Consider the following 115,343-nt stretch of genomic DNA (forward strand, 5'->3'; position numbering starts at 1 on the left):
ATGGCCTATCTTTTGATAAAGGTACACCGGCAGAAGGAACAAAAATTGAAGTGACACCAAGTGAACATTCATCAATCACTCGATTTACATTTACGGATGAAGCGGCTTATCACAATGTTGTATTTGACAGTGTACGTGCAGACGGTTCGCTGACTTTTGAAGGAAACAATGCATTTTCTGCATATACGGATCATACTGGAAATGGCATGAAACGGATGTATGTTTATGGTGAATTTAGTGAGTCATTTAAAAAATCCAATATTCAAAATAAAAAACAGGGAATAGTATCTTTTAGTAATGAGATTCCTGTCGTAGAGATGAAAGTAGCAACCTCATTCATCAGTGTAGAACAAGCAAAGAAGAACCTTCAGCTAGAAGTTGCAGATCATGATTTTGATTCATTGTTTAAAGAAACAAAAAAACAATGGAATAAAGAGTTGGATAGACTTGATATTGAGGGGGCTTCGAAAGATCAGCTTGTGACAGTTTATTCAAACATGTATCGCTTGATGGCCTATCCAAATAATTACTCAGAAAATACAGGTTCCAAAGATAAGCCTAATTGGAAGTATAGCAGTCCGTATTCCGGTACAAATGAAAGTCCAGATGTTAAGGATGGGAAGCTTTATGTGAATAATGGTTTTTGGGATACTTATAGGACAGCATGGTCCGCGTACTCTCTCTTTACACCATCAAAATACGAAGAAATGTTGAATGGGTTAGTGCAACATTACAATGATAATACATGGGTACCGAGATGGATTGCTCCTGGAGGTACAAATAGTATGGTTGGCACGAGTTCTGATATAATTTTTGGCGATGCGATTATGAAAGGAGCAAAATTTGATCAAGAAGGTGCATATAAATCTGCAATAAAGAATGCCTCAGTCGTATCTACTAATTTAACGGGTGGGGGAAGAAAACAACTCGACATCTCTAACTTTATCGGTTATGTACCAATGGAAAAAGACTCTCATGGCTTTTCATGGTCTATTGAAGGATATATTAATGATTTCGGTTTAGCTCAAATGGCTGAAAAATTGGGACATGAAGATGAAGCTGTATATTATCGTAACCGCGCATTAAATTATGCATTATTGTTTGATAAACAAGACACAGCTACAAATAGTTGGTTTAAAGGTAAATACATTGATGGTGCGTGGAGCACATCACCAGAGAATTTCAACCCTATAAGTTGGGAAAGAGACTACACTGAAACTAATGCCTATAACATGGCAGTCTCTGTTCCTCAAGATGGTCAAGGATTGGCTAACTTATATGGCGGCAGAGAAGGACTTGCAGAAAAAATCGACTCGATTTTAAATACACCAGGTGATTTTTATAATGGCAGCAAATTGATTCACGAAATGCTTGAGGCAAGAGAAGTTAAGCTTGGACAATACGGACATAGTAATCAGCCTTCTCACCATATTTTATATATGTATGATTATGCCGGGCAACCATGGAAAACTCAAAAGTATGTCAGAGATATTATGGCACGTGCCTATGTCGGTAGTGATTTTGGTCAAGGTTATATTGGTGATGAGGATAATGGCGAGATGTCCGCTTGGTATTTATTCTCGGCATTAGGTTTTTACCCGTTGAATCTTGCAAGTAATGAATATGTGATTGGTTCGCCTTTATTTGAGAAAGCCACATTGCATTTGGAAAATGGAAAAGATTTGGTAGTAAATGCACCAAACAATAGCAAGGAAAATGTCTATGTAAATAGTGTCAAATTAAATGGAAAAGATCATAGTAAAGTTTACTTTACACATGATGATTTAAGCGAAGGAGCAGTTATCGATTTCGATATGTCTAGTACTCCTAATAAAGAATGGGGAAGCACTGAAGAAGCCTTGCCAAAATCACTTACGAAAAGTGATGAAATTCCTAATCCAATTCAGGATATGACAGATACTTCGGTACGAATCTCTGAAAATGATACAACGGAATTTGAGGATGTTTTAATTTCATCTAATAAAAATATTAAAGCGCTAATTGATAACACCTCGAGTTCATCTACTGATGTAAAGGATGAGTCGCTAATTTATCATTTTAGAAAACCGCAAAAAGTGGAGATGTTTACTTTAACATCTGGGGAAAAAGATATGCTTTTCGAGGAAATAAAACTTGAAGCATCAAATGATGGCAAAATTTGGACTGAATTAGATAGTCGCAAACAGACAGAATTTGAATGGAAACAATATACACGACCATTTGCAATAAGTGAAGACAAACAAGAGGAGTATAGCTACTACAGATTAACATTTAAGGGTCAAGGAAAATTGGCGGAAGTAGAACTGTTAGGAAACCTAAATAGTAAAATTGAACGTGCCGATTTAGAATTAGCTCTTAGAAGGGCAAAAGAAATAGACCAAGCGGGTCTACAAAAGCCAATGCTTCAATTATTAACTACAGCAATAGCTAATGGTGACGCTGTCTACAATAATGAAGAAAGTAGTGATCAAGAGATAGAAAAAGCCTATAAAGATTTGCTATATGCAATTGGTTCAGTTGATAGCATTCAATCTGGGTATCAGAGAATAGAAGCTGAAAATTATTCTGAAAAACACTCTGGAGTTGTAGATGATGGTGAAAATATCGGTGGCGTAAAGATAGATTATTGGACCCGTTACAATTATGTGGATTTTAGTGACTATTCACCAAATTTCTTTGAGATCAGTTATTCTGGACAGCCTAAAGATACTTGTAAAGATGCTCATATCGAAGTATACCTAGACAAGATGGAAGGCGAACCTGTCTTTACGATCGATACTGCTCCAACGACTGGATGGACAGATTATCAGACTGCTTCAACTGTGTTGACAGAAGAACAAAGTCAAAAGCTGACTGGTGTTCATGATGTAATCTTAAAATTCAAAGGAACTGGTTTAACTTATGTTGCCAATGTAGACTGGTTTAAATTTACTAAGAAAATCGTTGTAGAAACATCAACTGACAGTAATGGGAATGTCAGCCCGATAGGAAAACTTGAAAAGGAAGCTTTAGATAAAATTGAATACACTTTAATGCCAAATGAAGGATTTGTAGTTGATGGCGTTGAAATCAATGGTGAGAAGACTGTATTGCCTGAAAATGAAAAAACTTTCATTTTAGATGGATTGAAGCATGATGCAGTTGTTGTCTTCTTGTTCAAGGAAAAAACTGAGGAAGAAATCCCAGTTGAAAGTTTGACGATTACTACTTCATTGAGTACTTTGAAGGTGGGTAAAACATTGACATTGGAAACAGCTGTAAAACCGGAAAATGCAACTAATAAAGAAATTCAGTGGAGTGTTGAAAAAGAAGATATTGCTAGTGTGGACGAAAATGGAACTATTACAGCTCTTAAGGCTGGAATGACAAGAGTAACAGCTGTTTCAACTAATGGTAAGAAAGCTGTATTCATGCTAAGAGTAACAAAGTAAAGGGAGGCAAGTGTGATGATTCCTAAAAAAAAATTCAAATGGATAGTAGCAGCGCTAATATTGACTTGTCTGCCGCTTAATGCTTTAGCTGGAGGTTTTAGCTATTGTCTTGAGATAGATTTTGGAAACATTACTCTTAATGAAACCTTGGTTTCTGATGAACAAACTTTACATCAAGAAGACCCATCATTGAAAAATGAGTCACAAGAAATTATCTTGCCTGAAGTTGAAGCAGAAGAGGGACTAAATACACAGGTTGGGAGAGACGAAATAGTTTCTCCCGAACCTGAGACTACGTCCACCCTGGAGGAATACTTAAATACTGATTCAGACCAACAAACAAACAATGAAGATTTTGAGAAAAACCAAGAAATTGTTGATACTTCTCAAAAAAACGTAGTATCTGAAGAAGAAAAGGATTTTGAATAACATGCAGAGAAAAACTTTAAATCAGAAAAAAATAAATTTTAATAGTTTTTTTTCAATAGTATTCTGCTTACTTCTGCTTTTTTCAATGACTTTGTCGTATAAGTTTTCTGCAAATCAAGGGATAAAACTTGGACCAATTAGGGTGATGAGTGTTTTGACTGGAAGTATGGAACCAAAGATTCCAAGAGGAAGCATGATATTTTTAAAAGACCAATCATTTGAGGAATTGACTGAGGGAGATATCATAACTTTTTTTGTTGGTCAGGAAATTGTTACACATCGTATTATTTCTATAGATCAACAACAGGAGAATTTATTAACCAAAGGAGATGCTAATCAGACAAATGATCAAGGTAGGATTTCTAAAGAGGCCATTATTGGGAAATTTATATTTGGAATACCATTTATAGGAGGTCTCTTGTTGAACTTAAAAACTCCCTTGGGGTTGTTATCTTTGGGACTGACGATTTGTTTAATAATGTTAATTAAATACTTTATAAGATTATTAGGAGGATATCAATATGTTAAATAAAAAAAGAGGAACCTGTAAACAAAAAGTATCAGTTAAAATTAAGTTGGTTATGACAGCAATGGCAATTTTGGTAGTAGCTCTAGGAAGTACATATGCTTGGTGGACGGTTCAAAAAGAAGTATCTTCAAGTGTCAGCATGGGAGTTTTAGATGTTGAAGCGACTTTTGGAAAATTCGATCCTGAGCTTAACTTGGAGCCTGGTTTAACATCGGAAGCAGAAGGAACAATTAAAAATACTGGCTCAATACCTGTCATTGTTAGATTGGAAAATTCTTCTTCCATTAAGATGGATGGGACAAATAGCTTCGTCGCGGATAAAGATGACGTGGTCAAAATTAATTTTAGACCGACTTCAGGATTGTGGGACGATCAGATGGATGTCTACTGGATGCAGAACAATGAGAATGAAGAAGATTTATTGTTAGTGATGGAAGAAAATGCTGAAGTTAAAGTGACAAATGAAGCTGAATTTGATGGAGATAAAATTGGGAATGAGTATATGAATGCTCAAGTCAAAGTTAGTGGTAAGTTAAATGGTACCCAAGTTATTGAAGGGGCAATAGAAAAAGAGTTAGGAATCAATATTGATGATTATCATTTAATGTACAGTGCTAGAGCACGTTCGGCACGTTCTGTCGGAGGAGATGCTCGTCAAGAAAGATTAAATCAATTACTTAATCGTAAATAATATGGGAGGACAGTTATATGAGTCGATTCAGCTTTATAAAGATGATGAGTTCTCTAATTGTCCTCCTTTCCCTTTTTATGTGGGGCAGGCAAGCTAATGCATCAGTAGTCTCTTTAGTTGAAGACCCGTCAAAGAAGGAGCTGGTTATAAGTTATGATATTCAACCAATAATGAATGCTGAGCCGGGATTAACTATTATCAGTGATTCTTTTGTTTTACGTAACACACTTAATCAGTCTGTAAAATTTTATTTAACTCCGTCACTGGTTTTAGAAAAAGAATTAGATAATAAAGTCTTTTTTTCTATTAAAAGATTAGCATCTTCAGAGGAAATGATAGTGGAAAAATCAAATAGTTCACAAGAGTTAGTTATAGGAGAGAATGCTCAGGAAAAATTTCAATTATCTGTTTTTTTTGATGGTAATCTATTGGAAAATGACTCCCAAAACAAAACAGGCCAATTGTTGCTGAAAATTATTGCTGAAGAAATGACCACGAAGGAAGCAATTTCTGTAGAGAAATCTGGAGATACAATTACTGGTTATACAAAAAAATTACCCAAGACAAATGAAAAAAATAGAAACCTCTCATTCTTTGTTGGAATGATTTTGGGTTGTCTGTCGATTGGAATGATAATCAAACGAAAGCTTTGGTTGAGTTTTAATGAAAGGAGATATGATGAAACTACATAGTAAGCTAGGGCTGTCATTAATTTGTTTGTTGGCAACGAGTACTTTGATGGGAAAACAGGGGCTAGCGTCTGAGCAAGAGATTAGAAAAATTTTAGAAGAGCAAGCAGTTTCAAAAACAATGTTATTTTCTAATTCTTTTGAAAAAAATGAGTTGGGAAAATTTACTCCATCAATGTTAGATAAAGGAAAAGGACAGGAAAATATTGACGGAATTTTGAAAGAAGGAACAATGAAGGGAGATGTGACATACTTAGTTGATATAGAAAGTATTAAAGGAAGCAAAAATCACAACGAATATGAAGGCAAAGATAAGTTGTTTGATAAAAACGATGCAACTAAATTTTTATCTTCCGAAAATAATGGGGAAAATATATGGTTCTCCTTTTCATTGAAAGAAGCTAAAAAAATTACCACTTATGCAATGGTCTCTGCTAATGATGAAAAGGGACGGGATCCAAAAAAATGGTCTTTCTTTGGAAGTTCAGATGGGGAAAATTGGATTGATCTTGATCATCGTGCCGATGAAAGTTTTGAGAAAAGATATCAAGAAAAACAGTATACGTTTCAGAATGACATGGCTTATAAATATTATAAAGTCGAAATTCAGGAAAATAATGGCGCGAATATGACTCAATTGGCAGAGTTTAATCTGGCAACCGGCATTGGTGAAGATGATCAAGTCTTAGAACAGAAAACCATGAAAACAGTCATCGCTGGTGGACCAAGCTCTGCTTATGTAAATAAAATAAATGTAGGATGGAGCGGAGAAAATTCTCTAGAGGTATCAGGACGACAATTATCAGGCGGGAATGCATATGCCTATAATGAAATTTTTGAGGTAGATATTCCTGTTACAGATAAAACACAACTAAGCTATGTGATTTTCCCATCTTTAATAAATGATGATGATTACGATTATGATTATACTTCCATGCATTTAGCTGTGGATTTGAAATTTGATGACGGGAAATATTTAAGTGAATTGTCTGCAACTGACCAAAATCAAAATGGTTTAGATCCAAATTCACAAGGGGAATCTCGGACACTTTTATTTAATCAATGGAATAAGTTAACAAGTTCAATTGGTGAGGTGGCAAAAGGCAGAACAATTAAGAAAATTTTGGTGGGTTACGAAAATCAAGATAGTAAAAAAGGAAAGCCATTTAGGGCATTCTTTGATGATATAGAAATTTTCGACTATTCTCCTAAAGAAGTTGACCATAAATCTGACTATGTCAATATTCTTCGCGGAAGTAATGATGGGCATAATTTTTCTCGAGGATTAACCATACCTGCAGTTGCAGTTCCCCATGGTTTTAATTTTTGGGCGCCGGTTACTAATGCTAATAGCGAGAAGTTGTACGAGTATCAAGTAAATCAAGAAAATAAAAAATTTCAGCATATGACTATCAGCCATCAGCCTTCTATGTGGACGCATGATAGAGGGACATGGCAGTTTATGGTCAATTCTAATATAAATATCAATCAAGTTTCTTCGGGAAATGACATCAGCAGTAGCAAGGTAGCTTCACGTTTTTCACATGAAAACGAAATAGCCAAGGGCCATTATTATGGTGTGAGTTTCGATGAAAAAAATTCACCGGCTAAAGGGACGACCTTAGAATTGACACCCAGTGATCATGGTGCAATTGCCCGATTTACTTTTGATAAAAATACAGAATTTCATAACGTGATATTGGATAGCGTGAGAGCAAACGGCAGTCTGCGTTTTCTGGAAGATGGAAAATCTTTTGTAGCATACACTGACCATACCAGTAACGGAATGAAAAGAATGCATATTTTTGGACAATTTAATGAGAAGATTGAAAAAAGTAATGTTCAAAATAATAAACAAGGAATTGTTTCTTTTGAAAAAAGTATATCAGTCGTTGAAATGAAGGTCGCAACATCTTTTATTAGTGAGAAACAGGCACAGATAAATTTTGGGTTGGAACTTGAAAAAGAAAATTTTGATTCATTGTTCAAGTCTAGTCAAAAACAGTGGGATGAACAGTTGAACAAAATAGATGTTGAAGGTGCTACTCAAGATCAGATGACTACACTTTATTCCAATATGTACCGATTGATGCTTTATCCAAATAATTATTCTGAAAATATGGGTACCTCAGAAAAACCAGTATGGAAATACAGTAGTCCCTATGGCGGCTCCAATGAAAGTCCCAAAATAGTTGACGGAAAGTTATTTGTAAACAATGGTTTTTGGGATACTTATCGGACTGCCTGGTCGGCATATTCTCTATTAACGCCGACATCATATAAAGAAATGTTAAATGGTCTAGTACAGCACTATACTGATAATGAATGGGTTCCAAGATGGATTGCTCCTGGAGGTACTAATAGCATGGTGGGGACTAGTTCTGATATTATTTTTGCTGATGCTATTATGAAAAATATAGACTTTGAAACTGAGTCGGCTTTCTGGTCGTCGGTAAAAAATGCCTCTGTGGTCTCTAAAAATTTAACTGGTGGCGGTCGAAATAAACTTGAGCTGTCTAATTTCATTGGTTACGTTCCTTATGAACCGGGTGTGGGTTTATCCTGGAATGGTGTTGGCTTTTCTTGGTCTATCGAAGGTTATATCAATGATTTTGGCATTGCACAAATGGCTGAAAAATTAGGTTATCCAGATGAAGCAAAATATTTCAAAAATCGAGCATTGAACTACTCTCTTTTGTTTGATAAAGGTGATACACCAGAGAACAGCTGGCTCAAAGGAAGATATTTGAATGGAAAATGGAGCAGTACTCCAGAAGAGTTTGATCCTTTGCTTTGGGACGAAGACTATACAGAAACTGATGCATACAATATGACTGTTTCAGTTCCTCAAGATGGTCGTGGACTGGCAAATCTTTACGGTGGAAAGCAAGGACTAGCTCAAAAACTTGATCAAATCATCAATACGCCTGGTGACTTTCATCCTGGGCCAAGAGTGCGTCCTGAAATGTATGAAGCACGTGAAATAAAATTGGGCCAATACGGTCATAATAATCAACCTGCTCACCATATTCTCTATATGTATAATTTTGCCGGGCAGCCTTGGAAAACGCAAAAATATGTTCGGGATATATTAGATAGAACCTATGTGGGAAGTGATTTAGGGCAAGGGTATATAGGCGATGAAGATAATGGTGAAATGTCTGCTTGGTATATATTGTCAGCTTTAGGTTTTTATCCTTTAAATTTAAGTTCTAACGAATATGTTATTGGTTCTCCATTATTTGAAAAAGCAACAGTTCATCTTGAAAATGGCAAAGATTTAATAATTAACGCTAAGAATAATAGTAAAGAAAATGTTTATGTTCAGAGCCTTTCTTATAATGGTAAAAAACACGAGAATTCCTATTTCACTCACGAACAATTGTCAGCGGGAGGAACTATTGATTTTGTGATGGGAAGTGAACCCAATAAAAAATGGGGAAGTTCTGATGAAACAATTTCTAGTTCAATTACTGAAGATGATGAAAATCCGGTACCTCTTAAAGATATGACGACTAAAAATGTTACTATTGGAGAGGGCGAAGGCATACAATATCAAGAGTCTATTTTATCAACTATTGAAAATGTGGAGAATTTAGTAGATGATACTTCTGAAACGATGACTAAAATTGATAATCAAAAGTTAATTTATAATTTTAATAAACCACAAAAAGTTGAAATGATGACATTGACTTCTGGAACGACCAAGAATAAATTTGAGAAGATTGTGTTAAAGGCCTCCAACGATGGTGAAAAATGGAAAACATTACGTGAAATTGATGATGCTTCATTTAAATGGAATCAATATACGAGACCTTTTATAATAAAAGAGGAGCTTCAAGAAAGCTTTACTCAATACTCGATAGAATTTAAGGGGACAGGAGAGATAGCAGAAATTGAGTTGTTAGGTAAAATAGATGACAGTATTACAAAATATGACTTAGCACAGTTATTAGCTTATGCTAAAACAATTGATCTTGAGTCTCTAAGCAAAGGATTAAAAGATCGTTTAAATCAATCTATTGTCGATGCAGAAAATATTTTATCTAAGGAAAATTCTATTTCAGATGAATTGAGAAAAGGTTACGAAAATCTTGCTGCAGCGCTCCAATCACTTAAAATGCACGTGAGCGGGTATTCTAAAATTGAAGCTGAATCGTATTTTGAAAGCTCTAGTAGTGTGAAAAATGAAGGGGAAAACATCGGCGGATTAAAAGTAGATTCATGGACTGGATATAAAGATATTGATTTTGGAGAATGGACTCCAAATTACTTTGAAATTTGTTATTCTGGAAAACCTGCTGATGTAGGTAATAATCCGTATGTTGAAGTTTATGCAGACAATTTAAATACAAAACCATTATTTGAAATAAAAGTTCCTAAAACAGAAAGTTGGGAAGATTACAGAGTGGTCTCAATAGATTTAACAACTGATCAAAGTAACCAACTTTCAGGCTTGAAAAATATCTATTTGAAGTTTAAAGGTGAAAATGCGGCACATGTGGCTAATGTAGATTGGTTCCGTTTTGCTAGAAAAGTTAAGTTATCCGTGGGAACAAATGATTTTGGAACTGTGGTACCAGTTGGTGAACAAGTCAGAGAAGCTGGCGAGAAAGTAACCTTCGAGTTAAATCCTAATGAAGGGTATGAAGCAAGCCAAATAATCATTAATGGTACTGCAGTACCTATTAAGGAAGCAGTAATCAGTTATCCTCTATTGGTAACGGAGGAAGATATGGTGATCAAATTTATTTTTACAGAAAAAAATATTGATGACATTCCAGTCACAGAGATTGAGTTGGAAAGCAGTGATTTGATTTCACTGAAAAAAGGTGAGACTAAAAAGATAATAGCCACAGTTAAACCAGAAAATGCTACTAACCAGAATGTGAATTGGATAGTTGAAAAAGAAGATATTCTTTCTGTTAATGATGGTGAAATAACTGGGCTAAAAAGAGGTATGAGCCGTGTTATTGTATCATCAGATAATGGAATAAAAAAAGTTCTGATTGTAAGAGTAAACTAGGAAATTTTGGCTCTTCGTCAAATGATGTGGATGGCTAGAATTTAGTTGACTTTAAATAACAAACTAGACAACTTCGCTCAGACAAGCGGGGTTGTCTTTTGGTTTGTCAGTTTAAAACTGACAAAAATAGTTTGATGATGTCGTCCTAACCGTCTACCAATTTCTCTATTAGAGACACTTTTATTGTGCCAACATTCAATTAGTTGTCTTTCCTCAAAGGAAAGATGTTTATAGCTGGATGTTTGTATGTTATTCTTAGTTTGCACCATGATAAAAATTCCTTTCATTGTTGGGTGGATACTTCAATGATATATGAAATTTTTACTATTGTTTTTTTATTTATTTTAGGATGGCTAACTTGATTCTACAACTAGCCGTGTGAATGAATTTCTTCATGCACACCAAAAATTATACAACTGGAACAATTGCGTCAAGATTTAATTTATAAAGAGTGAACATCCTTACTGATGCGGTGAACTATTTTTTGTTGGAAAAAAATATAAAGTGTATTTAACTTATTGGCATAGTCAGTATAACCCAAGACATCATGGAAAATTGACAGGATTTCTTCCACTTGCTTGCTCCCATGTTTGTCCTCCGTTTTCATAGTGAAAATTCCTTGAACAAATTTTGCAAATAAATCATTATGGATATAATTTGTATCATGTTGGGAGGCAATTCGGGAAAAATAAAAGGATAAGATTTTTTCAGCATGGCCTAAATTATTATTTTGTATCAGCTTTAAGGCAAAGTGAAGGGCCAAGTCATTCCGCCACTGATTTATTTCAAAGGAGGGATGTCTTTTTTTCAGCAATTGGTTGCCGTAGATGAAAGCTTCCTCATCTTCGAAAAAAAGATACATGTAGGTTCCCAAGAACAATTCAAATTTTCCCCACTGTTCGATTTTTCTTAAGTGTTCTAAAATCGGTGCAGCATCCATCTCATAAACTGCATGAAAAGAATGGTTATAGTAAAATTTCCCCACTAAGCTGACTAAGAAAAAACGTTTTTCTCTGGTTTCAGCAAAGTTCTTTTCGTTTTCTTCAATAAATTTTTTCAAAAGAAAAGAATTGCCGGAATTGAAGGCGACATCCAAATCATATTCCACAGACTTTAACCAGACATCAATGGTGTTATCAGTTTCTGAAACAAATTCAATCATTGTGGTATCCATCCGGGCGAGCAATTCTAGAAAATTATTCAAACTGATGTCGCTCATGTTATTTTCAAATTTACGCAAAAATTGGGGTGAAATGATCCCATGTGCCACTTCTTTAGCTGTCAACCCCTTATTTTTCCTGATATTCAGAAAAATTTCTCCTGTACTAGTCATGACTATCCCTCCAAGTAACTATAGTGTTATTCTCTATTGAAATCTGCGAAAATTCAAGTGTTTATACCTTATTTTGAAAAGATAGTATCTTTTTCCCCATTTTCTTCGATTTTTTGTCTATCCTTAAGTTCAGATTGGAAGGAGTGGAATGATTATGAAAGCTGAAACATTAAGCGAACAACTATTTTTATTAGCAATGAATAAAAGGGGCGGTATCAATGGCAGTCAGTTTCATGCACAACTTGCTCTGGTGATGGCTGGACTGCTGGATCTGCAAGAAGCCGGTATGATTGTTTTGGATGAAAGAAGTGTGAGATTAAAAAAAGGGGAGTTATCAGGGAGATTTATATTCTTACAGCCCTTGCTGGATGTGTTGAAAGGAATAAGTAAACCTACTCTAAAAAAAGTTGCTGACATCTATTGCGGCACATTCACTGACAAAGAATTGAAAAAATATTTAAAAGGAATCAGAAAAGAGATGCAGCAAAAAGGGTTACTTAATGTGACTAAGGAAAACAGCTATCTTGGAGAAAAATCAGTCTATGCCGCAAATGATACTGAGGTACAGTTAATTTTAAAAAATCTTGAGTTAAACTTGGAGAAAGCTATCTTCGATGAAAAGGGGATACACCTGTGGATTTTGCTGGAGCAAGGGAAATTGTTGAACAAATATTATCCCAAAGATAAAATAAAAAGCTTCCATAAAAGGTGGGACCAGTGTCAAAATCAGTCATTGTTGAAAGGTTTCGGGGTCATGAAAAAAGAAATTGAAGGAATGTTTTGGACCTTGATGATTGCTGCCAGTATCTAAAAAGAGAAATTTAATGAGAGTATAGTATCATGTTAAAAATTCAGGAGGAGTTGTTGTTATGGAAAAAATGGTTAAAGAAGTCACTTATAATAGTATCATGGTCAATATTTTAGGATTTTTGTGTGTTCTGCCTTTATTGGCAAGTTATATGGTCGTTTATAGAAAATGTTTTTACGGAAAGTTAACAGATACGGACATCAGTATTACCCTACTTATTATCATCTTGCTGCTTATTTCAATGTTAATTCATGAAGCATTGCACGGGATCGGCTGGGTGTTGACTAAAGGAGCCAGATTTAAAAATATTCATATAAAATTTAATTTTATGATGGCATCATGTCACTGTGATAAACCTTTAAGAGGAAGTAAGTATATGTTTGGACTGGCACTCCCATTTTTTGTTTTAGCTGTTGGTACGACCTTATTATCCTTTGTTTATCCGAGTACTATCACATTATTTGCAGCACTTTTGAACATCGTTTTATGCGGCGGAGATATTTTGCTGTTCTTTAGAATATTTCCTTACTGCCACCAAAAGATTATCGACCATCCCACTAAAGCCGGTTTCGCAGTAGTAAAATAAAAGGAAAAAAGCTAGACAGCCATCAGCTTCAAGATGGCTGTCTAGGTTTCAATTGATTTAAGAAAAAATACTCTTTTTATAGATTTTCTGCCATTCTTTTCTTAAAATCCCGAATTTTACTGAATCATAATATTTCCCCTGCCAGAATCTTACTTGACGGATGACGGCTTCTTTTTTCATTCCCAATTTTTCGCCTATTCTGAGAATCCTGTGATTACCTGACCAAGTGGTAAAGCCGACTCTTTGAATGTATGGGAATGTTTCAAACAAATAATCCATCCAAATTTTGCACGCTTCGGTCCCGATACCTTTCCCCCAATGCTGAGGCTGATAAATGACTAAACCATATTCAAGCCATTGCCTCAGTTCGCCATCTTCCCAGTAATAAGAAATCATTCCGATTGGCTGCCCATCAACAACGATTACTCCAGTGGTGTTCAAAGGCATTATTTTTGTCGTATAGTAGAGGATAAACTCTTCTAAAGTATAAACGGGATCGTTGAAATAAGGCCCATTCCAATTCATCCACTCCAAAGATTGATTGTACGCAATCTGCCAAAGGAGTTCCAAATCCTCATTTTTTATTCCGCGTATAATAAGTCCATTTCCTTTTAAGTTTGAAATCATGTTGAAAATTTTCTCCTGTCCATTTATTTAATGATTACTTTGATGATTTGATAGATATACCCATTCCATTTTTCCACTCATGATAAATTGCAGCTAGTATAACATTTTAAAAGATAGATTAGAAGATGGAGCGGGAAAAATGAAATATTTTCTTAATTTAATTGACAATTAGCAGTCAAGAGCTTTAGAATTGTAAATATGAAAATATTATTACATTATTTTCATTTTTTCTAATGTTTTTCTCATAACTTACAAAAAATTGTTTAAAAAGTTTCAAAATCAACGTTAATTGGAACACTGCTATCAAAAAAAGAAAATGAAGGGACAAATTTCTAGTGGTGGAAAAATTCTTAAAAACAAAGAATTATTTTTTTTTTTCAAACTAAATATTTTTTTAAAAATGTTGTAAAAAAAAGATATTCAGTATAAAATTGACATTGGAAGCGTTATCTTTTTTCTGATGTATAACTTTTCTTCGTTTTGTTTCAATATCTTTGTGAAATGCTAAGTACAATGTTGCTGGCAGTTGTTCAAGTTGAGTAAGTTTTTCATCATAAGAACTTTATCATATTGTTGGAGAGATATTTGGTGTGATTGAGGGGAAACAAAGGGGGGAATGAAGTCACTCCATAGTCATCGATTTTTGCAATTTAGGAAGGAGAAGATAGGATGGATAAAAAAACAGCTCTATATGACACACACATAAAATTAGGGGCAAAAATGGTTCCTTTCGGCGGTTTTTCCATGCCGATTGATTATCAGGATAGCGGGTTGCTTAAAGAACATCTAGCAGTAAGAAATGAGGCCGGCATTTTTGATGTATCCCACATGGGAGAATTTTTCATTGAGGGTGAAGGTGCCCTTGCCACTTTACAAAAAATTTTTACCAATGATTTTTCAAAAATGAAGGACGGCGGGATACGCTATACACTAATGTGTAATGAAAATGGCGGAATTGTAGAAGATTTATTGGTTTACAAATATTCAGATCAGAAGTTTATGCTGGTAGTCAATGCTGCCAATCATGACAAAGATTTTTCATGGGTGCAGGAGCATCTCCTGCCCGACACCACGTTGACCGACCGTTCTGAAGCTATCGGGTTGCTGGCAGTACAAGGTCCCCGCACAAAAGAAATTTTTGAAAAAATATGCCGGCCTGAAGAACTGCCTGAAAAATATTATACTTTTAAAGAAAATGTTGAAATTGCCGGTGTCAAAGCGGATATTTCCAGAACGGGCTACACTGGAGAGTTCGGATACGAGGTTTATTGCCGGACAGAGGATCTTATAAATATTTTCGAAAAAATAATGGCAGCAGGAAAACCTTTAGGATTAATCCCTAGCGGACTTGGTGCACGGGACACGTTGCGCTTGGAAGCCGGGATGCCTCTTTACGGTCATGAAATGACTGAAGAAATTAATCCTATCGAGGCAGATTTAAGTTTTGCAGTAAAACTTGCCAAAGAAGATTTTATCGGCAAAGATGCCATCGCAGCGGCTCAAAACAGTGAAAAAGTCAGAGTAGGCTTAGAAGTTGTCGGACGTGGTATCATTAGAGAAGAAGCTGATTTATTTTTGGCTGATGAAAAAGTCGGTTTTACCACATCAGGCACTTTTTCACCAAGTATGAAAAAGGGAATCGCCATGGCATTTGTGGACCGGGATAAGAGCGACATCGGAACGACCTTCGATGTGAAAATCAGAAATCGGGTACTACAGGCAAAAATTGTTCCAATGCCTTTTAATTTTAAAAATCAATAAACTATTATCAGGAGGAAGATTAGAATGAAAAATCCAGAAAATTTGAAGTACAGTAAATCTCATGAATGGTTCAAGGAATTGACAGAAACATCCGGACAAGTGGGTTTGACTTTTTTTGCGCAGGATGAGTTGGGAGATATTGTTTATTTGACTTTACCGGAAGAGGGAGACGAAGTAGCTCAGGGAGATGTAGTCTGCGATATTGAGTCAGTCAAAGCAGTTTCTGACATTCATTCTCCTGTCAGCGGAACAATTACTAAAGTCAACGAAGCTCTTTTGGATTCACCGGAATTAGTCAACGAAGCACCTTTTGATACCTGGTTGTTCGAAATTGAAGAAATCACAGCCAAAGATGATTTATTGAATGCAGAAGAATATACGAAATTTGTCGAAGAGGAGGCATAAACTCATGGGAAGATACAGTCCGATAACGACTTCTGACCAAGAATTAATGCTGGAAAAATTAGGATTGTCATCAATCGACGATCTGTACAAGCAAGTGTCAAAAGATTTATTGATTGATGAGCTGGCAATTCCATCGGGCAAGTCAGAGATGGAAGTGCGTCAAATAATGACCAATCTGGCTGCCAAAAATAAAGTGTACCAAAGTATTTTTAGAGGGGCCGGAGCCTATCATCATTATATTCCTGCGCTGGTAAAACAAATTGTGGGCAAGGAAGAATTTTTGACCACTTATACCCCCTATCAAGCAGAAATCAGCCAAGGGGTGCTTCAGTCAATTTTTGAATATCAAACGATGATTTCCCAGCTGACGGGGATGGAAATCGCGAATGCTTCGATTTATGACGGAGCAACAGCGGCGGCAGAAGCAGTAAACATGACGATTACACGCAAGCAAAATAAAATTTTAGTGAGTGAAACTGTCCATCCTATGACGATTCAAGTGATTCAAACTTATGCGGAAAGTGCTGATAATGAAGTCGTTATTGTTCCACAAAAAGAAGGTGTCACTGATACCGCACAGCTAGCAGAGATGCTGGCAGATGACGTGGCTTGTTTCGTCCTGCAGCAGCCGAATTATTTTGGACAAATCGAAGAGGCAGAAAAAATCGGCGAATTGCTTGCGGAAAGCAAACAGAAGTTTATCATGGCAATGAATCCAGTGGCGGGTGTGGTATTGAAAACACCGTATGAGTGTCAAGCAGACATTGCAACGGGAGAAGGGCAGCCATTGGGATTGGATTTGGCGTTTGGCGGACCATACCTAGGGTTCTTGGCAGCAAGCAAAGAGTTTTTACACAAGATTCCGGGAAGAATCGTTGGAGAAACAGTGGATGCTGACGGAAAACGGGGTTATGTCTTGACACTTCAAGCACGGGAACAGCATATCCGCCGGGAGAGAGCATCTTCAAATATTTGTTCTAATCAGGCCCATTGTGCATTGACTGCTTCAGTTTATATGACAGTGATGGGACCGGAAGGATTAAGAGATGTGGCGCGTCAGTGTTACTCAAAAACACACTATTTAGCTGATGCTTTGACTCAGCTTCCATCAATTGAATTGAAATATCCTGGAGAGTTTTTCCATGAATTTGTGACTACCTCCACGAAGCCAGCCATAGAGTTATTGAAAAAGCTGGATGAGGAAAATATTTTAGGCGGCTATCCATTGAACGAGACAGATATTTTATGGTGTGCAACTGAGATGAATTCAAAAGAGGATATCGACCGACTAGTCTCAATCGTCAAGGAGGTAATATAAAATGAAATTGATTTTTGAGAAAAGTAAATCTGGGATTAAAAATGCGATGTTGCCTCCTTTAGATGTACCGGAAGCGGAACTGCCGGAAATGTTTCAAAGAGAGCAGGCATTAAACTTACCAGAAGTTGCACAGCCCGATATCACGCGCCACTATTCAGCTTTGGCTAAACGGACTCATGGTGCAAATGACGGATTTTATCCATTAGGGTCATGTACGATGAAATACAATCCTAAACTGAATGACGAGATGGCCTCACTGCCTAATTTTACAAAAATCCATCCGCTTCAACCGGTGGAAACTGTTCAAGGGGCGTTGGAAGTATTCACCTTGGCAGAAAAATATTTATGTGAAATCACCGGGATGGACAAGATGACTTTCCAGCCTGCTGCAGGTGCTCACGGTGAATTGACCGGACTAATGATTATTAGAGCTTACCACACAGCAAAAAAAGATTTTAAGCGTAATAAAATCATCGTGCCGGATTCAGCTCACGGAACGAATCCAGCGAGTGCATCAATGGTGGGGTATAAAACTATCAATGTCCCTTCTGATGAAAACGGCTGTGTGGACCCGGAAGAGCTGAGGAAAGTAGTTGGAGACGATACAGCAGGAATCATGCTGACCAACCCTAATACATTAGGAAAGTATGAAGAAAATATTTCAGAAGTGACGAAAATCGTCCATGATGCCGGCGGTCTGAATTACTACGACGGAGCGAATTTAAATGCGATTATGGGAGTAGTACGTCCCGGAGATATGGGATTTGATGTGATTCATTTAAACTTGCATAAGACGTTTTCTACTCCTCATGGCGGCGGCGGTCCGGGATCTGGTCCGATTGGTGTGAAGAATTTTCTGGAACAATTCTTGCCTAATGATCATCCGATACAAGAAGAGTCAGGGACATTCAACTTTGTCACACCGGAACATTCAATTGGACGTGTCAAGGCGTTTTATGGACATTTTCTCGTAGACGTTCGTGCATTGACTTACATTTTGTATTTAGGTGCAGAAGGGATTCCTCACGCTGCAAAAACTTCGGTCTTGAATGCTAATTATTTGATGGAAGGCTTGAAAGATTATTATCAAGTAGGTTATCCGGGAGTCTGTATGCATGAGTTTGTTTTAAGCCTGAAAGACATCAAAAAAGAAACAGGTGTCACAGCCTTGGATGTTGCAAAATTGATTTTGGATTACGATATGTATCCGCCGACGATGTATTTCCCTACGATCGTACCAGAAGCTTTGATGATTGAGCCGACCGAAACAGAATCAAAAGAAACACTGGATGAAGTCATCAAAATCTACCGGGAAATTCATGAGACGATCTATAATAATCCTGAAAAAGTCAAAGGAGCTCCTCATCGAATGGTAGTGAAACGCCTAGACGAGGTCAAAGCTGCCCGGCAGCCAAAACTGGCGTATGATTTTGATTAAGAAGGCGGAGGATATCAGATGAAGACGTATGATGTGGCAATTATCGGTGCAGGTCCTGGCGGGTATGTGGCGGCGATTAGAGCCGCCCAATTGGGACTGTCTGTGCTGCTGGTAGAAAAAGATAAAGTGGGGGGGACTTGTTTAAATCGCGGATGCATTCCTACAAAAACTTTATTGGAAAGCAGCGGAGCGTATCGCAAGCAGGCGCAATTGCCTGAACTTGGGATTCAAGCGGGGGATGCCGCTTATGATATGACGGCGATTTATTCTAGAAAAGACCGTTTGGTGAATCAAATCCGGGCTGGTGTTGAAACATTATTGAAGAAAAATAAAATCCAGCTGGCAGTTGGTGAGGGAATTGTTACTGGTCCCACACAAATCGAAGTGTCTGGCGAACCTTATGAAGCTGAACATATCATTATCGCTGCGGGGTTGATTCCGGCACTCCCTCCGATTAAGGGGATAGAGCTGACAGAAATAGTCACCAGCGATGATATTTTGAGCAATCCTGAGAAGCTGGACAACATAGTGATTGTCGGCGGCGGTGTGATCGGTGTCGAAATAGCTTCGTTCTATAACGATTTAGGCTGTAATGTGACGATTTTAGAAGCCATGCCAAGAATACTGGCAACTTTTGATCGGGAAGTCTCTCAAAATTTATCGATGATTTTGAAACGCCGCGGTGTAGAAATAAAAACAAATGTTAAAGTGACGGAATTTTTTAAAGAGGACTCGCAAATCGCATGCAGCTATGAAGAAAAAGGTGAGCTGAAAAAAGTATCTTCCGACAAAGTATTGATGGCTACGGGACGGCGTGTCCGCAAATCAAAACTATTTTCAGAAGAACTTGGAATAGAAACGGACCGGGGTTTTATTGTTGTGGATGAAAACTTCCAAACATCTGTACCGTCCATTTTTGCTATTGGAGATATTGTAGCTGGAAATGCCCAGCTTGCCCACGTGGCTTCTGCTCAAGGTGTTAATGTCGTATCTCAGATTGCCAAGTGTCCGCCGCCTTATGACCTGGCTGTTATTCCCGGCTGTGTATACACCACACCGGAAATTGCCAGTGTAGGATTGTCCGAAGAAGAAGCTAAGAAAAAAGGTCATGATGTGACCATCGGGAAATACATTTTAAGCGGAAATGCCCGCCACATGATTAAAGGGGGCGACCGGGGATTCATTAAAATAGTCACTGAAAAGGAATCTGGCAGACTGCTTGGAGCGGTCATAATGGCAGAGACTGCCACTGAAATGATTAGTGAATACAGTGCAGCAATTGTTAATAATCTAAAGGTAGAGGATATGTTGTCAGTCATCCATCCTCATCCGACCGTGCACGAAGGTATAATCGAAGCGTTGGATAACATTTCCAAAAAAGGAATCCATTCGCTGCCGCGATAATTTAGAATGTGTGCCAAAATCAGCCTAGATTTCTGTAAAATTGCATAATTTTGACACATCACTAGCTTTTCATTTAGTTTGTTTACTTTTTGCTTCCATGCCGATAAAAAAATAGTTATACCACTCTCATTGTATATTTTCAGAAATCTAGGTTAGTGCTGAAAAGTTTTAAATTGAAATACATTATGAAAAATGGGGTGGAATTTATTGGATCAGTTTATAGAGTTTATTAATACGATTAGGGATTTTTTATGGGATATCATTTTGATATTTTTGCTTATCGGCACGGGTATTTTTTATACTATCAGAACAAACTTTGTTCAATTTAGGTATTTTAGAAAAAGTTTTAAATTAACCTTCGGGAATATTGCATTTTTTGGAGAAAAAGCGGACGACGAAGGGATGACTTCTTTTCAGTCCCTAATGACATCGATTGCTGCCCAAATCGGTACGGGGAATCTTGCCGGGGTTGCCACAGCGATGGTTCTTGGAGGACCGGGATCAATTCTATGGATGTGGATCAGCGCCATACTCGGGATGGCAATTATTTACTCAGAAGCCACGCTGTCGCAAATTTACCGAGGCAGACGGGGCGGCCAAGTCGTCGGCGGTCCGGTATTTTATATTAAAAAAGCTTTTAAAGGCAGAGCAGGGCAACTAATTGCCGTGATGTTTGCGGTTTTTATTATTTTAGCTCTAGGCTTTATGGGGAATATGGTACAATCAAATTCTGTGGGGAATGCATTCGAAGCAGCTTTTAATATTCCTGCATGGCTTTCAGGTTTGGTTTTTGGAGTTGCGGGCTTGTACGTGTTTCTTGGCGGAAGACAGCGTGTGGCTGCTGTGACAGAAAAAGTAGTGCCTACGATGGCAGTGTTTTTTTCAATTATTTCGATCGTGGTGGTCATGATCAATTTTCGTGCTATCCCGGGAGCTTTCAAAGAAGTTTTCTTAGGGGCGTTTAATCCTGAAGCTGTGGCAGGCGGAGTTTTAGGAGTCACAGTAAGAGAGGCGATGCGTTATGGTGTCGCACGAGGTTTGTTTACTCATGAAGCCGGTATGGGGTCGACTCCCCATGCACACGCTCTGGCTAAAGTAAAGCACCCTTCTGACCAGGGGCTAGTTGCCATGATGGGAGTTTTTATCGACACTATCATCTTGTTGCCGATGACTGTCTTGGTAATCCTGACTACAAATTCTTTGGGAGTAATGGAAAATGGCGTGTTTTTGGATGGGATAGAATTAACACAACATGCCTATTCTCAAACAATGGGTGTGTTCGGCTATCCATTTATCGCGATTTGTGTCGCCTTGTTTGCTTATGCAACGTGCATCGGCTGGTACTTTTTCGGAGAGTCGAATGTGGAATATTTATTCGGCAAAAAAGCAGTTCCGATTTATGCTGTATTAGTGGCCATTTTCATGTTTGTCGGCTGTATTTTGAAAGTTGAGTTGGTTTGGTCCTTGGCAGACTTATTCAATGGCTTTATGGTCATTCCAAACGTATTAGCACTATTGGTGCTTCATAAAGTCATCGCAAAACATACGAAAGAATATGATCAAGGTCTGCCCTATCAGCCGGAAGAAGATGAATTTTAAAAAAGTGGTCTTTTGCACGGAGAGTGAATGTGTTTACCCGTTTCAGTTTTAATCAACGAATTAGCTACCTGCGGGGTTGTCAGGTAGCTAATTTTTAAAATCTGAAGAGTCTAAAAAATTATTGAAAGATCAATGGAGAATATCAAATGACATAAATGGTCATCTCTGTTGAAAAGAGTTGATAGTGTTAGTGGGAGGAGACTGGTCATGTCAGAAAAAATACTGGATCAATCAGCAATAAAATTTTTACAAGATTTAAGTTCGTCATTGCCGGCACCTGGCGGAGGCGGAGCAGCTGCGTATGCCAGCGGAATGGGAACTGCACTGGGAATGATGGTGGTAAACTTAACAAAAGGAAAGAAAAAATATGCCCAATACGAAGAAGATCTTGGGCAATTATTGGAAAAGCTGGGAGCTGCACTGGAACAATTTATGGCACTGGTTCAAGCGGATGCGGATAACTTTCTTCCGCTGTCCCGAGCTTACGGATTAGCACAGGGAACTGAAGAAGAGAAAAAACATAAAGATAAAGTGATGGAGGAGGCGTTGAGGCTGGCCTGCAGTGCGCCATTAGAAATGATGGAATTGTCTGTCACAGTGATGACTTTACTGGAAGAATTGCTGGAAAAGGGAAGTAAATTAGTTATCAGTGATGTGGGCGTTGGAGTTGCGATGCTGCAGGCTGGGTTACAAAGTGCCTCCTTGAATATCTATATCAATGCTAAATCTATGACAGATAAGAATTATGCAGAAGACATCGTTAACAGGACGGAAAAATATTTGTCAGAAGGCGGCAGGCTTTCAGAGAGTATATTTAATCAGGTCAAGCACCAAATCTACTGATAAAAATAGCAGGTGATTTTAATCAATAAACAAGATTTGCGTAAAGAAATGATTCAGCGGCGCACCAAATTATCTTTGGAATACCGCAGACAGGCAGAGAAAAATATTTTACAGGCACTCCTTAGTTTGGAAGCTTATCAGCAAGCCGGGATGATATTTTGTTATGTGGGGATGGCTGATGAAATCAACACTCAGCCATTTATCCAAAAATTTTTATCTCAGGGAAAAAGAGTGTGTGTCCCAAAAGTACTGACATTTGGAGAGATGGGGGCTTTTGAGATTAATGATTTGACAGACTTGAGACTTTCTGGCGGGAAATATAAAATTTTAGAGCCGGTCGACAGCTGCCCTTTAATCGAAAAAGATGAGATTGATGTGGGGATTATCCCTTGTATCACAGCAGATGAACAGGGGTTTCGCTTAGGCTATGGCGGAGGTTTCTACGACCGTTATTTGTCAGACAGCCGAATGAATAAAATTTTGTGCCTCTGGTCCCGGATGACGGTTTCTTCTGTACCCCGTGAGCTACATGATATACCTGTGGATTGGCTCATTACTGAAAATGAAATAAAGAATATCCCGCGACTTGACGGCTTGGTATAATGTCCATGACAAATTAAAAATGACAGGCAAACCGGGAAGAAAAATGATACGATAAAGCAATGGATGAAGAGAAAGTGAGTGACATTATTGACAACCAAAATATTAAGAGGAAAAGAGATTGCTGCACCTAAAAAAGAAAAAATTAAAGAGAGACTGGCACAGCTTTCCGTGCAGCCGAATTTGACAATCGTTAGGGTCGGAAACGATGCAGATCAGATTTATTATGAAAATTCTTGCAAAAAAATCTTGGGTAATCTAGGGTTTGATGTGAAGACAGTAACTTTACCAGAAGATGTAGCACAAGAAGTTTTTGACAGTAGCTTTACCAAGGTAAACGATGACCCTGATGTTCATGGGATTTTACTGTTAAAACCTTTACCGGCACATTTGTCTGACCACTATGCCAGTCAAATCGTCAAAGCAGAAAAGGATGTTGACTGCTTTGGAGAGAAAAATATGCTGAGCATTTACAAAGGGGATTTTTCATCGTTCATCCCTTGTACGGCACAAGCCTGTTTGGATATTTTAGATTTTACAGGCGTCGAGTTGTCGGGCAGCCGCATCGTGATGGTGGGTTATAGTATGGTGGTCGGTAAGCCGCTTGCTCTAGCCTTAATGGACCGGGGAGCAGTAGTGAAGATTTGCCGAAGTACGACAAGAGACTTGAAGCGTGAGACTAAAGACGCTGAAATAGTCATCAGCGCGATTGGGATCCCTCATCATATCGATGCTGATCAGCTTGATGAAAATGCCATCGTCATTGATGTGGGAATCAACGTGACCCCGGAAGGAAAAGTTGTTGGAGATGTGGAGTATGAGGAGGCAGCAGAAAAAGTTGCTGCTATCACACCAGTACCGGGAGGCGTTGGAACTGTAACGAATGCAGTGCTGGCAGAGAATGTATTGAAAGCTTTTGAACTTTTGAAGAATAAAAAAGAGAATCGGAACAGTTAGTTCCAGATTCTCTTTTTTTAGTGTTTATATTAATTTTAATAAGTGCTAGTTGCTTGGTTGTACTGCCATTGATTTTTTTATGTCTACGCGGATTAGGAATGATAATGCCAAAGCAATCATTGACATAGTGATAAAAATAATAATAGCAGATGAATAGGACCCGGTTTTGTCGGCAGTAAAGGATAAAATCAGAGGACCTGCCATACCTGCCATTGCCCAGGCAGTTAAGATATATCCATGGATAGATGCGACAGCTTTCGTCCCGAAAATATCGCTGATATAAGCTGGGACTGCTGAAAAGCCTCCACCGTAACAAGTCATCACAACGCAGATAAGAATACTGAAGACCATCGGCGACTTAGTGAAATTTAAAAGGGTCAGTGCGATGATGTCAATAATAAAATACGCAGTGAAAACATTGGAGCGTCCAATGTAATCTGAAACGGTTGCCCAGACAAATCGTCCGCCGCCATTAAAAATACCCATGATTGCTACCATTGTTGCGGCTAGTCCTGTGTTCATGCCTGTGACTTTTTGAGCCATTGGCGAAGCAGAAGAGACTAGTGCGATACCGCAAGTAATATTGATAAACAACATCAGCCACAACATCCAAAAACGTTTTGTTTTAAGTGCTTCAGCTGCTGTCAGCTCAACGATGGCTGCTGTGTCGCCAGTCGTTTGAATTTCTCCATCTGCTGCTTCTTCTTGATAACCTTTAGGCTTCCAGCCTACTGGCGGTTTTTCGATATATTGTGATGAAAGAAACATGATAACAAAATACGCAGCTCCTAAGATGTAAAAAGTTTTAGATAATCCAATGTTGCTGGCGTTCATGAGTGATTCTGCAATCGGTGTTGTGACCAATGTAGCAAAACCGAATCCCATGATTGCCATCCCTGTGGCTAATCCGCGTCTGTCGGGAAACCATGCCATCATTGTAGAGACGGGTGTGACATAGCCAGTTCCTAAGCCGATTCCAGCAATCAGCCCATAACTTAAATACAGCATAGGTAAAGATTCAATAGATATTGCAACCCCTGTCAATGCAATTCCAGAGCCAAAAAAAATAGAAGAAATGGTTCCAGTGACCCGCGGGCCATACTTATCCGTATACCTCCCCATGAAAGCGGCTGAAAACCCTAGACAGAAAATCGCAATACTGAAAGCAAATGAAATTTGGCTTGCTTTCCAGCTGGTGACCTCCTGTATTGGTTTGGTAAAAATGCTCCACGCATAAGCCGAACCAATCGACAGATGGAGCGCCACACCAGATATTGCGACTAGCCATCTGTTCTTTAATTTTTTTGTCTGTGTCATTAAAATTACACTCTCCTTTATCTGTGATTAATATATTATACCCTAAAAGCGATTAAAATATAACATCTCCCACAAAAAAATACATTTTCTTTGATAATGGCTTATTGGAAGCGGTAATTGCCTGATATAATAACATTAAAATAACCCTTAGTTAGTTGCGTTCAGTAGAAAATGAACAAAAAGTATATTTCTATTTTTTTAAAGTAGCAAAGGTTAAAGGATGAGGCTATAATAGTAACATACAAATCATGTGAAGCAGGAGGAAAAAATGGTAACTTTAGCTGACGTGGCAAAAAAAGCGAATGTCTCTAAGATGACAGTTTCCCGAGTAATCAATAATCCTGAGAAAGTGACAGATGAACTAAAGCAGCTGGTGTTTCAAGCTATGAAAGAGTTGAATTATAAACCTAACGTAGCTGCCAAAGCTTTAGCTAACAATCGCACTCATATTATCAAGCTTTTCATTTTAGAGGAAATGGATACGACTGAACCTTATTATATGAATTTGCTGATGGGGATTTCTAAAGAGTTGGACAAGCACCAATATTCTCTTCAGCTGGTCACGGAAAATGGTTTTGATATCGGTCTATGCGATGGATATATCATTACCGGCATGAGAGACAAAGACTACGAATGGATTCATAGAATCGAAAACCCGATTATTTTGTTCGGTGAAAATAAATATGGTTATGATTTCGTTGATACTGACAATCAACGGGGCACATATTTGAGTACCAAGCACGTGTTGGAAAGAGGCTATGAGCAAATCATCTATGTAGGTATTGATGTGGATGAGCCTTTTGAAATTTCCAGAGAAGCCGGCTACTTACAGGCTATGAGAGAAAAAAATAAAAAGACAGACATCGTCCGCTTTCAAAATCGCTCACGTTACTCTGCGGGCTATATTGAAGAAAATTTCGATTCTTTTGAGAAGAATACTGCTTTCGTTTGCAGTTCAGACCGTTTGGCTTTTGGAGTTATCCGAGGCTTGCTAGAAAAAGAAGGAAAAGTTCCTGAGGAGTTCGGCGTTGTTGGTTTTGATGGAGTTTTTCTTGACCAAATTGCCTATCCGAGACTGACCACAGTCAAACAATCAGTTATTGATATGGGACGTACCTGTGCAAAAATGCTGCTGAAAAAAATTGACGAAGAGGGCGTTTCGCAAGGAAATAACTGGTTCCAGCCGGAATTAGTCGTTAGAGGAAGTACGCGATAAAATATAAATTTAACACTAACAATGAAAACAAACACCTTTACTATATAGCTAAGGTGTTTGTTTTTTGAAAGCTTGTTCAGAAAGCCCTAAAACTTCCTGGTCTCCGCTCAACAATCCGATAATAAACTTTGGAGGTCAATAGGTAAACTGCCAAATAAATCAAGAAGAAAAAGATGACAGTCAGTGTGGATATAATCAAAATCAGACGAAAATCGCTTAACCCAAACATCAGCAGTAATTTTCGGATGGCTGGAACTGCAAAAAACAGATGTAAGGCTGCTAAGCCGATCGGGAAAAAGAAAACCATGAGAATCTGGCTATTTATAGTACTTTTTACTTCCGAATGACTCATACCAACTTGTTGCATAATATCGTAACGGTATTGATCTTGGTTGCCTTCCGAAAGCTGCTTATAATAAATGATGGTTGCTGTTGCCAAAGTGAATGTCAAACCAAAGATGACGCCTAAAAATAAGAACCCGCCCATAAAACTGCGAGAATCTTCTCTGTCTATTTCCTTGGACGAAAAAGTATTTCTGAGACCTAGACTATCCACGTAAGCAAAAGATTGATTGGCGAAAGCCATTTTTTGTTCTTGGCTTCCTTTTACATTAAGAAAGATTGTTGCTTCAGGCTGAGACATCTCGGAAAAGTCTTCTTGAGAAAACATCGATCGGATTAAAGTGCTAATTTCATCTTGAGAATTCATGATAAATAGAAAACTATCAATTCCTTGTGATTTTGGAAAAAGTGGAGTTTCATCCAATTTTTTTGTGATACGTAGATGAGTGTTCCCAAGTACAAGAGAGTCAGGTGAATATTTTCCACCCATTTCGAATAAATAAACTTCATTCGCATTGAGTTTTATTTTTTCCCCTGTGAGTCGTTCATATTCTAATCGATCCATCAGTGCAATCATTGACAGGCTTTGCATAGCCTTCATGTTATCTTTTCCTTTCACAAAGGGGAAAAAATGCTGATCTTTCCGCAACATTACCAAACCCTTGGAAGTATGCATAATATCCGCTTTCGTAACGCTTAGCTGATTACTTTGAGCTAATGAATGAAGTCCATTAAAAATTTCTGTTTCATTTTGGGAAACTGTGACACTGATATCATAAGGATTGCGATTTTTTACCAATCCTTCTATACCAAAATATAAACTGGCTGTTGTGGAGATGGTAACCAAGACCATTGTACATAAGATGGAAATACTGGCCAATCCCATGGCATTTTGCTTCAAGCGATACATCATGCTTGAAATTGAAAAGAAATGCTTAGGATGATAGTAATATTTTTCGTTGCGCTTTAATAGTTTTAGAATCATGAGACTGCTGGCAGAGAACAAGCAATAGGTACCAAAGATAACTAGCAGGATTGCCAACAAGAATTGATTCAAAGCAGCCAAGGGAGACTGAATTGTGACAGAGAAATAGTAGCCTAGTCCGATACAGAGAACGCCTGATAATCCTGTCAGCCAGTTCATTTTAGGTTCTTTTTCTCCGTGTTGAGCTCCTCGAAAAAGATCAATGGGATTAACAGTCCTTAAGTGAAATACATTCAGCAAAAAGAAGCAGCCAAAAATAAATAAGAAGAAAAGAAATAAAAAAGCTACTGTCGTTAAATGAATTTCAAAATGAAAAGCTTCTCCGATTCCTAGTATCCTCCTCATGACTAGAAAACAGAAACGAGCGAAGATACTGCCAAAAATAATTCCCAACGTAGTCACAATGAGAAAAGAAAAAAGACTTTCCCAAAACATGATATGGGTCAGCTCCCGTTTGCCCATCCCTAGAATATTATACAAACCCAGTTCTTTTTTACGCTGTTTGAGTAAAAAATTGTTGGTGTATAAAGAAAAAATAACTGAAAAAAAGACAATGACATATGAGCCAAAACGAAATAACTCTATAGCTGCTTGCGCCCTGGGAAGTTGGTCCATCCCTGGATTTGTGACGAGTACTTGCATTACAACATTGACAATCATAAGAAAGACCATTGAAAAAATAAAAGGAATGTAGACGCGACGATTTTTCCGCAGGTTAGAAAAAGCAAGTTTAGCATAAAACATAACTTAGTCCTCCTTTGTCAGTAAAACGGTCATGGTTTCAGAAATTGTGGTTAAAAAACTTTCATTCGTCATGTTCCCTCGATAAATCTGATGAAACACTCGCCCATCTTTGATAAAAAGTATACGATTGGCATGACTGGCAGCCACTGCACTGTGAGTGACCATTAACAGTGTTTGCCCGTCATTATTTAGCTGTTGAAATAGTTGTAGTAGTTGGTTGGATGTTTTTGAATCTAAAGCTCCTGTAGGTTCATCTGCTAAAACAATTTCCGGCTGGGTGATTAAAGCACGGGCTATGGCTACCCGCTGTTGCTGTCCAACGGAAATTTCATAGGGAAATTTTTCCAGCAGCGACATCAATCCTAATTTAGGAGCTAACTGGTTTAGACGCTGACGCATTTTTCCAAGTTCAGTTTTAGCTAAAACCAAAGGCAATAAAATATTATCTTGAACTGAAAAATTGTCCAGTAAGTTAAAATCTTGAAACACGAAACCTAAATGATTTCTGCGGAAAGCAGCGGCCTCTTTTTCTTTGATAGTGTTCAAGACAACTTGATTCAAATGGATTGAGCCAGATGAAGGTTTGTCTAGTGTTGCTAACAGATTCAGGAGTGTACTTTTTCCCGAACCTGATTCTCCCATGATGGCAACATATTCCCCCTGATTGATTGAAAATGAGATATTCTTTAAAGCTTCAACTTTAGTACCTCCGATTCGTGTGTGATAAGTTTTATTTAAATTTGTTACTTTTAGTAAGGTCATAATGATCCTCCCGTCTTCAGTGGTTAATTTTATCTTACGAAAGAATGCTCTCCATGCCTACTTACAGATAAAAAAGCAAACTTACATTTAGGTAAGTTTGGGCTCATTCATTCCATTTCATAGGTTTCTTGATTAAAAAACAAGTGTGCTTTAGTGCCTTCTTTAACTTCAGATTTCAATGTTAACTGGATGCCGAGTTTTTCGGCAATTAACCCGCTCATATGCAGGCCTAAGCCTGTTGCCTTTTTATCCTCTCTGCCATTAAAGCCTGTGTAACCTCTGTCAAAAATACGCGGCAAATCTTGGGATAAAATACCAATTCCTGAATCTTCGATTATAAGCTGCTCATCTTTCCAATAGATTTTAATGCCACCAGAATGGGTGTATTTAATGCTGTTGAATATAAGCTGCTCTAAAATAAAATTCAGCCATTTTTCATCTGTGACAATTTCTTTCTCAAAATCAGCAATCTCTACAGATAAATCTTTATCGATGAAAAATGTGGCAAATTTGCGTACGACTGCCTTAATTAATTTGGATAACTCAACTGATTCAAAAACAAGATCATTTTCTAATTCTTGCATTTTTAAATAATGCAGCATCATATCTAAATAACTTTCAATCTTAAATATTTCATTTTTTAGTTTGTTTTGATTGATTTGCTCGGTCTGGCTTAACAAACTCACCGCTGCCAAAGGTGTTTTAATCTGATGGCTCCACATGGCATAATAATCCATCAGTTCTTGCATATCTTGCTGTTTTCTTGCCGCTATTTTTTCTTTTTCAGCAACGGCTTGCAAAAATAATTGTTGATAATCATTGGTTAGCGGCTCAATCACCCGTGGAAGATGATTTAATTGATCAAAATAGTATTCTGACTGGTGCTGTATTTTTTCTAACAGTAAATGCTGACGCAAGAAAAACAAAAAATCCAGAGCGCTTAGACAAAGCAGTATTGTTAAGGAAAATAAGACACCATCTATAAATGCCGATAAATTCAAGCTATAGAGATGAAAAGTTACTATGAATATAAAGCACAAGCATAGATAAGCGATATAAAATGATTTTCGGCTCCATAAGAATTTTCCAAACAGCTGTATATTTTTTTTCATTTCATTTTGTCACTTCTTTCAACATGTAGCCCGTATTTTTTATAGTTTGAATTTGATGGTCCAACCCGATAACAGATAGTTTTTTTCTAAGTCTAGTCATATTGACAGCTAAAGTATTACTGTCAACAAATTCGTCGCCTTCCCACAATAACTCCATTATTGTTTCACGGGGGACAACGTTACCGGCATTTTTAAACAATAGCAACATAATTTTGCTTTCATTGGGAGATAAATCTACTTGAGTATTTTGATATGCCACACGATTCTCTTGAGGTGAAAAAGTGTAAGAATGGTATGTTAACTCAGTTACTGATGGTTGGGTAAAGTCATAACTTCGTCGAAGTAAAGCTTGTACTTTTGCCACGAGCACATGCAGGTCAAAGGGTTTGGCAATAAAATCATCTGCTCCCATGTTCATAGCCATGACCATATTCATTTGGTCATCGGCGGAGGACAGGAAAATAATCGGGACCTGAGATGTTTCACGGATTTTTTGGCACCAGTAAAAACCGTTGTAATAGGGCAATGAAATATCAAGGATGACAAGTTCTGCTTCAAAATTCCCAATTTCAGCTAACACTTTTTGAAAATTCTGTACACTGCGGCACTCAAATCCCCATTGGGTCAGATGTTGTTCTAAAAGTTGGCAAATCACTGGATCGTCTTCAACAATAAATATACTATGAGCCATTTTACTCTCCTTTTTTGTTATTCACGGAAATCTCTCTTAATAAGTGTCCTTTTTATAATCTGTTTACATGATACCATAACGATACTGACGGAATTCTTTTTCCAGAAAATATACTTAAATATTTATACATTCGTATTTTTTTCACGTTCAAGTGATAAAAATATATGTGATTAACAAGACGGGATGCTTCCAGAAAGACACTGAAGTTTTAAAATATTTTCTTGCTTTTTTTTATTTTTAGTCTATTCTTAAAAAGTAGCGAAAGTATGTTCCCTATGTTAAAATAGTGAAGTGACCATTGATAAAGAATAAAGGAGTGGTTGGATGATTGAAAAACAAACAGATTTGGCGTTTGATTTGGTTTCAAATTATCAACCAAATGGCGATCAGCCCCAAGCAATCGAGCAGCTGATCAATAATATAAAAAATAATCAAAAAGAACAAATTCTTTTAGGAGCCACCGGAACAGGAAAGACGTTCACTATTTCCAATGTCATTAAGGAAATAAAAAAACCAACGCTGGTGATTGCCCATAACAAAACCTTGGCGGGACAATTGTACAGTGAGCTGAAAGAGTTTTTCCCCAATAATGCAGTAGAGTATTTCGTCAGTTACTATGATTATTATCAACCTGAAGCATATGTTCCTTCGAGTGATACTTATATAGAAAAAGATTCCAGCGTCAATGATGAAATTGACAAACTGCGGCATTCAGCTACAAGCTCTCTTTTGGAACGGAATGATGTGATTGTGGTCGCCTCCGTTTCCTGTATTTATGGGTTGGGAGACCCGGAGGAATATCGCAAACAAGTGTTGTCAATCCGTGAAGGCATGGAGCTTGAAAGAGGCGAACTGCTGGAAAAATTGGTAGGTATCCAGTTTGAGCGTAATGACATTGATTTTCAGCGGGGACGTTTTCGTGTCAGGGGGGACGTAGTGGAAATTTTTCCGGCTTCCCGTGCCGATTATGCTTTACGTGTCGAATTTTTTGGCGATGAGGTGGAACGGATTCGGGAAGTGGATGCTCTGACAGGGGAAATCATTTCTGATCAGGAACACGTGGCCATTTTCCCGGCGACTCACTTTGTGACTGATGAAGACCACATGGAATCGTCGATTAAAAAAATTCAAGATGAATTGGTGCTGAGATTAAAAGAACTGCGTGACAACGACCAGCTGCTGGAAGCTCAACGTTTGGAACAGCGGACGAACTATGATATCGAAATGATGCGGGAGATGGGCTATTGTTCGGGCATTGAAAACTATTCCAGACACATGGATGGCCGTAAAGCGGGCGAACCGCCGTATACACTGCTGGATTTTTTCCCTGATGACTTCCTTATCGTGGCGGATGAATCCCATGTGACTTTGCCTCAAATCAGAGGGATGTATAATGGGGACCGTTCTCGTAAGCAAATGCTTGTGGACTATGGTTTTCGTTTGCCAAGTGCTTTGGATAACCGTCCGTTGAGAATCGAAGAATTTGAAGAACATGTGCATCAAATCATATATGTCTCGGCAACACCCGGCCCTTATGAAATGGAACGGACCGATCATGTGATTCAACAAATCATCCGTCCAACGGGCTTGCTCGATCCGAAAATAGAAGTGAGACCGATCATGGGACAAATCGACGATCTGGTTGGAGAAATCCATCAAAGAATCGATCAGCATGAACGTGTTTTTGTCACGACTTTGACCAAAAAAATGTCGGAGGACTTGACTGATTATCTGAAAGAGCTGGGTATCAAGGTGAAATATTTGCACAGTGATATCAAAACCTTGGAGCGGACAGAAATCATCCGTGATTTGCGTCTGGGGGAATTTGATGTTTTGGTGGGAATCAACTTGCTTCGTGAAGGATTGGATGTTCCTGAAGTTTCGTTGATTGCAATTCTGGATGCAGACAAAGAAGGCTTCTTGCGCAGCGAGCGGTCGTTGATACAAACAATCGGCCGTGCCGCCCGTAATGCGAATGGAAAAGTCATCATGTATGCAGACAAAGTGACGGATTCCATGGAAAAAGCAATCAATGAAACAGCACGACGCCGCAGTATTCAAGAAAAATACAATGAGGAACACGGCATCACGCCTAAGACGATCATCAAAGAAATCCGAGACTTAATTAGCATTTCCAAGGTGGCAGAAGATGCAGAATCGTATGATTTGGTTGATAATTACGGTAAAATGAGCAAGAAAGAAAAGCAAGATGTGATCGCTGACCTTGAAAAAGAAATGAAAGATGCCGCTAAAGCACTTGATTTCGAACGAGCAGCAACATTGCGCGACACAGTGTTAGAATTAAAAGCGGAATTGTAAGGAAGGTGAAAGCGTGGCAAATGATAAAATTGTTATCCACGGCGCAAGAGAACATAATTTAAAAGATATTGATGTGACAATCCCACGGGACAAGCTGGTGGTCGTTACTGGGCTGTCAGGCTCAGGGAAGAGCTCTTTGGCTTTTGATACTTTGTACGCTGAAGGTCAGAGAAGATATGTAGAAAGCTTGTCTTCTTATGCCCGCCAGTTTTTAGGTCAGATGGACAAACCGGATGTTGACAGTATCGACGGGTTGAGTCCGGCGATTTCCATCGATCAGAAAACTACCAGCAAAAATCCCCGGTCCACGGTGGGGACGGTAACGGAAATAAATGACTATTTGCGTTTGCTTTTTGCCCGTGTGGGTGTACCGATTTGTCCCAACGACGGCACAGAAATCAAAAGCCAGTCTGTTGAGCAGATGGTGGAGCGTGTGTTGGAGATGGAAGATCGCACAAAAATACAGATTCTAGCACCTATTATCGTGGGGAAAAAGGGACAGCATAAAAAAGTCTTTGAGATGATAAAAAAAGAAGGCTATGTCCGTGTCAGGGTTGATGGTGAGATTTACGATGTCATGGAAGTTCCTGAGTTAGAAAAAAATAAAAAACATTCGATTGAAATTGTTATCGACCGGATAGTGATCAAAGAAGGTATCCGCTCCCGTCTGTTTGATTCTTTTGAATCTGCCCTGCGTTTAGCTGAAGGCTATGCTTTGGTGGATGTAATCGGTGGAGAAGAAATTTTATTCAGCGAGCATTATTCCTGTCCATATTGTGGTTTCACCCTTGGCGAAGTGGAACCGCGCTTGTTTTCATTTAATGCGCCGTTTGGTGCCTGTCCCGATTGTGACGGACTAAGCGTCAAGTTGGAAGTGGATCAGGATTTAGTAGTTCCCGATCCTTCCAAGACTTTAAGAGAAGGCGCCATCGTTCCATGGAACCCCATCAGTTCTAATTATTATCCTGCAATGCTGGAGCAGGCGTGTGCTCATTTCAAGATTGATTTTGATACACCCTTTGAGAAACTGACGAAGGCTCAGCAAGAGCTGATACTATTTGGTTCCAAAGGAGAGCCGTTTCATTTTCATTACGAGAATGATTTTGGCGGTGTCCGTGACGTGGATGTTCCTTTTGAAGGGGTGCTTATCAATATCGACCGGCGTTATCACGAATCAAGCAGCGATTACACCCGTGAACAAATGCGTTTGTATATGACTGAATTGGAATGTCAATCTTGTCATGGTTATCGTTTGAATCCTCAAGCTTTGTCCGTAAAAGTCGGCGGCAAACACATCGGTGAAGTGAGCGAGCTGTCCATCACTCAATCGTTGGATTTTTTCAAACATTTAAACCTTTCGGAACAAGACAGTATGATTGCAAAACCGATTTTTAAAGAATTGAGAGACCGTTTGTCTTTTCTTGAAGATGTGGGTTTGGATTATTTAAGTTTGAGCCGCTCATCAGGCACTCTTTCAGGCGGGGAAGCTCAGCGGATACGTCTGGCGACTCAAATCGGTTCCAACTTGTCCGGTGTTTTGTATATTCTCGATGAGCCGTCGATTGGCTTGCATCAACGGGACAATGACCGTCTGATTACTTCCCTAAAGAAGATGAGAGACTTGGGCAACACTTTGATTGTAGTAGAACATGACGAAGACACCATGCGCTCAGCTGACTATCTGATTGATATGGGCCCGGGTGCCGGTGAACACGGCGGAGAGATTATTGCTGCGGGAACTCCGGAAGAAGTGATTCAAAATACAGCATCGTTGACAGGACAATATTTGGCGGGAAAACGAGAAATAAAAGTACCGACTGAAAGACGAAGAGGCAATGGGAAATTCGTCACCGTTCAAGGAGCCAGAGAAAATAACCTGAAAGATTTGACTGTGAAGTTTCCCATGGGAGAGTTTGTGGTGGTCACAGGCGTTTCCGGTTCTGGAAAAAGTACACTCGTCAATGCAGTTTTGAAAAGGGCGTTGGCACAAAAAATTAACCGCAATTCAGAACGGCCCGGTGCTCATAAAAAAATCACCGGATACGAGTCGATCGAACGATTGGTCAATATTGACCAAAGTCCAATCGGGCGGACTCCTCGAAGCAACCCGGCGACTTACACAAGCGTTTTTGATGATATTCGGGGTCTGTTCGCAATGACCAATGAGGCAAAGGTGCGGGGATACAAGAAGGGCAGATTTAGTTTCAACGTGAAGGGCGGACGTTGTGAAGCCTGCCGGGGAGACGGAATCATCAAAATAGAAATGCATTTCTTACCAGATGTTTATGTTCCTTGCGAAGTTTGCCACGGCAAACGATATAATTCTGAAACTTTAGAAGTTCACTATAAGGGTAAGAATATTTCCGAAGTTCTGGACATGCGGATCGAAGAAGCCGCGGAGTTTTTCAAAGCGATTCCGAAAATTCAGCGCAAACTTCAAACCATTGTAGATGTTGGTCTGGGCTATGTTACCATGGGACAGCCGGCAACCACATTGTCAGGGGGCGAAGCCCAGCGGATGAAGCTGGCCAGCGAATTGCACAAGAGACAATCAGGCAACAGTTTCTATATTCTGGATGAGCCGACGACTGGTCTTCATTCCGAAGACATCAAGCGGCTTCTGAAAGTTTTGAACCGTCTGGTGGATGCGGGAAACACAGTTCTCGTTATCGAACATAATTTAGATGTGATCAAAACCGCAGATTACATTATCGACTTAGGACCGGAAGGCGGAGATCAAGGCGGAACCATCGTCGCAACAGGAACGCCTGAAGAAGTAGTAAAAGTCAAAGAAAGTTATACCGGACAATATTTAAAAAAAATATTAAACTAAACTCAGACTCTTTTCTTCAAAATACCATTGAGGAGAAGAGTTTTTGATATGCTGCTGTGTTTGCTGTACTGGGACATTAAAGAAATAATGGCAAGAAGATAGAAATGATAAAAATTTTTTTATTGACGGGAAATTGTGAAGCAAAAGAATGTTTTTGCTGTAGAGAAAATATAAAACCTGTCCTCTACCATGATACGCCCGGCTATGCTATAATATCTAAGAAGTAAAGAAGGAGGCTGCAATATGGTTGAAAGTTTAAGATTAGTCGTCATCACAGGGATGAGTGGTGCTGGAAAAACCGTTGCTATGCAAAGCTTTGAAGATATGGGATATTTCTGTATCGACAATATGCCCCCAGGATTGTTACCTAAATTTTGGGAATTGATCAAAGAATCTGGAAAAGTCACTAAGCTGGCTTTGGTGATTGATTTACGTTCGCGTTCATTTTTTGAAGAATTGCAACAAACACTTGTTGAAGTTGAAAATACAAAGATGATTGACACAAGCATCGTCTTTTTAGATGCATCCGATGAAGAGCTGGTGTCTCGCTATAAAGAAACCCGCAGAACCCATCCCCTTGCGATGGACGGGCTGGTGACGGATGGTATCCGCAAAGAGCGTGCATTGCTTGAAGAAATTAAAGCAGACGCCATGGTTATCGATACAACTACCTTGACACCGCGTCAGCTGCGTCAAAGAATTTTAAATGATTTTAAAAGTGAAGATACTAACATGTTTCGTGTGGAAGTGGTTTCCTTTGGCTTTAAATATGGATTGCCGATTGATGCGGATATAGTCATGGATGTCCGTTTTTTACCAAACCCCCACTATGTGGAAAATTTGCGACCGCTGACCGGAATGGATCAGCCGGTGTATGATTATGTGATGGGGTTTGAAGACACCGAGAATTTTTATCGGCAGTTCAAAGACCTGATCGTATCTATTTTACCGGGATATGAAAAAGAGGGTAAAACCAGCCTAACGGTTGCTATCGGCTGTACTGGGGGTCAGCATCGCTCAGTAGCGTTATCTAAACGTTTGGCTGAGGATATAAAAGCTCTTGATTTGTATCCGGTCAATATTACCCATCGTGACTGTGGCAAACGAAAAGAGACGGTGAATCGTTCATGAAAACATACCGCATAAGAAAGCCGAATATTGTAGTCATTGGTGGTGGAACTGGATTACCGGTCATCTTAAACGGTTTGCGCAATCAAGGAGCCTCTATCACCGCTATCGTTACGGTGGCGGATGATGGGGGCAGCAGCGGTTCATTGAGAAAAAGTGTCAATATTTCTCCGCCGGGGGACTTGAGGAATGTCCTTGTCTCATTGTCTGAGATGCCAAAATTATTTGAAGATTTGTTCCAATATCGCTTCAATAAAGATGATGAATTTTTAGCTAATCATTCGCTAGGGAATCTGATCATTGCCGCTTTGTCGGAAATGAGAGGCAGTACCTATGAAGCTATTCAAATTTTAGGGCAGATTATGCAAGTAGATGGACATGTTTATCCTGCATCGGAAAAATCACTGACACTGCATGCAGAGTATGAGGATGGCTCAGTGGTTTCGGGTGAATCAAAAATCGCTGAAAAACGTCAGAAGATTAATCGGGTTTTTGTGACGAACACTTGCGACGATGAAAAACCAAAGCCGGCCAGAAAAGTCATTCAGGCAATAAAAGATGCAGATATGATTGTTTTGGGGCCGGGAAGCTTGTTTACAAGTATCTTGCCTAATCTGATGATCGAAGAAATCGGTCAAGCAGTGCTGGATGCTGAGGCAGAAGTAGTTTATATTTGCAATATCATGACCCAAAAAGGGGAAACCGAACACTTTACTGATGCCAACCATGTTGAGGTACTCAACAGACATCTTGGGCAAAAATTCATCGACACAGTTTTGGTGAACACTGAAAGTGTGCCGGAAGGGTATATGGATACCGAAAAGTACGATGAATATTTAGTTCAAGTGACCCACGATTTCAAACGGTTGCGGGAAGAAGGCTGCCGAGTGATCTCCGCTAATTTTTTAAAGTTAAGAAGAGGCGGGGTTTTTCACGATGGAGAAAAAGTCGTCGACGAGTTGTTCAGAATTGTATTGGGTCCCAAGTATTAAGAGAAAGAGGTGTAGCAAGTGTCATTTGCCTCAGATGTGAAGAAGGAGCTCACTACCTTAGAAGTCCAGCGTGATTTAGCTAAAGCGGAACTGGCAGCTCTGATCCGGATGAATGGTGCACTGTCTTTAGCGAACCGTCATTTTGTCCTGAATGTTCAAACTGAAAATGCAGCGATTGCCAGAAGAATCTATACGTTGCTGCGGGACCATTATGAAGTTCAGGCAGAATTTCTAGTCCGTCGTAAAATGAAGTTAAAGAAAAACAATATCTATATTGTCCGTTTGAAACAAGAAACACAGAAAATTTTAATGGACTTGGATATTTTTGATAACGGCATGCTGATGGACCATGTGTCGGACATGATTATCGGCAACAGTGAGAGGATGAAAGCATATCTCAGGGGAGCTTTTTTAGCTGGAGGTTCTGTGAATAATCCGGAGACTAGTCGTTATCACTTGGAAATCTATTCTTTATATGAAAATCACAGCAAAGAATTAAAAGAAATGATTGAGTATTACCATTTGAAAGCGAAAACTCTCAATCGGCGCAACGGTTACATCACCTACCTAAAAGGAGCGGAAGATATCTCTGACTTTTTGACGCTGATTGGAGCAACGACCAGCATGCTGAAATTTGAAGATGTCAGAGTCATCCGTGATATGAGAAATTCGGTGAACCGGCTGGTGAACTGTGAAACAGCTAATTTATCAAAAACAATCGAAGCCGCGTCAAAGCAAATCGAAAATATTGAATACATCGAAGCCACAGTGGGTTTGGGAAATTTGGATGAGAGACTTCAAGAAATCGCAGAATTAAGACTGCAACATCCTGAAGTAAGCTTGAAGGAGTTAGGGGAGCTGGTTCCTTCAGGTCCTATTTCAAAATCAGGTATCAATCACCGAATCCGGAAAATCAATGAATTTGCGGATAAACTAAGAGAAGGAAAATAAAACATCAGGCAGCTGGAAAAGCTGCCTGATGTTTTAAAGCACGCCCTGATAAAACTTTGGGACGATGTTATTTTCGATATTTGTTTGTAAGTTGTTTCAACTCGATTTTCCGGTCTTCTGCGGTTCGGATCAACTGTTCCGAAAATTCTTCTAAAACTACACGCCCACCCTGATAACTATAGGCTCCTTCCGTACGGATAATCTGGGGATCAAGCACTATTTTCCGGTGGGAAATCTTTTTGAAAAATTCTTCTACCATATAATTTGGCAGATAGTAGTGGTTTTGAGCACAAAAAGACTGCAAATAAATAAAATCATCAATTGTGATTTTTACATCGTCGAAATTAGCAACTTTTTCATAGTTGGTAATGTCCACGTCATCTCTGATTTCGATGTCTCTTTTTTGTAAAATCTCGTTGATTTTTTTGTTTAACAGCATCAGCATATCGATTTCTTTCATCTTTTCTTTGATTTGCTCACGCCGGTCGAATTCTTTGAAAATCATTTTATTATTGATGTTTACACCGATGATGGCGATTAAAGCTCCCAGTAAAACACCTAACAATGTACCGATTAGTTCCGTCATAGAAAGCTCCCTCCAAAAATTATCTAGCAAGTTAACTATATCAAAGAAAAACAAATTGTAAAAGACAAACATAACAATTGACCATTACTGACCTTTAGTATAAACTTACTCTATGAACAAGTTTGCCCTTTATGCTAAAATAAGGGAGAAGTTTTAAAAATAGGAGGAAACAAAATGAATTTAATTCCAACAGTTATCGAGCAGTCAGCTCGTGGAGAAAGAGCTTACGATATTTATTCTCGTCTGTTAAAAGACAGAATCATTATGTTGAGCGGGCCTATTGACGACAATGTAGCCAATTCAGTGATTGCCCAACTATTATTTTTAGATGCCCAAGATTCAGAAAAAGATATTTTCTTGTATATCAATTCGCCGGGGGGAAGTGTCTCTTCTGGTTTAGCAATTTATGACACAATGAACTTTGTAAAAGCTGACGTGCAGACAATCGTTTTAGGCATGGCGGCTTCCATGGGGAGCTTTTTACTTGCTGCCGGCACTAAAGGTAAAAGATTTGCGTTGCCTAACGCAGAAATCATGATCCATCAGCCATTGGGCGGTGCGCAAGGTCAAGCGACAGAAATTGAAATTGCTGCTAAACATATCTTGGACACACGGGATCGTTTGAACAGGATTTTAGCTGATATCACAGGACAACCCATCGAAGTGATTGAAAAAGATACGGACCGCGACAATTTTATGACAGCAGAAGAAGCAAAAGCTTACGGATTGATTGACGAAGTGATGGTCAATAATCAATTAAAAAAATAAATAATCCAGAGGAAAATAGATGGAGAAGATAAAACCTTCAAAAATAAATGACACCATCGGCATACAGCTGGGAAATCAAGATGCACCAGTCGTAGTGAAAGAGTATGTCAACCTGCGCTGTCCTTATTGTCTGCAATGGTTTGAAGATTCCCGGGAGACCTATCGGGAATTGATTGAAAATGGAACAGTCCGCAGGGTATTGAAGTTGTTTGACAAGGAAAAATTTGGGCTTCATTATGGCAATGTGCTGCACCGTTTTGTGCCGAAGCATGCCGGTTATGATGAGGTGGAAGCAGTGCTGGACAAAATTTACCATTCTCAGACCAGATGGGGAGACATGGACAGAGAGATGAGTCTGTCATCGGTGGCAGAGTATGCTGAAAAAATTCTTCAGCTGACAGAGGATGCAGACGAAGAAATGGCACAAGCGATTGTCAATGAGGCGCTGTCTGCAGGGGTTCAATTTGTGCCCACGATGGTTATCGGGGAGCATGTATTCGACCAAAAAATTTCTCAAGAAAAGTTCCGTCGGTTGATTGAAGAAGAAAAACAGAAGCAACTATCTTTGTAGTTGAAAAAATCACACAATAAAGAAAAACCCATGAAATTACGTTTCTAAAACAGTAATTTCATGGTTTTTTTAAATTTACATTTTCCTGTTTCAAAGTTCAAAAAAATTCGGAGCATTCTCTTTTCATTCCGCCGAAGTTTCCTGTTGAGCAACTTTTTCCCGAAAAGTTGGTAAGCTTTCCATTGTGAAATGCTAGTTTTAGATTTATGATTAGCCTAAGAGGTGAAACAAATGACAGAAATCAAGTTGGGCAGAATCGTCCAGCGTTGCCGTAAAGAAAAAAACATGACGCAAGAAGAGCTGGCATTTTCTTTAGGTGTTTCAAAATCTGCGGTTTCCAAGTGGGAGAATCATCAAACCATGCCGGATGTCTTATTACTGCCCGCCATAGCTTCTCTTTTTAAAATTTCGATTGATGAGCTGCTTGGTTACTCTCCCCAATTGACACAAGAAGAAATCCGTCATTGGTACAAGTTTTTTTCCGATGAATTCACCCGGAGAAAATTTTCTGAAGTCAAGCTGGACATCGATGCGATGTTAGGGAAATATAGTGTGTGCTATTCTTTTCAGCTGCAAATGGTTATTTTATTATTTAACCACCTTAATTTAGCTGGAGATACAGCGGAAAGAAATAATTTGCTTGATGAACTGCTTCAGTTGAGCGAAACGATAAAAATGGAAACTTCCCGGCCTGATATGGCGAGACAGGCAAATGTCCTTCAAGCGATTATCTATACTTTGATGGATAAAAATGACATGGTTATGGTGTTATTGGGAAAAGAGGTCAATCTTTATCTAGCAGAAAATCAGGTGTTGGCAAATGCCTATTTTCGCTTAGGACATCTGGAGAAAGCGGAAGAAATACTTCAAATCGAGATTTATCAAAATTTGTTTGCTTTAATTTCCAACAGCAGCCAGTATTTATCATTACTGGAAACACCGGAAAAAGTGTTGGAGACGATTAAGCGTATCGAGCAGACAGCAGAAATTTATCATATCAAAACCCTTTCCCCGTTTACTTATCTGACATTTTTATTTTCAGCTTTTATGCAATTGTTAAGAGTGGACGAAGGGGAAGAGGCATTGAAATTCATGGGGGAAGTGGTTGAAATCCTTAAAATGTCTCCATCAATAGAGCTCCAAGGGGATGATTATTTTGATCAAGTGGCCCAATGGTTGGATGCCCAAACGGACTTGGGTAACACTGTCCCCAGAGATGAAAGTCTGGTGAAAACAAGTATTTTAGAATTTTTCACATCTCAACCTTTGATAGAAGAAAAATTAGGCGAAAACAACACGTATCAGGAATTATTTCAACAGTTGATTAAATTAACAGGGAGTTGATGTCCAGTGAGCATTTTAACGATTGCGGAAGTCAAAGAAGTACTGCCATTGGTTTTGCCGATTATACTGATTCATCTCACTTTGGTTATTTTATCTGTGAAACATCTTTTAAAGCATCCCAAGGTGCGTATCGGTAATCAATGGCTTTGGTTGTTCATTGTAATCTTTGTCCAAATTATCGGACCGGTACTTTATTTTGCGATAGGTCGTGAAGAAGAATGAGCAATATTTTGGAAATATCCCGTGTCAGTAAAAGTTTCGGTGCTCAACAAGTGTTGAACGAAGTCGAAATGAAGGTCAAGGAAGGAACAGTCTTGGGCTTTATCGGCAAGAACGGGGCTGGAAAAACGACATTGATGAAGTGCATAGTGGGGATGTTGCCAATCGACAGCGGTGATATCCATTTGGCAGGTGAGCCTGTCACATTTAGAAAAAACAAGACGAATCAGTTTGTAGGGTATTTACCTGATGTACCGGCTTTTTATGATGAGATGACAGCCGCACAATATCTCAAGCTTTGCGGAGATATCACGGGCATGCCGGCTTCGAAACTTTCTAACAGGATATCTGAAATGCTGGAGCTGGTGGAACTGGAAAGCACCGGTAAAAGAATTGGCGGATATTCCAGAGGGATGAAACAGAGATTAGGGATTGCTCAGGCACTTCTGAATGAACCAAAACTTCTGATTTGCGATGAACCCACATCAGCACTGGATCCTGTGGGACGAAAAGAAATTTTGGATCTTTTACAGCGGGTGAAACATCAAACAACCGTGCTGTTTTCTACTCATATTTTGAGTGATGTAGAAAAAATTTGCGACGACATGGTTCTGCTCCATGAGGGAAAAATCATCTCAGGAACAGAAATCGAAAGATTAAAAGCAGCTCACAAGAAAAAACAAATTCTTTTGGAGCTGGCAAACGGAACTGACAGAGAAAAATTTATGGCATTTGTTTATCAAGATTATTCAGTGGAAGAAAATGAAACGGGTCTTGTTTTTCAGGGAAAAGACGTAGGGCAACTGCAGCAGGCCTTGTTTCGCTTTTTAGCCGCGGAACAAATCCCGGTTAAGAAATTGATGATTCTAGAACCTTCTTTGGAAGAATTGTTCCAGGAGGTGGTGAAATGAGACAGACATGGATTTTTTTCAAAAAAGAAATTTTCAGCAGTCTAAAAAATTATCAGGTGTATATTTTGAGCGGCATATTTCTTTTGCTGGGGATTCTTAATGTTTTAACAGCGAAATTCACTCCGAAGCTAATTGAGACACTGGTATCAAAGGACATGGCTGAAATGTTCCCATCCCCCACAGGTATGGATGTCTGGCTTCAATTTCATAAAAACACCACACAAATGGGTTTGATAGTGGCAGTCTTATTTTTCAGCACGATTTTAACGAAGGAATATCAAAAAGGCTCCTTGACGATTTTGTTGACTAAAGGACTGAAGCGCTGGAGCGTGATTGTAGGCAAATGGGCATGGCTGGTCATCAGTTTTACTTTTTATTATCTGTTGGCTGTCGCAGTCACTTTTGCCTATGCGTTTCTTTATTTTGATCACGTAATCTATGGGTTTTTAGGTTTTGGGTTGTTTAGCCTCTGGCTGTTCGGCATTTTGATATGCAGTTTGATTATTTTGGGAAGTGTGATTGGCAGACAAAGTTACATCGTGTTGATTTTTGTTGTGGGCTGTCTGCTTGTGATGTTTCCATTGAGCACTATCACTAAATTATCTGATTACATCCCAGTTCAATTAATTCAGCAATTTACACAGCTGTTGGATGGCAGCAAGAATCCCGGCGATTTATGGACAGCTGTTATTTCCACCGTCATTCTTTGTTGTGTAAGTCTTTTTGGAAGTGTTTGGCTTTTTGAACGAAAGATTTTATAGTTGATGATAAAAGTTTTTCAATGTTTCTCTCGCGCTTATGATTGAGATATGTTTGATAACAAAATTAAAAGTATACTGCAAAGGATTCGGATGATTTTCCGGGTTTTATTGTGGTATACTTTTTTAAAAGTGTCCATGAATAAAGGAGGATATGCGGTGAAAATTAGAAAAGCATTGGTTAGTGAAGATACCATCGTCAACGATATGTTGAAAGATGCTGCGTTGCGGATAAAAAGAAAGCAGTCTGTACAGTGGTCTAATATTTTAAAAGAAAAAGAATTGCCGGTCATTCAGCATTGGCTGGCTAAAGACTCGATATATTTTGGGGAGCTGAATCAGCAAATCGTTGCTGTTTGTTATTTATATTCGGAAATGACGGACTGGGACCGCGAACTTTGGCAGAATCATCCTGCTGACGCTTCTTGTTTGTATCTTCATAAGCTGACCTTGGCAGAAGGTCAAACAGGAAAAGGACTGGCTCATAAATTTTTAAGTTCACTGCAAGACTATGTCTGGGCGAATTTTGAGCCTGAAACCTCGATACGTTTAGATTGTATCGCTGAAAAAGAAATGCTCAACAGTTTGTATCAAAGCAGCGGCTTTCAGAAGGTCGGGATGAGGCCTCAAGCCTATAATGGTGTCTTGGTGGCAGATTTCAATTTGTTTGAATGGCAGCCGTGACATAACGCTGTTTTGTTTGCAATCAGCATGAATTATACAGGAATGAAACAAGGGGGAAATAAGGGTGAATAAACTGCAGGAATTTTGTGAAAATTACGGTGTAAAAAGAAAAGGCACGGATTCGGTTAAATGGGATGGTATGGCAGAGAAATTTGGCAGGACAGATTTACTGCCATTGTGGGTCGCAGATATGGAATTCAAAATCCCTAAACAAGCTGAAGAAGCCTTGATTGAACGTGTACGCCATGGTGCGTTTGGTTATACTAAAGTTTCTGACACGTACTATGAACATTATTTTGAATGGCAGAAAAAAAGGTTTAACGTGGACTTGAAAAAAAGCTGGGTACGATTTTCAACCGGTGTGGTCAATAGTTTCTTTTGGCTGGTCAATGCATTTACGGAAGAAAAGGATAGTGTGCTGGTTTTATCTCCGGTCTATTATCCATTTTATGATGCCATACGTGATAATAAGCGCAACATCGTCACTTCGGAACTAGTCAATCATCAGGGGCGTTATGAAATCGACTTTGAAGATGTGGAACGAAAAATCGTTGAGGAAAACGTGAAATTATTTATTCACTGTTCTCCCCATAATCCCGTAGGAAGAGTTTGGACAGAAGAAGAATTGATAAAACTTTTTGATATTTGCCAAGCTCATGATGTGCTGATTATATCTGATGAGATTCATCAGGATTTGGTTCGAAAAGATGTTGTATTCACTAGTGGGCTGGCGTTGGATGAAAAATATTTTACTCACTTGATTGCCTTGAATGCACCGTCAAAAACATTTAATCTTGCAGGTCTGCTGCACTCTCATATTGTGATTCCAGACAAGAATTTGAGAAGACGTTTTGATGACTATGCCAAAACTGTGCACAAGTCTGCGCTGAGCACTATGGGATTAGTGACGACAGAAGCATGCTATCAGTACGGTGAAGAATGGCTGGATGGGTTGCTTGACGTTATCGAAGCTAACTATGAAATTTTGAAAAATAAATTAGTGGGCGCTTTTCCTAACATCCGCTTAACAGATAAACAAGGCACATACTTAGCGTGGCTGGATTTATCTTCCTATGTCCCGCCGGAAGAAATGAAGACTTTTATGGAAGAAGAGTGTCGTCTGGCCATTGATTACGGCAGCTGGTTTGGAGAAAATTGCGAGACGTTTATCCGCATTAATCTAGGAACATTGCCAAAATATGTGGAAGAGGCGACAGACCGGCTGATTGCGGGACTGAATAAAAGACAGGGGAAATAAATAATCCTGCTAGTTGGATTGTATTTTTTCTAAAAGACTAATAGTTAACCAAATATTCATAGCCAATGAAGTAGTTATTAAATAAATATTTAGATTATTACTACTCCTAATAGTAACTCCTTGCTTTTTCTTTGTTTAAAAAATGGATAAACAGTGTAGATGGTTTGTCTTTAGCAAATAAATTTATGAGTTACGCGAATAACGGATTCGCTTATTTTGAAATAAGCTCCTATACGTTACAAGTTTATCTGATTTAGGATGAGTGTCGGTCGTTTGTCTATGTGTCCTATGATTTTTTGAGAGAAATATAATTTGGGTGTATCGCAGTTAGTTAATTTAATTCTACAACTTAGAAAAAGGAGTTTTTTACTTGGAGGAAATTATATCTATTGGAACAGTATTAGCAAGTTTGGGACTGATATTGTTAGGCCTGAATGATGACCTATTAAAAAAGAAATCTCAACTTATGTTTGTGTTGAGTTCAAATGCAATTTTAATAGGGACAAATTATTTTACTGATAATCAAAATGATATAAAAATGATCCTAATGTTACTAACTATTTTTTTGTTTGGTGGATTAGGTTTTATGGGGCAAAAGAATATCAGTTTGGAGAAAGAATTAACTACATTTCAATTGCTTTTATTTTCTTCTACAACTATTTTTTTCTTGACATATGAGATTTTTAATTTTCTTTATGTGTTTATTATTTTTATGTTGAGGAGGCATGAATTACTAAATAGTCTTCATACTGTTGGTATTAAGGGTGAAAACATTGAATTATTAATTGGAATTTGCTTAATGATTATACAGTACGTTTTTGTTACAAAAGATTTTTTTAATATTCACCCTTTTGAAAAAACAATCAGAAAATGGAATCCTCAAATTGAGAATAATAATCCGAAATATAAATTAGAAAATTTTTCAGAAAAGACTATAGAACTTTTGAGCTTTATAGTCTTTGTAGAGGATAGGGATTTTTTTAAAAGAAGTCAATCATATATCCCAATGAATGAATTTATAAAGAAGATATATAATAAAATATCTATTTTTTATGAAAATAAGACTATTAACCAAGAGAGTCATAGAATGACACAAATATGGAAAAAATTGAAACCATTTCTTAGAGGTTATTCAACAATAGAACAACAATTTGTAAGACAATACGCAATGCATAGCTATTCATATAGGTATATCTTTAGAAGGAAAGTACTGATTGAAAGAATCTATACCCCGTTGTTGATGAAAGCTATAATAAATAGGAAAAGCAGGATATTTTTTAGAAACAGAATAAAGAGAAGAAAAGCAAAAAAAGACTTAATATTACCATTAAAATTTTCTATTTTAATGTCCTATTATGAGAATGTTTTATATTCTCCAAAAGATGTTGAAACGTTAATTAACACTCTAGTAAAACAATCGGCATTGACCAAAGAAGATATGGAATTTAAGCATCATAAATATGTTAACTCTTATGAAAAATCATGTATTGAAAATTCAATTAGAAAATCATTAAGATCTAAGTATTATGTTTAAAAAGTGACATTTGGTGTCATCAAAAGGAAAAACAAAATTTTTGGCGTAGAGATTTATAATCTATGTTTTGTAGGACTGATGAATCAGAAATAGATTTGTCTTTCCGTCTTCACTCATTAGTGAAGAATCAATAAGTTGGTTTTTCACTAAAAAAGCGTGCTTTTCTTTCGACAGACACTAAAATATTTTCCGTAATAATAGATATTTTTCAGTATCTGTGCTATCATGTGGTAGGTATAATATATGTAATTAGTAGGGAGGACCACCAATTGTATGATATTTTAGTCGGCATTATGATTGTGCTTTCGCTTTTAATCATTGTTGCCGTGATGATGCAGCCAAGTAAACAAAACAGTGCAGCAAGTGCATTTACTGGCGGAGCCGATCAGTTGTTCGGAAAACAGAAAGCACGGGGATTTGAAGCCGTTATGCAAAGATTAACCGCTTTTTTAGCTGTTGCTTGGGTGGTAGTAGCCATTCTGTTAGCGTATGCTCCACTTAAATAATAACGACGAAGCTTCCTGAACAGGGGGCTTTTTTAAATGCTTTGATTAAGTCATGTTGAAGAGGAAGTGTTAAAATGAGTCAGTCACAAGTCGAAGAAGGGATGATTTATTTTCCGGGAGGTTCCCGCGGGATTATCCTGTTTCATGCCTATACCGGCAGCCCAAATGATGTCCGCATGTTAGGACGATTTCTAAACGGTCATGGTTATTCGGTGCTCATGCCCACCTTTAGCGGACACAACACCAAGGACCCGGAAGATATTTTAGCGAAAGGTCCGTCAGATTGGTGGAAAGATGCAAAAAATAGTCTGGAATTTCTAAAACAACAGGGAGTCGAAGAAATTGCAGTTTTTGGTTTGTCTCTCGGCGGTGTATACGCCATCAAATGTTTAGAAGAATATGGGGATGAATTAATAGCCGGCGGTGCTTTTTCTTCACCGGTCTTGCCTGAAACAGAAAACAATATTTTTCCGGTTTTTCTTCATTATGCCCGGAAACTAATCCAGAGCAACGGTGCCAGCCAGCTGACCGAGAATCGCCGGATGGAAAATATCGAATATCAATTAACTAAACAGCTGGAAGATATTAAACAACTACAGACTGAAGTGGGGAGCAAACTTGGGGAGATTAAGCAGCCCGTGATGCTCGTTCAGGGGGGAAGAGACCGTCTAATCGATCCTGAGGCGATTTTTGAAGCGGTCAAACATTTCACTCAAACTGATCCAAGAGTATATATGTATCGCAACAGTGGTCATGTGGTGACAATCGGCAATGAACGTCATCAGTTTCAAGAAGATGTGTTGTCATTTCTCACTGATTTAAAGTGGATAAAGGAGACAGGATGAAAAAAAATATTAGGGAAGCAATTATTTCTTATATGGAAGAAAATAAAAAATCCAGCTATTCAGTGCAAGACATAGCTACAGGATTAAATATAACCAAAAGTGATCAATTCAAGCTGCTAGTTCAAACCATAGCCAGCATGGAACGTGACCATCAAGTAAGTTTGACAGGAAAGGGAAGAGTAAAACTCGCCGTTTCGTCCATTGAGATAGAGGGGACCTTCCGGGCTAATGACAGAGGATTCGGCTTTGTCACCATTGACGATGAAGAGCCGGATGTGTATATTTCAAAAGAAAACATTGGATTTGCACTGGACGGGGACAGAGTTTTGCTCGATATTACCAAGCCCGCTGCCTATGGTGAAGATCAGGCAGCAGAAGGGAAAATAGTCGGCATTGTCAAACGTTCATTGACGCAAATTGTCGGCGAATTTACTGAGTACGATGATGACTTAGTAGAAGCCACAGGTCTGTATGGTTTTGTGATGTCGAAAAATAAAAAGTTGAGTCATTACAAAATATACATCACAGCGGCAGGTGTCCGTCCTAAAGAAGGGGAAGTGTGTGTAGTTGAAATCACTCACTATCCGGAAAAAGGCTACGAAAATCAAATTGAGGGAATCGTGAAGCAAACTCTCGGACACAAGAATGACCCTGGAATGGATATATTGTCTATTGCAATACAATACGGCATTCCTACAGAATTTCCCGCAGATGTTTCAGAGCAGGCCGAAAGTGTCCCTGAAACCGTCTTAGAAAAAGAATTCAGCGGCCGGCGGGATTTGCGCGAGGAACTGATTATTACTATTGACGGTGCAGACGCTAAAGATTTGGACGATGCAGTCCAAGTAAAAAAATTGACTAACGGAAATTTTTTGCTGGCTGTGCATATTGCAGATGTGACGCACTATGTGACAGAAAACAGCCCGCTTGACCGAGAAGCACTGGAACGGGGAACTAGCGTTTATTTGACGGATCGGGTCCTTCCGATGCTTCCGCCACGGTTATCCAATGGGATTTGTTCGTTGAATCCGCAAGTGCCGCGGCTGACGATGAGTTGTCAAATGGAAATCAATGGACAAGGTAAGGTAGTCGCCTATGAGATTTTCGAGAGTGTGATACAATCCGCCGAACGAATGACTTATAGCGATGTTAATGTGCTGATCGATAGAAAAGAAGAGGTGCTGCTGAAAAAATATCATCACCTGATTGAAATGGTGGATCACATGACTGAACTTCATCACGTATTGGAACAAATGCGGATGAAACGGGGCGCTATTTCTTTTGAGGATAGGGAAGCACAAATTTATCTGGACGATGAAGGACACCCGCTGGAAATCCATTTGCGTGAACGGGGAACGGCTGAAAAACTGATTGAGTCATTTATGCTGGCAGCAAATGAGACAATTGCCAAGCATTTTCATGAACGAACCCTGCCTTTTATTTACCGGATTCATGAACAGCCTAAGGAAAACAAAATGCAGCTTTTCTTTGAGTTTATTACGAATTACGGTATCAGAGTGCAAGGATTAAAAGATGCCATCGATCCCAAAGAATTGCAGCAAGTTCTAGATCAGACCAAGGATATGCCGGAAAATCCAATTATCAGCATGATGCTTTTGCGGAGCATGCAGCAGGCCAGATACAGTGAAGAATCTCTAGGGCATTTTGGACTGGCTGCAAAGTACTATACCCATTTCACTTCGCCGATTCGAAGATATCCGGATCTGCTGGTCCATCGCTTGATCAAGGCTTATGGGCAACAACAGTCTGTGTCCCAAGAACTGAAGAAAAAATGGCAGAAAAAAATTACTGATATTGCTGCCCATGCTTCCTATGCAGAAAGACGGGCAGTCGAGGCGGAACGTGAAACAGATGCTTTGAAAAAAACAGAGTTTATGCAGCAGCACGTGGGAGAGGTTTTCGACGGTTTCATCAGTTCAGTGACCAAGTTTGGTATTTTTGTAGAGCTGCCCAATACAGTGGAAGGTCTGATTCATGTCAATCAGATGAAGGATGATTATTACCAATTTATCGAAAAACACTTGGCTCTTGTGGGTGAACGTACACGGAAAATTTATAAGATCGGTCAGAAAGTGACTATTAAGGTTATCAAAGCAGATATTGACAATCGTGAAATTGATTTTGAGATTTTAAGTGCCGAAAAAATCAATCAGCCGGAGCTGCTGCCTAAAAAGAAAAAAGACAGAGGGAGCTCCCGTCGGTCAAAAAATAAAGAAACTAGAAATTTCTACGGAACAGAGAGAAAATCTCAGGGTAAAAATTGGAAAAGAAAAAAGGAACAGCCTTTTTATAAAAAGGTGGCAAAGCCTAAGAAAAAAAGAAAGGGCAGGAGGTGATGAGTGAAATGAAAGGAAAGAAAGACAGCAATGTCATCGCACAGAATCGCAAGGCACGGCACGATTATACTATTTTGGAAACAGTGGAGGCCGGCATCGTTTTGACAGGGACTGAAATCAAATCCATCCGAGCGGGCAGAATCAATCTGAAAGACGGATTCGCCACGATTCGTCAAGGAGAAGCCTATCTTCATAATGTTCATATCGGTCATTATGAGCAGGGAAATCAGTTTAATCACGACCCCCTGAGAGCACGGAAGCTTTTAATGAAGAAACGGCAAATACATCAGCTCATCGGTGAAACCAAAAAACAAGGAGTCACGCTAATCCCCCTGAAAGTCTATATAAAAAATGGTTTTGCGAAAGTTTTAATCGGTGTTGCCAAAGGTAAAAAACAATATGATAAGCGTGAAGATTTGAAACGTAAAGCTATCAATCGGGAAGTGGAAAGGGCGTTAAAATCTAGATAAACCTTAATGTATTTCTGAAACTTTTAAATCTATTTTCAGTATTCTTTCAGCAACCCGAGTTCTGTTTGAGTATGTCCTGAACATCATTGGTGCAAAACCCTTGAAAGTTAGGCGTTTCACATAGTTTTTCTAAGTAGACACTTTATGAAAAAATCTTTGAATTTTAGTTTTTTTGGTGCTATGATAGGACGTATCGGAACGCGGGGCGTTCTGTGGAGCTTTTAAAGAAGCTTATATTTCAAATGATTTTAGAATCGAGGTGAGGTTTTTTATGGATGAGGGATCAAAAATCATCAGGATTGGACCATTGGATTTTGATTTAACTTTAATGGGTATGACGTTGCTGACGTGTATCATTATTTTTACGTTTGTCTATGTCTGTTCCAGAAATTTGGAAATGAAACCGCGAGGCAAACAAAATGTATTGGAATGGGTCATAGAGTTTGTAAAAAAAATCTTATCAGACAACTTGCCTGCTAAAGAGGTAAGCAACCATCACCTTTTTGCTTTCACCATGTTTCTGTTCGTTCTGGTTTCCAACATCATCGGTTTAGCGACAAAAATCGAGATACATCAGGGAGATCAAGCAATCAGCTACTGGAAAAGCCCAACGGCAGATCCCGTTGTGACATTGACACTGGCGACAATCGTCATACTGTTGACCAATTATTTTGGGATCCAAAAATTTGGATTTAAAAATTATTTCAAAAACAGTTATGCGGAGCCGGCCAAATTTTTAATGCCAATCAAATTGATGGAAGAAGTGACCAACGTTTTGACATTAGGTCTGCGGTTGTACGGGAACATCTACGCCGGTGAAGTTTTGCTCACTCTGATCACTAAGATGGCTGTAAGTAAAGGAATACTTAGTTTTGCCTTCGCGTTGCCTTTGGAAATGATTTGGCAAGGCTTTTCAATTTTCATCGGCGGCATTCAAGCATTTATTTTTGTCACACTTTCGACTGTTTATTTATCACATAAGATAGAAGCAGAAAGTTAAATTATTTGTACAGTAAAATATTTAGGAGGAACAACTCATGGAAGGTTTAAACTATATCGCAGCATCAATTGCTGTTTTCGGATCTGCTATTGCAGCCGCATACGGTAACGGAAAGGTTATTTCAAAAACATTGGAATGTATGGCTCGTCAGCCGGAGATGTCCGGGGAATTGAGAAGTACGATGTTCATTGGTGCTGGACTTATTGAAGCTGTGCCGATTCTTGGTATTGTTGTCGCATTGCTGCTAGTCTTCTTAGGATGATTCAATCAACACAATAATCAAACGCTTAATGAAGGCAGATAAATGCGAAAGATTCGTTACTGCTTTCTTTCTAGAAAAGGAAGAAGGGAAGGGAGGCAATCATGATTGATTATTTCTTAATTGGAAGTACACCTAACACCACCTTGACAAGTGTGGCATTTGTTTCATTATCCTTTGTGCTACTTCTACTATTAATTAAGAAGTTTGCCTGGCAACCAATCACTAAGATGCTTGACAAACGGGCTGAAACAATCGCCAATGATATCGACGATGCTGAAAAATCCAAAATCGTTGCTGCACAACTCGTGGCTGAAAATGAAGCCATTTTAAAAAAATCTCGTGCGGAAGCTGCGGAGATTGTCAGAAAAGCGAAAGAAATCGCTGAAAAAGATGCAAACGTGATTATTCAAGATGCCCATGCTGATGCTAAACGTCATCTTGAACAAGGAAAAAAAGAGCTGGAAATCGAAAGGGCAAAATTGATTGATTCAGCCAAACATGAAGTGGCTGATTTATCTATTGAAATCGCCGAAAAAATCATTAAAAAAGAGTTGGATTCAGACACTCATCAGGAATTGATAAACGCTTATATCGAAGGGCTGGGTTCTCAAAATGAAGACTGAAGCATTAGTTGCCGGCCGTCGTTACGGGAAAATTCTTTATGAAACAGCTAAAAAAGAAAATAAAATCGAGTCTGTCCATGATGAAATACTGGTTCTAAGAGACATTTTTAAAGAAGTGCCTGAACTTGGCAATATTTTAAGTGATGACCGCTTGGAACCCTTTGAAAAAGTAGATATTCTACACGAACTAGATAAAGAATTTGGAGACACTGTGTCAAAATTCCTTCATGTGATCTATGAATATGGAAGAATGAGAGAAATTCCTGACATCATCAATGAATTTGAATTCTTCTATTATCAAGATAAAGGGATTCTTGTTGCCGACGTGACTTCAGCAGTTCCGCTGAATGAAGCACAGAAAGAAGCTCTGACAGAAAAAATCCGTGTCATGACAAATTCTGAAAAAGTGATTCTCAGAGAGGCAGTTGACCCGGATATTTTAGGCGGCATTATTGTAAACGTCAATAATCGGTTATTGGACAGCAGTGTCGCAACAAAATTGAAAGAAATGCATCGTGAGTTGCTAGCGTAGAGTATTGAAAAAGAGGTGAAGGAAATGAGCTTAAAGGCGAAGGAAATCAGCACGCTCATTAGACAGCAAATTGCCAACTATTCGGATGCTTTACAAGTAGAAGAAGTTGGAATAGTTACTTACGTTGGAGATGGTATCGTCCGTGCCTATGGCTTGGAAAATGCCATGGCTGGAGAACTATTGGAGTTTTCAAACGGGTCATACGGTATGGCGGAAAACCTGGAAGAAAAAGACGTAGGGATTATAGTATTAGGTGAGTTTGAAAACATCCGCGAGGGTGACAAAGTTAGACGAACGGGAAAAATCATGGAAGTACCCGTGGGTGAACAGCTTATCGGCCGTGTCATCAATCCTTTAGGTCAGCCGGTTGACGGCAGAGGAGAGATCAACACGACTAAAACAAGACCGATCGAAGCGTCGGCACCTGGTGTCATGGATCGGGAATCCGTTTCTGAACCCCTTCAAACAGGACTGAAAGCAGTGGATGCTTTAGTGCCAATTGGACGGGGACAGCGGGAGCTGGTAATCGGCGACCGTAAAACAGGGAAGACGAGTATTGCCATCGATACTATCATCAATCAAAAAGATGAAGATATGATTTGTATTTACGTTGCCATAGGGCAAAAAGAATCTACTGTCCGCGGCTATGTGGAAACATTGAAAAAATATGGTGCGTTGGATTACACGATTGTGGTCACAGCCAGTGCGTCTCAACCTGCACCCCTATTGTATATTGCTCCTTATGCCGGAGCAGCTATCGGCGAAGAATTTATGTATAACGGCAAGCACGTTCTGGTAGTCTACGACGATTTATCCAAACAGGCAGCCGCTTACCGTGAAATATCGTTACTATTGCGCCGTCCGCCGGGACGCGAAGCTTATCCGGGGGATGTCTTTTATTTGCACTCGCGCTTACTGGAACGGGCTGCAAAATTAAAAGAAGAGCTCGGCGGAGGCTCAATGACAGCTCTGCCATTTGTAGAAACTCAGGCAGGAGATATATCTGCTTATATTCCAACAAATGTGATTTCTATTACAGACGGTCAAATTTATTTACAGAGTGATTTGTTTTATTCTGGTGTCAGACCAGCAGTTGATGCCGGTCTTTCCGTCTCACGAGTCGGAGGCTCTGCCCAGACAAAAGCGATGAAAAAAGTCGCTGGGACGCTTCGTGTGGATCTCGCCAGTTATCGGGAATTAGAGGCGTTTACCCAATTTGGTTCGGATTTAGATGCAGCGACCCAAGCAAAATTGAATCGCGGACGACGGACAGTTGAGATTTTAAAACAGGAATTGCATCAACCATTGTCCATGGCAAAACAAGTGACGATTCTTTATGCTTTGACTCACGGCTTTATTGACGATGTTCCAGTGGGGGATGTGCTGCGCTTCGAAAAAGAATTGTTCGAACATATCGAAAATTCTCATCCGGATATTTTTCTATCGATTCAGCGCACCAAGACGCTGCCGGAAGAAAAAGTAATGGATGATGTCATCAAAGAATTTAAAGGATTTTTCATTTCCAGCAAAGACCAAAAAAGACCTAGGGTAGAAACAAAAAGTTAAAAGGATGGTGATATGTTTTGGCAGAATCATTAGTTGAAATCAAACGTAAAATCGCCTCAACAAAAAAAACCAGCCACATAACTAGTGCCATGCAGATGGTCTCGGGTGCCAAACTCAGCCGCTCTGAAGAAGCTTCAAGAAATTATCAGCGCTATGCCGCTAAGGTCCGGGAAGTATTGACCCATCTGGCTGCTGCACAACTGGAAGAGATGGACAGCGATTCTGATGACGCTGCAGTTCTGGATGCAGAAAAACCTGACATGCACATGATGCTGCAGCCCCGTCCGGTGGAAAGGACGGGATATATTGTCATCACAAGCGATAAAGGATTGGCTGGCAGTTACAATAGTTCGGTCATCAAGCAGACGCTGCAAATGCTGACTGCTGATCACAAAAGCGACAGCGAGTATCTTTTGATGACTGTTGGCCGCACAGGGACTGATTTTTTCAGGAAGCGCGGGGCCAATATTGCCTATGAATTACTGGACGTATCCGATCAGCCGGTGTTCGATGAGCTTAGCGAATTAGTCAGATCTGCCATCCAGATGTATGAGCAGGGAATCTATGACGAGTTGTATGTTTGCTACAATCACCACATCAATTCACTGTCATCCCAGTATCGCGCAGAAAAAATGCTGCCTGTCTCTGACTTGGAAGTGGAAGAGGTCAAGAAGTATGAGCAGGAGTATATTTTGGAACCTTCTGAAGATGTGATTTTGGATCAGCTGCTTCCCCAGTATGCAGCCAGTCTGATTTATGGGGCAATTCTTGACTCAAAAACTGCTGAACATGCGGCACGCATGACAGCAATGAAAAGTGCTACGGATAATGCGGCACAAATCATTGATAATTTATCATTGAAATATAATCATGCTCGACAAGCTGCGATCACTCAAGAAATTACTGAGATCGTCGGCGGAGCAGCGGCACTAGAGTAATGACGGGAGGAAATCAAAGTGAATTCTGGTAAAATTGTGCAAGTCATCGGTCCCGTTGTCGATGTTGAGTTTCCAATAGACGAGTCCTTGCCTGATATCAATAATGCATTGATCGTTTATAAGCGCGACTCTAAAAAGAAAGTAGTTTTAGAAGTAGCTTTAGAGCTTGGAGATGGAGTTATCCGCTCCATCGCAATGGAATCTACAGACGGTTTGCAGCGGGGGATGGAAGTGTTGGATACGGGAGTACCGATTTCCGTTCCAGTTGGAAAAGAAACCTTGGGACGCGTATTCAACGTGTTAGGAGATACCATTGATTTAGGAGAACCTTTCAGCGAAGAGGCTGAAAGAAGCAGTATACATAAAAAAGCGCCGACGTTTGACCGGTTGTCCACGAGTAGTGAAATTTTAGAAACTGGGATAAAGGTCATCGATTTGCTTGCCCCGTATCTAAAAGGGGGAAAAGTCGGATTGTTCGGCGGTGCCGGCGTTGGGAAAACAGTATTGATTCAAGAGTTGATTAACAACATCGCCCAAGAACACGGAGGAATTTCTGTTTTTACTGGTGTAGGTGAGAGGACGCGGGAAGGAAATGACCTTTATTATGAGATGAAGGAGTCCGGCGTTATCGAAAAAACAGCAATGGTTTTCGGTCAGATGAACGAACCCCCAGGTGCAAGAATGCGGGTAGCGTTGACCGGTTTGACGATTGCTGAATATTTCCGTGATGTAGAAGGACAAGACGTGCTGCTCTTTATTGACAACATTTTCCGTTTCACACAAGCCGGTTCTGAAGTTTCTGCCTTATTGGGGCGGATGCCTTCAGCTGTAGGGTATCAGCCTACCTTGGCAACTGAAATGGGACAATTACAAGAACGGATCACTTCGACTCAAAAAGGTTCGATTACTTCAATTCAAGCGATTTACGTCCCGGCTGACGACTATACAGACCCGGCACCGGCAACGGCATTTGCCCACTTGGATGCTACGACTAACTTGGAGCGGAGTCTGACAGAGATGGGAATCTATCCTGCGGTTGATCCGCTGGCATCAACGTCCAGTGCCTTGACACCGGAAATCGTCGGCGAAGAACACTACAAAGTAGCAACAGAAGTTCAGCGGATTTTACAGCGTTACCGGGAGCTTCAAGACATCATTGCTATTTTGGGGATGGATGAATTATCGGAAGAAGAAAAGATTTTGGTTAGCCGGGCGAGACGGATTCAGTTTTTCCTATCGCAAAACTTTAATGTGGCAGAACAATTTACGGGGCAACCCGGCTCCTATGTTCCGATTAAAGAAACTGTTCGAGGGTTTAAGGAACTGCTTGAAGGCAGACATGATCATTTACCGGAAGAAGCTTTCCGTAATGTAGGCAGTATCGATGACGTTATTGAAAAGGCTGGAACGCTTGGGTATTAGAAACGGAGTGATCAAAAATGTCTAAATTACATATTCAAGTCGTTACGCCAGACGGTTTAGTATTTGATGGAGACGCGGGGTTTTTAGTCGCCCGTACGCCTGAAGGTGAAATTGGCATCATGACAAGTCATCTACCGTTAATCGTTCCTCTTGCCATTGATTCCCTTGTCATCAAAGAAGAACGGGGCGGCAAGATTATCACCACCATCGCCGTTAATGGCGGCATTATGGAAGTTCGTGACGATCAAGTGTCGATTTTAGCCGACAGCGCCGAGCAAGCCGGAGACATTGATTTGGATCGGGCGATGCGTGCGAAAGAACGTGCAGAACGGAATTTGGCAAAAGCGAAAAAAGATCACCATATCGATAACATGAAACGGGCAGAAGTTGCACTCAACCGTGCGATTAACCGAATCCATGTGTCAAGAAAATAAAATACGGTGACAGGATATAATTTTTGAAAAAAGTGCTGATGGTTTTCCGTCAGCACTTTTTTTATATCGCGATAAGCAGAGAAAGAAGAGTATTTGGTCACCGAAACGGAAAAGCATCTTTTTGTTTTATCAAGATAATTATGATAAACTGAATTTATCCGAGATAGAAAAGGGGAAAGAGATGCAAGCCTATCAAATTTATGGTATCGAAGCGTTAGTTCGTGTCGTCTGCCATTTGAGTTTTATTTATATTGCTTTCTGGGGAGTTCAATCTCTAGATTATGAAAGGTTATTCAAAAGAACAAATCCTGGACAAATCCGGATGTTTTTAATGCTTTTAGCGATGGCAATCGGGTACACGGCAAGTTCCATGTTTCTAGAATGTTTTGGCCTGCTGTCAAATTTTGTCTTTACATTATTACAGTAGGAATGTCTCTGAAGCATAGAGTTTTCATTTAGAATGAATTATGCTATACTACAAAGGCTTATTTAATTAATTTGGAGGGAAAACAATGGAACATATCATTGTTCAAGGCGGCCGGAAACTCGAAGGATCAGTTAAAATCGAGGGGGCTAAGAATGCGGTACTACCAATATTGGCAGCTTCTTTATTGGCAGAAGAAGGCATCACAAAACTTTCAAACGTGCCCATTTTATCAGATGTTTTTATGATGAACGAAGTAATTAAGCATTTAAATACGAAACTAATTTTTGACGAAGAAACGAATACTGTCTCAATAGATGCAACAGATAAATTAAAAAATGAAGCACCTTACGAATATGTCAGTCAGATGCGCGCCTCAATCGTTGTGATGGGACCGCTGTTGGCTCGAACCGGTCATGCCCGTGTTGCCATGCCGGGAGGATGTGCGATTGGGAAACGTCCGACTGATTTGCATCTAAAAGGATTTCAGGCGCTCGGCGCAACGATTACTCAGGAAGATGGTTATATTGAAGCGATTGCTGAAAACGGACTAAAAGGTGCCCGGATTTATTTAGACTTTCCTAGCGTGGGGGCCACACAAAATATTTTGATGGCCGCGGTCAAAGCAAAGGGTAAAACAACCATTGAAAATGCTGCAAGAGAACCGGAGATTGTAGATTTAGCCAATGTTTTAAATAAAATGGGAGCCAAAATCATGGGTGCCGGAACAGAATCCATGCGCATCGAAGGAGTGGAACGCCTGCACGGTGTGGATCACCGCATCGTTCAAGATCGGATCGAGGCTGGAACATTTATGGTGGCAGCCGCTATGACTAACGGGAATGTTTTGATCGAAGAAGGAATCATCGAACACAATCGTCCTCTCGTCTCCAAGTTGCGTGAGATGGGTGTGACCGTGATTGAGGAAGAAGAAGGTATTCGCGTAATCGGACCTGAACAATTAAAGTCAACGGATATCAAAACGTTGCCTCATCCCGGGTTTCCTACGGATATGCAGGCACAGATGAGCACGATTCAAGTGGTGGCAGAAGGGACAAGTGTGATTACAGAGACGGTCTTTGAGAACCGTTTCCAGCATTTGATTGAGCTTGGGAGAATGGGAGCAAATTATAAAATCGATAATAATATTGCCTATATTTTCAACAAGTCCAAATTAACTGGTGCAGAAGTTGCCGCTACGGATTTGCGGGCAGCTGCAGCGCTTGTATTGGCTGGACTAGTAGCTGAAGGTCGTACGAAAGTAACCCATCTGGAATATTTAGACAGAGGTTACTATAAGTTCCATGAAAAATTGGCTGCATTAGGTGCCTCCATCGAACGTGTAAATCCTGCTGAAACTAAAGCTGTGGAGAAATCAAATCAGAAGGTCGTAAAAAAGTAAGGTGATAATAATGTCAGACACATGGAAACACATTTTAATCCAGTTATCTAAGGTACTGCTTTTTGTCCTGCTGTTGGTTATTTTGTTTTACATCGGTTTGATGATCGGCTACGGCGGCATCGGGGACGGGAAACCGACCGGTGTGTTTGATGGGAAAGTATGGGACCACATCACAGATTTTTTAAAAAAATAATAATAGAAGACAAGGTGGCAGAGCTTTGTCTTTTTTATTATGAGAGTTAAAGGTGACGTTTAAGTGAAACGATTATTATTGAAGCTTGTTCATTTTTATCAGAAGTATATCTCGGCGGGACGTCCAGCTTCCTGCCGTTACCATCCCACGTGTTCGCAATATATGGCGGATGCAGTGACGTATCACGGGGCGTTGAAAGGATTTCTTATGGGCATCGCCCGTATTTTGCGGTGCCATCCGTTTGTAAAGGGAGGAATCGACTATGTTCCGTTGCGATTCACTCTCAGAAGAAACCCGGATGATCATTATCCCGGTCCTTATGAAAAAAAATAATTCCACAAGAATGATAATTTAAATAATAGAAGAGATGGGAGAGTTTTTGATGGCAATTCTAGCATTTGATTGGGGCGGCACCAATATCAAATTTGGTGTGTGGGACAATGAAACATTACTTGAACAAGGATTATTTCCCACCCCGGAAGATTTAGAAAGTTTGGAGAAACAGCTTTTATCGACAAAAAATGAATTGGAGAAAAAATTTCATTTTGAAGGTATCGCTATCAGTGCACCTGGCGCAGTCAATTATGACACAGGAGCGATTGAGGGAATCAGTGCCATTCCTTATATCCATCATTTTGATATTCGCGGACGGCTGACAGAATTGTTTCAACTGCCTGTTCGTATCGAAAATGATGCCAATGCTGCCGGGATAGCTGAAGTCTGGCAAGGGGTTGCCAAAGGGCTGACCAATGTTTTGTTTATCGTCATCGGTACGGGCATTGGCGGTGCCATCCTGCAAAACGGTAAAGTAAACGTGGGGGCTCACCGTTACGGCGGAGAGTTCGGCCTGATGTATATGGATAAGGATAATACTTTCAGCGGTGTGGGGACAGGTGTGAAGATGGCCCAGCGCTATGCGGCGAGAAAAGGACTGCCGGCAGATAGCATTTCGGCAAAAGAAGTGTTCGATTTGGCTTCTCAGGGAGATGTGTTGGCTCAGGAAGAAGAAAATAATTTTTATGATTATTTAGCTCAAGGTTTGTTTAGTCTTCAATTTTGTTTTGATCCAGAATGTTTAGTTCTAGGCGGTGGTGTTTCTGCAAAAGAAGGATTGGCAGAAGAAGTTACCAAACGGGTACAGATTTTGATGGACCAACATAATTTAAAAGATTTCAAACCGGACATCCGAGTATGCCGATTCAAAAATGATGCGAATCTGATTGGAGCCGTGGCTTCCTACTATCAGCAATTGGATTGATTTTACTTCTTTTTGTTAAGAAGTATTTTTTCGGAGAATTGTCAGAAAATTCTTGACTTTATCAACAAATTGTTTTATATTAAGACACATCTTAAAAAATAAGAAAACGATGAGAATTTGGAGTGGTTGAAATGAAAAAGAAATTTTGGCTATTGTTGGCAGCTTCGTCAATGCTGCTGGCTGCGTGCACATCTGGCGGGGGCGATACGTCCGGTACAGATGGAGAAAAAGGAAAAGAAGCATCAGGGGATACAATCAAAATTGGATTGAACTATGAGTTGTCAGGTGCTGTGTCAGCATATGCCTTACAACAAAAAGATGCCATTGAAATGGCAGTGAAAGAAATTAATGACGAGGGCGGTATTTTAGGCAAACAAGTGGAACTTGTGAGCAAAGATAATAAATCCGAAACAGCAGAAGCTGCTTCAGTAGCAGGTAGTTTGGCTGGGGATGATGAAATTGTGGCAGTGTTCGGTCCTGCAACTTCCGGAGCTTTTAAAGCCAGTATCCCGCAAATGATGAAAGCTGGAATTCCAGCAATCAGTCCGTCTGCAACTGATGACGGTGTAACGGTTACTAATGGGGAAGTGAAAGATTTTATTTTCCGGACTTGTTTCCAAGACTCTTTCCAAGGAGTTATTTTGGCAAACTATGCTGAAAATAACTTAGGAGCGAAAAAAGCTGTCATTATCGGTGATAATTCCAGTGATTATGGTAAAGGTTTAACGAAGGCATTTAGAGAAACTTATAAAGGTGAAATTGTATTGGAAGAAAACTTCGCTGCAAAAGAAAAAGACTTTAAAGCGATGTTAACGAAAATCAAAGGGAAAGACTTTGATGTGATTTACTTGCCGGGTTATTATGAAGAAGCAGGTCTGGTCATCAAGCAGGCCAGAGAAATGGGAATCGACCAGCCGGTACTAGGGGCAGACGGTTTCTCAGATCCTAAGCTGGTAGAATTAGCGGGTGCGGCTAACATGAATGACATCTACTACACCTCCCACTTCTCAGAAAATGCTCCGGCAAATGATAAAGTTGCTGCATTTGTTGAAAACTTTAAAGAACAGTATAAAACTAGTCCAAGTTCATTCAATGCGTTGGCTTATGACACGATGTATTTGTTAAAAGATGCCATCGAAAGAGCTGACTCTACGGACCGGACAAAAGTCAAAGATGCGATAGCAGAAACTAAAGATTTTGTGGGTGTGACAGGAACGATGTCGATCGACGAAAATCACAATCCTCAAAAGCCGGCAGTAGTTATCGGCTTGAAAGAAGGAAAAGAAGAGACATCAGAAATTGTTAAACCATAATTAAAGGATAAAAGCAAGGAATGGCGAAACTATTCCTTGCTTTTTAGTAAGAGGGGATTTCCGTATGGAGAATATTTTACAGCAATTAGTAAACGGCCTGTCTCTAGGAAGTATCTATGCGTTGATTGCGTTAGGATATACGATGGTCTACGGTATTATTAAATTAATAAACTTCGCCCACGGGGAGATATATATGCTCGGGGCTTTCATTGGTTATGTCTTCATTCAACATTTTCACATGCCTTTTTTTGTTGCACTGATGGGAGCGATGATTTGTTGTGCAGGGATAGGGGTAGTCATAGAGTTTCTTGCCTATCGTCCATTGCGCGGCTCGACCAGAATCGCAGCACTTATCACTGCTATCGGGGTATCATTTTTAATTCAAAATGTGATGAAATTAAGATTTTTCGGCGGAGCAGAACCTCGGGCGTTTCCACAGGCTATCGAACAAAAAATGATTGAAGTGGGCCCGATCATGATTTCCAATATCCAGTTGCTCATTTTGGGCACCACGTTAGTATTGATGCTTGGATTGCAGATTATCGTAATGAAAACCAAGATGGGAAAAGCGATGCGTGCAGTAAGTGTGGATGCTGATGCTGCTATGCTGATGGGTATCAGTGTCAATCAGACGATTTCTTTTACCTTTGCTATCGGTTCCGCTTTGGCAGCTGCCGGCGGGGTGATGATCGGTTTGTACTATAATAGTATCGACCCAATGATGGGGGTTACTCCAGGTCTGAAGGCTTTCGTTGCTGCAGTGTTTGGCGGTATCGGTTTGATCCCGGGCGCTGCATTGGGAGGATTTTCTATCGGTTTGATTGAAACTTTTGTCAGTGCATCCTCGATTGAAGGATTATCAGCCTTTAAAGATGCCATCGTTTATTTTATCTTAATCATCGTATTGTTGATTAAACCAACGGGATTGTTGGGCAAGAACACGAAAGAGAAAGTGTAGGAGGAGTCAGATGAGAAAGAATTTAAAATATAACCTTTCATGGCTGCTGCTGGCTGTTGCAGTCTACCTCGGGATTTTCGTGTTGAAGAGCAGCGGCTTATTGAGCGGTATCATTGAAGACACTTTGTCACTGATTGGTATCAATGTTATTTTAGCTGTGGGTTTAAATTTGATTATTGGGTTTTCGGGGCAGTTTTCTTTAGGGCACGCCGGTTTTATGGCTATTGGTGCCTATGCCACAGCTATTTTTACTCAAATACAGCCGACTTATCCCGGCTTTCTGTTAAGTATTTTGATTGGTGTGGGAATCACCATCGTTGTAGCTCTAATCGTAGGAATCCCGACTTTGAGATTAAAGGGGGACTATTTAGCTATTGCCACATTGGGGATTGCTGAAATCATCCGTATTTTGATCGTGAACGGGAAAGACGACTTGTCTCAAGGGATTTTTGCCACAGGAGGTGCTGCTGGGATTTTTGGCATCGTGGACTATGCCAACTGGGAAGTCATTTATATTTTCATGGTATTGACAACTATCATCATCGCAAATTTTATTCACAGCGGAACAGGACGGACCGTTCTTTCCATTCGTGAAGATGAAATTGCGGCAGAAGCTATGGGTGTTAATTCTACAAAAGTAAAAGTGACGGCTTTTGTTTTGGGAGCCGCTACTGCAAGTATCGCTGGTTCTCTTCATGCCAGTTATATCCAGACAATCATTCCGGGTGACTTTGGTTTTATGAAATCAGTGGATATTTTGATCATCGTTGTGTTCGGAGGTATCGGCAGTTTGACTGGCAGTTTTGTGGCTGCCATCCTACTTGGTATTTTGAATCACGTGTTGAGAAATGTTCAGGCTATCAGTGACTACCGGATGATTGTTTATGCCTTGGCTTTGATCATCATTATGATTTTTAAACCGGGCGGGTTGTTAGGCAAAAAAGAAATGTCGATGAAGAAAATATTCCAGCGACTAGGTAAAGGAGGAAAAGCCGATGCCTCTATTGACCGTTGATCGTCTCACTAAAAACTTTGGCGGTTTAGCCGCTGTTTCCAATGTTTCCATCCAGTTGGAAGAAAATGAACTTGTTGGTCTGATAGGGCCTAATGGTGCTGGTAAAACTACTCTGTTCAATTTGTTGACAGGGGTTTACGAACCTTCAGAAGGCAGTGTACTTTTCAGTGATCATGGGAAAGAAATATTGCTGAATAAGATGAAACCTTATGGGATTGCAGATTTGGGCATCAGCCGTACGTTTCAAAATATTCGTTTGTTTAAAGATTTGACCGTATTGGACAATGTCTTGATCGGTTTTAACAGCAAAAATAAACAAGGACTTTTCAGCAGTGTCTTACGATTGCCGAGCTTTTACAGCAAGGAAGCTGAATTGAAAGAGCGTTCCATCGAATTGCTGAAAATTTTTGATATGGAATCTGAACTGGAAACCTTGGCACGCAATCTTCCATACGGGCAGCAGCGTCGTCTGGAAATTATACGTGCACTGGCGACCCAGCCGAAACTTTTATTTTTGGATGAGCCCGCAGCAGGGATGAACCCGCAGGAAACGGCGGAGCTGACCGCTTTGATCCGAAAAATCCATCAGGAATTCGGTATTACTATCGTGTTGATCGAACACGATATGTCACTGGTGATGGATGTTTGCGAACGTCTTTATGTGTTAGAATATGGACAGTTGATTGCACAGGGAACTTCTGCAGAAATCAAAGAAAATAAACGTGTAATTCAAGCATATCTGGGTGGTGAGATTTAGTGCTGAAAGTAAAAGATTTAACCGTAAAATACGGGGTCATTGAAGCCGTTCACGGCGTGTCCTTCGAAGTTAAAAAGGGAGAAATTGTTTCTTTGGTGGGAGCCAACGGTGCAGGGAAAACGACAATATTAAGAACAATTTCCGGTCTTGTCCGCCCGGCAGGAGGAAGCATCCAGTTTAAGGATTTGGAGTTGACGAAGACTGCTCCGCAAAAAATCGTAGCAGCCGGACTTTCTCAAGTCCCGGAAGGTCGTCATGTGTTTTCCGGTCTGTCAGTAATGGAGAACTTGGAGATGGGTGCGTTTTTGAAAAAGAAAAATCAAGATTCAAAAAGAGTTTTGAAAGAAGTTTTTGAACGTTTCCCGATTTTGGCAGATAGAAAAGGTCAGGACGCGGCGACTTTGTCCGGAGGCGAGCAGCAAATGCTTGCTATGGGAAGGGCATTGATGTCAGAACCAGATTTATTGCTGTTAGATGAGCCTTCAATGGGGCTGGCACCTATTTTTATCAAAGAAATATTTGATATTATTCAACAAATTCAAAAACAAGGGACGACTGTCCTTTTGATCGAGCAAAATGCTAATATGGCATTATCAATCGCTGACAGAGGTTATGTACTGGAAACGGGCAGTCTGGTGCTTAGCGGCACCGGGGAAGAACTGCTTGCAAGTGAAGAAGTAAGAAAAGCTTACTTAGGAGGATGATCAAATGCTAGTTGAATATTATATGACTACTGATTTGGTAACAATCGAACCGGAAACAAAAATTTACGATGCCGTCGAACTGATGAACCAGCACCGGATTCATCGTCTGCCTGTGTTAAAAGACGGGAAGCTGGTGGGTTTGATTACGGAAGGCACTATTCAGAGTGCCATGCCGTCTAAAGCCACAAGTCTGAGTGTTTACGAAGTCAATTATCTGCTAAACAAAACCACCGTGGCTGAAACGATGATCAAAGAAGTGGTGACAATTAATCCCACAGCCCTTTTGGAAGATGCTATCAAGCGGATGCGTGAAAATAATGTAGGGGTACTCCCAGTTTGCGATGGTCAAAAATTGGTAGGGATTATTACGAATAATGATATTTTTGATGCGTTTTTGGAAATCACCGGTTATAATCAAGCAGGGTTGAGGGTAACAATCGATATTGCCGAAGACCATCAGGGAGTTCTTGCCCGGTTGACTGCTTTATTTGCTGAGAATCAAATGAACATTGTCCAAATCGTTGTTTTTCGTCAAAATGGGCAGCCGACCATCGTTGTTCAATTGACGGACGCAGAGGAAGAAAAAGTCAGAAGCGTTCTGTCTGAAAATGACTTTGTGGTGAAATCTGTGGTCGAGACAACAGAAGAAGAGTAACAAACCGATTTATTGATTTACTAATCATTAAAAGATAAAAATTAAACTCCTGCGAAACTGATATAAGGACGGTTTTGCGGGAGTGTTTTATTTTGAAAATTTTTTTGTCTTTCTAAATGGACTTCGCGTTAACAAAAGAAGAGTTTTGTGGTATCTTGTAGAAAGAGCATATTTTTTAAGTCTGGCGGGACTATGAGTTTTTGTCAGTCGGTTTTTTAAAAATATGAATGAGAAGGAACAGGCAAGGGAGATCGAAAATGAGCAAGAACAAACATACAGAAGTGGCAGTTAATGAGTTTGAAATAACTAGGGAAGGCAAACTTATCCCGTGCTACGAGTTGAAAGTGGGTAAAAAAGTTATTGGCACTTTAGAAGCGTGGGGACCTAAAAAAATTTCCGTAATCATGGACGATGAGACTACCATGATGGTCAAAACGGTGGAAGAAGGTATTGAAGCAGTGATTCGCCAGTGGAATTTATTTCAATAATTATTTTTTATACTTGATTTTTTTCAAGGAATTGCGTATGATATAAAAGTCGGCAATAATGCCGACATTTTATGGAGGGGTAGCGAAGTGGCTAAACGCGGCGGACTGTAAATCCGCTCCTTCGGGTTCGGCAGTTCGAATCTGCCCCCCTCCATTGTTATTATTGGGCTATAGCCAAGCGGTAAGGCAACGGACTTTGACTCCGTCATTCGTTGGTTCGAATCCAGCTAGCCCAGTCAATGATACGCTGTGTTCCTGAAGGGATACAGCTTTTTTTATTATCTTATAGAAGGGGTGAGACCAGATGCAATTGAAAAAAATGCAAAGTAACATTTACAGACAATATGCTTTACTCAAAAAAGGCTTGGCACAACGTTCAAACGTAAAGGAAACAGCAGATTGCCAAAAGAGTCCGACGCTGCCGACAAGTACGGCAGATAATCATGAACGATTGAAGCGAGTCATTAAATGGCAGGCAAAAGGACACTAAAGCAACTAGACTTTGTCAAAGACATTCTGAAAAGGATGTCTTTTTGATTTGTCCGGGAAAAGCTCAAAGACTAGTATCTTGAAATGGATAATGTTAAAATGATAGAGGACTATGTGACAGGAGGAAGAATTATGTCAGAATTTGTGACGATTCAGCAATTAGTTAATGAACTGCAGCTGGAGGTTTATTCGGGTGCAGAAAATTTAGATAGAAAAATATTGACCAGCGATATTTCAAGGCCGGGGTTAGAGTTGACAGGATATTTCAGTTATTATCCTTATGACAGATTGCAGTTGTTCGGCAGGAAAGAAGTTGCCTTTTCGGAACGCATGACCACGGAAGAACGTTTAATCGTCATGAGACGATTGTGTACAGATGAGACACCTGCGATAATTTTTGCACGAAACATCAATCCCATAGCAGAAATGGTTCAGGCTGCCAACGAGAAAAACATTCCTGTACTTGTGTCATCATTGACGACATCAAGAATTTCAGGTGTTTTGTCTAATTATATTGAAGGACATTTGGCTCCTCGGACTTCGATCCATGGTGTTTTGATGGAAATTTACGGACTAGGGGTATTGATTCAGGGAGACAGCGGTATCGGAAAAAGCGAGACTGGTTTGGAACTAATCAAAAAGGGCCATCGTCTAGTGGCCGACGACCGGGTGGATGTTTATCAGGAAGATGAAAGGACGGTCATCGGCGAGCCGGCAAGGATTTTAGAACATATGATGGAAATCCGCGGTATTGGGATTATCGATGTCATGAATCTCTACGGTGCCAGTGCGGTGCGCAACAGCTCCCAGGTCCAGCTAGTCATTCAGCTGGAGCATTGGGCAGCGGATAAAAAATTTGATCGTCTGGGCGGTGCTGCTGAGACTGAAATGATTGCTAACGTAGATATCCCTAAAATTTCGATTCCGGTAAAAACCGGGCGTAACGTGGCGATTATTATTGAAGTGGCGGCAATGAACTTCAGAGCCAAGACGATGGGATACGATGCAACGAAAAAATTTGAGGAAAACCTCACTAACTTGATTCAGATGAATTCTGAAACTGACGCATAGAAAGAGGGAATTAAAACTTATGTTATTGGCACAAATCAATGATACAGCATTTAAATTATTTGGTCTTGAGATTAAGTGGTACGCTATTATCATTGTCACAGGTATTATTTTAGCGGTTTGGCTTGCCGGCAGGGAGTCCAAACGTTTGGGTTACGGTGAAGAAGACATCATTGATTTTATGCTTTGGGCACTGCCGTTGTCGATAGTCGGTGCTAGACTTTATTATGTTGTTTTTGATTGGGAAACCTATGTCAGCAATCCGCTGGACATTTTCAATACACGTAGTGGAGGACTGGCGATTTATGGGGGATTGATTGCCGGGGCACTGGTCGTCTACTATTTTACTCAAAATCGTTATTATTCTTTTTGGAAATTTTTAGACATTGCTGCCCCTAGCGTGATTCTTGGACAAGCTATCGGGCGTTGGGGAAATTTTACTAATCATGAAGCGTTTGGCCCAAAAACTACGGAAGCCTTTTTAAGAAGTCTTCATTTGCCGAATTTTATTGTAGAGAATATGTATATTGACGGTGCTTTCCGGCATCCGACATTTTTGTATGAAAGTTTATGGAGTCTGGCAGGCTTTATTTTATTATTATGGCTGCGTTCCAGAAAAGATTTATTGCTTCAAGGAGAAGTGTTTTTCAGCTACATCATGTGGTATTCTTTCGGACGTTTCTTTATCGAAGGCTTGCGGACTGATAGTCTCTATCTGTTTGGTGAAATCAGAGTGTCCCAGTTGTTGTCAATCATTCTTTTTGCAGGTGCACTGGGAATGATGATATACCGGAGAAAAGTGGTAAAACCTCCTTATTATAATTTAAAAGGAGTGAGGTAATGGCCAGTGTTCAAACAGTGTTGTTCGATTTTGACGGCACATTGGCAGATACCAATCACCTGATCGCCCAATCCTATCTCCACGTTTTTGAAAAATACCTTCCGGGTCGTTTCCAGACGGAAGAATCTGTGAGACATTTTAATGGTCCCTCCTTGGAGGAAGTTTTTTCCAGCTTGCTGCCTGAAAAAACTGACGAAATGGTGGCAACTTATCGCGAATTTAATCATGAAAAGCATGACGAATTGATTCAAGAATTTCCTGACGTGGGCGAAGTGCTTGATGCGCTTAAAAAGTCAGACATTCGATTGGCAGTGGTCTCAACTAAAAACAGCTTTATTTTAAAAAGAGGGTTGGAATTGTTGAAAATCAAAGAGTATTTTGACCTGATTTTAGGCGGTACAGATTATCAGAAAGTCAAACCTGATCCTGAATCTCTCTGCCTTGCCATGACGAAACTATCCTCTGCTCCCGCTGAGACAATCATGGTCGGCGACAACCCTCAAGATATTGAGGCTGCTAACCGGGCAGAGGTGCGCGGGATATTTGTCGAGTGGTCGCGCAAGACTTTAGCAGAAGTGACGCCTTATAGACCCTATCAAACGGTCAAAAGTATGGTAGAATTACAGGAGTGGATTAACTCACAAAATAACGGAGGTAGAGTATGAAGCAAAAAATAGCTGTTTTAGGAACTGGTTCATGGGGCTTGGCTTTAGGCAACACTTTGGTCGAAAATGGACATGATGTCATGCTTTGGGGCAGAGAAGTCGATCAAGTAGAAGAACTCCAGCAATACCAAACGAATAAAGCCTATCTCCCTGAAATAGTCTTTCCAGAAGAGTTGAGAGCAACCACTGAGATGGCAGACGCTATAAAAGACGCCGATGCTGTTTTATTTGTTGTGCCTACGAAGGCCATTCGAGAAGTAGCGGTTCAATTTCGAAATGTGTGTCAAAATCAACCAGTTATCATCCATGCAAGTAAAGGTTTTGAACAAGAAACGCACATGCGGATTTCTGAGATACTGGCGCAGGAAATCCCGGAAAGTATGAGACGGGATATCGTAGTTCTCTCAGGACCAAGCCATGCAGAAGAAGTAGCTGTCAAAGATATTACTACCATCACAGCAGCAAGCAAAAATCTTGAGTATGCAGAATATGTCCAACAGTTGTTTATGAATGATTATTTCAGAGTCTATACAAATGATGACGTTATAGGGGTTGAGACCGGTGCAGCATTGAAGAACATCATTGCTCTCGGGGCTGGTGCGATCCACGGACTTGGTTTGGGAGATAATGCCAAAGCAGCTATCATGACCCGCGGATTAGCAGAAATCACCCGTTTGGGAGTGGCTATGGGCGCAGATCCTCTAACGTTTATCGGGTTGAGCGGATTTGGCGATTTAGTCGTCACTTGTACCAGTGTCCATTCGCGAAACTGGCGTGCAGGCGATATGCTTGGAAAAGGTTATTCGGTGGATGACATCTTAGCCAAGATGGGCATGGTTGTCGAAGGAATCTCGACCACTAAGTCTGCTTATGAGCTGGCAAAAGAGCTCGGTGTCGAAATGCCGATCACTGAAGCAATCTATCAAGTGGTTTACGGCGGGAAAAAAGCAGACGAAGTAATCCGTAGTATGATGTTAAGAGACAAAAAATCGGAAAAAGAATTCTAAAAAATGTCAGTAAAAGGAGTATGAGATGAAGCAACGTGTGAAAAAAGCGATTATTCCAGCGGCGGGTTTGGGGACCCGGTTTTTACCGGCAACTAAAGCAATGGCAAAAGAAATGCTGCCGATCGTTGATAAGCCGACGATCCAATTTATTGTTGAAGAAGCACTAGAGTCGGGGATCGAGGATATCCTGATCATCACTGGGAAGGCTAAACGTCCTATCGAAGATCATTTTGATGCCAATCTGGAACTGGAAATGAATTTGAAAGAAAAAGGAAAAACTGACTTGCTCGCAAAGGTGGAAGCCACCACTGGTTTGAATCTCCATTTCATGCGTCAGTCACACCCGAGGGGATTAGGTCATGCGGTTTCTTTAGGGAAGGCTTTCGTAGGAAACGAACCCTTTGTGGTGATGTTGGGAGACGATCTAATGTCGGATAAGGTACCTTTGACCAAACAGCTGATTGATGATTATGAAAAAACAAGAGCATCAACAATCGCAGTGATGGAAGTCCCTCATGAAGATACTTCAAAATACGGGATTATCAATCCAGAGCAGATGGTTGGAAAAGGTTTGTATAATGTGAAAAATTTTGTTGAGAAGCCTGATCCTAAAGATGCTCCAAGCAATTTGGCGATTATTGGGCGCTACTTGTTAACACCGGAAATTTTTGACATATTGGAAAATCAAAAACCGGGTGCAGGAGATGAAATTCAGCTGACAGACGCCATCGATACTTTGAATAAGACTCAGAGAGTATTTGCTCATCAATTTACCGGCAAGCGTTATGATGTGGGCGATAAATTCGGCTTTTTGAAAACAAGTATTGAATACGGTCTAGAGCATCCGGAAGTCAAAGACCAGTTGCGCGAGCTCATTATCGACATGGGAAAAGAACTGGAAGCACAAGATAATAAAGCAAAATAATAAAAAACTTTCTAACTTTTTGACTGAAGCCAAGCTCAAAGGTTAGAAAGTTTTTAATTTATCAGCAGTGATATTCCCGTTGTCTGTTTCGTTGTTGTTTTCGATGACTAGTGTAGCGGTAGCTTGCTTCATCCCACATCATGATCAATATGAGAAAAATAGGGACGACGATCAAGAAGGCTGTTTTCAAACCTAGGTTGCCAAGAAAAATACCTATCAACAATACAAAAAATAAGAAAAATAATCTTCTGATACTTGTCATTTTTTTCATCCTCCTGTACAAGAACGTTTGTTCTGTTTTTATTATACAAACAAACGTTCGCTTTGTAAAGAAGTTTTTTAAAAGAAACTACGGTACAGTCCCACAACTTTTCCTAAAATCGTGACATTTTCAAGAATAATCGGCTCAAGAAAGTCATTTTCAGGTTGAAGGCGAAAATAGTTTTGTTCTTTGTAAAAAGTTTTACAAGTGGCTTCTTCCTCATCAGTCATGGCGATCACCATTTCCCCATTGGAAGCATGGGTTTGTTTTCGGACGATTACGTAATCGCCGTCAAAAATCCCCGCATTAATCATACTATCGCCACGGATTTTCAACATAAATAGCGGACGGGATTCATTTTTAAACTCTGGCGGGATTGGAAAGTAATCAGAAGCATCTTCTACGGCTAAAATCGGTTCTCCCGCAGTAACAGTCCCCAAGACAGGCATCACATCTGCTTGAATCCCCAATATTTGCAAGCCTTCAGGGGTAACTTCAATCGCTCTAGGTTTTGAAGGGTCCCGTTGGAGGAATCCTTTTTTTTCTAGTCGGGAAAGATGTCCGTGGACAGTGGAAGTGGAAGAAAGGTCCACAGCTTCTCCTATCTCTCTGACGGTTGGCGGATAGCCGCGCTTATCCACTTCTTCGTATATGTATCTCAAAATCTTGATTTGTCTATTTTCTTTTTGTGTAGTCAACTCATCGCCTCCTATAAAGAGTAGTTACAAAGAAAGTGTAGCATACTCTTAATGACAAATCAAACAAGTGTTCGCTATTTTATGGTGGGCTTGTCAAATTAAGTGCAATATTCATTATAGTATTGGTTTTGTCCTGTTTTCTTATGATAAAATATTAAGAGAATATTAGTTTAATTTTTAGGAGGAGAAAAATGGAAAAGAATACATTGTTGAAGCACAAAGAGGAGCCTATATTTCGGTGAAAAGTGGCACTAAAATTGAAATAATCGATTTGAATGAGCTTTTCATAATCTAAGAAAGCCGTTAACACAGCCTGCAGCAAAGAATTGACAGCAGACTCCAAATGTTTACGAAATAATTCGTCTAAATCACCTTTATTGATTAGTGTTTCCATAATTTCTGTAGTAAAATTGGGCATGAGAAAGTCCTCCTATAAAATTTCTGTGTCGCAACTTTAATTTTACAGAATGGACTTTCTTTTTTACTACCCTAAATTTCTATTTACACAAAATATTTTACGCTATCAACTCTGTTTTTAAATGAACATGGAAATGTTGAATAATCATTAATAGGTATTTATTTTAAATCTAATTTTAAGCGTCTGGTTATCCAATCTATACAAGTAGCAAACCAATTTTCAACTTCTGGAACAATGTAATCAGTAGTAAATAGTTTAGCAGAAGCTCGAGTTGCTAAAGATAGACCATGTCGTCCAGACTCAAAAATGTGAGATTCAAATTTTATGTTATGTCTTGCTAAACTTTCACAATATTTCAATGTGTTTAAGACAGGCACAGCAGAATCATTAGCTGTATGCCAAATAAAAGTATCAGAAGTAAATGAGTTAATTTTTTTAGAAGTATCATATTCTTCCGGATTATTGATAGGGAAATCAAAATGTGAAAAATCATGAGGCCACCCAAATTCAAACCCAGTAACGGGATAGCAAAGAATAGTTCCTTTAGGTTTGAAATTAACAGTTTTCTGCTTGTTCTCAAAAGTATACCAACTTGATGAGTATGAAGCTGCTAAATGTCCGCCAGCAGAACACCCTAAAACAAAAATATTATTAAGATCAATCTGCCAGTCAGAATTATTTTGATGAATAATTTCAAACGTTTTTGCAATTTGTAATATAGTGGTATTAAAAAAATTTGACTTTAATCCATTTTGCATAGTTGTGTAATTTAAGACAATTGCTTGAAAGCCTTGTGATAGAAAAGCTAAGGCGATTGGTTCTGCTTCTCTCGAAGATAAAAACTCATATCCACCACCAGGACAAATAATTACCGCAGGTAAAGGCTCTTGTTCAATTGAAGTATTTTTTCTTAAAAATATGTCAATTGAACTTGTAAACTTTGAGTCCGGTATTTCTAAGGCCATATTGATAATTTGCATTTATTTTTTCTCACTAGTTTCATTTTCATATCCAAAAATTCTAATTAAAATTGCTGTTCCAAATACAGCAATAATAAATGTTCCTACGAATACATAAAGATTGAAATCAATTCCATTTGGGCTAATTGAACTTAATAATCCAAATATTCCACCAGCCACACTAAAATATACTGCTTTGGTAATCCCTACAAGTGCTCCCGCTAAACCTCCACCAATGCATGATAATATTAGAACTTTTTTGTATTTAAGAGTAATTCCATATAATGTAGGTTCAGTGACTCCAAATAAAGCAGAGATAGTTGCAGCAGTTGAAAGCTCACGTAATTTTTGGTCTTTTGTTGTAATTAAAACACCTAAAGCAGCCCCTACTTGACATAAAATAGAAACACCTAGCATAGCCATTAGAGGATCACTACGATTTGCCATTAAGCTGTTTATTACAAATGGGATTAATCCCCAGTGTAAACCAAAAACAACAAGTAGTTGCCAGAAAGCCCCGATTAATAATCCAGTAATGGTAGGGCTTAGATTATAAATCCACAAAATCGCTTGGGCGATAGCCGAACCAACATAAGTTACTAAAGGACCTACAGCGAGGAAGGTGATAATTCCAACACTAACTATGGTCAATAAAGGGACGATGATCAGTTGGATTGCTATAGGTAAATGCTTGGAAAAAAAAGGTTCGACATTACTACACAACCATGCAGCTACAATAATAGGAAATACGGAGGAAGCGTATTTCATTAGAATAATTGGAATCCCCAAAAATTCTAGATTATTTGTTTCCAGAAGACTAACAATCTCTGGGTGAACTAATGCTCCACCTAAAATCGCAGGAATGTATGGATTGGTATTGAATTTTTTTCCAGCAGAAAAACCTAGAATGACAGGGAAGAAATAAAACAGACTATCTGCTAATGCATTTAATAATACATAAGCTCCTGATTCTACAGAAATAAAATTAAAAGTGGTCACAATTGAAAGTAATCCTTTGAGAATCCCAGCAGCTCCTAATAGGCCAATGACAGGAGTGATTGTGCCAGTTAAAGTTTGGAGTAATTTCATAACTGGGGTTAGTTTAACATCATTTTTAGTACTTGTTTCTTCAGATACAGAATTACCTAATAATTTTTGTACTTCTTTAAATACAGCTTCTACTCGTGGACCAATCACTACTTGATATTGCCCACCACTCTGAATGACATCAATAACACCATCTAATTGCTTAATCGTTTGTATTTTCGCAATAGTTTCATCGTTTAAATAGAAACGCAGACGTGTTACACAGTGGATAACTTCATTTATATTTCGTTGTCCACCAATATTGTCTACAATTTTTTTTGCTAATTGTTTATTCTCCATCTTCATCGTTTCTCCTTTATGAATATCCTTAGAGATATATTTTATTGTAGAATTTCTGTAGTATTAGCGATATTTTTTTGTAATTCTTTAGCAATAAATTGACCAATCATTTTTCCTCCGTTAGCAGAAAAGTGAAGATGATCACCACAATCAAAAGTTTTTTCTAACAATTGAGGATTATTATGATTTGCAATAAGTTTAGCTAGGTCAATCGTAGTTGAATGATTTAAAAGCCAATCATTTACTTCTAAACGAATTTTTTCTTTTTCCATATTCCAAGCAGCTTTTTCATGATTAATTGAATCGGCAAAAGGAGGAATGGTTAATCCGATATATTGAATGTTATTAGCAGAAGCTTCATTATAAAGACGTTGGTATCCATCAATCATCTGTCTAGCCGAGGGTAATTCTGAAATAGGACTTCCTGTTCCTGGATGAAACAGATCATTCACTCCAATGAGACTGAGTACAATATTAGGATGATAACTAATAATATCTTCTCTAAAGCGATTGATTCCAGCTGCTCCAAAGCTGTCGCGCCATTGTGAATCTGCTGTTCCGTGCAATAATAAACGATTACCAGAAATCCCTGCATTAAAACCCGTAAAAGGTAAATCAGTTTCATATAATATTTTTAGAATATTATCACTGAAATAGGCTTGATTCGTTAAAGAATCTCCAAAAAAACCGATGGACATAGTTTGTAAATCTACTTTATTTGTTTCAATAACAACAGAAGTCAATCCATAAACGAATGTTGTTTCTTTTTGTATATTCGTATGAACAATTTCTTGAGAAAATAGGTTTGCAGAAGTGGCTAATAAATTCTTTTCATTACTAACTTCTATTTCAAAAAATAAATCTGCTCCCTGAGGTATTTCTAAAACGATAGAATCTGTCCAAAGCTTTTGATATGTGGGTATAGTAAATTTTTCCTGAGCATTTAACGTTAATGCTATTGTATTCGTAAAATCATGAGTTAAGCTAACTTTAATACTTTCTATTTTTAAAGGAACTGGATCGTATTGATTTGAAAGTTCTACGCGTATTTTCTTTCCCGCTAAGTTTTGTTTAATTCGTAATCGTTCTGTCTTTCCATTTGGTTGGAAAGATAAATTATGGTAATTAGAAAATACTTGGTGCCATGCAATTACTTCCATTTAATTCCCCTCAAATTTCATCCGTTGCTTTCATCTGATCATTGTAACCAATCAACCATGTCAAAATAAATGAAAGTGTAAAAGTGCCTAAATGTGTAATCAAGTAACTATAAAAATTTCCATCTATTCCTTTGTCAGGATTAATAAATGATGCAAAACCAACCAGTCCACCAGCAAAACCATAATTTACTAAACGTAATGCGCCAGCTAAAGCACCTCCGAGTATATTGGCTACTGTAACCATATAGAATACTCGTTTATATTTTAATAAAATTCCATAAATTGCAGGTTCACCAACGCCACATACTTGAGATACTGTTGCAGCAATCCCTAATTGTTTCAAGTCTTTCTTCTTAGTTTTTAATGCTACTGAAAAGGCTGCTCCAGCAATACCCATCATTAAAACAGATGAAAAACCATTCATCATACTATAACCATTCACTGTTAATTCATTGACAATAATTGGAATTAGGGGCCAATGCATTCCAAAGACTACTAGAATTGGGAATAATGCGCAATAAATAGCACCACCTATAATGGCATTGAAATCAAAAATGGCTGCAATCCCATTTGCTAATCCATCACTAATTAATGTTATAAATGGACCAACAATTAATAATACAAGAATACTTAAAAATAAGATTTCTAAAATTGGTGAAATAATAGAACTAATGACATTGGGAATTACTTTTTTCAAGAATGATTCAACATATTTCCCTAGCCATGCAGCTACTAAAATGGGGAAAACAGAAGAGACATAGTTCATGATAGGAAAATCAATCCCAAATAAGACCATATAGGGAGTTTCACCAGAAGCAATTGCTACAATTGTAGGATGAATTAGAATGCCTCCAACAACAGCAATTGCTATTGAATTAGAACCTAATTTTTGAGCCGAAGTGAATCCTAGTATAACTGGAAGGAAATAAAAGATTCCATCCGCAACAGTATTGATTAACATATAAGCTTGTGAATCTCCAAATATTATTGAAAAACTCACAAGAGCAGCTAGTAAACCCTTAGCAATACCCGCACCAGCTAATATTCCAATGATTGGAATCATTGATCCAGTAAGCACACCAATAAATTCATTGAACCCATTTTTTATTTTCTGCAAAATAGGTTTTTTTTCATAAAGAGTACTTTTTTCAGATTGCATTGAATTTTGATGGTTTGTTTTTCCTAATTTAGCAGAAACAGCTTCATACATATCAGTTACTTTATTGCCCACTACTACTTGATATTGACCTTGAGCTTCAATCACACTAATAACACCATTCATTTTCTTTATTGACTCTGTATTCGCTTGCGAAGAATCATTTAAATAAAATCGAAGTCGTGTAATACAATGAATCACCTTATCAATATTGTCTTTTCCGCCAACATTTTCAATTAAATCTTTTGCAAAACTTTGATATTCCATATGGCACCTCTTTCAATTTATTTAACCGGTTACAAAATATAATATATTTGTTTAAACATCTTGTCAACTATTTGTTTAAACAAGTTTTAAGATTTGAATATTACTTGAAAATATGTTTAAACTAATATGTGGATGATGGTATACTGGATTTGAAAGTAGAAAATACTGAAAAGTGTTACTAAACGAGAGAGTTAAAATAATATTTTTTTAAGTAGAACTTCTCAATATGTGAGATTTATGAACGATTAATTTATTCAATAACTTTAGAAAGAGGTTTTTTTATGGCAGGTACAAAATTTGAGAAAATTTATAGTGTGTTGAAAGAAGAAGTACTTTCAGGACTTTATAATGACACGATGCTCTTACCTACGGAAATGAATTTAGTTGAAAAGTTTGGTAGTAGCAGGAATACAATACGTAGGGCAATTCAACAATTGAATGAAGAAGGTATAGTTTATAGTGTAAAAGGACGAGGAGTTGTAATTTTAGAAAGTACGAAATTAGATCAAATGTTTTTTAGAATGGGAAATTTTCAAGGTTTAAAGGCTTTATCAACTGAAGATACTGTTACCACTGAAACTATTATAAATAAATTTGAAGAGGTAACTATTGATAAAATTCTAGCAAATAATACTTCTTTTCCAATAGGTGAAAGAGCCTATTATATTGAACGCATTCGCAGAATCAATAACAAAGCTATGATGTATGATTGTAGTTATTTTAAAAAAAGTATAGTTCAAAATTTAAATGAAAAAATTGCTGTGGGATCTATTTATGAATACATTGAGGATAAGTTAGATGTTAAAATTGCTGCTTCAAAAGCCATAATGAAAATTAAATCTGCATCAAATAAGGATAACAAACTTTTAGATTTAGGGGAAAATAATTGTGTAGGAGAAATGGAGAATCATGTCTACACAGACATGGGGAAATTATTTGAACATACTCTAATTAGGTATATACCTAATGAATACGCTTTGGTGACCTTCAATCAAAGAAGAAATGAGGTGTTCGAATTTGAATCGACTACACCTTCTATTACCACAATGGAAAATTAAAATTGTTACTTTAAGTTACGATGATGGACAAGTGTTTGATAGAAGATTAGTTAAAGTATTAAATAAGTATGGATTGAAAAGTACATTCCATTTATCTTCTGGAAAGCTAGATACGGTAGCGTCAAGAATTATGTGTAAATAGAAAAGTTCATCCGGTCCTATGTGCTAAAACATTGACTCTAGTGTATCTTGAATTTCTTTGAACACTTTGTGGACACGACCTAAAAATGTTTGATTATAATTATTAAATTGAGAAACCAAGAATCTTTCTAAAGATTCTTCATTAGGAAATTGTTCTTTTCTCTTTGTATATTTTTTCAGTTGTTTATTAAAGCCTTCAATCAGATTAGTCGAATAGATGGTTCGTCTGATGGAGGAAGGAAAATTAAAAAATGTTAATATGGCAGGGTTTAGGAGTAGCTTAACCACTCTTGGATACTGCTTTTTCCACTTTTCAGTCATTCTGTTTATTTGCTTGATGGCTTCTTCTTTTGAATCGGCTTGATAGACGTGTTTAAAATCACCACATATTTCTTTTCTATCGCTTACCCGTACTTTATGTGCAATATTTCTAGCGACATGAACACAGCATTGTTGAAACTGGGCGTTAGGATAGACACTGTGAATACTATCCCTGATACCACTTAGACCCTCGGTCACCACTAATAAAACCTCTTCTAACCCACGGTCTTTTAAATCTTGAAGGATCTCTTTCCAAACAAAATCAGACTCTGTTGGAGCAATCGTAACCCCTAACACTTCTTTGGTCCCGACTAATCTGCTGCTAATCAATGTAAACTGCCTCTTTAGAAACAGTTTGTCGCTTTAAGGGAATGTGAGTCACATCCATAAAAATGACGGAGTAACGTGAGTCTAGTTTCCTATCTTTGAACACGGAGACATCTTCAGAAACGATTTTACTCATATTAGAAATAGTTTGCGGTGTGTAGTGATGGCCGTACATTTTTTTCAATTAAACCAGCTATTTCAGACATTGTAATACCTTTTTGGAAGAGCTGAATAATTCCCATTACGAGAATTACCAGAGTTAAAACCAGAACGATCATACTTTTCATAATCTAAGAGAGCCGTTAACTCAGCCTGTAGTAAAGAATTGACAGCAGACTCCAAATGTTTACGAAATAATTCGTCTAAATCGCCTTTATTGATTAGTGTTTCCATAATTTCTGTAGTAAAATTGGGCATGAGAAAGTCCTCCTGTAAAATTTTTGTGTCGCAACTTTAATTTTACAGAATGGACTTTCTTTTTTACTACCCTAAATTTCTATTTACACAAAATATTTTACGCTATCTCTAAAATGCTTAAAGTAGTTGATTTCATTATGATATTAAAAAAGATAATGAGCTAATGTTGCACTTTTATTGTAAATCCATCATGTCATTGTCTTTTTGGAGATGTTTCGATAAAATAAAGAAGAGTGAGGAGGAGCAAGTTATGCTATCAAAAGAAAAATTAGCACGGATCAATGAATTGGCTAACAAAGCCAAGACAGAAAGTTTGAATGCTAAAGAAAAAGAAGAACAAAAAAAACTGCGGGAAGAATATTTGACTGCTTTTCGCGGCGGTATGAGACATCATATCGAGGGGATGAAGGTTGTAGACCAAGAGGGAACAGATGTGACACCAGAAAAATTGAAGAAGATTCAAAAAGAAAAAAAGCTGCACGGCAGGCATAAAGAATAAGTGTTGCTTAAAACTATCAATAATTTCATTGCTATTCAGATGAAAAAGTAGTAAAATGCTAATAAAGGTAAAAAAAACCTAAATCAGGAGGATGATTATTTTGTTTGACAAGATTGACGAACTCGGTGTTAACACACTGCGCACTTTAAGTATCGATATGATTCAAAAAGCAAATTCAGGACATCCAGGATTACCAATGGGAGCAGCACCAATGGCGTATGCTCTGTGGACAAAACATTTAAAAGTGAATCCGGCTACATCCAGAAATTGGGTGGACCGCGACCGCTTTATTTTATCAGCAGGACACGGGTCTGCGTTACAATATAGTTTGCTTCATTTAGCAGGTTATGACGTGACCATTGAAGATTTAAAACAATTTCGTCAGTGGGACAGCCGTACCCCAGGCCATCCAGAGGTTCACCATACTGATGGAGTAGAAGCAACAACAGGTCCATTAGGCCAAGGGATTGCGATGAGTGTTGGGTTTGCAATGGCAGAAGCCCACTTGGCAGCAACTTATAATCGTCCAAACTTTAAAGTAGTCGATCATTATACTTACGCACTTTGCGGCGATGGTGATTTGATGGAAGGCATCTCCCAAGAAGCACTTAGCATGGCCGGTCATATGAAGTTAAACAAATTAATCGTTTTATATGATTCAAATGATATTTCTCTTGATGGAGATTTAGATAAATCATTCAGTGAAAGTGTTAAGGGACGCGTCGAAGCCACCGGCTGGCAGCACATCCTAGTTGAAGATGGCAAAGATTTGGCAGCCATCTCCAAAGCAATCGATGAGGCTAAAGCTGAAACAGAAAAACCTACCATGATAGAAATCAAAACAGTGATTGGTTTTGGTGCACCAAATCAAGGAACTAATAAAGTTCACGGCGCACCGCTTGGAACTGAAGGCGTTGCAGCAGCAAAGGCTGTTTATGACTGGAAATACGATGCTTTCGAAGTTCCAGCAGAAGTGAAAGCTCGTTTTAAAGAAGAAATTGCAGTCAAAGGACAAAAGGCTGAAGATGAGTGGAACAAACTATTCAAAGAATACAGTGAGCAATATCCTGAATTGGCACAACAATTTGAAGATGCGTTTGCTGATAAATTGCCTGAAAATTGGGATAAAGAAATGCCAGTCTACCACGAAGGGGATGGAGAAAAGGCCAGCCGCGTCACCAGCAGCGAAATGATTCAGGCTTTGGCAAAAACTATTCCTAATTTGTGGGGAGGTTCTGCTGATTTATCAGGCTCTAACAATACAATGATTGCCGGTGAAAAAGATTTTGAACCAGGCAGCTATGAAGGCCGTAACATCTGGTTTGGTGTCCGTGAATTTGCAATGGCGGCAGCTATGAATGGTATCGCTTTGCATGGCGGAACCAAAGTATACGGAGGAACTTTCTTCGTCTTTGTTGATTACTTGCGTCCTGCTGTCCGACTGGCTGCGATTCAAAATGCACCTGTCACTTATGTTCTAACTCATGATTCCGTCGCAGTAGGTGAAGATGGTCCGACTCATGAACCGATCGAACAATTGTCAAGTTTGCGCGGCATGCCTAATGTTAATGTTATTCGTCCGGCAGATGGCAATGAAGTACGTGAAGCATGGAAATTAGCCATCCAGTCAACAGATCAACCGACAGTGTTGGTCTTGACTCGTCAAAATCTGCCAGTATTGCCTAAGACAGCAGAATTAGCAGCTGAGGGTGTTTCAAAAGGGGCGTATGTTGTTTCTCCTGCTAAGGGAAATGTCCCGTCTGGTATTCTGATTGCCACAGGTTCTGAAGTAGCACTAGCAGTCGAAGCGCAAAAAGCTTTAGCTGAAAAAGGTGAAGATGTGTCAGTAGTATCTATGCCTAGTATGAAGTTATTTGATGCTCAAGATGCTGCCTATAAGGAAAGTGTACTGCCAAAAACAGTCACTAAACGTTTGTCTATCGAAATGGGTGCAAGTTTTGGTTGGGAACGCTATGTAGGTTTGGCTGGGGCTTCACTAAGCATTGATAAATTTGGTGCAAGTGCTCCCGGCGGTACAGTGATTAAAGAGTACGGCTTCACTGCTGAAAATGTTGTAAATATCTTCAGTCAACTAGCTGAATAATTGCCAAAGTAACTATTGATAAGCAACGAAGGAGAGTTGTCCTTACAGGACACTCTCTTTTTTTGTGGTTATCTGTTTGTTTAGTATTTAGGTGTGTGCTAAAATAACCATGTCGGGTTATAGAGAAGCGGAGGAATCCCATGAGTAAAAAAGAAATTATCAGTAATATTATTTGGTTTGCCGGTTTGATTATCGTTCTTTTTATTGTGAGGCATTATGTGCTGTCTCCGGTGGCGGTCTCGGGAGATTCAATGGTGCCCACCTTGGAAGATAATCAGCGAGTGATACAGTTTAAGATGTCTGAAATCAATCGCTTTGATATCGTCACATTTCCTGCGCCGGATCAGCCAGATCAAAATTACATAAAACGTGTCATCGGTTTGCCCGGAGATAGCGTGTTTTTTAAAAATGATGAACTTTACATCAATGGTGAAAAGGTAGATGAAACCTATTTAGACGATGTGACATCTGAACTGCAAGAGGGAGTCGTATATACGACTTATCGAACCAGTGAGGGGAAAATACTGACTGAGTTTTCATTAATGGATATTGAAAGTGTAGGAGTCGACACTATCCCTGAAGGCAAAGTTTTTGTATTAGGGGATAATCGTCCGATTTCAAAAGACAGCCGGTATATCGGCTTGATTGACTTGGAAGATATCACAGGAGATGTGAAATTCAGATTTTGGCCGATTTTCATCAAAGATGAAGACTCAGGCAAATTGGATATAAAAATCGGAACGTTAGACTAACGGTTTACAAATAAGATAAAAAGATAATCTGGCTGAGGTGCAGATTATTTTTTTTATCTTCTTTATGCTAAACTAGAGGAGAAATCTTTTTGGAAGGAGCACCTTTATGTCATTGAAATTTTTCTATGGACCGGCAAGAAGTGACCATACCACCCCATTGTTAACACAGGCTGTTCAATGGTTGCAAAAGGATAAAAAACATCAAGTCTTTTACATCGTACCCAATCATGTGAAATTCGAAGCGGAAGTTCATGTGCTGGACAGCATTCGAAAACTAAATCAGCAAGAAGATTCTCAAACGCTGGCGACAATGAACCTGCAAGTCTTCAGCTTCACCCGCTTAGCGTGGTATTTTTTACAATATACTGGTTTGTATAATGGGAAGCAGCTGAGTGATGCGGGCAAGCACATGGTACTGAGAACTATTTTAAGAGAAGATAATGAAAAACTGCTAGTTTATCGCGGCGAGGCCGAGCATTCGGGTTTCATCCAGCAACTTGCAGATTTTTTTCAGGAATTGCATCAAGGAAAAATTACGGAAGAAGACCTGCTTCTGTCCGCAGAACAGGCAGAAGACCCTGACTTTAAACGCAAAGTCAGCGATCTTTCTCTGATCTATCAACGCTATTGCAGATTTTTATTTGATAATGACATCAATGAAATGGATATTTTAAGCCATTTAGCTGGGTATCTGCAAACGGAGGACTTATCTCATGTACAGTTTATTTTGACTGGTTTTACGAGATTGACCGCTCAGGAGCAAGAGTTGATTCAAGTCATTATGTCAAGGGCAGGGAACTTGGTGGTGGACTTGCAATTAGATCAAGCCTATGTGGATCAGCCGCCCCAATCTCATGAACTTTTCTATGACAGCGGTTCTTTGTATCATTCCTTGTATCATTCGGCTAAAAAAATCGGCTTGCCGATAGAATTGGATGAAAGACTGTCCTTTGAAATCACAGATGATTTGGCCCTTTTAGATGTTTTTTGGCGCGACAGTCAAAGAGTCAGTCGTCAAAGAAAGGAACTTCCTCACGCGTCTCACGGAGAGATCAAGATTTGGCAAGCAGAGAATCCCCAGACCGAGGTAGAGCACGTTGCAAAAGAAATTCGTCGTTTAGTGTCAAGCGGACGTTACCGTTATCAGGACATTGAGGTTTTAACCCGTGACACGGAACTTTACAATGCCAGAATCACACCAGTGTTCAATGCCCACGATATTTCTTTTTATTTAAATGAAGATTTAATGATGACCCATCATCCTCTAGTGGAATTTCTTGATGCACTTTTTGCGATTGACAAGAGATATTACCGCTACACTGATGTGATGCGTTTTTTAAGAACAGAATTATTTTTCCCGGGAATGGACGGGCAGTTGAACATCGAAAACTGGCTGGCAGTGCGTGATGATTACCGTGAGAAAGTGGATCAAACGGATAATGTGGTTTTAGCGTATGGTTACGAGGGAGCCAGCTGGGTCCGAGAAAAAGACTGGGAATATGTCACCTACATTCAAGAATCATCAAATGGTGAGGAATCCCTTGATTCGGCGGCCGAAAGGATTTCTAACGAAGTCCGCCGTGATATCCGGGATTTTCTAGTGCCTTTTTATCAAGAAATCAAACAGGCAAAAACCGGCAGAGAAGGGGCTTATAGTTTGTATCAGTTTTTAGTTGCCGCCGGCGTGGAACAGCAGCTGCTTTTTTGGCGGGACTATTATATCCAACAGGGAGATCTTGAGGAGGCAAAAATCCACGAACAGACGTGGCAGGCTTTTGTTGCTTTGCTGGATGAATATGTGGAAATTTTAGGAGACCGTTCATTTGATTTGGCTGAATTTGAAGAGATTTTATCTTTCGGTTTGGAGGGAATGACTTACAGCAAGGTTCCGACCACTTTAGATCAGGTGAAAGTGTCTGTATTAGACAAAGTCCATGCGAAGAAAAATAAAGTCACTTTTATCCTAGGGGCGACTGATCAGGCGTTGCCCGGCAAAGCAGAAAACACAACGCTGCTTTCCGATGAAGAACGAAAAAATATGACAGACGCGCTCCATGAAGAACAATATTTATTACCAACAGGCAGTCAGTCTATACACCAAGAACCTAATTTAGCTTACTTGGCATTTTTATCCAGTACAGAGAAATTGTACCTGACATATCCCGTAAGCGGAGAAAAAGGAAGTGTCGGTAAAATATCGCCTTACGTTGCCAGAATCGCCAAAGGTCTGAAAATCCCCATCGAAGAAAAGTTGTTCATGCCTTCGATCGATATTTTCGAAGATTCATTTGTCGGCAATTACCAGACACTGGTGGGTACTTTGGTGCATCTGAAGCGTCAGAGTATTGATGAAGGCAAAGCAATGCCTCATCAATGGGGAGAATTGGAAAAGTATTTATTCAACCGTGGGGATGCCCAATCTATCCGTTTGGCTCGCAGTGTTTTCCGAAGTTTAAATAAGAAAAATATTCCTGAAACGCTGACACCGGAACTTGTGTCGGAGTTATACGGTGATACTTTGTACGGGTCTGTCTCAAAAATTGAACGGTTTTACCAATGTGAGTATAAATATTTCCTGACCTATGGCTTACGCCTAAAAGAAAGGGAAGTTTTTGAATTGACACCTGCAGCAGCGGGGGAATTTTTCCATGATACTTTGGATGCTATTTTCAAGGTTTTAATCGAAAATAAATTATCTCTCAGCCAGCTTAAGGAAGATGAACTTAGTAACATTGCTGATCAAGTACTGACAGAGGTGTTGGATTACAGCAAATTCATGATTTTAACGACTTCCAACCGTATGAACTATATCCGTTATCAGCTGATTCAAACAATCAAAAGGGTCAGCTGGGCTTTGCGGGAACAAAGCAGGCGGACAGGCTTGACAACCGCACAAACAGAGGTGCTGTTTGGTGAAATTGCCCATGAAAAAGGTCTGGCAAGTTTAGAAATACCTCTTGCACATGAGAGAAAAATAAAAATCAGAGGGAAAATCGACCGTTTGGATGTGTTGATGACTGAAAAAGAACCTTTTATTTCGGTCATAGACTACAAATCAAGTGCCCATAAGTTTAGTTTTCAGGATGCTTATTTCGGCCTCGCCATGCAGATGATTACTTATTTGGACGTTGCCATGATGAACGCTGTCCAGCTAGTGGGCACAAAAGAGGCAAAACTAGGGGGAGCTTTTTATCTGCACATAAAAAATCCTCGTTTGAAGGAGGGCATACCGGAAGACAAGCTGTTCGAATCAATGCTGAAAGAGTTCCGTTACCAAGGTCTGCTTTTAGAGGACGAAAATTTTATTGAACAGTTGGATAAAACCGTGGGGCCTCAAGAGACTTCCGCAGTTTATCCTTACAATATGTTGAAAAGCGGGGCTGTCCGTTCCAATCAGTTTGTTACTGAGGAGGAATTAGAGTTGCTGAGAAATCATAACCGCAAGCTGTTCAGTAAAGCCGGAGAGAATATTTACGCCGGGAATGTCAGGCTGAATCCGGCTTATAGAGAAAAAGTCAGGATTGCTTGTCAGTACTGTCCTTTCCGCAGTGTGTGTCAATTCGACCCTATGTTAAAAGAAAATAATTATCATCGCTTGGAAAAAATGAAAAAAGAAGATGTTATTGATCGCATCAAGTTTAATGTGAAAGGAGAGGTGCAGGAATGATGAGCAGCAATCTACCATTAAAACCGGAACAAAGCCATTTTACAGATGGTCAGTGGCAGTCAATTTATGATAGCGGCAGCAATCTGCTGATTTCTGCTTCGGCCGGGTCGGGAAAAACAACGGTCTTGGTTCAGCGTGTCATTGAAAAAATCAAAAGCGGCATCGATATCGACCAGCTTCTAATCGTGACTTATACAGAAGCCGCGGCAAAAGAGATGAAAGAGCGTATTTTAAAGGCTGTTCAAGAGGCGATTACCGAAGAGCAGGATGTAGAGCAGCAGAGACATCTTGTCAATCAAATCAGCAAGATCCCAGCTGCGCCGATTAGTACGCTGCACGCTTTCTGCCTACAAGTAATCCGAAAATATTATTATTTGATTGAGATTGATCCGGTGTTCCGCCTGTTGACTGATGAAACGGAAATGCTTTTGCTAAAAGAAGATGTTTGGCATGAACTCAGGGAAAGACTTTACGGGGAAGAGGAAGAATGGTTCTATCCTCTGACAGAAAATTTTTCCGGTGACCGTAACGATGAGGGTTTTTCTCAGCTGATTTATTCTCTGTACGAATTTTCAAGAGCCAATCCAGAACCGAAAAAATGGCTGGACGGGTTGCAGACTTTGTATCAGGAGGAGGACCAGCTGGCGGATACGATGGTTTATAAAAAATATATCCGCCCTAGTCTGATGCAAGTTTTGACAGAGAGGCTGGAACAAGGCCGCAAGGCACTATCTTTGTTGGAAGGTGAGTCTGACTTGGCTAAGCCTTGGGCGATACTGCAAGACGAAATCTCCATTTTAGAACAAATTTACGAATTGGTGTCGGTTGACAAGCTGGAAACTTGTTATGAGATGTTGAAGCATGTTGAATTTCAAACCTACCGCGGTCCGGGAAAAAAAGCGGATGATGCCGTCAAAGAAGCGTTTGAAAGCACTAAAGCGATCCGTAATCAAAATAAAGATTATATCAACGAGTTGAAGTCCGGTTTCTTTGGGATAGCTCCCGACGCTCATCTGACTATTTTGAAGCGGTCAAAATTTTATATCAAAAATCTTTCAGAAGTGGCTGCTTTGTTTGATGAAGCTTACACAGCAAAAAAGCAAGAGAAAAAAATGTTGGACTTTAATGATTTGGAGCACTTGACCTTGCGGATTTTAAGGAAAAAATCTGCAGACACTTGGGAAGCCTCTGAAGCCAGTACGTTTTACCGCAAGCAGTTTAAAGAGGTGCTAGTGGATGAGTATCAGGATATCAATCAGCTACAGGAGAATATTTTATTCTGGCTGCGCAGTCCTGAGAAAAAATCCGGAAACTTTTTCATGGTCGGAGATGTAAAACAATCGATTTACTCTTTTCGTTTGGCTGACCCAACGTTGTTTATCGAAAAATACAATGCTTTTGCCAAGGGAGAAGGAGGCAGACGTATCGTCCTTGCTGAGAATTTCCGCTCCAGAGGGGATGTTTTGGCATTTACCAATTTTGTTTTTACTCAACTGATGGATACATCAGTGGGACAGTTGGATTATGACGAGCAAGCTAAGCTGATTCACGGTTTTAAAGCTTTTCCGAATTCCTCAGATTTTAATACAGAAGTGCTGATTTTTGAGAATGACGAATTGGAAAATTCGCAGGACGAGTCGGCTGATGATGAGAGTTCCGAAGATTTTGTAATTGATGATAAGACGGAAGGGGAAATCCGCATTATCGGAAATAAAATCAAAGAACTAAGGCAAAATGGTTTTCAGGTATATGATAAAAAAGCAAAGCAAATGCATCCTTTGGAGTATCGGGATATTGTAATCCTGACACCAACGAAAAAAAACAACTTAGTGATTTTGGATATTTTGAGCGAATTGTCTATTCCTTTGTATGTCAACGACACGCAAAATTATTTTCAGGCGACAGAAGTGAAGCTTATGATGGCCTTGTTGAACGTGATTGACAATCCTTATCAAGACATCCCTCTGGCAGCTGTGTTGCGCTCGCCTGTCGTTGGTCTGGGAGAAAATGATTTGGCGCGTATTCGATTGCAGCGTCAGGAAGGCAACTATTATGAAGCACTAAAAAGATTTTCAAATAGGAGTTCACAGGATTTTTCTAAAGAAGAAAGGGAATTACAAGAAAAAATCCATCATTTTGAAAAACAGCTGGCTGGCTGGCGGGAGCTGGCACGACGTAAACAACTGGTGGATTTGATTTGGAAAATTTATCAAGACACTGGATTGATTGATTATGTAGGGGGACTGCCTTCAGGAAAACAACGTCAAGCCAATTTGCATGCTTTGTATGAACGGGCGATGAATTATGAAAACAGCAGTTTTAAAGGCCTTTTCCAATTTGTCCGATTCATCGAGAAGATGCAGCAGAAAGAAAAAGATTTGGCTGAGCCGAGTTCAATCGGCGAAGATGAAAATGCGGTCCGTGTCATGACTATTCATGCTTCAAAAGGGCTGGAATTTCCGGTCGTCTTCATCATGGATTTAAATCGCCGTTTCAATTTGAAAGATTTAAGACAGCAGTATATTTTTGATGAAAAACTTGGCGCCGGGATTAAATATATCGAACCTCTGACGAGAGTAGAGTATGAGAGTTTACCTTACCAAACAATCCGTGAGGAAAAGCGCAAGAAACTTCTGGCAGAAGAAATGAGAAAGCTCTATGTGGGATTAACCCGTGCAGAAGAAAAATTATTTCTCGTAGCTTCCTATAAAAATGAAGCGGAGACGTGGAAAAAATGGTCTAAAGCTGCAGAGATAAGAACAGAAGTTTTATCTGATCAGTTGAGATTGGGCGCTCAGTCTCTGATGGATTGGTTGGGGATGACTTTGGTTCGTCATGAAAATTTGCGGGAATATGTGCAGGAGCATACCAATGATTACCAGCAAAAATTTGACCAGAGTACCGTTGATTTTTCAGTGGAATTCTTTGACTTGGATAAAATCAAGCAGACCGAAACGGAAACAAAAGCCGCTGGTGTTAGTCTGGAAAAAACTCAGGCTCCGGCAAATGTTCAGAGTGCGGAAGAACGTCAGCAGTTGGCAGAAAGCATCAAAATACTGACTTTTGATTATCCCTATCAAATCGCTACACAGACCGCAAGTTACCAGTCTGTGTCTGAAATCAAGCGCGTGTTTGAAGACCCCGACAACACGACACTTTTACCGGTAGAATTTGTTAACGGGCAAGGGAGGATCAAGCATCGTTTCGCTGAAGAAAAATTAGCGACACCGAAATTTTTATCTGAAGCAGGGGAGATCTCATCTGCTGATATAGGAACGGCTACCCATGTGGTGTTGCAGCTTTTGACTTTAGATCATTTGCCTACCGCAGAAGATATTCGTCAGCTTATCAGAAAACTGATAACGAACCATTCGATTGCCAAAGAGGTGGGAGAAAAAATCGATGTTGAACATCTTCAAGCATTTTTTGAAACATCCTTTGGGAGTTATTTGATTGCAAATCAAACATTTGTTTCAAGGGAGCAGCCGTTTTCCATGTTGATTCCCGCTAAGGATATTTTCCAAGAGTTTCCCCGAGAATTAGATGACCGTTTATTAGTTCACGGGATTATTGACGGTTATGTTGAAACGGCAAATGAATTGATTTTATATGACTTCAAAACAGACCGTTTGGCAAAAGACTATACAGATGAGGACTTGGATAGCATCAAACAGCGTTACCGAGGGCAGTTGGAACTTTACAAAAAGGCTTTGGAAGCAGAAAAAAAACGGCCAGTCACCGCTGTTAAATTGATTCTTTTACAGCAGCATCTAGTGCTGGAAATGATTTAAGAGTCAACTGAAACTAAGTGAAAACTAAATAAAACAGAAGACGGAAAATCTTTGCTGGATTTTCTTTCTTCTGTTTTTTGCATGTTTTTTAAAAATTACTTTTAATTGAAGACCATCCATGAGAAGCATCAGAGTAAATCTCCCCTAAGCTAGTCCCGATCAATTTCAATCCCCAGCACGGTCAGGTGACCGTTCCCCACAAGTTTTATGACAAGGCGGGCCATATGATCCGGCTTAAAATCATTTTCATAATTGACTAGCCAGTGTACCGTTCCTAAAAAAATAGAGGTCATATATTGAACAATAAAGTCTATAGGCACTTCGATGTCATTTTCTGTGATTTTCAGCTTTTGAAAAATTTCCTCGTATCTGTCATACAGCAGGTCGATTAATTTTTGGCGGAATTGAATCGTTGCGGTGCCATCAGTGATGGAAGAAAAAAAGGGTTTGTTTTCTTGAATAACCTGAAAGATTTTTGTCAGCATCCGTTCCATTTTTTTTAATTTGACTTTATTTCCTGCCAGCAGTTTCTCCGCATCTAAAACATCGGCAAATGCTTTGATCGAGACGTCAAGAATCTGGTCGTATAAATCTTGCTTGTCCTTAAAATGGGCATAAAATGTTGCCCGATTAATCATCGCAGTATCGGCAATCTCCTGAATGGTGATTTCTTCATATTCTTTTGTCTTGCTCAAATCGACAAAAGCCTCTATAATCATTTTTTTAGTTCTAATTACTCGCAGGTCCGTTTTTTTCTTCATGACAAATTCTCCTTTTTTAAGGGATAAGCAACAAACGGGGCTGTAATGTTGGTTAACCCACATTTCGATACATATTGTTTGTTGAAAAATCTTTCACATGGTATAAAATGATTATATCAAACACTTTGTATTATAATCAACATGATGTTGGTTATATAGTGAAATCAGAAACAAGTTGAGGTGCTTTCGTGTTAAGAGCAGGGATAGATGTAGGATCAACCACCGTGAAACTGGTGGTGATGGATGATAACTTGGAGCTTTTGTTTTCAAAATATGAGCGCCACTATTCAGATGTGAAGCAAGCGATGGAAAAAATTCTAAATGAAGCAAAGAGTGTTTTGGGAGATCAGGAGCTTTCCGTTTCAATCACAGGTTCTGGCGGCATGGGTTTGGCAGAGTTATTGAAAATTGATTTTGTTCAAGAAGTCATTGCCTGCACGAAGACAGTAGAAAAAATAATTCCTGAAACAGATGTTGCCATCGAACTTGGCGGGGAAGATGCCAAAATCACCTTTTTTGATGGTGCGCTGGAACAACGGATGAACGGAAGTTGTGCTGGGGGCACAGGAGCCTTTATCGACCAGATGGCCGTCCTGCTGAAAACAGATGCAAATGGTGTCAATACACTGGCTAAAAATTATCAAACAATTTACCCGATTGCTTCTCGGTGCGGAGTATTTGCTAAAACGGATATTCAGCCGCTGATTAACGAAGGGGCAGCACAAGAAGATATTGCCGCCAGTATTTTTCAGGCAGTGGTGAATCAGACCATTGCCGGATTGGCTTCAGGAAGAAAAATACGTGGGAAAGTCGCCTTTTTAGGGGGACCGTTATTTTTCATGAGCGAACTTCGCCGTCGATTTATCGAAACCCTGGATATTAAAGAAGAAGATGTTATTTTCCCTGAAAACTCCCAATTATTTGTTGCCATCGGTGCAGCTTTAGATAGTCAGGAACATGAAAATTGTTTTACGATTGACACGCTCCTTGAGCGGATTAATGATGACGAAGAAAATGTTATGGTGTCGGAAGACACGCTGGAACCATTGTTTCATTCGGAACAGGAGCTGGCAGAATTCAGGCAGCGCCACAGCCGGGCTTCGGCTGAGATGGGAAGTTTGGCGACTCATTCAGGTGTGATTTTTCTAGGCATTGATGCAGGTTCTACCACAACAAAAGTTGTTGCCATTGATGAAGAGGGCGCCATTTTATTTCAACACTATGGCAATAATGAGGGACAGCCGTTAGAAACTACTATGACTGTTTTGCAAGAGTTGTATCAGCAGATGCCTGACGATGTATTTATCGGAAAAGTTGCGGTGACCGGCTATGGTGAACATCTTATCAAACATGCGTTGAAGCTGGATATTGGTGAAGTAGAAACCATGGCCCACTATAAAGCTGCCAACCGCTTTTATCCAGGTGTGGATTTCATCTTGGATATCGGCGGACAAGACATGAAGGCTATGAAAGTAAGAGAAGGGGTTCTGACTTCTATTCAACTGAATGAGGCCTGTTCTTCCGGCTGCGGTTCATTCATCGAGACGTTTGCCAAGTCTTTACGTTATGGTGTGGAAGAATTTTCTCAACTGGCATTAAGCTCGCGGGCACCCGTGGATTTGGGCTCGCGCTGTACGGTTTTTATGAATTCCAAAGTGAAACAAGTGCAAAAAGAAGGAGCTTCTGTGGGAGATATTTCAGCAGGATTGTCCTATTCCGTTATCAAAAATGCAATTTACAAAGTGATAAAAGTTCGCCGGCCAGAGGATCTGGGAGAAAAAATAGTCTGCCAAGGGGGAACTTTCTATAATGAAGCCGTGCTGCGGGCTTTTGAACTGGTCAGCGGTATGGAGGTAGTTCGACCGTCCATTGCCGGACTAATGGGGGCGTATGGTGCTGGATTGATTGCCTTAGAAAATTATCAAGCTGGCGATGTATCATCAATCCTGTCCTTGGAAGAAATGGAAAAATTTACGGCAGAAAATGAGCATACGGTTTGCGGACTGTGTGAAAACAATTGTATGCTGACTGTTACTATTTTTTCAGATGGCAGGCAGTTTATCACCGGCAACCGGTGTGAACGGGGCGCAAAAATAAAAATTCAAAAAGAAGACCGCCGCGAAAACATGGTGGATTATAAATATCGGAAATTATTCAAGTATCGTCCCTTGAGTATGGCGAAACAGACACGAGGGGTAATCGGAATCCCGCGGGTGCTGAATATGTATGAGAATTATCCATTATGGCATACAATTTTTACAGATTTAGGCTTTAGAGTAGAGCTCTCACCTAGATCAGATAAAGAACTTTACGAATCCGGCATCGAGACGATTCCCAGCGATACGGTCTGCTACCCCGCTAAGATTTCTCACGGGCATATTCAAGCTTTGATTAATCAAGGTGTTCCGTTGATATTTTATCCGGGGGTTATTTTTGAACAGGAAGAATTTGCCGGGGCGGACAATCATTTTAATTGTCCTATCGTTCAAAGTTATCCTGATGTGATAAAAAATAATGTGGATGATATTCGTGAAGGAACAGTAGATTACCGCAATCCCTTTCTCAATCTTGCCAATCAAAAAGCTGTCAGCGAAATCATGTTTGAATCTTTTAAGGATTTTGGAATTACTAAAGAAGAAATGACTGCTGCGGTGGCACACGGTTATGAGGAGCTGAGCAGTTTCAAGCAGGATATCCGTGAAAAAGGGGAACAAATGCTGAGCATGCTGAAGCACAAAAATCAAAAGGGAATCGTTTTGTCGGGCCGTCCTTATCATATCGATCCCGAAATCAATCACGGCATCGCTAATGTGATTACCCAAGAAGGTTTCCATGTGCTGACGGAAGACGGAATCTCTCATCTGGAAGATGTGGGAGAGTTGAGAGTGGTTAATCAATGGATGTATCATTCACGTTTGTATGCTGCCGCCAGAGTGGTTGCCAAGTCCACAAATCTGGAGTTGGTTCAGCTTAATTCTTTTGGCTGTGGCATTGACGCGGTGACCACCGATCAGGTTGAGGAAATCATGGAACAGTACGGAAAGATTTACACCGTGCTGAAAATCGATGAAGGTTCTAATTTGGGTGCCATTCGGATTCGCTTGCGCTCTTTGAAGGCTTCTGTCAAGGAAAGGGATAAACTTGATTTTGTTCCGCAAAAACAATATGAGATGCCCGACCGGATAATTTTTACAAAAGAAATGAGTAAGAAACATACGCTGCTTTTACCGATGCTTAGTCCTATCCACCAGACTGGTTTAGTAGACGTGGCACTGCAGGAAGCCGGGTATCAAGTAGTGTGTCTGCCCGCGGAAGACCCGGGTGCCATAGATATTGGACTTAAATTCGTCAACAATGACGCCTGTTATCCAGCAATCATTTCCATCGGTCAGCTCATCAAGGCGCTCGAAAGCGGACAATATGATTTAGACAATGTCAGCGTGATGATGACCCAAACAGGGGGCGGCTGCCGCGCTACCAATTATATTCCGCTGCTGCGTAAAGCATTGGCAGATGCCGGCTTTGGCAATGTGCCCGTAGTTTCTGTCTCAATGGGGAATAAGGGCGTAGAAGAACAACCCGGCTTCAAGCTGACACTGCCTCTCTTAAAACGTCTTGCCGTAGCTTTTTTATACGGTGATTTGTTTGAGCGCGTGGTCTATCGGACCCGTCCTTATGAATTAGAACCGGGAACTGTGGATGCACTTCATGGGGAGTGGATGAAAAAGATCGAGCCTAGTGTTCGTTCCGGCTCCTTCCGTCAATTCCAGAAGAATATGAAAGCAATCATCACAGAATTTGATAATCTGCCCCTATCTGATGAAATCAAACCAAAAGTTGGTGTCGTAGGCGAAATTTTGGTGAAGTATTCGCCCGTAGCTAATAATGATATTGTAAAAGTGATTGAAAGTGAGGGAGGCGAAGCGGTAGTACCTGATATTGCCGGATTTTTGCTTTATTCTTTATACAACAATATTTGGCGCTATGAGCATCTGGGCATGTCCAGAAAGAGCAAGTGGCTGGCAGAAATCGGAATCAAGGCAGTGGAACAATGTCAAAAACCTATGGACAAAGCATTGCGCCAGTCTGCCCGTTTCAGCGGTTTGACATCTATTTACGATTTAGCAGAGGAAGCAGGAAAAATTTTATCCATCGGCAACCACACCGGTGAAGGGTGGTTTTTGACTGGCGAAATGATCGAGTTGCTGAAAAACGATGTTCCTAATATTGTCTGTCTTCAACCTTTTGGCTGTCTGCCAAATCACGTGGTTGGAAAAGGCGTGATTAAAGAATTGCGTTCCAGATACCCTCAGGCTAATATTTCTCCTATTGACTATGATCCGGGAGTCTCGATTGTCAATCAACTGAATCGAATCAAATTGATGATGGCCACCGCTCACAAAGCAATGGAAGAGGAAGTCAAGGCTGGCAAACATTAGCCGCCGTTGACCTGCCCTTAAAAGTTTAGGTTTTATAACCTGACTTTTAAGGGTTCTTTTAATTGGATTTTTCTCTTTTTCAACAGATCAGCTAATTTAGTTGTTAATACGGTATATACCAGTTATAATACAGAAGTATCAACGACTAGAAGAAAAGCTGTTTGATCTTTAGACCAATAGTAAAATCCAGAGACAAGATCTGATGATAAGGCGAGAGGAGTGGAACATGATGTCGGAGATCACCATACCAAGATATTTACAGATATATAATCAGCTGCGTCAAGAAATCGAGGAAGGAAAATGGCAAGTGGGGGATAAGCTGCCGTCTGAAAGAGATTTGGCCATAAGTTTTGACGTCAGCCGCATGACACTTCGGCAAGCCGTTCAGACCTTGGCTGATGATGGGATTTTGGAAAGAAAAATCGGGTCCGGTACCTACGTTGCGGACAAAAAAGTTCAAGAAACATTAAAAGGAACGACTAGTTTTTCCCAGATCGTCCGTGAACAAGGAAAAAGACCGTCCAGTAAGGCGGTATCTTATTTTGTGACGCAGCCAAGTACCAATGAAATGGAAAAATTAAATTTATCCCATCGAGATAAAATTTTGAGGATGGAACGGGTGCGTTACGCTGACAATCTTCCGATTTGTTTTGAAATTATGAGTATTCCCTATGAGCTGGTGAAAACTTTTAATAAAAAAGAAATTACCCAGTCCTTTTATGAAACGATGAAGAAGAAAGGAAATTACCGTATCAGCCATTCGAAACAAAATATTTCTGCCACCCTTGCAAAAGAGCGGACAGCCGAATTTTTAAACATCAAAAAAGGCGAAGCCATGCTTCAGTTAACACAGCTGACCTACTTGGAGGACGGCCGTCCCTTTGAACTGGTGCGGTCTTATTACGTGGGAGACAGGTTCGAGTTTGTTTTAGAAAGATATTAGGGCCGAGGAATTGTTGGCTCATTTTGATTTATGTTTTAGACTAGTGATAGGTTATTTTCATGTACCGGTCGTTTTAATCAGCTTGTGAAAAATGAAAAAATTTGGAGAGGAAAATTTAAATGAAAAAAATCTGTTTTTTTCTGACTATGCCGAATGCTTTAGGACACACAGCGTTACAAGGACTCCCGCTGAATGAAAAAAGTTTAAAGAAATTTTTTGAACCTTACTATGAAGTTTCTCTGAATTATTACGACAGAGAGACTGCTGATTATTTGATTATTCCTGATCCCTTTGTGCCGTTTGTTAATGACACATCAGCTGTTGAAATCAAAGTTCCTTCAAAATACTTTATCACTAAAGAATATGAAAAAATCAAAGAAATCATAGATAACCACATCAATGGCAAATAATATGTACCGATAATAATTTGTTGTTATGTCATTTTTGGTCGGGAAAATTAAATAAGTGTAAATAGAAAAGTAAGTTTTTTGAGAAAATTTTCTCAAAAAACTTACTTTTCTACATTTGAAGCTCCGATTAAATTTCAGTTGATTTTCAGTTTTTTTTATTATGGAATATAGCTTGTGGTCCTGTGGTTTGTTTAGATTGGCTGTTCAAAATATTTTTTCTCACCTAATGTTACCTGTAATTGTCCGCTGAGCAAATCTGTCAACCGTTTTTCAAATTCAGCAGCTGCTGTATCATCGATCATCACTGTGACCGTCACTTTGTCAGTAAAGTTTGTTTCTGCAATACTGATATTTTCTTGACGCAAAAAATACTCCAAAACATTGTGGCTGGCGTAGTCAACAGTGATAAAAAGCTCTTGCTGCAATGTTCCTTTAACCAGTCCGATAGCATCCAAGCTTTCTGCTACGGCACTGCTATAGGCACGAATCAATCCTCCGGCTCCCAGCTTTATTCCGCCAAAATAGCGCGTGGCAATCGCTAATGTATTGATGACCTGACGTTTTTTTAAAACTTCAAGCATGGGAACACCTGCTGTTCCGCTAGGCTCGCCGTCGTCGCTGCTGCGCTGAATCTCCTGATGCTGTCCCAAAATATAGGCCACGCAGTGATGGTTGGCTTTCCAATGCTCTTTTCTGGTGGCTTGAATAATATCTTTTGCTTCTTCTTCTGATTGGATTCTGGCAAGTTTCGTAATAAAACGTGATTTCCTGATTTCAATTTCATGCACACCATTTTCTTTAATGGTGATATAAGATTCTTCCATAGGGGCACCTCGCTTACATTCTAGTATATTCAATAGGCAGATTTTGGGCAAGTTAAAAACAGAATGAAAAAAAGTTGAAAATTTTCTGTTTCGGCGTTAGAATAATTAAGGATTAAATTTGGATTGAGGTGTTGAAGCGTGATGGAAAATATCGAGAAAGTCTTTGATGGTGAAAATATTTTGTTGGCGGATGGCGAAAAAATCTCGCTGAAAAAAATCAGGAAAGTAAAAATCGTGGTGGCTCCCTATCTGATTTTCCAAGTGCTGCGTCAAAAAAATGATTGCTTGGAGCAAACATTGATGAGCATCATCTATCCTTCTTCTTCAGACAAAGTCTATGATAAGCAGCGGATGATTCAAGGGGAAGTCCGGACCACTCGTTCGATCCACTATTTTATCGAAGGGACTGCTCAAATCAGACGGAAAATAGACTTAAAAAAACCTCATAAAGTTAAGTTGACAGGACATCGAGATATCGTACTGGAATTGCTTGACGGTGCGGAAAAGAAAGTTTCCTTTGATGGGGAGTGCATGAATCGTTTGGAAGAAATCATTCAAATCGAACGAGACGGAGAACTCTTTCCAGCGACCGATTTTTTCGACCGGGCCTCCTATATTTTAGAAGTCGTCAAGGAACAGGGATTGCCAGTATCATCTTATATTTAATACATATACCAACAACAGCCTTTGCACCAGATGGTATTCTGGCGGCAAAGGCTGTTGTTTTATATTCGGATTTCCATCCATTCAGCAATGTCGCTCATGATTAAATCTTTTTCTTCTTCGTGAATAATTTCGTGACGCAAATCGTGATATAAGTGCAGTGTTAAATCATGAACACCATGTTGCTGCAGCTGTACGGCTGTTTTTCTCGGACCCTTGCCAAAATCACCGACCGGATCACGCTCGCCGCTGATAATAAGTACAGCCAAGTCCTCATTGATAGGTTCCGTCCAACCTTCTTTTGTTCCGCAAGCCATCAATTTCAGCAGGGTATAGAAACCATTGTTAGTAAAAATAAAACCTGCTTTTGGATCATTCATATAATCAGTGACATTTTGTTGGTTTTTAGACAGCCAGTTGAAAGAGGAGTGTTTTTCCGGGAAGGATTTTGGAAAATTTCCGAATATCAACTTGTCCATAGACGGATTGACTTTTTTGGGGGCAAGTAGATTTAATTGTTTGAGTACCGGTAAAATCAACTTAAGTTCTTTTTTATAGCCCCCAGTTCCCATAAGGATGGCACCAGTCAACTCGTTGCTGTATATTTTTAAATAATTGCGTAAAATGAATGACCCCATACTGTGCCCCAGAATAAAATAAGGAAGCCCAGGATATTTTTCTTTGGTGAGAGTTGTGAGCTCAAAGGTATCTTCCACAAGGATTTTATCGCTATTTTTTTTAGCGAAAAAGCCGTAGTCTTTCGAATTGGTCACTGACTCCCCATGTCCAAGGTGATCGTGGCCCACGACCAGCCAGCCCATTCGATTCAGATAATCTGCCAACAGCTCGTAACGTTCGATATATTCTGCCATGCCATGGACGATTTGCAGCACTCCGCGAGGATTTCCCTCAGGTATCCAGGCGATACCATGGAGATTGGTTTTATTGTTATGGGATAAAAAGGAAAAATGTTTCTTCATCTGTCGCCACTCTCCCCATCTATAATCTATTACTGTCATTATAAGAGAAAAAGATAAAACAAACAAATAAATGTCTTTCTTTTTCGTATTTTAGTGCTAAAGGATGAGATGGTAGACAGGCATTTAAGCAAATACAGAATGAAAACCTAGGAGCAGATCATGTGGCAGGAATTTTTTTACGGCAGAAGATTACTAAAGAGAGACATCCCTGAAAAACTGCGGATTCACCTTGGGGATGGGGCAATGAATACACTGCCGGCATTTAAAATTATAAGTGATAGAAAGCACCAGTGTCTTCGTTGCGGAAACATAATCAGGGAAAGTGATTTTTTAATCAATCGCTTAGGACTGGTCGAGCATTATTGTTCTTCTTGTTTGGTAATGGGAAAAGTAACAGCGGGTGATTTTTTTTACCATCTCACGCAAACAAATAAAATAAAATCCAATGAAACGAATTTCTATTGGGCAGGAAAACTATCTCCCAGTCAGCAGACAGCCTCACAAAAAATCGTTGATGCTGCGGGAAAAGAGAAGGATATCTTAGTTCACGCAGTTACAGGAGCAGGAAAAACAGAAATGATTTTTGAAGCTATCCATCAATCTCTTATGAAAGGGAAGTTTGTTTGTGTGGCAAGTCCCCGAGTGGATGTTTGTTTAGAATTATATCCGAGATTGCAGGCGGTTTTTGATACAAGCATCGCTTTGCTTCATGGCAAACAGGAGGCAGATTATTGCCACAGCCAGCTGGTGATATGCACCGCCCATCAATTATTGCGATTTTTTAGGGCATTTGACTTGCTAATCGTTGATGAGATAGATGCGTTTCCTTTTCGGGGCAATCCCATGCTGGAGTATGCAGTGACCCAAGCCCTGCGAACAGGCGGGAGTATGATTTATCTTACAGCCACACCAACCAAGGAGTTACTGTATCAGGTAAGGACGAAGGATATGGAACTCAGCCACATTCCTGTCAGATACCATGGTCACCCTCTGCCGGTGCCAGAGATCATCTGGCTTTGGAAATGGTATCGGAAATTAATGACAGATAAACTGCCCCAAATCCTGCATAAACTTTTGCTACAACAATTAAAAAATGGCAGAAGGACGTTGATTTTTTTGCCGACGATAGATTTGCTGCAGAAAACTGAAAAATTATTGCTCAAAGCTTTCCCAAATCAACGGATTGCCAGTGCTTCCTCTGAGGATGAAAAACGCTATGATAAGGTGAAAAAGATGCGTCAGGAAAGTTATGACTTCTTTTTATGTACGACTATTTTGGAACGGGGCGTTACTTTCAGCAACATTGATGTGATAGTCATCGGCAGCAATCATGGAGTGTTCAACACCGCTTCATTGGTGCAGATTGCAGGCAGGGCTGGTCGTAAAGCAGAATTTCCGTCAGGCGCTGTATTTTTTATCCATGATGGCTGGTCTTTTGCAATGAAACAGACACTCGAACAAATAAAAAAGATGAATGAAGCAAGCGTAAAAAGGGGACTGTTGAAAGATGAACTGCCAATTATGCGGTAATGCCATCAGGAAAAACCTTTCTCTAAAAGAATTGATTTGTTTCCTTCCAATAGAAAAAAACAATATTTGCCAACGATGTCAAAAGAAATTTGAAAAAGTGACTCCAGAGGGCTCATGTAAAATATGCAGAAGAAGAGGGTACACTGAGATTTGTGATGAATGTTTGAGATGGCAGAAAATATATCCTGAATATCCCCTTCAACATGACTGTCTATATTACTATAACGACAGGATGGGGGAGTGGCTTGACAGTTTCAAGTTCAAAGGAGATTTTCAGTTGGCAAGATGTTTCCATCCGGAACTAAAAAACTTTTTCTCACATCAAAAATATGATTTGATTGTTCCCGTCCCGCTTTCAAAAGCCCGGCAGCAAACAAGGGGATTTAATCAAGTAGAGGCACTGCTTTATTTTGCAGAGGTGCCATATAGCAATATTTTAGTCAAAACACTTGATACTCCGCCTCAATCAAGTAAAACCCGGCAGGAGCGGTTAGATATGCCGCAACTATTTTCATTAAAAAGCGGGCAAAGTGTTTTTCAAAAAAAAGTTTTGCTGGTTGATGATGTTTACACTACAGGAAGAACATTGCTTCATGGCGTGGATTGTCTATATCGCAGCGGGGCAAAGCTCGTGCACACTTTTAGCTTGGCCCGTTAATTTCAGGTTTTTTAAATGAGATTAATTGTATTTACGTCTCTTCTTAGATATAATATATCTAAAGAAGAGACAATTAACATTCTTTGCTTGTTGTTTCTTTTTTAGATGGTAGACGAAAGGGGCAATGTGTTATGTTGAGATTCAACATTCGAGGAGAAAATATTGAGGTAACAGAAGCGATTAGGAATTACGTGGAGAAAAGAGTTTCCAAACTAGAAAAATACTTCGATGAAGATCGCACTCCAGAATCTACGGCGCACGTGAATTTAAAAGTTTATTCTGACAAAAATGCTAAAGTTGAGGTGACGATTCCACTACCTTATATCGTTTTGCGGGCAGAAGAAACCTCTCATGATTTATATGCGAGTATTGACTTGGTAGTAGATAAATTAGAAAGACAAATCAGAAAATTCAAAACAAGAATCAATAGAAAACAAAGAGAAGTTTCGAAAGAAGCAGTTGCTCAACTGTTTGTCGAAAACAATAACTCGACAGAAGTGGCTGAAAATGAATTAGAGATTGTCCGGACGAAACGTCTGTCATTAAAACCGATGGATAGCGAAGAAGCTGTCCTTCAAATGAATATGCTCGGCCATAATTTCTTTATCTTTGAAGACGCAGAAACAAATGGCATCAGCATCGTTTACGCTCGTAAAGACGGCAAATACGGTTTGATTGAAACAGATTAACACATGTTATTTTACCAACGGGAGGCAAAGTGTCCGCACTTGCCTCTTCTTTTTTTGTGAAGCCGCAGTATAATTCATTTGCTGGTACGATAAATAATTGAAAAATGTTTCCTTTTCTTTTTAAAAGTGCTAAACTGATAAAGATGGATTCATATCTAGCGTTTGAAAAGGTTAATAGATAAGAAGTAATTAGTTTAAATGAAGAAAGGAACGACAAATAAATGAATTTTCTAAAGAAAATCATTGAGAGTGATAAGAAAGAACTGCGCCGCTTAGAGAAAATAGCGGACAAAATCGAAGCTTTAGCGAATACCATGGAAGCTTTGACTGATGAACAGTTGAAAGCTAAAACTGAAGAATTCAAAAATCGTTATCAAAAAGGAGAAACACTGGACGACTTATTGGTGGAAGCTTTTGCTGTTGTACGTGAAGCCTCGCGAAGAGTGCTAGGACTCTACCCGTTTAAAGTTCAGCTGATGGGCGGAATCGTACTGCATAACGGGGATATCCCTGAGATGAAAACCGGTGAAGGTAAAACCTTGACGGCAACGATGCCTGTGTATTTAAATGCTTTGACAGGCGAAGGGGTCCATGTAGTCACTGTCAATGAGTATCTGGCAACACGTGATGCCACTGAAATGGGTGAGTTGTATAATTTCTTGGGTCTCTCAGTCGGCTTGAATTTGAATTCGAAATCTTCTGACGAGAAACGTATCGCCTATGCTTGCGATATCACTTACAGCACCAATAATGAACTTGGCTTTGATTATTTGCGTGACAACATGGTAGTTTACCGGGAGCAAATGGTGCAACGACCGCTAAATTATGCCATCGTTGACGAGGTAGACTCGATTCTGATAGATGAAGCGAGAACACCTTTGATCATTTCCGGACAAGCCGAAAAATCCACGGCACTTTATAATCGGGCAGATAATTTCATCAAACGGTTAAAAGATGAGGAAGACTACAAGATAGACGTTCAGTCAAAAACCATCGCTCTGACTGAAGAGGGAATTTCCAAGGCAGAAGAAAATTTTGGTTTGGAAAACTTGTATGATATTGATAATACGGCGTTGACCCATCATTTGGACAATGCATTGCGGGCAAACTATATCATGCTGCGAGACATCGACTATGTTGTGCAAGACGGTAAAGTTATGATCGTAGACCAGTTCACAGGACGTATTATGGACGGACGCCGTTACTCTGACGGACTCCATCAAGCCATTGAAGCCAAGGAAGCAGTTGAAATCGAAGACGAAACAAAGACCATGGCAAATATTACTTTCCAGAACTATTTCCGGATGTATAAAAAATTGGCTGGTATGACAGGGACAGCAAAGACTGAAGAAGAAGAATTCCGTGAAATTTACAATATGGAAGTCATTCAAATCCCGACTAATGAACCAATCATACGTGACGACCGCCCTGATTTGCTGTATCCTACATTGGAAAGTAAATTTAAAGCAGTGGTTGCAGATATTAAAGAAAGACATCGCAATGGACAGCCAATCTTAGTGGGGACCGTTGCCGTTGAGACTTCTGAATATTTGTCTCAATTATTGCAAAAAGAAAAAGTTCCCCATGAAATACTGAATGCTAAAAATCACTTTAAAGAAGCAGAGATTATCTTAAATGCCGGGCAAAAAGGTGCTGTTACCATCGCCACTAACATGGCAGGTCGGGGAACAGATATCAAGCTTGGATTTGGTGTGGTGGAGCTAGGCGGCTTGGCCGTTATCGGAACAGAGCGTCATGAATCCCGCCGTATCGACAATCAGCTCAGAGGACGTTCCGGACGTCAAGGTGATCCGGGTGTGACACAGTTTTACTTGTCTCTTGAAGATGACTTGATGCGTCGTTTTGGTTCAGAGCGGGTAAAAGTGATGCTGGATCGCTTCAAAATCGAAGAAGACGATGCAGTTATTCAAAGCAAGATGTTGTCGAAACAAGTGGAAGGTGCGCAAAAACGTGTTGAAGGAAACAACTATGACACGCGGAAAAATATTTTGCAGTATGATGATGTGATGCGTGAACAACGGGAAGTTATCTATGCCCAGCGTAACCAAGTCATCATGGCAGATGAGACTTTAAATGATGTGGTACTTGGGATGATTGAACGGACAATTGACCGGATAGTGACCGATCACACTCAAGCTGAAGAACGCACAGACTGGAACTTGGAAGGGATTCTTGATTTTGCCCGTTCAGCACTTGTCCATGAAGATGCTATTAATCTAAGTGACATCGAAAATAAATCTCCAGAAGAAATGAAGACATTCTTATTTGCTCAGGCAAAAGAAATCTTTGATGAAAAATCAGCCCAGCTCAATGGACCGGAACAGCTGTTGGAGTTCCAAAAAGTTGTCATCCTGCGAGTGGTTGACCAGAAATGGACAGACCATATCGATGCCATGGACCAGTTGCGCGAATCCATTGGTCTCCGTGCTTATGGTCAGAACAATCCACTTGTTGAATATCAGCAGGAAGGTTATGAAATGTTCAACAATATGGTTGGGGCAATCGACCACGATGTAACTAGGTTATACATGAAGGCTCAAATCAGACAAAATGTTCAACGTGAACAAGTGGTTACAGGTGAAGCCGTACGCCCTACTGAAGAACAAGGACAGGTCAGCGGCGGGGACCACAAACCCCAACCTGTGCGGGTAGAAAAAGTGGGCCGTAATGAACCTTGTCCATGCGGCAGCGGCAAGAAATACAAAAATTGTCATGGCAAACAAGCCTAATTAAGGGTTTATAAACGATGCGACATAGGACTTTTCCTAGTCGCATTTCGTTTTGAAAAGGTGAAAGGAATGATTGTATGGAACTTAGTGAAATAAAAAATGATTTGCAAAAATCCAATCAAAAAATTCAAGATTTTAGGAGGTCCCTTTGACCTGGATAGTTTGGAAGAGCAAATTGCTAATTTTGAGTATCAGATGAGTTTACCTGATTTTTGGGACGATAGTAAAAATGCGCAGGAAATTATTTCCCAGTCTAATGAACTAAAAGAAACCTTCGAAAATTTCAAAGCTTTAGAGTCTGAGCAAGAAGATTTGAACGTTTTGTTAGAAATGCTGCAAGAGGAAAATGATCAGGAAATTTTGGAAGAACTGCTGTCACGGAAACAAGCTTTTGATGAAAAACTGGCTGCCTATGAACTTTCACAGCTTTTGGATGAACCTTATGACAAAAACAATGCCATCATGGAAATACATCCCGGTGCTGGAGGCACAGAGTCTCAAGATTGGGGCGACATGCTTTTACGCCTTTATACCAGATGGGCCGGTCAACATAATTATCAGGTAGAAGTTTTGGATTATTCCGGTGGAGATGAAGCGGGGATAAAGAGTGCAACGTTATTGATTAAAGGCTTTAATGCGTACGGCTATTTAAGATCCGAAACCGGTGTCCATCGTTTAGTGAGGATATCACCTTTTGATTCCAACAGCCGACGTCACACATCTTTTTGTTCCATCAACGTGATGCCTGAATTGGATGATGACATTGATATCACAATCAACTCCGATGATTTAAAGGTGGATACGTATCGTGCTAGCGGGGCAGGAGGACAGCACGTCAACAAAACCGAGTCCGCTGTTCGCATTACCCACATTCCCACAGGCATCGTCGTAGCAAGCCAAGCGCAACGTTCCCAGTTGAAAAACCGGGAACAGGCGATGGGCATGTTGAAAGCCAAGCTGTACCAGCTGGAACTTGAGAAAAAAGCGACAGAAGAAGCAGAAATACGCGGAGAAACAAAAGAAATCGGCTGGGGTTCTCAAATTCGTTCTTATGTTTTCCATCCTTATTCTATGGTAAAAGACCACCGAACCAATTACGAAGTCGGCAATGTGCAAGCTGTAATGGATGGAGAAATCGATGGTTTTATAGATGCGTACTTGCGAATGGGCTTGTCTTGAGAGGCAGTCCCGGCAAAAAGGTGAAAGTGAAACATAATTGTAATGAAATGTAAGATGATTTACAATGACATAGTGATATAATACAAGATGTCGAACGAGTATTTAAAGGTAGGAGAATGCTAAATGATAGAGATGAAGGATGTAACCAAAAAGTATTCAAATGGTACGACCGCTGTTCGAAATCTTTCTGTGAAGATTGATCAAGGAGAATTTGTTTATGTGGTGGGACCGAGTGGTGCTGGGAAATCTACATTTATAAAATTGATGTATCGTGAGGAAAAAGCGACAAAAGGAAATTTAAATGTTGTCGGTTATGACTTGCTGAAAATCAAGAACAAGAATGTACCGTATTTGAGACGGGAAGTAGGCATCGTCTTTCAAGATTATAAATTATTGTATCAAAAGACGATTTATGAAAATGTTGCGTATGCGATGCAGGTAATCGGCAAACGCCCGCGGGAAATCAAACGTCGAGTGATGGAAGTTCTTGATTTAGTCGGATTGCGTCACAAAGTTAGAGTGTTTCCTTCAGAATTATCTGGTGGAGAGCAGCAACGGGTGGCCATCGCCAGAGCAATCGTCAATACACCGAAAGTGCTGATTGCTGATGAACCGACAGGGAATTTGGATCCGGAAAACTCATGGGAAATCATGAAATTATTGGAGAAAATCAATACCCAAGGAACAACAGTCGTCATGGCGACACACAACAGTACGATAGTAAATACGATTCGTCATCGTGTAATTGCCATCGAAAATGGACGAATTATCAGAGACCAGGCGGAAGGGGAGTACGGATACGATGATTAGAGTTTTCTTCCGTCATATCGGCGAGAGTTTAAAAAGTTTAAAACGTAACGGATGGATGACCTTGGCTTCAGTCAGTGCCGTAACAGTCACTTTGGTACTGGTGGGAGTGTTCCTGTCTGTAATCCTCAATGTGACAAAATTAGCTCAGGATATTGAATCTGCTGTTGATGTGACTGTCTTTATCGACATCGGGACAGAAAAAGCTGAAATAGATGAGTTAGAGCAAGAGCTAAGGGCACTGCCAAATGTGGAAAAAGTTGAATTTTCAAGCAGTGATGAGCAATACAGAAAACTGGTTGAGAAATTAGGAGATACATTTAAAACATTTGAAGAAGATGAAAATCCCCTTTATGATGTCTTTATCGTAAGTGCCAAGACACCTGAGGATATCAAAAAAATTCAAAAAGCAGCAGAAAAGCTGACTTTCGTAAAAGAAGCAAATTATGGCGGTCTGACGTCTGATAAAATAATGGATATTTCCAAAAATGTCCGCACATGGGGATTAATAGGTACTGGATTGCTGTTGTTTGTGGCTATTTTCTTGATTTCCAACACCATTAGAATCACGATTATTTCCCGTAAAAGAGAAATTCAGATCATGCGTTTAGTTGGAGCCAAGAACGGTTTTATCCGCTGGCCGTTTTTCCTTGAAGGAGCTTGGATCGGCTTATTGGGTTCTGTTATTCCCATACTGCTGGTGACAGTCACCTATTCAAAAGCCTATGAAATCATTACTAAAAACTTTTTACCTTCTGCAAGCTATTCTTTGATCTCGCCGTCTGAACTGGTTTTGGCATTGAATATTGCCATGGTAACAGTGGGTGTGGTTATTGGGTCGCTAGGTTCTATTTTATCTATGAGAAGATTTTTGAAAATATAATAGAAAACAAGAGGCTGACCCATAAGTCTCAAAAATAGTAAAAAGGGAACCAAAATCAATAAAAAGATTTTGGTTCCCTTATTTTTTTGTTTATTTAAGAGGTTCTTCCGCTGATAGGCAGTTAACTTTCTCAGATTAACCGCCATAAATGCAAAACCTAATTCGTTTCTCACCTTATCTTTACCTCTTACTGAAAATCGAGTGAAGCCTAAATTAGCCTTCAGATTTCCGAAGGCTGGTTCTACGTCTATTTTTCTTTGACCATATAATTTGCCTGTTCGTTCGTCTTTCAGAAGTGTCTGAACGTAAGCTTTAAAATAGTCCCAATTGCCGTTTTTTTGAATCATTCTATTACGACCCGACTTCGCTTTGGTACATTGAGAACGAACTGGGCAGTTTTCACAAGAAAGACATTCGTATATTTTTAATTGTCGTTGGTAGCCATAGTTATCTATACGATTGGCATAACGTTTAAACGGGACCTCACGGTCAATGGGACATAAATAGGTATCTCTTAACTCATCATACCGCCAATTCAAAGGATTAAAACGATTCTTTTTAAAACTTCTCTTTTTCTCTTTGCGGTACATCCCATAGGTTATCAAAGGTGTTTTTTCAAAGCCATCCACAATAGTTTCATAGTTTTCTTCACTACCATAACCGGCATCTGCCACAATATAGTCGGGTAAATCAAAATAGGTATTTTCTATGGTCCGTAAAAAAGGAACTAAAGTTCTCGTATCCGTAGGATTCGGAAAGATGTCATAAGCTAGGACATATTGTTGATTGGTCGCAATTTGGACATTGTAACCTGCTTTTAGTTGCCCATTGCGCATATGATCCTCTTTCATTCTCATAAAAGTGGCATCGTGATCTGTTTTGGAGTAACTATTTCTCTCACCTAAAATAGCTTTTTGACGGACATACCGTGACTGACGTTCTTTAAAATCAGAGAATTGCTTCAAGGCTTGTTTAGGTGCCTTTCGTTGAGAGCGTAGTTGTTTTCGTTTTTTAGCGCAGTCAGAGGTCTCAATTTCTTGAGTCAAATTTTCTACACTTGTTTCTAATGCCGTGATGATTTTTGAAAACTCTTTGTCTGAAAGGTCTTTGTCTTCATCACAAATAGAAGGAATGATGGTTTCCTTCACGAGTTGTTGATAAATCTCTTTTGATTTCTCTGTCAACTTAGCTTCATACTTTTCAATGCTTTTTTTCCAGACAAATGTGTATTTATTGGCATTGGCTTCTAACTTAGTACCGTCAATAAAGATGGCATCTGTTTCGATAAGATTCTGGGAAACCAAAAGGTTTCGGAATTGAATAAAGCATTCTTCTAATAACACTTGCATCTGAGGATGTACACGAAACCGATTAATCGTTCTAAAATTGGGTTGCTGGGATTGTGTCAGCCAGCGAGCGCGAATACTGTCTTTAGCTAGCGCTTCAATTCTTCTGCCAGAAAAAACAGACTGCGTGTAACCGCACAAAATCAACTTCAACATCATTTTAGGATGATAAGAGGTTGCACCCATCTGATGGTCAAAAACCGAGAAGGCTTTTTCTGGCATGCTTTCTACAAGTTCATTGATTGCAAAAGCGATGTCACCCTTTTCCAAATAAATTTCTAAATCTAGTGATAAAGTGACTTGATTCATGTTATAATCTTTGTACATAGATAGCACTCCCTTTTGGTTATGGTTGGTACTTTAATTATACAAGGAAGTGCTATTTTTATCGCTAAAAAAAGGAACAAAATCATAAAAAGATTTCGTTCCTTTTTGCATTGAATGAGGACTTATGGGTCAACCTCTTGTTTAAGGGATGTACACATCAACTGTTGGTATTTACACACCAAACAGAAGGGTAGAAACAATTAATCGATAAAGTAATTTGATGTTTTTATTAATTTGGGGAATTATATTAAAACAAATCACAACTATGGTACGAATAATTGTTTCGTGTTAATTATAGCATATAATGTTCTAAAAAGGAACTGATTACTCTATAATATTATGATTCATAGGAGTAATCGTACATAAAGGTCATGTAAATGTATTTTTCATAAATGTTTGAAACTTTCACTTAAAAAGCTTGCAATTTTTGCATATTCCCTTTATGTTAATGATGGGGGAAAGTCCACATGGTGTGGCGCATTTTTTTATAACACGAGGAGGATTCTATGTGAAAAAAATCTTGAAATTTTCTATATTATTTTTAAGTGTTTTTTTTCTGAGCAGCTGTGGTGAATTAGTGGATCATGGAGAGTCTATAACAGTAGTAGGATCATCAGCTATGCAGCCGCTTGCTGAAGCTGCTGGAGAAGAATTCAGCAGCCGGAATTTAGGGAAATTTATCAATGTCCAAGGCGGCGGAAGCGGAACCGGTTTAAGTCAGGTTCAAGCAGGTGCAGTGGATATCGGGAATTCCGATGTTTTTGCTGAGGAAAAAGATGGTATTGACGCAGATAAATTAGTCGGGTTCAAAGTTGCGGTTGTAGGTATCACACCCATCGTGAATAAAGAAGTGGCAGTCGAAGACGTAACCATGGACCAATTGAGACAGATATTTACTGGTGAAATAACCAACTGGAAAGAAGTAGGCGGCAAAGATCAAAGCATCGTTTTGATTAATCGAGCGTCGGGAAGCGGGACGAGATTGACGTTTGAACGTTGGGTTTTAGACGGAGAACCGGCAAAGAAGGCCCAGGAACAAGATTCAACAGGCATGGTTCGTCAAATCGTGAGCACTACGCCAGGGGCTATCAGTTATGTTGCCTTCTCCTATGTGAACGAAGATGTGCGGCCGTTGACAATTGACGGTATCGCCCCGACTGATGAAAATGTTATAACTAACCAATGGACGATCTGGTCCTATGAACATATGTATACTAAGGGAGAACCAACTGGCTTGACTAAAGACTATATCAATTTCGTCTTATCAGACGATGTTCAAAAAGGCATGGTTGCCCAATTAGGATATATTCCAGTGACTTCAATGCAAGTTGAACGTAATGCTGCTGGGGAAATCATAAAAAAGGAACAATAAAGATAATAAAATCTGTTTAATAAATATGCAGGGGAACTAGGAGGGTAACGTCTTTGGAAGATATTCAAAGGAGATTGCTTCAAAAATCGAAAAAAGCGAGATTGGAGCAGATCGGTAAAACCGTTAGTTTTATATGTATTCTATTTATAGTTGTTGTTGTTGCGGCGATTTTTTACTTTGTAATGAGCAAAGGACTGGCAACTTTTTTTAAAGATGGTGTGAATTTTTTTGATTTTCTTTTTGGTACCGAGTGGAGTCCCGGAACAGTGGGTGCAGATGGCAAACCTTTAACAGGTGCCCTGCCGATGATTGTCGGCTCTTTTCTGGTCACATTGCTTTCTGCAATCGTTGCAACTCCTTTTGCCATAGGAGCAGCAGTTTTTATGACTGAGATTTCGCCGAAAATCGGGAAAAAAATACTGCAGCCGGTCACTGAATTACTTGTGGGGATACCGTCAGTGGTTTATGGTTTTGTGGGCTTGACTGTCGTGGTTCCTGCTGTTCGCCGAACATTCGGGGGAAGCGGTTTTGGGATTTTAGCAGGGACATTTGTGCTGTTTGTCATGATTTTGCCGACAGTCACCTCAATGACTGTTGATGCGCTAAGTGCTGTTCCCCGTCATTACAGGGAAGCTTCGCTGGCACTAGGAGCGACAAGATGGCAGACGACTTACAAAGTCGTGTTGCGGGCAGCCATCCCGGGTATTTTGACAGCGGTGGTTTTCGGTATGGCACGGGCTTTTGGCGAGGCTTTGGCGATCCAAATGGTTATCGGTAATGCTGCCATTATGCCTACTAGTTTGATAACTCCCGCCTCAACTTTAACAAGTATCTTGACGATGGGGATAGGCAATACAATCATGGGAACATTGGAAAACAATGTGCTATGGTCTCTAGCAATGTTATTGTTGTTGATGTCTTTATTCTTCAACATCCTGATTCGGATTATCGGCAAGAGAGGAGAGTTTAAATCATGACATCTAAGAAAGCTGATAAATTATCAACGGTCATTTTATATTTTATCTCTGGCATGATTGTACTTATCTTGGCCGGTTTGATTACTTATATTTTAGCAAGAGGATTGCCTCATATTTCTTGGGAATTTTTGACCCAGCCGGCGAAAACTTTTCAAGTCGGCGGCGGTATCGGAATTCAATTATTCAACTCTTTTTATTTATTGCTGATCACTATGGTCATAAGTGTACCTATTTCACTGGGGGCCGGGATTTATCTTTCAGAATATGCTAAGAAAAATTGGCTGACCGATTTTATCAGGACGGCAATTGAAATCCTGAGCTCATTGCCTTCAGTGGTAGTCGGGTTATTTGGTTTCTTGGTTTTTGTTGTACAAGCAGGACTTGGCTTTTCAATTATTTCCGGTGCTTTGGCGTTGACTTTTTTCAACTTGCCCCTGCTGACCAGAAATGTTGAAGAATCTTTAAAGGCAGTTCATTTTACGCAGCGGGAGGCCGGTTTAGCTTTAGGTCTATCACGTTGGGAGACGGTGACAAAAGTGGTCGTGCCGGAAGCTTTGCCGGGAATTTTGACAGGTGTTATCTTAGGCGCCGGACGTATTTTTGGTGAAGCAGCGGCTTTGATTTATACTGCCGGACAAAGTGCCCCTGCACTTGATTTTACAAATTGGAATCCGTTAAGCATTTCGAGTCCGCTGAACCTATTCAGACAAGCAGAGACTTTGGCAGTCCATATCTGGAAGGTAAACAGCGAAGGGACGATGCCTGACGGGCCGCAAGTATCTGCGGGTGCTTCAGCTGTTTTGATT

At 39.6% G+C, this 115,343-nt stretch carries 100 protein-coding genes, 2 tRNA genes and 4 pseudogenes (2 of these 106 cut by a window edge); 85 read left to right on the forward strand and 21 right to left on the reverse strand.

What is annotated here, in order from left to right:
• The 6 genes in view from AC4PHI_RS04515 to AC4PHI_RS04540 are tightly spaced (at most 44 nt apart) and all read left to right on the forward strand, a layout consistent with a single transcriptional unit that may run on beyond the window.
• A protein-coding gene (locus AC4PHI_RS04515) for a GH92 family glycosyl hydrolase (protein ID WP_492201126.1) crosses the window boundary here: on the forward strand, positions 1-3,431 show its 3' portion. 1,591 nt of this gene lie to the left of the window's left edge; the window shows 3,431 of its 5,022 coding nt (coding positions 1,592-5,022); its start codon lies beyond the left edge, outside the window; it ends in the stop codon at positions 3,429-3,431.
• A gap of 15 nt (positions 3,432-3,446) precedes the next feature.
• Positions 3,447-3,860 carry a hypothetical protein gene (locus tag AC4PHI_RS04520; RefSeq protein ID WP_492201127.1) on the forward strand — a complete coding sequence of 138 codons (414 nt, stop codon included), beginning with the start codon at positions 3,447-3,449 and terminating at the stop codon, positions 3,858-3,860.
• A gap of 1 nt (position 3,861) precedes the next feature.
• The gene (locus AC4PHI_RS04525) at positions 3,862-4,392 is read left to right on the forward strand and encodes a signal peptidase I (RefSeq protein ID WP_492201128.1); all 531 of its coding nucleotides are present in this window, start codon (positions 3,862-3,864) and stop codon (positions 4,390-4,392) included.
• Positions 4,382-5,080 (forward strand): TasA family protein, encoded by a 699-nt coding sequence (locus AC4PHI_RS04530; protein ID WP_492201129.1) that lies wholly within the window; start codon positions 4,382-4,384, stop codon positions 5,078-5,080. Before AC4PHI_RS04525 ends, AC4PHI_RS04530 begins: the two co-directional genes overlap by 11 nt.
• 44 nt (positions 5,081-5,124) lie before the next feature.
• A complete protein-coding gene (locus AC4PHI_RS04535) occupies positions 5,125-5,772 on the forward strand; it encodes an LPXTG cell wall anchor domain-containing protein (RefSeq protein WP_492201130.1) in 648 nt (215 codons plus the stop codon).
• A complete protein-coding gene (locus tag AC4PHI_RS04540; RefSeq protein ID WP_492201131.1) occupies positions 5,744-10,795 on the forward strand; it encodes a GH92 family glycosyl hydrolase in 5,052 nt (1,683 codons plus the stop codon). The genes AC4PHI_RS04535 and AC4PHI_RS04540 overlap by 29 nt, the downstream gene beginning before the upstream one ends.
• Before the next feature lie 125 nt (positions 10,796-10,920).
• Here AC4PHI_RS04540 and AC4PHI_RS04545 read toward each other — a convergent pair.
• Together AC4PHI_RS04545 and AC4PHI_RS04550 are read right to left on the reverse strand one after the other, a co-directional pair.
• A pseudogene (locus AC4PHI_RS04545) lies at positions 10,921-11,064 on the reverse strand (helix-turn-helix domain-containing protein); the annotation flags it as partial.
• Between the two features lie 173 nt (positions 11,065-11,237).
• Positions 11,238-12,128: a helix-turn-helix domain-containing protein gene (locus AC4PHI_RS04550; RefSeq protein WP_492201132.1), complete on the reverse strand. Its 891-nt coding sequence runs from the start codon at positions 12,126-12,128 to the stop codon at positions 11,238-11,240.
• Positions 12,129-12,282: 154 nt separating this feature from the next.
• Here AC4PHI_RS04550 and AC4PHI_RS04555 point away from each other — a divergent pair, with 154 nt between their 5' ends.
• Together AC4PHI_RS04555 and AC4PHI_RS04560 are read left to right on the forward strand one after the other, a co-directional pair.
• Positions 12,283-12,939 carry a GPP34 family phosphoprotein gene (locus tag AC4PHI_RS04555; RefSeq protein ID WP_492201133.1) on the forward strand — a complete coding sequence of 219 codons (657 nt, stop codon included), beginning with the start codon at positions 12,283-12,285 and terminating at the stop codon, positions 12,937-12,939.
• A gap of 58 nt (positions 12,940-12,997) precedes the next feature.
• On the forward strand, positions 12,998-13,522 hold the full coding sequence (locus AC4PHI_RS04560; protein WP_492201134.1) for a DUF3267 domain-containing protein: 525 nt from the start codon (positions 12,998-13,000) through the stop codon (positions 13,520-13,522).
• Between the two features lie 57 nt (positions 13,523-13,579).
• Here AC4PHI_RS04560 and AC4PHI_RS04565 read toward each other — a convergent pair whose 3' ends face one another.
• A complete protein-coding gene (locus AC4PHI_RS04565) occupies positions 13,580-14,149 on the reverse strand; it encodes a GNAT family N-acetyltransferase (RefSeq protein WP_492201135.1) in 570 nt (189 codons plus the stop codon).
• 669 nt (positions 14,150-14,818) lie between these two features.
• Here AC4PHI_RS04565 and gcvT point away from each other — a divergent pair.
• The 9 genes from gcvT (at position 14,819) to AC4PHI_RS04610 (ending at position 24,474) form a co-directional block, all read left to right on the forward strand.
• On the forward strand, positions 14,819-15,910 hold the full coding sequence (gcvT, locus tag AC4PHI_RS04570; RefSeq protein WP_492201136.1) for a glycine cleavage system aminomethyltransferase GcvT: 1,092 nt from the start codon (positions 14,819-14,821) through the stop codon (positions 15,908-15,910).
• A 24-nt stretch (positions 15,911-15,934) separates the two neighbouring features.
• On the forward strand, positions 15,935-16,315 hold the full coding sequence (gene gcvH, locus AC4PHI_RS04575) for a glycine cleavage system protein GcvH (protein ID WP_492201137.1): 381 nt from the start codon (positions 15,935-15,937) through the stop codon (positions 16,313-16,315).
• A gap of 4 nt (positions 16,316-16,319) precedes the next feature.
• Entirely contained in the window at positions 16,320-17,633 is a 1,314-nt protein-coding gene (gene gcvPA / locus AC4PHI_RS04580) for an aminomethyl-transferring glycine dehydrogenase subunit GcvPA (protein ID WP_492201138.1), read from the forward strand.
• Position 17,634: 1 nt separating this feature from the next.
• Complete coding sequence (gene gcvPB / locus AC4PHI_RS04585; RefSeq protein ID WP_492201139.1) at positions 17,635-19,071, forward strand: aminomethyl-transferring glycine dehydrogenase subunit GcvPB; 1,437 nt, start codon at positions 17,635-17,637, stop codon at positions 19,069-19,071.
• An 18-nt stretch (positions 19,072-19,089) separates the two neighbouring features.
• Positions 19,090-20,475: a dihydrolipoyl dehydrogenase gene (lpdA, locus tag AC4PHI_RS04590; protein ID WP_492201140.1), complete on the forward strand. Its 1,386-nt coding sequence runs from the start codon at positions 19,090-19,092 to the stop codon at positions 20,473-20,475.
• A 207-nt stretch (positions 20,476-20,682) separates the two neighbouring features.
• Positions 20,683-22,074 (forward strand): alanine/glycine:cation symporter family protein, encoded by a 1,392-nt coding sequence (locus AC4PHI_RS04595; RefSeq protein WP_492201141.1) that lies wholly within the window; start codon positions 20,683-20,685, stop codon positions 22,072-22,074.
• Between the two features lie 207 nt (positions 22,075-22,281).
• Complete coding sequence (locus tag AC4PHI_RS04600; protein ID WP_492201142.1) at positions 22,282-22,917, forward strand: cyclodeaminase/cyclohydrolase family protein; 636 nt, start codon at positions 22,282-22,284, stop codon at positions 22,915-22,917.
• A 12-nt stretch (positions 22,918-22,929) separates the two neighbouring features.
• Positions 22,930-23,520 (forward strand): 5-formyltetrahydrofolate cyclo-ligase, encoded by a 591-nt coding sequence (locus tag AC4PHI_RS04605; RefSeq protein WP_492201143.1) that lies wholly within the window; start codon positions 22,930-22,932, stop codon positions 23,518-23,520.
• Between the two features lie 78 nt (positions 23,521-23,598).
• The gene (locus AC4PHI_RS04610) at positions 23,599-24,474 is read left to right on the forward strand and encodes a bifunctional 5,10-methylenetetrahydrofolate dehydrogenase/5,10-methenyltetrahydrofolate cyclohydrolase (protein ID WP_492201144.1); all 876 of its coding nucleotides are present in this window, start codon (positions 23,599-23,601) and stop codon (positions 24,472-24,474) included.
• 45 nt (positions 24,475-24,519) lie between these two features.
• Here the strand turns inward: AC4PHI_RS04610 and AC4PHI_RS04615 are convergent, their stop codons facing one another.
• Positions 24,520-25,791, reverse strand: coding sequence for an L-lactate MFS transporter (locus AC4PHI_RS04615; protein WP_492201145.1), 1,272 nt, complete (start codon positions 25,789-25,791; stop codon positions 24,520-24,522).
• Positions 25,792-26,059: 268 nt separating this feature from the next.
• Between AC4PHI_RS04615 and AC4PHI_RS04620 the strand changes: the two genes are divergently transcribed.
• A complete protein-coding gene (locus tag AC4PHI_RS04620) occupies positions 26,060-27,007 on the forward strand; it encodes a LacI family DNA-binding transcriptional regulator (protein ID WP_492201146.1) in 948 nt (315 codons plus the stop codon).
• A 76-nt stretch (positions 27,008-27,083) separates the two neighbouring features.
• On the opposite strand, the gene AC4PHI_RS04625 is transcribed toward AC4PHI_RS04620, so the two are convergent.
• The 4 genes from AC4PHI_RS04625 to AC4PHI_RS04640 all read right to left on the reverse strand — a co-directional run bounded on the left by AC4PHI_RS04625 (position 27,084) and on the right by AC4PHI_RS04640 (position 31,643).
• Positions 27,084-29,078, reverse strand: coding sequence for an FtsX-like permease family protein (locus AC4PHI_RS04625; RefSeq protein ID WP_492201147.1), 1,995 nt, complete (start codon positions 29,076-29,078; stop codon positions 27,084-27,086).
• A gap of 3 nt (positions 29,079-29,081) precedes the next feature.
• Positions 29,082-29,840: an ABC transporter ATP-binding protein gene (locus tag AC4PHI_RS04630; protein WP_492201148.1), complete on the reverse strand. Its 759-nt coding sequence runs from the start codon at positions 29,838-29,840 to the stop codon at positions 29,082-29,084.
• 107 nt (positions 29,841-29,947) lie between these two features.
• Positions 29,948-30,952: a sensor histidine kinase gene (locus AC4PHI_RS04635; protein ID WP_492201149.1), complete on the reverse strand. Its 1,005-nt coding sequence runs from the start codon at positions 30,950-30,952 to the stop codon at positions 29,948-29,950.
• A gap of 1 nt (position 30,953) precedes the next feature.
• Positions 30,954-31,643 (reverse strand): response regulator transcription factor, encoded by a 690-nt coding sequence (locus tag AC4PHI_RS04640; RefSeq protein ID WP_492201150.1) that lies wholly within the window; start codon positions 31,641-31,643, stop codon positions 30,954-30,956.
• Between the two features lie 324 nt (positions 31,644-31,967).
• On the opposite strand from AC4PHI_RS04640, the gene uvrB reads away from it, so the two are divergent.
• From uvrB to whiA, 5 genes are all read left to right on the forward strand, one after another.
• Positions 31,968-33,962, forward strand: a complete 1,995-nt coding sequence (gene uvrB, locus AC4PHI_RS04645) for an excinuclease ABC subunit UvrB (protein ID WP_492201151.1) — start codon at positions 31,968-31,970, stop codon at positions 33,960-33,962.
• Positions 33,963-33,975: 13 nt separating this feature from the next.
• Positions 33,976-36,795: an excinuclease ABC subunit UvrA gene (gene uvrA, locus AC4PHI_RS04650; RefSeq protein WP_492201152.1), complete on the forward strand. Its 2,820-nt coding sequence runs from the start codon at positions 33,976-33,978 to the stop codon at positions 36,793-36,795.
• A 243-nt stretch (positions 36,796-37,038) separates the two neighbouring features.
• The gene (gene rapZ / locus AC4PHI_RS04655) at positions 37,039-37,926 is read left to right on the forward strand and encodes an RNase adapter RapZ (RefSeq protein WP_492201153.1); all 888 of its coding nucleotides are present in this window, start codon (positions 37,039-37,041) and stop codon (positions 37,924-37,926) included.
• Complete coding sequence (locus AC4PHI_RS04660; protein WP_492201154.1) at positions 37,923-38,915, forward strand: gluconeogenesis factor YvcK family protein; 993 nt, start codon at positions 37,923-37,925, stop codon at positions 38,913-38,915. The genes rapZ and AC4PHI_RS04660 overlap by 4 nt, the downstream gene beginning before the upstream one ends.
• Before the next feature lie 18 nt (positions 38,916-38,933).
• Positions 38,934-39,866: a DNA-binding protein WhiA gene (gene whiA / locus AC4PHI_RS04665; RefSeq protein ID WP_492201155.1), complete on the forward strand. Its 933-nt coding sequence runs from the start codon at positions 38,934-38,936 to the stop codon at positions 39,864-39,866.
• A 67-nt stretch (positions 39,867-39,933) separates the two neighbouring features.
• On the opposite strand, the gene AC4PHI_RS04670 is transcribed toward whiA, so the two are convergent.
• Positions 39,934-40,452 carry a hypothetical protein gene (locus AC4PHI_RS04670; protein ID WP_492201156.1) on the reverse strand — a complete coding sequence of 173 codons (519 nt, stop codon included), beginning with the start codon at positions 40,450-40,452 and terminating at the stop codon, positions 39,934-39,936.
• Positions 40,453-40,626: 174 nt separating this feature from the next.
• Between AC4PHI_RS04670 and clpP the strand changes: the two genes are divergently transcribed.
• The 41 genes from clpP to galU all read left to right on the forward strand — a co-directional run bounded on the left by clpP (position 40,627) and on the right by galU (position 73,616).
• On the forward strand, positions 40,627-41,220 hold the full coding sequence (clpP, locus tag AC4PHI_RS04675; RefSeq protein ID WP_492201157.1) for an ATP-dependent Clp endopeptidase proteolytic subunit ClpP: 594 nt from the start codon (positions 40,627-40,629) through the stop codon (positions 41,218-41,220).
• Positions 41,221-41,239: 19 nt separating this feature from the next.
• Positions 41,240-41,791 (forward strand): thioredoxin domain-containing protein, encoded by a 552-nt coding sequence (locus AC4PHI_RS04680; protein ID WP_492201158.1) that lies wholly within the window; start codon positions 41,240-41,242, stop codon positions 41,789-41,791.
• 231 nt (positions 41,792-42,022) lie between these two features.
• Complete coding sequence (locus tag AC4PHI_RS04685) at positions 42,023-43,135, forward strand: helix-turn-helix domain-containing protein (RefSeq protein WP_492201159.1); 1,113 nt, start codon at positions 42,023-42,025, stop codon at positions 43,133-43,135.
• A gap of 6 nt (positions 43,136-43,141) precedes the next feature.
• A complete protein-coding gene (locus AC4PHI_RS04690) occupies positions 43,142-43,357 on the forward strand; it encodes a PLDc N-terminal domain-containing protein (protein WP_492201160.1) in 216 nt (71 codons plus the stop codon).
• Positions 43,354-44,265 (forward strand): ABC transporter ATP-binding protein, encoded by a 912-nt coding sequence (locus AC4PHI_RS04695; protein WP_492201161.1) that lies wholly within the window; start codon positions 43,354-43,356, stop codon positions 44,263-44,265. Before AC4PHI_RS04690 ends, AC4PHI_RS04695 begins: the two co-directional genes overlap by 4 nt.
• Positions 44,262-45,026: an ABC transporter permease gene (locus AC4PHI_RS04700; RefSeq protein WP_492201162.1), complete on the forward strand. Its 765-nt coding sequence runs from the start codon at positions 44,262-44,264 to the stop codon at positions 45,024-45,026. Before AC4PHI_RS04695 ends, AC4PHI_RS04700 begins: the two co-directional genes overlap by 4 nt.
• Before the next feature lie 156 nt (positions 45,027-45,182).
• Positions 45,183-45,707 carry a hypothetical protein gene (locus AC4PHI_RS04705; protein WP_492201163.1) on the forward strand — a complete coding sequence of 175 codons (525 nt, stop codon included), beginning with the start codon at positions 45,183-45,185 and terminating at the stop codon, positions 45,705-45,707.
• 64 nt (positions 45,708-45,771) lie between these two features.
• On the forward strand, positions 45,772-46,965 hold the full coding sequence (locus AC4PHI_RS04710) for a MalY/PatB family protein (RefSeq protein ID WP_492201164.1): 1,194 nt from the start codon (positions 45,772-45,774) through the stop codon (positions 46,963-46,965).
• Between the two features lie 370 nt (positions 46,966-47,335).
• Positions 47,336-48,499 (forward strand): hypothetical protein, encoded by a 1,164-nt coding sequence (locus AC4PHI_RS04715; protein ID WP_492201165.1) that lies wholly within the window; start codon positions 47,336-47,338, stop codon positions 48,497-48,499.
• 269 nt (positions 48,500-48,768) lie between these two features.
• Complete coding sequence (secG, locus tag AC4PHI_RS04720; protein WP_492201166.1) at positions 48,769-49,005, forward strand: preprotein translocase subunit SecG; 237 nt, start codon at positions 48,769-48,771, stop codon at positions 49,003-49,005.
• A gap of 74 nt (positions 49,006-49,079) precedes the next feature.
• Complete coding sequence (locus AC4PHI_RS04725) at positions 49,080-49,850, forward strand: alpha/beta hydrolase (RefSeq protein WP_492201167.1); 771 nt, start codon at positions 49,080-49,082, stop codon at positions 49,848-49,850.
• Complete coding sequence (gene rnr / locus AC4PHI_RS04730; RefSeq protein WP_492201168.1) at positions 49,847-52,207, forward strand: ribonuclease R; 2,361 nt, start codon at positions 49,847-49,849, stop codon at positions 52,205-52,207. The genes AC4PHI_RS04725 and rnr overlap by 4 nt, the downstream gene beginning before the upstream one ends.
• An 8-nt stretch (positions 52,208-52,215) precedes the next feature.
• On the forward strand, positions 52,216-52,677 hold the full coding sequence (gene smpB, locus AC4PHI_RS04735) for an SsrA-binding protein SmpB (RefSeq protein WP_492201169.1): 462 nt from the start codon (positions 52,216-52,218) through the stop codon (positions 52,675-52,677).
• 271 nt (positions 52,678-52,948) lie between these two features.
• Positions 52,949-53,677, forward strand: a complete 729-nt coding sequence (gene atpB, locus AC4PHI_RS04740) for a F0F1 ATP synthase subunit A (RefSeq protein ID WP_492201170.1) — start codon at positions 52,949-52,951, stop codon at positions 53,675-53,677.
• Between the two features lie 37 nt (positions 53,678-53,714).
• Positions 53,715-53,939: a F0F1 ATP synthase subunit C gene (gene atpE / locus AC4PHI_RS04745; protein ID WP_126808334.1), complete on the forward strand. Its 225-nt coding sequence runs from the start codon at positions 53,715-53,717 to the stop codon at positions 53,937-53,939.
• Between the two features lie 101 nt (positions 53,940-54,040).
• Positions 54,041-54,562 carry a F0F1 ATP synthase subunit B gene (gene atpF / locus AC4PHI_RS04750; protein ID WP_492201171.1) on the forward strand — a complete coding sequence of 174 codons (522 nt, stop codon included), beginning with the start codon at positions 54,041-54,043 and terminating at the stop codon, positions 54,560-54,562.
• Complete coding sequence (gene atpH / locus AC4PHI_RS04755; RefSeq protein WP_492201172.1) at positions 54,552-55,094, forward strand: ATP synthase F1 subunit delta; 543 nt, start codon at positions 54,552-54,554, stop codon at positions 55,092-55,094. The genes atpF and atpH overlap by 11 nt, the downstream gene beginning before the upstream one ends.
• 24 nt (positions 55,095-55,118) lie before the next feature.
• Positions 55,119-56,660 carry a F0F1 ATP synthase subunit alpha gene (gene atpA / locus AC4PHI_RS04760; RefSeq protein WP_492201173.1) on the forward strand — a complete coding sequence of 514 codons (1,542 nt, stop codon included), beginning with the start codon at positions 55,119-55,121 and terminating at the stop codon, positions 56,658-56,660.
• Positions 56,661-56,677: 17 nt separating this feature from the next.
• Positions 56,678-57,598, forward strand: coding sequence for a F0F1 ATP synthase subunit gamma (locus tag AC4PHI_RS04765; RefSeq protein WP_492201174.1), 921 nt, complete (start codon positions 56,678-56,680; stop codon positions 57,596-57,598).
• A gap of 18 nt (positions 57,599-57,616) precedes the next feature.
• Positions 57,617-59,020, forward strand: a complete 1,404-nt coding sequence (gene atpD, locus AC4PHI_RS04770; RefSeq protein ID WP_492201175.1) for a F0F1 ATP synthase subunit beta — start codon at positions 57,617-57,619, stop codon at positions 59,018-59,020.
• A gap of 17 nt (positions 59,021-59,037) precedes the next feature.
• Entirely contained in the window at positions 59,038-59,454 is a 417-nt protein-coding gene (locus AC4PHI_RS04775; protein WP_492201176.1) for a F0F1 ATP synthase subunit epsilon, read from the forward strand.
• A gap of 121 nt (positions 59,455-59,575) precedes the next feature.
• Positions 59,576-59,881: a DUF1146 family protein gene (locus tag AC4PHI_RS04780; protein ID WP_492201177.1), complete on the forward strand. Its 306-nt coding sequence runs from the start codon at positions 59,576-59,578 to the stop codon at positions 59,879-59,881.
• Between the two features lie 85 nt (positions 59,882-59,966).
• A complete protein-coding gene (murA, locus tag AC4PHI_RS04785) occupies positions 59,967-61,280 on the forward strand; it encodes a UDP-N-acetylglucosamine 1-carboxyvinyltransferase (protein ID WP_492201178.1) in 1,314 nt (437 codons plus the stop codon).
• 10 nt (positions 61,281-61,290) lie between these two features.
• Entirely contained in the window at positions 61,291-61,473 is a 183-nt protein-coding gene (locus AC4PHI_RS04790; RefSeq protein WP_492201179.1) for a DNA-directed RNA polymerase subunit beta, read from the forward strand.
• A gap of 63 nt (positions 61,474-61,536) precedes the next feature.
• Entirely contained in the window at positions 61,537-61,806 is a 270-nt protein-coding gene (gene yidD, locus AC4PHI_RS04795) for a membrane protein insertion efficiency factor YidD (protein WP_492201180.1), read from the forward strand.
• 49 nt (positions 61,807-61,855) lie between these two features.
• The gene (locus AC4PHI_RS04800; protein WP_492201181.1) at positions 61,856-62,731 is read left to right on the forward strand and encodes an ROK family protein; all 876 of its coding nucleotides are present in this window, start codon (positions 61,856-61,858) and stop codon (positions 62,729-62,731) included.
• Between the two features lie 131 nt (positions 62,732-62,862).
• Positions 62,863-64,044 carry an ABC transporter substrate-binding protein gene (locus AC4PHI_RS04805; protein ID WP_492201182.1) on the forward strand — a complete coding sequence of 394 codons (1,182 nt, stop codon included), beginning with the start codon at positions 62,863-62,865 and terminating at the stop codon, positions 64,042-64,044.
• Between the two features lie 64 nt (positions 64,045-64,108).
• A complete protein-coding gene (locus AC4PHI_RS04810; protein ID WP_492201183.1) occupies positions 64,109-65,002 on the forward strand; it encodes a branched-chain amino acid ABC transporter permease in 894 nt (297 codons plus the stop codon).
• Between the two features lie 10 nt (positions 65,003-65,012).
• Positions 65,013-66,017: a branched-chain amino acid ABC transporter permease gene (locus AC4PHI_RS04815; RefSeq protein WP_492201184.1), complete on the forward strand. Its 1,005-nt coding sequence runs from the start codon at positions 65,013-65,015 to the stop codon at positions 66,015-66,017.
• Complete coding sequence (locus tag AC4PHI_RS04820) at positions 65,998-66,774, forward strand: ABC transporter ATP-binding protein (RefSeq protein WP_492201185.1); 777 nt, start codon at positions 65,998-66,000, stop codon at positions 66,772-66,774. The genes AC4PHI_RS04815 and AC4PHI_RS04820 overlap by 20 nt, the downstream gene beginning before the upstream one ends.
• On the forward strand, positions 66,774-67,478 hold the full coding sequence (locus AC4PHI_RS04825; protein ID WP_492201186.1) for an ABC transporter ATP-binding protein: 705 nt from the start codon (positions 66,774-66,776) through the stop codon (positions 67,476-67,478). The genes AC4PHI_RS04820 and AC4PHI_RS04825 overlap by 1 nt, the downstream gene beginning before the upstream one ends.
• Before the next feature lie 4 nt (positions 67,479-67,482).
• Entirely contained in the window at positions 67,483-68,133 is a 651-nt protein-coding gene (locus AC4PHI_RS04830) for a CBS domain-containing protein (protein ID WP_492201187.1), read from the forward strand.
• A 257-nt stretch (positions 68,134-68,390) separates the two neighbouring features.
• Positions 68,391-68,621: a DUF2969 family protein gene (locus AC4PHI_RS04835; protein ID WP_492201188.1), complete on the forward strand. Its 231-nt coding sequence runs from the start codon at positions 68,391-68,393 to the stop codon at positions 68,619-68,621.
• A gap of 73 nt (positions 68,622-68,694) precedes the next feature.
• Positions 68,695-68,775: transfer RNA gene (locus AC4PHI_RS04840), tRNA-Tyr, on the forward strand.
• Positions 68,776-68,785: 10 nt separating this feature from the next.
• A tRNA-Gln gene (locus AC4PHI_RS04845) sits at positions 68,786-68,857 on the forward strand.
• 68 nt (positions 68,858-68,925) lie between these two features.
• Positions 68,926-69,111 carry a hypothetical protein gene (locus tag AC4PHI_RS04850; protein WP_492201189.1) on the forward strand — a complete coding sequence of 62 codons (186 nt, stop codon included), beginning with the start codon at positions 68,926-68,928 and terminating at the stop codon, positions 69,109-69,111.
• Between the two features lie 131 nt (positions 69,112-69,242).
• Positions 69,243-70,181 (forward strand): HPr(Ser) kinase/phosphatase, encoded by a 939-nt coding sequence (hprK, locus tag AC4PHI_RS04855; RefSeq protein ID WP_492201190.1) that lies wholly within the window; start codon positions 69,243-69,245, stop codon positions 70,179-70,181.
• A 19-nt stretch (positions 70,182-70,200) separates the two neighbouring features.
• Positions 70,201-71,019 carry a prolipoprotein diacylglyceryl transferase gene (gene lgt, locus AC4PHI_RS04860; RefSeq protein WP_492201191.1) on the forward strand — a complete coding sequence of 273 codons (819 nt, stop codon included), beginning with the start codon at positions 70,201-70,203 and terminating at the stop codon, positions 71,017-71,019.
• Positions 71,019-71,684: a pyrophosphatase PpaX gene (gene ppaX / locus AC4PHI_RS04865; protein WP_492201192.1), complete on the forward strand. Its 666-nt coding sequence runs from the start codon at positions 71,019-71,021 to the stop codon at positions 71,682-71,684. The genes lgt and ppaX overlap by 1 nt, the downstream gene beginning before the upstream one ends.
• A complete protein-coding gene (locus tag AC4PHI_RS04870; protein ID WP_492201193.1) occupies positions 71,681-72,691 on the forward strand; it encodes an NAD(P)H-dependent glycerol-3-phosphate dehydrogenase in 1,011 nt (336 codons plus the stop codon). Before ppaX ends, AC4PHI_RS04870 begins: the two co-directional genes overlap by 4 nt.
• Before the next feature lie 25 nt (positions 72,692-72,716).
• Positions 72,717-73,616, forward strand: a complete 900-nt coding sequence (gene galU / locus AC4PHI_RS04875; protein WP_492201194.1) for a UTP--glucose-1-phosphate uridylyltransferase GalU — start codon at positions 72,717-72,719, stop codon at positions 73,614-73,616.
• Between the two features lie 61 nt (positions 73,617-73,677).
• Here galU and AC4PHI_RS04880 read toward each other — a convergent pair whose 3' ends face one another.
• From AC4PHI_RS04880 to AC4PHI_RS04910, 7 genes and pseudogenes are all read right to left on the reverse strand, one after another.
• Positions 73,678-73,878, reverse strand: a complete 201-nt coding sequence (locus tag AC4PHI_RS04880; protein WP_492201195.1) for a hypothetical protein — start codon at positions 73,876-73,878, stop codon at positions 73,678-73,680.
• A 77-nt stretch (positions 73,879-73,955) separates the two neighbouring features.
• Positions 73,956-74,576: a transcriptional repressor LexA gene (lexA, locus tag AC4PHI_RS04885; RefSeq protein WP_492201196.1), complete on the reverse strand. Its 621-nt coding sequence runs from the start codon at positions 74,574-74,576 to the stop codon at positions 73,956-73,958.
• Positions 74,577-74,856: 280 nt separating this feature from the next.
• Positions 74,857-74,994, reverse strand: a pseudogene (locus tag AC4PHI_RS04890) (IS256 family transposase); the annotation flags it as partial.
• Positions 74,995-75,152: 158 nt separating this feature from the next.
• Positions 75,153-75,974 (reverse strand): alpha/beta hydrolase, encoded by an 822-nt coding sequence (locus AC4PHI_RS04895; protein ID WP_492201197.1) that lies wholly within the window; start codon positions 75,972-75,974, stop codon positions 75,153-75,155.
• The gene (locus AC4PHI_RS04900; protein WP_492201198.1) at positions 75,975-77,339 is read right to left on the reverse strand and encodes a PTS transporter subunit EIIC; all 1,365 of its coding nucleotides are present in this window, start codon (positions 77,337-77,339) and stop codon (positions 75,975-75,977) included.
• Positions 77,340-77,380: 41 nt separating this feature from the next.
• The gene (locus AC4PHI_RS04905; RefSeq protein ID WP_492201199.1) at positions 77,381-78,499 is read right to left on the reverse strand and encodes a GDSL-type esterase/lipase family protein; all 1,119 of its coding nucleotides are present in this window, start codon (positions 78,497-78,499) and stop codon (positions 77,381-77,383) included.
• 10 nt (positions 78,500-78,509) lie between these two features.
• The gene (locus tag AC4PHI_RS04910) at positions 78,510-79,922 is read right to left on the reverse strand and encodes a PTS transporter subunit EIIC (protein ID WP_492201200.1); all 1,413 of its coding nucleotides are present in this window, start codon (positions 79,920-79,922) and stop codon (positions 78,510-78,512) included.
• A 281-nt stretch (positions 79,923-80,203) separates the two neighbouring features.
• On the opposite strand from AC4PHI_RS04910, the gene AC4PHI_RS04915 reads away from it, so the two are divergent.
• Both AC4PHI_RS04915 and AC4PHI_RS04920 read left to right on the forward strand, forming a co-directional pair.
• The gene (locus tag AC4PHI_RS04915) at positions 80,204-80,980 is read left to right on the forward strand and encodes a GntR family transcriptional regulator (RefSeq protein ID WP_492201201.1); all 777 of its coding nucleotides are present in this window, start codon (positions 80,204-80,206) and stop codon (positions 80,978-80,980) included.
• Complete coding sequence (locus AC4PHI_RS04920; protein WP_492201202.1) at positions 80,925-81,122, forward strand: polysaccharide deacetylase family protein; 198 nt, start codon at positions 80,925-80,927, stop codon at positions 81,120-81,122. Before AC4PHI_RS04915 ends, AC4PHI_RS04920 begins: the two co-directional genes overlap by 56 nt.
• 23 nt (positions 81,123-81,145) lie before the next feature.
• On the opposite strand, the pseudogene AC4PHI_RS04925 reads toward AC4PHI_RS04920, so the two are convergent.
• Positions 81,146-82,186 (reverse strand): annotated as a pseudogene (locus AC4PHI_RS04925) (IS256 family transposase).
• A 250-nt stretch (positions 82,187-82,436) separates the two neighbouring features.
• On the opposite strand from AC4PHI_RS04925, the gene AC4PHI_RS04930 reads away from it, so the two are divergent.
• The 5 genes from AC4PHI_RS04930 (at position 82,437) to addA (ending at position 92,999) form a co-directional block, all read left to right on the forward strand.
• A complete protein-coding gene (locus AC4PHI_RS04930; protein WP_492201203.1) occupies positions 82,437-82,685 on the forward strand; it encodes a DUF896 family protein in 249 nt (82 codons plus the stop codon).
• Between the two features lie 100 nt (positions 82,686-82,785).
• The gene (gene tkt / locus AC4PHI_RS04935) at positions 82,786-84,789 is read left to right on the forward strand and encodes a transketolase (protein WP_492201204.1); all 2,004 of its coding nucleotides are present in this window, start codon (positions 82,786-82,788) and stop codon (positions 84,787-84,789) included.
• Between the two features lie 140 nt (positions 84,790-84,929).
• Complete coding sequence (lepB, locus tag AC4PHI_RS04940) at positions 84,930-85,541, forward strand: signal peptidase I (protein WP_492201205.1); 612 nt, start codon at positions 84,930-84,932, stop codon at positions 85,539-85,541.
• A 106-nt stretch (positions 85,542-85,647) separates the two neighbouring features.
• Positions 85,648-89,208: a PD-(D/E)XK nuclease family protein gene (locus AC4PHI_RS04945; protein WP_492201206.1), complete on the forward strand. Its 3,561-nt coding sequence runs from the start codon at positions 85,648-85,650 to the stop codon at positions 89,206-89,208.
• Entirely contained in the window at positions 89,208-92,999 is a 3,792-nt protein-coding gene (gene addA, locus AC4PHI_RS04950; protein ID WP_492201533.1) for a helicase-exonuclease AddAB subunit AddA, read from the forward strand. Before AC4PHI_RS04945 ends, addA begins: the two co-directional genes overlap by 1 nt.
• A 149-nt stretch (positions 93,000-93,148) precedes the next feature.
• On the opposite strand, the gene AC4PHI_RS04955 is transcribed toward addA, so the two are convergent.
• Positions 93,149-93,760 carry a TetR/AcrR family transcriptional regulator gene (locus tag AC4PHI_RS04955; RefSeq protein ID WP_492201207.1) on the reverse strand — a complete coding sequence of 204 codons (612 nt, stop codon included), beginning with the start codon at positions 93,758-93,760 and terminating at the stop codon, positions 93,149-93,151.
• 239 nt (positions 93,761-93,999) lie between these two features.
• On the opposite strand from AC4PHI_RS04955, the gene AC4PHI_RS04960 reads away from it, so the two are divergent.
• From AC4PHI_RS04960 to AC4PHI_RS04970, 3 genes are all read left to right on the forward strand, one after another.
• On the forward strand, positions 94,000-98,199 hold the full coding sequence (locus AC4PHI_RS04960) for an acyl-CoA dehydratase activase-related protein (protein ID WP_492201534.1): 4,200 nt from the start codon (positions 94,000-94,002) through the stop codon (positions 98,197-98,199).
• A gap of 238 nt (positions 98,200-98,437) precedes the next feature.
• Positions 98,438-99,142 carry a GntR family transcriptional regulator gene (locus AC4PHI_RS04965; protein WP_492201535.1) on the forward strand — a complete coding sequence of 235 codons (705 nt, stop codon included), beginning with the start codon at positions 98,438-98,440 and terminating at the stop codon, positions 99,140-99,142.
• A gap of 119 nt (positions 99,143-99,261) precedes the next feature.
• On the forward strand, positions 99,262-99,552 hold the full coding sequence (locus AC4PHI_RS04970) for a hypothetical protein (protein ID WP_492201208.1): 291 nt from the start codon (positions 99,262-99,264) through the stop codon (positions 99,550-99,552).
• Between the two features lie 191 nt (positions 99,553-99,743).
• Here AC4PHI_RS04970 and AC4PHI_RS04975 read toward each other — a convergent pair whose 3' ends face one another.
• A complete protein-coding gene (locus AC4PHI_RS04975) occupies positions 99,744-100,376 on the reverse strand; it encodes a YigZ family protein (RefSeq protein WP_492201209.1) in 633 nt (210 codons plus the stop codon).
• Positions 100,377-100,517: 141 nt separating this feature from the next.
• Between AC4PHI_RS04975 and AC4PHI_RS04980 the strand changes: the two genes are divergently transcribed.
• Positions 100,518-101,042 (forward strand): hypothetical protein, encoded by a 525-nt coding sequence (locus tag AC4PHI_RS04980; RefSeq protein WP_492201210.1) that lies wholly within the window; start codon positions 100,518-100,520, stop codon positions 101,040-101,042.
• Between the two features lie 59 nt (positions 101,043-101,101).
• Here AC4PHI_RS04980 and AC4PHI_RS04985 read toward each other — a convergent pair whose 3' ends face one another.
• Positions 101,102-102,019: an alpha/beta fold hydrolase gene (locus tag AC4PHI_RS04985; protein WP_492201211.1), complete on the reverse strand. Its 918-nt coding sequence runs from the start codon at positions 102,017-102,019 to the stop codon at positions 101,102-101,104.
• Between the two features lie 159 nt (positions 102,020-102,178).
• On the opposite strand from AC4PHI_RS04985, the gene AC4PHI_RS04990 reads away from it, so the two are divergent.
• From AC4PHI_RS04990 to ftsX, 7 genes are all read left to right on the forward strand, one after another.
• A complete protein-coding gene (locus tag AC4PHI_RS04990) occupies positions 102,179-103,549 on the forward strand; it encodes an ATP-dependent helicase ComFA (protein WP_492201212.1) in 1,371 nt (456 codons plus the stop codon).
• Between the two features lie 277 nt (positions 103,550-103,826).
• Positions 103,827-104,207, forward strand: coding sequence for a ComF family protein (locus AC4PHI_RS04995; protein WP_492201213.1), 381 nt, complete (start codon positions 103,827-103,829; stop codon positions 104,205-104,207).
• Positions 104,208-104,338: 131 nt separating this feature from the next.
• Entirely contained in the window at positions 104,339-104,896 is a 558-nt protein-coding gene (gene hpf, locus AC4PHI_RS05000) for a ribosome hibernation-promoting factor, HPF/YfiA family (protein ID WP_492201214.1), read from the forward strand.
• Positions 104,897-105,117: 221 nt separating this feature from the next.
• Entirely contained in the window at positions 105,118-107,646 is a 2,529-nt protein-coding gene (gene secA, locus AC4PHI_RS05005; protein WP_492201215.1) for a preprotein translocase subunit SecA, read from the forward strand.
• A 77-nt stretch (positions 107,647-107,723) separates the two neighbouring features.
• Positions 107,724-108,825, forward strand: a protein-coding gene (prfB, locus tag AC4PHI_RS05010; protein WP_492201216.1) for a peptide chain release factor 2 whose coding sequence is annotated in 2 segments (ribosomal slippage) — positions 107,724-107,795 and positions 107,797-108,825 — 1,101 coding nt in all. Because the reading frame shifts where the segments join, the coding sequence is not laid out codon by codon here.
• A gap of 123 nt (positions 108,826-108,948) precedes the next feature.
• The gene (gene ftsE / locus AC4PHI_RS05015) at positions 108,949-109,635 is read left to right on the forward strand and encodes a cell division ATP-binding protein FtsE (RefSeq protein WP_492201217.1); all 687 of its coding nucleotides are present in this window, start codon (positions 108,949-108,951) and stop codon (positions 109,633-109,635) included.
• Entirely contained in the window at positions 109,628-110,515 is an 888-nt protein-coding gene (gene ftsX, locus AC4PHI_RS05020) for a permease-like cell division protein FtsX (RefSeq protein WP_492201218.1), read from the forward strand. The genes ftsE and ftsX overlap by 8 nt, the downstream gene beginning before the upstream one ends.
• 116 nt (positions 110,516-110,631) lie before the next feature.
• On the opposite strand, the pseudogene AC4PHI_RS05025 reads toward ftsX, so the two are convergent.
• Positions 110,632-112,188: pseudogene (locus tag AC4PHI_RS05025) on the reverse strand (IS1182 family transposase); the annotation flags it as partial.
• 520 nt (positions 112,189-112,708) lie between these two features.
• On the opposite strand from AC4PHI_RS05025, the gene AC4PHI_RS05030 reads away from it, so the two are divergent.
• The 3 genes in view from AC4PHI_RS05030 to pstA are tightly spaced (at most 53 nt apart) and all read left to right on the forward strand, a layout consistent with a single transcriptional unit that may run on beyond the window.
• Positions 112,709-113,560, forward strand: coding sequence for a phosphate ABC transporter substrate-binding protein PstS family protein (locus AC4PHI_RS05030; RefSeq protein WP_492201536.1), 852 nt, complete (start codon positions 112,709-112,711; stop codon positions 113,558-113,560).
• Positions 113,561-113,613: 53 nt separating this feature from the next.
• The gene (gene pstC, locus AC4PHI_RS05035; RefSeq protein WP_492201219.1) at positions 113,614-114,537 is read left to right on the forward strand and encodes a phosphate ABC transporter permease subunit PstC; all 924 of its coding nucleotides are present in this window, start codon (positions 113,614-113,616) and stop codon (positions 114,535-114,537) included.
• Positions 114,534-115,343, forward strand: the 5' portion of a protein-coding gene (gene pstA, locus AC4PHI_RS05040) for a phosphate ABC transporter permease PstA (protein WP_492201220.1). Its footprint extends 75 nt past the window's final position; the window shows 810 of its 885 coding nt (coding positions 1-810); its start codon is at positions 114,534-114,536; its stop codon lies off the right edge, out of view. The genes pstC and pstA overlap by 4 nt, the downstream gene beginning before the upstream one ends.

The organism is Vagococcus sp. QWL-13, assembly GCF_058683555.1.

What these genes read in the sequence shown, in the direction of transcription:
- AC4PHI_RS04520 (WP_492201127.1), top strand. Translation starts at nt 3,447, where the DNA reads ATGATTCCTAAAAAAAAATTCAAATGGATAGTAGCAGCGCTAATATTG.
- AC4PHI_RS04525 (WP_492201128.1), top strand. Translation starts at nt 3,862, where the DNA reads ATGCAGAGAAAAACTTTAAATCAGAAAAAAATAAATTTTAATAGTTTT.
- AC4PHI_RS04530 (WP_492201129.1), top strand. Translation starts at nt 4,382, where the DNA reads ATGTTAAATAAAAAAAGAGGAACCTGTAAACAAAAAGTATCAGTTAAA.
- AC4PHI_RS04535 (WP_492201130.1), top strand. Translation starts at nt 5,125, where the DNA reads ATGAGTTCTCTAATTGTCCTCCTTTCCCTTTTTATGTGGGGCAGGCAA.
- AC4PHI_RS04540 (WP_492201131.1), top strand. Translation starts at nt 5,744, where the DNA reads ATGAAAGGAGATATGATGAAACTACATAGTAAGCTAGGGCTGTCATTA.
- AC4PHI_RS04550 (WP_492201132.1), bottom strand. Translation starts at nt 12,128, where the DNA reads ATGACTAGTACAGGAGAAATTTTTCTGAATATCAGGAAAAATAAGGGG.
- AC4PHI_RS04555 (WP_492201133.1), top strand. Translation starts at nt 12,283, where the DNA reads ATGAAAGCTGAAACATTAAGCGAACAACTATTTTTATTAGCAATGAAT.
- AC4PHI_RS04560 (WP_492201134.1), top strand. Translation starts at nt 12,998, where the DNA reads ATGGAAAAAATGGTTAAAGAAGTCACTTATAATAGTATCATGGTCAAT.
- AC4PHI_RS04565 (WP_492201135.1), bottom strand. Translation starts at nt 14,149, where the DNA reads ATGATTTCAAACTTAAAAGGAAATGGACTTATTATACGCGGAATAAAA.
- gcvT (WP_492201136.1), top strand. Translation starts at nt 14,819, where the DNA reads ATGGATAAAAAAACAGCTCTATATGACACACACATAAAATTAGGGGCA.
- gcvH (WP_492201137.1), top strand. Translation starts at nt 15,935, where the DNA reads ATGAAAAATCCAGAAAATTTGAAGTACAGTAAATCTCATGAATGGTTC.
- gcvPA (WP_492201138.1), top strand. Translation starts at nt 16,320, where the DNA reads ATGGGAAGATACAGTCCGATAACGACTTCTGACCAAGAATTAATGCTG.
- gcvPB (WP_492201139.1), top strand. Translation starts at nt 17,635, where the DNA reads ATGAAATTGATTTTTGAGAAAAGTAAATCTGGGATTAAAAATGCGATG.
- lpdA (WP_492201140.1), top strand. Translation starts at nt 19,090, where the DNA reads ATGAAGACGTATGATGTGGCAATTATCGGTGCAGGTCCTGGCGGGTAT.
- AC4PHI_RS04600 (WP_492201142.1), top strand. Translation starts at nt 22,282, where the DNA reads ATGTCAGAAAAAATACTGGATCAATCAGCAATAAAATTTTTACAAGAT.
- AC4PHI_RS04615 (WP_492201145.1), bottom strand. Translation starts at nt 25,791, where the DNA reads ATGACACAGACAAAAAAATTAAAGAACAGATGGCTAGTCGCAATATCT.
- AC4PHI_RS04620 (WP_492201146.1), top strand. Translation starts at nt 26,060, where the DNA reads ATGGTAACTTTAGCTGACGTGGCAAAAAAAGCGAATGTCTCTAAGATG.
- AC4PHI_RS04625 (WP_492201147.1), bottom strand. Translation starts at nt 29,078, where the DNA reads ATGTTTTATGCTAAACTTGCTTTTTCTAACCTGCGGAAAAATCGTCGC.
- AC4PHI_RS04630 (WP_492201148.1), bottom strand. Translation starts at nt 29,840, where the DNA reads ATGACCTTACTAAAAGTAACAAATTTAAATAAAACTTATCACACACGA.
- AC4PHI_RS04635 (WP_492201149.1), bottom strand. Translation starts at nt 30,952, where the DNA reads ATGAAAAAAAATATACAGCTGTTTGGAAAATTCTTATGGAGCCGAAAA.
- AC4PHI_RS04640 (WP_492201150.1), bottom strand. Translation starts at nt 31,643, where the DNA reads ATGGCTCATAGTATATTTATTGTTGAAGACGATCCAGTGATTTGCCAA.
- uvrB (WP_492201151.1), top strand. Translation starts at nt 31,968, where the DNA reads ATGATTGAAAAACAAACAGATTTGGCGTTTGATTTGGTTTCAAATTAT.
- rapZ (WP_492201153.1), top strand. Translation starts at nt 37,039, where the DNA reads ATGGTTGAAAGTTTAAGATTAGTCGTCATCACAGGGATGAGTGGTGCT.
- AC4PHI_RS04660 (WP_492201154.1), top strand. Translation starts at nt 37,923, where the DNA reads ATGAAAACATACCGCATAAGAAAGCCGAATATTGTAGTCATTGGTGGT.
- AC4PHI_RS04670 (WP_492201156.1), bottom strand. Translation starts at nt 40,452, where the DNA reads ATGACGGAACTAATCGGTACATTGTTAGGTGTTTTACTGGGAGCTTTA.
- clpP (WP_492201157.1), top strand. Translation starts at nt 40,627, where the DNA reads ATGAATTTAATTCCAACAGTTATCGAGCAGTCAGCTCGTGGAGAAAGA.
- AC4PHI_RS04680 (WP_492201158.1), top strand. Translation starts at nt 41,240, where the DNA reads ATGGAGAAGATAAAACCTTCAAAAATAAATGACACCATCGGCATACAG.
- AC4PHI_RS04685 (WP_492201159.1), top strand. Translation starts at nt 42,023, where the DNA reads ATGACAGAAATCAAGTTGGGCAGAATCGTCCAGCGTTGCCGTAAAGAA.
- AC4PHI_RS04695 (WP_492201161.1), top strand. Translation starts at nt 43,354, where the DNA reads ATGAGCAATATTTTGGAAATATCCCGTGTCAGTAAAAGTTTCGGTGCT.
- AC4PHI_RS04700 (WP_492201162.1), top strand. Translation starts at nt 44,262, where the DNA reads ATGAGACAGACATGGATTTTTTTCAAAAAAGAAATTTTCAGCAGTCTA.
- AC4PHI_RS04725 (WP_492201167.1), top strand. Translation starts at nt 49,080, where the DNA reads ATGAGTCAGTCACAAGTCGAAGAAGGGATGATTTATTTTCCGGGAGGT.
- rnr (WP_492201168.1), top strand. Translation starts at nt 49,847, where the DNA reads ATGAAAAAAAATATTAGGGAAGCAATTATTTCTTATATGGAAGAAAAT.
- smpB (WP_492201169.1), top strand. Translation starts at nt 52,216, where the DNA reads ATGAAAGGAAAGAAAGACAGCAATGTCATCGCACAGAATCGCAAGGCA.
- atpB (WP_492201170.1), top strand. Translation starts at nt 52,949, where the DNA reads ATGGATGAGGGATCAAAAATCATCAGGATTGGACCATTGGATTTTGAT.
- atpE (WP_126808334.1), top strand. Translation starts at nt 53,715, where the DNA reads ATGGAAGGTTTAAACTATATCGCAGCATCAATTGCTGTTTTCGGATCT.
- atpF (WP_492201171.1), top strand. Translation starts at nt 54,041, where the DNA reads ATGATTGATTATTTCTTAATTGGAAGTACACCTAACACCACCTTGACA.
- atpH (WP_492201172.1), top strand. Translation starts at nt 54,552, where the DNA reads ATGAAGACTGAAGCATTAGTTGCCGGCCGTCGTTACGGGAAAATTCTT.
- atpA (WP_492201173.1), top strand. Translation starts at nt 55,119, where the DNA reads ATGAGCTTAAAGGCGAAGGAAATCAGCACGCTCATTAGACAGCAAATT.
- AC4PHI_RS04775 (WP_492201176.1), top strand. Translation starts at nt 59,038, where the DNA reads ATGTCTAAATTACATATTCAAGTCGTTACGCCAGACGGTTTAGTATTT.
- murA (WP_492201178.1), top strand. Translation starts at nt 59,967, where the DNA reads ATGGAACATATCATTGTTCAAGGCGGCCGGAAACTCGAAGGATCAGTT.
- AC4PHI_RS04790 (WP_492201179.1), top strand. Translation starts at nt 61,291, where the DNA reads ATGTCAGACACATGGAAACACATTTTAATCCAGTTATCTAAGGTACTG.
- AC4PHI_RS04800 (WP_492201181.1), top strand. Translation starts at nt 61,856, where the DNA reads ATGGCAATTCTAGCATTTGATTGGGGCGGCACCAATATCAAATTTGGT.
- AC4PHI_RS04805 (WP_492201182.1), top strand. Translation starts at nt 62,863, where the DNA reads ATGAAAAAGAAATTTTGGCTATTGTTGGCAGCTTCGTCAATGCTGCTG.
- AC4PHI_RS04810 (WP_492201183.1), top strand. Translation starts at nt 64,109, where the DNA reads ATGGAGAATATTTTACAGCAATTAGTAAACGGCCTGTCTCTAGGAAGT.
- AC4PHI_RS04815 (WP_492201184.1), top strand. Translation starts at nt 65,013, where the DNA reads ATGAGAAAGAATTTAAAATATAACCTTTCATGGCTGCTGCTGGCTGTT.
- AC4PHI_RS04820 (WP_492201185.1), top strand. Translation starts at nt 65,998, where the DNA reads ATGCCTCTATTGACCGTTGATCGTCTCACTAAAAACTTTGGCGGTTTA.
- AC4PHI_RS04830 (WP_492201187.1), top strand. Translation starts at nt 67,483, where the DNA reads ATGCTAGTTGAATATTATATGACTACTGATTTGGTAACAATCGAACCG.
- AC4PHI_RS04835 (WP_492201188.1), top strand. Translation starts at nt 68,391, where the DNA reads ATGAGCAAGAACAAACATACAGAAGTGGCAGTTAATGAGTTTGAAATA.
- AC4PHI_RS04850 (WP_492201189.1), top strand. Translation starts at nt 68,926, where the DNA reads ATGCAATTGAAAAAAATGCAAAGTAACATTTACAGACAATATGCTTTA.
- hprK (WP_492201190.1), top strand. Translation starts at nt 69,243, where the DNA reads ATGTCAGAATTTGTGACGATTCAGCAATTAGTTAATGAACTGCAGCTG.
- lgt (WP_492201191.1), top strand. Translation starts at nt 70,201, where the DNA reads ATGTTATTGGCACAAATCAATGATACAGCATTTAAATTATTTGGTCTT.
- ppaX (WP_492201192.1), top strand. Translation starts at nt 71,019, where the DNA reads ATGGCCAGTGTTCAAACAGTGTTGTTCGATTTTGACGGCACATTGGCA.
- AC4PHI_RS04870 (WP_492201193.1), top strand. Translation starts at nt 71,681, where the DNA reads ATGAAGCAAAAAATAGCTGTTTTAGGAACTGGTTCATGGGGCTTGGCT.
- galU (WP_492201194.1), top strand. Translation starts at nt 72,717, where the DNA reads ATGAAGCAACGTGTGAAAAAAGCGATTATTCCAGCGGCGGGTTTGGGG.
- AC4PHI_RS04880 (WP_492201195.1), bottom strand. Translation starts at nt 73,878, where the DNA reads ATGACAAGTATCAGAAGATTATTTTTCTTATTTTTTGTATTGTTGATA.
- AC4PHI_RS04895 (WP_492201197.1), bottom strand. Translation starts at nt 75,974, where the DNA reads ATGCAAATTATCAATATGGCCTTAGAAATACCGGACTCAAAGTTTACA.
- AC4PHI_RS04900 (WP_492201198.1), bottom strand. Translation starts at nt 77,339, where the DNA reads ATGGAGAATAAACAATTAGCAAAAAAAATTGTAGACAATATTGGTGGA.
- AC4PHI_RS04905 (WP_492201199.1), bottom strand. Translation starts at nt 78,499, where the DNA reads ATGGAAGTAATTGCATGGCACCAAGTATTTTCTAATTACCATAATTTA.
- AC4PHI_RS04910 (WP_492201200.1), bottom strand. Translation starts at nt 79,922, where the DNA reads ATGGAATATCAAAGTTTTGCAAAAGATTTAATTGAAAATGTTGGCGGA.
- AC4PHI_RS04915 (WP_492201201.1), top strand. Translation starts at nt 80,204, where the DNA reads ATGGCAGGTACAAAATTTGAGAAAATTTATAGTGTGTTGAAAGAAGAA.
- AC4PHI_RS04920 (WP_492201202.1), top strand. Translation starts at nt 80,925, where the DNA reads ATGAGGTGTTCGAATTTGAATCGACTACACCTTCTATTACCACAATGG.
- AC4PHI_RS04930 (WP_492201203.1), top strand. Translation starts at nt 82,437, where the DNA reads ATGCTATCAAAAGAAAAATTAGCACGGATCAATGAATTGGCTAACAAA.
- lepB (WP_492201205.1), top strand. Translation starts at nt 84,930, where the DNA reads ATGAGTAAAAAAGAAATTATCAGTAATATTATTTGGTTTGCCGGTTTG.
- AC4PHI_RS04945 (WP_492201206.1), top strand. Translation starts at nt 85,648, where the DNA reads ATGTCATTGAAATTTTTCTATGGACCGGCAAGAAGTGACCATACCACC.
- addA (WP_492201533.1), top strand. Translation starts at nt 89,208, where the DNA reads ATGAGCAGCAATCTACCATTAAAACCGGAACAAAGCCATTTTACAGAT.
- AC4PHI_RS04955 (WP_492201207.1), bottom strand. Translation starts at nt 93,760, where the DNA reads ATGAAGAAAAAAACGGACCTGCGAGTAATTAGAACTAAAAAAATGATT.
- AC4PHI_RS04960 (WP_492201534.1), top strand. Translation starts at nt 94,000, where the DNA reads ATGGATGATAACTTGGAGCTTTTGTTTTCAAAATATGAGCGCCACTAT.
- AC4PHI_RS04970 (WP_492201208.1), top strand. Translation starts at nt 99,262, where the DNA reads ATGAAAAAAATCTGTTTTTTTCTGACTATGCCGAATGCTTTAGGACAC.
- AC4PHI_RS04975 (WP_492201209.1), bottom strand. Translation starts at nt 100,376, where the DNA reads ATGGAAGAATCTTATATCACCATTAAAGAAAATGGTGTGCATGAAATT.
- AC4PHI_RS04980 (WP_492201210.1), top strand. Translation starts at nt 100,518, where the DNA reads ATGGAAAATATCGAGAAAGTCTTTGATGGTGAAAATATTTTGTTGGCG.
- AC4PHI_RS04985 (WP_492201211.1), bottom strand. Translation starts at nt 102,019, where the DNA reads ATGAAGAAACATTTTTCCTTTTTATCCCATAACAATAAAACCAATCTC.
- AC4PHI_RS04990 (WP_492201212.1), top strand. Translation starts at nt 102,179, where the DNA reads ATGTGGCAGGAATTTTTTTACGGCAGAAGATTACTAAAGAGAGACATC.
- hpf (WP_492201214.1), top strand. Translation starts at nt 104,339, where the DNA reads ATGTTGAGATTCAACATTCGAGGAGAAAATATTGAGGTAACAGAAGCG.
- secA (WP_492201215.1), top strand. Translation starts at nt 105,118, where the DNA reads ATGAATTTTCTAAAGAAAATCATTGAGAGTGATAAGAAAGAACTGCGC.
- ftsE (WP_492201217.1), top strand. Translation starts at nt 108,949, where the DNA reads ATGATAGAGATGAAGGATGTAACCAAAAAGTATTCAAATGGTACGACC.
- ftsX (WP_492201218.1), top strand. Translation starts at nt 109,628, where the DNA reads ATGATTAGAGTTTTCTTCCGTCATATCGGCGAGAGTTTAAAAAGTTTA.